Below are 81,439 nucleotides of genomic sequence, written 5' to 3' on the forward strand. Positions count from 1 at the left end.
CCCCCCCCCCCCCCCCCCCCCCCCCCCCGCCGCCCCCCCCCCCCCCCGGCGCGGGCGCGGGGGCGCCCCCCCCCCCCCCCCCCCCCCCCCCCCCCCCCCCCCCCCCCGCCCGGGCGGGGGGGGGGGGGGGGCCCCCCCCCCCGGGGGGGGCCCCCCCCCCCCCCCCCCACGACTCAGCGCCCCAGGGCTTCCAGGACCTCCGCGCCCGGCAGCTGGGCCAGCACCTCGCCCGGCGTGATGATCTTGCTGCGCCGCACCCCGCTGCCGACCACCACGGCCGGGGCCTTCGCCACCTCGGAGTCCACCAGGATCGGCCAGTCGGCGGGCAGCCCGAACGGGGTGATCCCGCCGTATTCCATGCCGCTGAGCCGCACCGCGTCGTCCATCGACGCGAACGATGCCTTGCGCACGTCCAGCCGCCGCTTGACCACGCCGTTGACGTCAGCTCGCGTGGTGGCCAGCACCACGCACGCGGCATAGCGCACTTCACCGGCCCGCTTTCCCGCGACCACCACGCAGTTCGCCGACAACTCCAGCGGCGAGCCGTACCGCTCGCAGAACGCCGCGGTGTCCGCCAGTTCCGGGTCGATCTCGGTGACGCCGATCCGCTCGTCGTCGAGTTCGCGAACCGTTGCCGCAACCGGCTCGGCGAGCAGTTCGAGGCGCTCCAGCGCCGAGGTCACGTCCAGAGTTCCGGCGGCCACAGACCAATCAACACCCATGCCCTCGACAATACGAACCGCGCCGAACGCACCGCACGCAGGTTCAGCGCAGGAAGTCCACCAGCAGGCGGCGAAGCTCCCGTCGGTGCGTGAGCATCGGTGCGGATGACGGCAGGATCTCCAACCTGGCGCGGGAGAACGCCGCAGCCACCGCCTTCGCCACCTCGACCGGGTGCAGCGGGTCATCGGTGGCGCCGACGACCAGCACGTCCGACCGAACCGCGGCCAAGGTCGCCACGTCCGGCACCGGAGCCTGCTCCGGCAGTTCGCGGAGCGCATCTTCCAGCCGCGACAACGCCTCGGCACGGCGGTCGACGTAGTCGCCGACGGCGACGCCTGCCGGAACCTGCGCGCCAAGGATCTCGCGCAACGCCGCGCCACCGTCATGGGCCGCGACCGCTTCGGCAAGCCGCCTGAACTCCCGCGCCGCAGCCGCGCCGCGAGGCCGGTCCAACGCGGCGGGCAGCAACAATGCGAACCGGTCGAAGCGGTCCGGATGATCGGCGGCTATGCGCGTCAATGCGCCCGCGCCGAGCGAGACACCGACCGCGCGAGTTGCCTGGACCTCGTCGGCCACAGCGAGGACATCCGCTGCGACCGTCCCGTAGTTCCAGTAGTTCGGCGGCGCGTCAGCGGCACTGCCGTGGCCGGGCAACGTGATCACGACGCGGGTCCCGGACAGCCCGGACGCGGGAATGCGGGCCTCACCCTCGGTGGCACCAAGTCCGTGCACGACCAGGGTTACCGGGGCGCCACGACCGTACGGCGCCCAGCGGACGTCCACTACCAGGACCGCCCCTGGACTTCCCTCAACTTGGGCCGGACGTCGACGATGTAGACGAGCGAGGCGACCAGTCCCGCGATCCAGATGATCGTGAACGGGCCGCGGTAGCTGACGATGAGCAGCAGCGCGGCACCGGCCGTGATGAGCACCCACGCCATCTTGTTCAACTTGTCCACGGCGGTGAAGGCGTCAGCCCGCTGCAACGCCGCGTGCACGAACGCGAAGACCCCGACCGGGATGCCCGCAATCCAGATGATCGTCAGGATCCAATTCGCCAGCTCCACGTGCTCCACCCTACGTGGTCGACGAATCCGAGGGCACCCGGTCAGGCGTCAGCTCTCGCTGGACTTGCTGGTCGAGGACTTCTTCGCGGTGCTCTTCGCGGCGGTCGACCTGGTGGTCGTCTTGCGCGGCGCGGTCTTGGTCTCGGTGCTGGTCTTCGCGGCTGGTTTGGCCGCTGGCTCCTCGGCCTTGACCGGCTCCTCGGCGGGCTTCTCCGCGGTCGTGCCGAACGGGCGGCTGACCTTGCCGAGCACGTCGTCGGCCAGGTCGCGGACCTCGTCAACGGTCTCCTCGACCTTGCCCTGCGCGGTGCCCATCTGGTCCCAGACCTTCTTGACCTGCGGCTGGTCCTGCAACCGGTGCAGCGTCTCCTCGCCGCGCTCAGCCAGGTAGTCGTAGAGCTGCTTGGCCGACTGGCTGTAGGCGTCAACGCGCTTGCGCAGTTCGGCCGGGTCGAACTTGTCGCGCAGTTCGTTGAAGTCGGCGGGCAGGTCGTGGCGCGCGGACTCGGCCCGCTCGCCCAGCTGGGTGCGGATCTTGTTGACCGCTTCCACCACGGCGTGGGCGGCGACGTCGCCAGCGCCGAGCGCGGCGAGCAGCGGGGTGCGGGCCTGCTCGGCCGCTTCGCCCAGGGCGTGCGCGGCCTGCTCGCGCACCTTGTTCACGTCTTCGGTCTTCGGGAAGGCCGGCATTGTGGTCACTCCTCGGATTGCTCGGTGTCCCCGTCGGTCGCGTTGTCGTGCTCCCGACGGAACGAGGCGTAGATGTCCAGAAGCACTTGTTTCTGCCGCTCGTTCAGCTCGGGGTCGGCGAGGATCGCGTCCACCACCGGCCCGCTCTCGCGGCGCTCCAAGATCCCGGCCTGCACGTAGAGCGCTTCGGCGGAGATCCGCAGCCCCTTGGCGATCTGCTGCAGGATCTCCGCGCTCGGCTTGCGCAACCCGCGTTCCACCTGGCTCAGGTACGGGTTCGACACACCGGCGAGCTTCGCCAGCTGCCGCAACGAGATCTGGGCGTTGTTGCGTTGCGTCCGGATGTAACCGCCGAGGTCGCTGACCGCCTGGTTGACGGCCTTGTTGACAGCTTTGTCCACGCGTTCCATCGGGCAAGCACCTTTCCGGTCACCAACCACGATAGCCACGCGTGCTAGCTATTGCAAGCACCTTGCTTGCACCCGATCAGGCGTCGCCCGGACCGGGCCCGGCTACTCGTGGCAGGCGCACATGCAGAACGGATGACCAACCGGATCGGCGTAGACGCGGAACAGCGCGTCTTGCTGATCAGCGGGCTGCGGCAAGGGTGTCGCGCCCGCCGCGATCGCCAACTCGTGCCCCTCCGCGAGGGTCGACACCCGAACGTCGAGGTGCATCATCTGCGGCACGTCCCGACTCGGCCAGGTCGGCGGCCGATAGCCGGGATCGCGCTGGAACGCCAGCGGCGCGCCGCCGGAGGGATCCGCGAGCTCGACCCACCCGTCGTTGGATTCGGCCTCGTCGACCTCCCACCCCAGCAGTCGACCGTAGAACTCGGCCAGCGCCCGCGGATCCGGGCAATCGATCGCGAAAGCTGCCAGTCGCAGCGCGGTCATCGTCGCTCCTTCCAAGGCATGTCTTCGGAATCGGCTTCGCGGCGGCGCGAGCCGCAGACCCGGCCCAGCAGCTGCGCCCTCTTAGTTGACGCAACCTCGCGGAGCCGGACCGGGGTCCAGTGCCGCACCCGGTCGCAGCGCTTCGGTTGCCGCAGCCCACCAGTTTGCGAACCGGTCGAGCCAGACCGGGCGCAGCCTGCCCCCTTCCCGCAGAGCTCGCTCGATTTCCACTCGCCGCGCGGCGGCCGCGGTCAACTCGCGACCGGTCCGACCCGGTTCGATCTGGAACGGATTCATCACCAAGCCCCTAACCTGCTATCCAGTTTTGGCAGTTAGTAACCAGTGTCAAGATTATGTTGGTTACAACAGCTCGGCGCAACCCCCTACTGGCTTACGATGGTGTTCGTGAACAGCAGAGTTGTCGCTCCGGAGGTGGACCGCCCGTCGTCCCTGGAGGTGGTCGAACGCGACTTCGACCACGACATCGAGCTAGTCCTGGCCTTCCTGAACACGTGCGACGCCGAGAAGGGCACCGAGATCCTGGACGATCCCGGCCAGTGGCAGCAGTGGTGCATCGATCAGGACCTCGGCAAAGCGCCCGGCGTGGATGCGGCGCGCGAAATCCGCGACACCATGCGCACCTCGGTGTCCTACGGCGTCCGACCACCGGCGGTGCTCGAAACGGCCTGGCCGGTGCAGGTCCGGTTGCACAACGGGATCCCAATGCTGACCGGCGTCGACGCCCTCGGCAGTGTGCTGGTGGCGGCGGCCCGCCTGGTGCACACCGGACACTGGGGCCGCATCAAGATCTGCCCGGCCGACGACTGCCTGTGGGCGTTCTACGACCGCTCCCGCAACCGCTCCCGCACCTGGTGCTCGATGCGGGTGTGCGGGAACCGCGAAAAGGCCCGCTCCTGGCGGGAACGCCACACCACGACCTGAGCCGCGCTCGACCACGGAGCCTTGGAAACTGGCGTTCAGAGGAACAGCTGGGTCACGGTGTAGATCAGCAGCCCGGCGAGGGCACCGACGACCGTGCCGTTGATGCGGATGAACTGCAGGTCCCGGCCGACCTGGAGCTCGATCTTGCGGGAGGTCTCCTGGGCGTCCCAGCGCTCCACGGTGTCCGTGATCAACGTGGTCAGCTCGTCGCGGTAGTTGGACACCACGTACACCGTGGCACCCTCCAGCCAACCGTCCACCTTGAACCGCAGCTCGGGTTCGTCGGCCAACCGGCGCCCAAGCGAACGCAGCCCGTCCCGCACCCGCACCCGCAGTTCGCTGGACGGGTCCTCGGCGGCGTCCAGCAGCATCTTCTTCGCCGTGCCCCACGCCGAGGAAACCAGGTTCTGCACCTCCGGGTGCTCCAGCACCTGCTGCTGGATCTGCTCGGCCTTGGCCATCGTCTTCGGATCGTGCTGCAGGTCGTGCGCGAACTCGACCAGGAAGCGGTCGACGGCCTTGCGCATCTGGTGCTCCGGGTCGGTCTTGACCGCCCACGCGAAGGACAGCACCTCGGCGTAGATCTTGTCCGCCACGATGGCGTCGAAGAACTTCGGCGACCACGACGGCGCGCGCTGGCTGACCACCCGCAGCACGGTTTCGTGGTTGTCGCGCACCCAGTCGTAGGCCCGGTCGCAGATCAGGTCGACCAGCTTGTGGTGCGAACCGTCGGCGAAGACCTGGGACAGGATCCGGCCCAGCGGCGGCCCGAACGGCTGGGCGAGCAGCTTGCGCACCACCGCCTGCTCCAGCACCTCCTGCACGTCCTCGTCCCGGAGCACCTGCACGGCACCGCGGACCGCAGCGGCCAACTCCGAGGTGACGCGCTCGGCGTGGTCGGCGTCGTCGAGCCAGGTACCGAGCCGACGGCTGATCTCCGCGCGGCGCAGCTTGTCCCGCACCACCTGCTCGGACAGGAAGTTGGAGCCGACGAAGTCGCCCAGGCTGCGGCCGATCACGTCCTTGCGGGTAGGGATGATCGCGGTGTGCGGGATCGGCAGTCCCAGCGGCCGCCGGAACAGCGCGGTGACGGCGAACCAGTCCGCCAGCGCGCCGACCATGCCAGCCTCGGCCGCGGCCCGCACGTATCCCGCCCAGGCCGCGCCGTCGTTCTCCTGCCAGCGGGCCACCACGTAGATCAGGGTGGCCAGCAGCAGGAACCCGCCCGCCACGGCCTTCATCCGCCGCAGGCCACGGCGCTTGTCATTGTCGGAAACCGCTGTCGGCTGCACATCCCGATTGTGGCAGCGTTCGCCGAGTGCTCGCGCCAACGCCGGACCGAGCAGCTGCTGATCAATGCCCGAAAGCGCGAGGCCACGTCAGCCGAGCCGTGGTAGCCGCCTGTTCTCGGCAGCATCCGGGGACAGCACCAGCACCGATGGATCAGGGACCCAACGGACGAGGTGGCGTTCCGCCAAGTGGTCACCGAGGCGAACCAACACCCGCACCCTCCGCGATTTCGACTACGCTGCGCAGACGTGCGTACTCCTGCCCTCACCAGCCGGTTGCAGCCGTTCACGTCCACGATCTTCGCCGAGATCACCGAGCTGGCCAGGAGGACCGGTGCGGTCAACCTCGGCCAGGGCTTTCCGGACACCGACGGCCCTGAGGGCATGCTGCGGGTCGCGCAGGAAGCGATCGCCAACGGCGTGAACCAGTACCCGCCGGGCGCTGGCGAGCCGGACCTGCGGGCCGCGATCTCCGAGCACCGCCTGGCGCGCTACGGGATCGAGCACCGCCCGGAGGACGAGGTGCTGGTCACCGTCGGCGCGACCGAGGCGCTGACCGCCGCGATGCTCGCCCTGGTCGAGCCCGGCGACGAGGTCGTGCTCATCGAGCCGTACTACGACTCCTACCCGGTCGCCGTCGCGATGGCAGGCGGAGTGCGCCGGACCGTTCCGCTGCGGCAGGGCGCCGACCACCGCTTCGCGCTCGACCTGGACGCGCTGCGCGCCGCCGTCGGCCCGCAGACCCGCGCCCTGGTGCTGAACTCGCCGCACAACCCGACCGGCACCGTGCTGACCGACGCGGAACTGGCCGCGATCGCCGAGGTCTGCCGCGCCAACGATGTGATCGCCATCACCGACGAGGTCTACGAGCACCTGATCTTCGACGGTCGGGAGCACCATCCGCTGGCCACCCTGCCCGGCATGGCCGAGCGGACCCTGTCGATCTCCAGCGTCGGCAAGAGCTTCAGCGCCACCGGCTGGAAGATCGGCTGGGCCTGCGGTCCGGCCGAACTGGTCGCCGCGGTGCGCGCGGCCAAGCAGTTCATGACCTTCGTCGGCGGCGCGCCGTTCCAGCCCGCCGCCGCGCACGCCCTCCGCAACGAGCTCGACTGGGTCGAGCAGCTGCGCAAGAACTTGCAACGCAAGCGGGACCGCCTCGCCGAAGGGCTGGCCGAGGCTGGTTTCGACGTGCTGGCCAGCGAGGGCACCTACTTCATCTGCACCGACGTCCGACCGCTGGGCTTCGACGACGGCGCCGAGCTGTGCCGCTCGCTGCCGGAACGCATCGGGCTCGCCGCGATCCCGGTGCAGGTCTTCTGCGACAACCCCGAAGACACCAAGCACCTGGTGCGCTTCGCCTTCTGCAAGCGCGACGAGGTCCTGGACGAAGCCGTCCGCCGTCTGCACAAGCTCCGCTAGAGACTGTTTCGGACGTGGTTTGCGTACCGGTGCGGGTAGCGGAACCTCAGACGCCGCCTCGCTGTGGGATCCCCGACATCATGAATGTCCAGGGCGTCCGCCAACGGTGCACTCCGCTCATCGATCACCTCCGTATCCGAGGCAGACGAATCCGGTTTCGCCGTGCTGCGCCTGCGCTTCGGCGAGTGCGGTCGCCGGGGGAGAACCCGCGCGCAACGCCCGGTGCAGCGACGCCATCACACTGGCCGTTCGCTCGTCCGGGACCGGTACCACGCTGGCGATCACCGTTGCTGTGCCGCGACCGAGCAGGGTGGCTGCCAGACCGCTGACCTGATCGCCTCGGCTGACCACGGACCTGCCCACGTCGCAGGCCGACAGCACCACGGTCGTCGGACCGCGGTGCAGTCGGTCCAAGTCGTAGGCGTACAGCGGACCGTCCACGAGGTCCAGGCAGGACAGCAGCGGCTGGTCGTCCCGGAACCGACCGTGCGCGGCGATGTGCACCGTCGCCGCTCCGTCCACTGCGGATAGCACCCGCTCCGAACTGGCGTCCGCTCCGACCAGCAGCTGCCCGCCCGCGATCGCGTGCAGCCCGCGAACCTCCCGCTCCGCATGTTGCAGACCGGGACCCGCGACCCACACCGGCGCACCGGTCTGGTCGGCGGCTCGGGCATCCAGTGCGCCCCGCAACCAGCACCGCAGCGATGGACTCACAGTCACGCTGCGACCACGGCACGCGGGCAAGGCAGCCCACGGCAGGACGTGCAAGCGCCCGGTCGGGATCACCACGAGCGACCGCCCCTGTTCCAAAGCGGGCAGCACCGGCGCCAACAGCTGCGCTTGGAGCTCCTCGGCTGCGTGCTGCGCTCCCATTTCGAACGTGGGCGCCGCTCGCGGCGCGGTACCCGTGGCCTGCCGGGCGAGCAGATGCCGGAGCCGGGCAGCGTGTGATTCCGCACTCGACTCCGGACCCAGCACGTGCAGCCGAGCATCTCCGTCCACAATGGATACCGCGAACAACCGGCCGCTGTGGGCGAAGAGGCTGAGCAGCACCGAATCACCGAGCTCGTCGATGACGTCGTCGATCCCACCTGGGGCGCGCAGGCCGCTGGTCCGCCCTTCCACCAGCACCGCGCGATGGCGCACCTGCTCTTCCAGCTCCGCGATGGTGCCCAACGCCTGCTTCGGATCACGGCTGCGCTGCGTTTCCAGCACCGCGGCCCGCAGCCGCACCAGCGCCGAATTCAGCCTCGGATCCGTCGGTGGCCGCAGCGCCCGGCGGTGCAGTGCGCTGGCCCGCGACCGCTCGGTCCAGCGCAACACCAAGCGCGGATCACCGATGCGCAGCGCGGCACCCACTGCGGTGTCGCCCAGCTCGCCCGCCAAACCGAAAGCGTGCACACGCAGTTCGAAGGCTGCCATGTCGACCGTTTGGCTGTCGACCGCCTGCAAACCGCCTCGGCACGCCGCGAACAGCCGGTCCGAATCCCCGTCCTGGTCGGCCAGGAGTGCGTCGGCCAACCAGCCGAGGGCTCGATTCTGCGGAGACGCCACCGCTGCGTCGCGCAATGGAGCGCACAGCGCGAAGAACTTGCGGGATGCGGTGCGCATCCCGGCCTGCGCGGCACATCGTCCCGCAGTGAGCCGGAGTTCGGCCGCAGGTCCGATCCAGCCGAACTCCTCGCACGCCGCAGCGGCTCGTCGCGCCGCCGCGAGCGCGTAGCGGGAGCAATGGCCACCGCGCAGCTTCGCCTGCCACCCGATGGCCGTCGCCAACGCGGCCCAGGCGGGTCGCCGCTGCGCGCGGAACAACCGACGAGCGCCGCTGGCGGCCTCCCCGGCGGCAGCCGGGTCGCCGTCGCGCAGCGCGCAATTGGCCAACGCGAGCCGGGTTTCGGCGAGCCGACCAGCCCGGCCACAGGCCGCCAACCGGCTGGCGGCCTGTTCCATCGCGGTGCGTGCTTCGTCGTTCAACCCGGCGGCCGCCAATGCTTCCGCCCGATCGACCAACGCCTCCGGATTCGACTTGGTGTCCAATCCGGCGGATACCGCCTCCTCGAACAGACGCAACGCACGTGGCAGCTCCCCGGCCCGGAATGCGACGCAACCGCGGTTGTGCCGACACGCCGCTGCGCGGGCCTGCTGGCCGTCCGAGGCGAAAACCTCTTCTGCGGCAGCCAGATCAGCCTCCGCTGCGACCAACCTGTTGGTGTACAGGTTCGCCAGCCCCCGCCCCAGCAGCGCGTTCGCCATCCAACGGCGATCGTCGTCGGCCGACAGGCTCCGCAACGCCCGGGTCAGCTCCGCCCGCGCTTCGCCGTGCTGATCGCCCTGGCAGTGCAGGAGACCGCGCAAGCAAGCTGCTCGGGCCCGGTCCGCCGTGGGCAACTGCGGATCCGCCGCCACGAGATGCGCCCAGCTCGCACTGGTCACCCCGCGTTCCAACTCGATCCACGCGAGCGTGAGCCGCAACTGAGCGGCGCGTTGCGACTGCCCAGTCCGGTGCGCGGCGACCAACCCGAGCCGGGCGTGCCGGTATGCCTGCTTGACCCGGCCCCGTTCCACCGCGGCCAGGGAGGCGATATGCCGGGCCAGCACCCGCAACTCGCCGTCGCCCGCGCCCGACAGCAGCTCCTCCGCCTTGCGCATGGCGGCCTCCGGAGCCGCGCTCGCGTTGTCGCGCCACCACAGCGCGGCATTGATCGGATCCGGCGGTGCCACCGCCGTTCCGGCGCTCAACAGACCAGCCAATCCGCGACGGCGGGCGCCGACCGAACCGGCCGGAACACCACGCTCAGCGGACCGCGCGGCACATCCGCCACCCGGAACGCACCGTGCTCGTCCAACGAACCCGAGCACTCGCCGTCGGGGTGCCGGAGCACGACCTCGCCAGCGGGCGGCGCCTGACCGGCCCGGTTCAGCACCATGCCGGACGCCCGGTACTGGCCGCGCACGGTCGGGATCAGGTCCATTTCCAGCACTCGACCCGGCATCGCGAACGTCAGCACCCGAGGTTCCGGCCGCCCGGACCCGCGGACGCTGGCCAACGACTCCGCCGAATCGCCGACCAGCTTCAGCACCTCCGGATCGCGGTACGTCGATCGCCGCCGCACGGCCGCGTACGCATCCGCCACGGCCCGCTCGGGAATCGGATCGCAGGACTGGAACAGTTCGCGCAACCGCCGCAATTCGGCTGGCATCCACCGGTTCATCCCGCCACCTCCTCCGGCACCTCGGCGGCGAGCATGCGTCGCCGCAATTCCGCCAAACAGCGGCTCTTCTTCGGACCGATCGTGCCCCTCGGCACCCCAAGGGCCTGGCTGACCTGGGAATAGCTCGCATCCGGTGCGACCGCCAGCACCCGCAGCAACTGCTGGCAGCGCTGCGGCAACTGAGCGAACGACTTCGCCAGCCGCGAACTCGCCATCGCGCGCAGCACCTTGTGCTCCGGGTTCTCGGCGTGATCCGGCGGCCCGAAGTCGCCGGTGTCCAGGCCGACCGGCGATTCCCGTTGCCTCGCCCGGCGCAACCGCATCGATTCGCGGCGCGCGGTGGTCACCAACCACCCGGACAACGACTCCGGCTCTCGCAGCCGTCCCAAGTTCTCCGCCAACAACAACCAAGTCGCCTGGTAGATGTCCTCGGCGTCCGCGGTGTTCGCGGCGAAGGCGCGCGACACCCCCCACACCACCGAAGCGTTTCGATCCACCAACTCCCGCCACGCCTGCTGATCACCGGACGCCGCGCGACGCAACAGCACCGCGCTCGCCGCAGGCTCCCCGACCTCGTGCACGATCACACCCCTGCCCGATCTCGATCTTTTTCGTCCCGCGTAATAAGAGGAACGAGGGGTGCTCACAGATTCACTTCGCGCCGATTACCGCTCGAACGGGTAACGTCGCCTCACAAGATCGCGTGCTTCTCCGGGATCACGGCCTGCCCGCAAGGCATTCGCGACGGCGGCAGCCACCTGCGGCGCGGCGAAAGACGTCCCGCTCCAACGCGCGTAACCGAAACTGCGGCTGCCGTCCGGCCCCATCCGGACGAAGCTGCTCGTCACATCCACGCCCGGCGCGGCGACATCGACCCACGGGCCGGAATTCGAGAACCCGGCGAGCGCGCCGTCGCTCCCGGTCGCTGCCACGGCCACCACCGACGGCACCGCCGCGGGCCAGAACGGCCTGCTCAGCGCATGATTCCCGGCTGCGGCGACGACCACGGTGTCCGGCCAGTTGCGCAGTTCGTCCCGCAGGATCGGCGGGCACTCGTCGTCCGCGGTGTGGCATCCGGCCGTCAGGACGACGACACCGATGCGTTCACCGCGCGCACCAGCCGCGCGCCGCAACGCACGCAATCCCGCTGCGACGGTGTAGTCGTCGGTGAACCCGAGCGAGGAAAGCACCCGATGCGGGCGGATCACCGCGCCCGGCGCGTGTTGCAGCACCACGCCGCTGACGAACGTGCCATGACCGGCTTGCCTGTCCTGCCCGGCAGCGTCGTCGGCGTCCAGCACTTCCGGCAACGCCTCGAACCAAGGCCGATCCCGGAACCATGGATGCGGGTCGCAGCCGGTGTCCAGCACCCCGACCACGACCGGCGGATCCCACTGCTGCTCGAGTGGCTCCGGAACTGCCTGCGCGGCCTGCGGATCCGCTCCGGTGCCGAACATCACCGGCGTACCGAACATCACCGGGCAGCCGAAATGCACGTGGTTCACGGCTACACCAGCGGTTTCCCGCGCGAGATCGACGCACCGATCCCGCTCCGCACTCCGCAGTCGCAACCTGGCCAGCAGCAGGTCGTCGTCGTGCCGCACGTCGTCGATCCACCTGTGGTACCGGTCCAAGACCGGCTCCAGGTCGCTCGCCGACGCGATGAGTTCGCCGCGCCGGACCAGGCATTCACCTGGTCCGCCGGGATCGTGCAGCAGCAGATCGTGTCCGTAGGAACCCCAGATCTGCTGGAGTTCGCCGATGCTGAGCCGGATTTCAGGTTCCTGATCCACACCGGACACTGTGCCCGGCAACCCGTCCGTCCACAGCGGACACGCCACCAGCGGCCGCCGGGCTCACCCGTCCGACAGCGTCGCACGTCTTTTCTCGTCGCCCGATTGCGTGGAGAATGCGGGACCGACCGCCGTGCCCATCACGGTCGGTGGCCCGAAACCGCCACCGCAGATGGTTGAATACCACAGACCGCGCCGACCACCCCGGCGCACCCGATGCCGCGCCCACGGCGGGGCCCGACCGACAGGCGGTGGTAACCGTGACGGGAACCTGCGCACCGCGCAGTGTCCGGTCGTGGCTCGCTGCGCTCGCGGTTCGGGCAGCTTTCGTCGGCGGCCTGTGCGTCGGTGGCTGGCTCGGCGGGACGTCGATCGCCGCCGCCACCGAGCTGCCCGAGTTCGACCAACCGCGCATCGAGGTCGAGCCGTTGGTGCTCGACCCGGCACCCGCGCCCGAAGTCGATCGGCCTGAGCCGCCCCAGGTCGAGGTGCCGGTGCCGCCGATCGATGAAACCGATCAGGCCGCCGCCACCGTCGATGAGCCCGGCAGCACCCCGCCGGTTCCGCCGACGCCACCACCGAACCGGCAACGCTCCGTCGAGCCACCGAACGCCGACCACGCCGCGCCGCTGCCGAAGCAGACGGCAGTCCACGATGCGACCGTCCAGATCATCCCGAAGCCACGGGCCCCGGATGCGCCCGCACCATCGCACGCCGCCCCGTTGACCAGCCCGAAACCGGCGCCGCAGGAGCCTTCGCCACCGGCTACGTCGCTGTCCGCCGGGACGATCGCCGGGTTCAGCGGCCTGCGCGGCCTGCTGGTGATCCTGCCGACCGGACCGAACCTGTCCGACCCAGCGGTGATCGGCGCCGCGAATCCGGAAACCCGGCCGCTGACCGGCATCCCGTCCTTCGAACCATCGGCGTCGCCCGACTGACGCTGCGCAGAACCGCTCCAGCGGTAACCCTGGTGACGACATCGCACCCACCAGCTCCGAGGCGGCCGTCTGCGCCCGGCCATCTCGGAATCGGGGCGCCGCCAGCCTGTTCCCGGCAACTCAGGTGACCTGCCGGAACGCCAAGGACTGGGCTCCCCGGGCCCCGGTGCCGCATGCCCCGCGGCACCGGGGCGTCCCCCGAGGTCGAACCGCCCGTCGGCACGACGAGGGGCCGTGCCGACGGGTGGTCGACCGTCGGAACTCCTCCTCGCCGCACCGGCCGTGCTCGGACGAACGTCAGGCGATTGGTGCGGTGAGGAGGCTGGGACCAGGGGTTCCATGTACCGCCGCCGTGGCCGCAGCTAGACGGCGGATCGCTTCGGCCAACTGGTCGCCCGGCAGCGTGTAGGGCAGTCGCATCCAGCGTTCCAGCGACCCGTGCACGGAGAAGCGCGCGCCCGGCGCCACCCGGACTCCGCGCTGCTCGGCGGCCACCGAGAGCTGGCTGCTGACCGGCGCTCCGACGTCGCACCACAGGGACAGGCCGCCGTCCGGGACCCGGAAACTCCAGTGCGGCAGGTGCTCGCGCAGAGCCGCCATGAGGTGGTCGCGACGCTCGATCAATTCGGCGCGACGACGCTGCAACACCTGGTCTGCGTCGCGGAGCAGCTCCGCCAGCACGAGTTGTTCCAGGATCGGGCTGCCGAGGTCCAGCGCGGCGCGGCCGACCACCGTGCGCTGCACGAACTCCTCGGTCGCGCGGATCCAGCCCAGCCGCAGGCCACCCCAGAAGGACTTGCTGGCCGACCCGACGAGGATCGCCCGATCGGTGAACACAGCCATCGGCGGTGGCGGCTCCTCGTCGGTGAGGTCGATGTCGACGAGCGTCTCGTCGATGACCGCGGTCGTGCAGGTGCGCGCCAGGGCCCGCCCCAACCGGGCACGCCCCTCGGCATCCAGTCGGATGCCGGTCGGGTTGTGGAAATCCGGGATGAGGTAGGCCAGCCGCGGCGACGTCTGGCGCAGGTTCGCGGTGAGCAGCTCCAGATCCCAGCCGTCGTCGACCATCGGCACCGCGACCGGCATCGTGTTGAGCCCGCGGATCGCCTCCAGCGCATTCGGATACGTGGGGTGCTCGACGAGCACCCGCTCACCCGGCGACACCAGCATCCGCAACACCAGGGCGAAGGCGTGCTGCGCGCCATTGGTGACCAGGATCTGCTCGGGTCCGGTCGGCAACCCCCGCTTCGTGTAGCGCTCGGCGATCCGCTCGCGCAGCGCAGGAAGCCCGTGCGGTTGGTAGCCGTGGCCGGACAATTGCTCGGCGAACCGCAAACGCGCCCGATCCGTCGCCGCGCACAGTTCGGTTGGCGCGTCGGGCGTGGCATGCGCGAGGTTCAGCACCTCGTTGTCCGCAGTCGGGAACCAGCCGCCGTGCGCTTCGTTCGCGCGCCCGCCCTCCGGCAGTTTCACCCACGACCCGGCACCGCGCCGACTGGCCACGAAGCCCTCCTCGCGGAGCCGGTCCAGCATCCGCGCAACCAGGGTTCGGCTGACCCCTAGAGCGTCGGCGAGCTCACGCTCAGCTGGCAGCCGGGTGCCCGGCGGCAGCCGACCGTCCAACGCCAGTTGCCGCACCGCGGTGGACAGCGATCGGGAAGACGGCCGCTGCACGCCGCGCCAGGAACCGAGCAGTTCGACGAGCTTGCGAGCGTGGATGTGTGCCGACGGGGTGAGCGACATGGATCCAATGTAGTGCAATTGGCACTCGACTTGAAATCCAATTCTCGTCTAGAAATGCCTCATGGCGTCGATCTCAGCACCCGTGGACCTCTCCCCGCTCTCGATCCGAATCCGCCCGCTGTCCAGGCTCGGACGCCTTCTCGGTGGCCTGGTGCTCTACGGCGCGAGCATGGGTTTCATGGTGCGCGCCCAACTGGGCCTCGACCCGTGGGACGTCCTGCACCAGGGGTTGGCCCAACGGCTGGGCTGGAGCTTCGGGACGATCACCGCGCTCACCGGCGCCGTGGTCCTGCTGGCCTGGCTGCCGCTGCGACAGCGACCCGGCATCGGCACGGTCGCCAACGTGGTCGTCATCGCGGTCGCGGTGGACGCCACGCTGGCGCTGACTCCGCCGGTCGATCCGCTGCTGGCACAGATCGTGCTGATGATCATCGCCATCGTGCTGAACGGGATCGCCACCGCGGTTTACGTCGGTGCGCGGCTGGGCCCAGGGCCGAGGGATGGGCTGATGACCGGCCTGCACGCCCGTACCGACTGGTCGGTACGGGTGGTCCGCACCGTGATCGAACTCTGCGTGCTCAGCACCGGCTGGCTGCTCGGCGGCACGGTCGGCGTGGGCACCGTGGCCTACGCGCTGGCCATCGGACCACTGACCCAGTTCTTCTTGCGGTTCGCAACAGTCCGCGAGAAAAAAGATCTCTGCCCCTAGAGACATCTCGGATACCACGCAGTAGCATGGGGGCCGTCCACCTGACCCCCAGGGGTGGACCTTGGCGCCCCCGCACTCCCGGTAACCCCCAGGCCGGTTGAGCGCGGGGGCGTCCCTATGTTGGCCTTGCCGTTTGCCCTGGCAGTAGCGCCCGCGGCGGCATGGGCAGCGGTGCCGGTAATCGATCAACCACGAGGCGCCAGTTCGAACCGCGTGAATTGACCGGATCTCCCAGATTGGGCACCGGGGCTTGGGAGCGGTTCGGGGGCCGGGGCGCCGGATTCGCCGAAAGCGGTGACCGATCCGCATGCGCTGAAATAGGGTCGGGCGCGATTGGTCAGGGGAGGGTCAATGGTCATCTTCGGCGTCGCCCTGCTGGTCGCGGCCGTGGTCGGGTTCTTCTTCATGCGCCGTGCGCGTGATCAGTTACACGCGATGATCGGCTCCGAAACCCTGCCGGTGAACGAGTTGGAGCTCCAGCGCAGGGCCTCCGACGAGGTCGGCGCACGGGGCGGGTTCCGCAAGCAGTGCGAGCTGGTCGGGCAGGCCCATCCGCGTCCAGAAGGCACGCTCGTCTCGGAGCTCAGCAAGACCGAATGCGTCTGGTTCCGCTACGTCGTCAAGCGGCAGTACGAGCGGGTGACCCACCGGGATGGTCGTCGGCGGGTGAGTCGGCACACCGAGACCGTCGCCCAGCACACGTCGTGGGAGGGCTACGCCCTGCGCGACGACCACGGTGTGCTGATCGGCGTCGATCCCAACGGCACCGACCCGGACCGGCCGGAGCAGGTGGTGAGCCGGTTCGAGCCGTACCACCCGCAGGGACCGACGGTGTTCGGCATCCAACTGCCGAACATCTTCGATGGCAGCGGCACGATCGGCTACGAGTACCAGGAGTGGGTGATCCGCCCCGGTCGGCGGCTGTACGTCCTCGGCGAGGTGCACGACAAGATCGGCCCGCTGGTGATCGGCAAACCTGAGCGGGACGGCCACTTCATCATCTCCACCCGCACCGAGCAGGAGTTGCGGGACAGCCGCCGAACCCAACACCAGTGGCTGGCGTTCGGAGTTCCGGCGGCGGCCCTGGTCGGACTCGTGCTCGTCATCCTCGGCATCCTGCGCTGAAAACGAACGCGTGAAGGTCCTCGTTGCGCTTGCTGATCACCTGGTTGACCGTGCTTTCCTCGTAGGCTGAACCTCAGACGTGACGGACAGGAGGCTGCGGTGGCCGAGACGACGGTGGCCGAGGTGGTGGCCGAGCTGGCCGCGCTTGAGGACCCGAAGACACGTGAGGTGAACGAGAAACACGGTGACGATCACGGTGTGAACCTCAGCAAACTGCGCGCGCTCGCGAAGCAGCTGAAGACGCAGCAGGAACTCGCGCGCCAACTCTGGGAGACGGATGACACCGCGGCGAGACTGCTGGCGATCCTGATCTGCCGCCCGAAGGCGTTCGAGCGTGACGAGTTGGACGTCATGTTGCGCAAGGCGCGCACCCCCAAGGTGCACGACTGGCTCGTGAACTACGTGGTGAAGAAGAACCCGCACTCCGAAGAGCTGCGCCTGGCCTGGTCCGCCGATCCGGATCCGGTGGTCGCGAGCGCTGGCTGGGCGCTGACCACCGAGCGCGTGGCGAAGAAGCCCGAGGGCCTCGACCTCGCGGGACTGCTCGACGTCATCGAGGCGGAGATGAGAGACGCCCAGGATCGCCTGCAGTGGGCGATGAACCACTGCCTGGCCCAGATCGGGATCGAGCACGCCGAGCACCGCGCCCGTGCAATCGACATCGGCGAGCGCCTGGAGGTGCTCAAGGACTACCCGACTTCGCCGGGCTGCACGTCGCCGTTCGCGCCCATCTGGATCAACGAGATGGTCCGCCGACAGCACGACAAGTAGGAAGGTTCGCGCTGACGCCTGTGCCGGTGCCCGGCTGGCACGTACTCGTCAACGGCGAGATGCCCGGCGACTCCGGTAAGCCAGGACTGGTGATGGGTGAACCGTGGGGATTCAACTCACAACGTGCCGCCAGCGGCGAATGTGTCCTGTTCCCAGGGAAGTCGGAGTAGAGCCAGATCGACGAGTTGGTCCAGCCGTGCCCGGCTGACGCCAGATGAGGCTTCGACCGCGATGCCCTGAGCGAGGGCGACGACGTAGTGGGCGACCGCCTCGGGGTCGACGTGCGCAGGCAAGTCGCCTTCAGCGGCCGCGCGTTCGAAGCGTTCTCGGAGCCGAGCGGTTCCGATGGCTCGACGGTTGGCCAGCTCGTCGCGGATCTCGCGGGCCTCGTCGCCAGCGGCGAGAGCACCCTGGACGAGCAGGCAGCCCGCCGGGGTGTTCTCGCCGGTGGAGGCCCGGACGGCACCGCGTAGGAACTTCTCGACGACTGTTCGCACGGCAGGCTGAGCCAGCGCATCGTCGGCGTAGCTGAACACGGTGGCTACGTAGCGATCCAGGGCCCGGCGGAACAGACCTTCCTTGGAGCCGAAGGCTGCGTAGATGCTGCCCCGCTTCAGCTGCGTGGCCTCGGTGAGATCCGCGATCGTCGTGCCTTCGAAGCCCTTCGCCCAGAACACGCGCAGCGCGGCGGCTAGCGCCTCGTCCAGGTCGAACTCGCGCGGGCGGCCCATCGGCACGTTAGACACCTCACAACAACTTCGAGACCGAGCGTTCAATATACCGCTTGACCAGGCCGTTGTCCGATGGCACGTTGGAGACATATTGAACGTGCAGTCAAAAAGCTTCAGGAGATCAACATGGCCAACCCGCTCAGCGGAAAGACCGCCCTTGTCACTGGTGGTTCTCGGGGTATCGGAGCGGCTGTGGCTCGGCGTCTGGCGGCCGATGGCGCCGCCGTCGCGCTGACCTACACCAGCTCCAGAGACAAGGCCGACGAGGTCGTCGCGGGCATCCAGGCGGCCAACGGGCGCGCGGTGGCCATCCACGCTGACAGCGCCAACCATGACGATGTCGCCGCCGCTGTCACCGAGACGGTACGGACCTTCGGCGGGTTGGACATTCTGGTGAACAATGCCGGCGTCGGGGCGGTACAACCCGTGGACGAGCTGTCCATGGACGACATCGACCGACTGATCGACGTGAACGTTCGTGGTGTGGTGGTCGCTATTCGGGAGGCACTGAAGCACCTCAGCGACGGGGGGCGGATCATCACCATCGGCAGCATCAACGCCGACCGGATTCCGATCGCCGGACTGTCGGTCTACGGGATGACCAAAGCCGCTGTCGCGGGCCTCACCCGTGGATTGGCGCGGGAACTGGCGCCGCGCGGTATCACCGTGAACAACGTTCAGCCTGGCCCGATTGACACCGATCTGAACCCCGCAACTGGGCCGTTGGCGGCGAGCATGCTGAGCGTGATGGCTCTGGACCGGTACGGCACCTCCGACGAGGTCGCCGCGATGGCTTCCTACCTCGCCGGTCCGGAAGCGGCTTTCGTGACTGGCGCAAGCCTGAACATCGACGGCGGCTACACCGCCTGAATGCCTGGAATTCCCGACACCCGGACAAAAGAGTCCGAGTTTCGGAGGTCGGCAGGAAACCGCGCGTCGATCGACTCTCCTCCGCCCTGCTCATCCCCGGGTCCCCGACCGGACCGTGATGGACATGATGGGCTGGTCGATGGTCACCATGAAGCAGCGATACGTGCACGAGACCGACGCCCTCCGAAGGGACGTCGCCGACCGGCTGAACGCCTACTTCTAGGATGCCAGCTGAGACCCGAAAAGGCCGCTACCGGATCGGTAGCGGCCTTTTCGCAGGTCTTAAGCGGTGGCCAGGGGCGGGGTCGAACCGCCGACCTTCCGCTTTTCAGGCGGACGCTCGTACCAACTGAGCTACCTGGCCGATAGCGTCCGGCTCGCTGCCGTTCGCCTTGGCGACCCAGACGGGACTCGAACCCGCGACCTCCGCCGTGACAGGGCGGCGCGCTAACCAACTGCGCCACTGGGCCATGCTCTCGATCTTCAGTTGTTCGTACCCCCAACGGGATTCGAACCCGCGCTACCGCCTTGAAAGGGCGGCGTCCTAGGCCGCTAGACGATGGGGGCTTGGCCGATCCGAAACCGACCCGGCCTTGCCTCCAACCGGCTTTCCCTTTTCAGAGCGCCCCGTTGGCAGTGATGAAAGCTTACGACATGCCCGCACGGCCCCCAAAGCGGGGGTCGATAAACCATGCGCCACCGCCACGCGTCGCTGTCCCGGACCGTGCCCAGCGCCCATGCTAACCACCTGACCTGCCGATTCATACCTCTCGGGCAACACCTTTCGGAGCGAGTCGACGCGCACCCGAGGCCGGACACGAGCACGAGATCACCGCGAACCAGACAAAAAGAGGTAATGTGATCCGCGACTCAAGATCGTCCGGTCAGCTCGGCGCGGGCAGCCACTCGTCCCGAGCGACCCCGGCGAGCACCACGCGCCAGACCTCCGCGAAGCGCTCGGCCAGCCCGACCGGATCCGGACCGACCGCGCGTGCCCCCACCAGGGCCGCGAAGACCACCCGCGACGCCTCCGCCGGATCGACACCAGCGCGCAGTTGGCCCTCCGCCGCGGACTTGTGCATCAGGTTGTCGAGCACTTCGTCCCAGCCGTCCCCGGACGGCGTGCCGATGCGCTGGCAGGTGAGCAGCAGTCCGGCCCGGTGGATGACGTCCTGCTCCAGCCTGCGGGCCTCCTCGCCGGTCAGCCCGACCACCGTCGACAGCGGGTCGAGCCCTCGGCTCAGCCACCGTTGCCGCATCTCAGCCACGCTTCGCAGGTACCGCCGGACCATCGCCTCGGCCACCGCTTCCTTGGCCGTGAAGTGGAAGTAGAAGGCTCCCTTGGTGATGCCGCTGCGCCGCAGGATCGCACTCAGCGTGGTGGCCTGGTAGCCGATCAGGTCGAACTCCTCCGCCGCGGCGGCCAGGATGGCGCGGCGGGTGAGTTTGGCCCGATGCTGCTGCGGCATGGTGCGACTCCGGCACGTGGCAGGTCTTCCGTGATCCGCCCGAGCGACGTGGCCCACGAACGGATGATCAACTATGCCACCGGAAGTTACCGCGAATCCGGCCACCGTGCCCAGCGGACTCACCTCGATACCGGCGTCCCGCGCCCCGTGCCGCGAGCGGCCCGGAAACGCTCCCGGTCAGCGGGTGACCGGTGGCTGCCCGTCCTCGTCAGGTGCCAGTCCCAGCATGTCCAGCAGGAGTTTGCAGTCCTCGGCGTTCTCCGCGCTGCGGGCGACCGCCATCCTGGCCCGGTGCACCTGCTCCGACGAGATCCGTGATGGCTCGCCAGCGCGCGGGACGGGGACCGCGGCGGACTGCCGCGAATGCCCGTCTTCCTGTTGCCACAAGAACTTTCGTACGTCCAGCGACCCGTACATGACGCCTCCCCGGCCTCAGGTTTCGCCGCAGGCTATCCACAGGTTGTCAACACCCGCAGCCCCCCAGAGAGTGATTTACCTTCGACTCAGAGTAATCAGCTGGGGTACCTCGATCCACTTCGGATATTGCTCTCGTCACACCCGCCACTCGGCCCCCCGCGGCGATCGTCCACACTGGACGTTCGACACCGTTGTCGGATACCCGCATCGAGTCGTGGCCAAAACCTGCCAGGAAGGAACTCGCATGAGCAGTCAGACGTTCACCGTCGGTGGTATGACCTGCGGCCATTGCGCGAAATCGGTCACCGAGGAGCTTTCCGATCTTCCGGGTGTCACCGATGTGCAGGTCGCGGTGGACAGCGGCCAGGTGTCGGTGACCAGCGACCAGGAGCTCAGCCGGGATGCGGTGACCTCGGCCGTCGCCGAGGCCGGGTACACCGTCACCGCTTGGCCCAGCGACAACTCCGCCGCGTAGCACTCCGGACCGGCGCGCAAGACCGCCGACCGGACCTGCCGCGAAACTGCCGGACGCACGAATCGTGCGGCGAAACCTCCCCAAAGGGCCCTACCGCATGCCACAATCGGGTCGCTGACACACCCCCGGTCAGCATCTGTGGAGATCCCCTCCGGCCCCCGCGTTCCTCCCCCTGGCGCGGGGGCCCTCCGCTGTTCAGGGGACCGATTCGGCCGAGTGGTCACGCAGCGGAGCCACAGCTTCCTCGGGCCCGTTCGATCCACTACTCACAGTGACAGGGATCACAGCTGCTCGCGGGTCGCAACCCAACCGTTATCGTGTGCGGGTGGCTATAGGACGAACGAAGACGGGCCGAGGGCGGCAGAAACCCGCCGACTCGGCCGAACCGGATCCCGAGTTCGACTCGTACTTGGCTGCGCTGGCCCCGGAGGAGGACCTCGAATCCACCGGAGCCGGACGTCGCTTCGGCGGCTCTCAGGTCTACCAGCTGCGGCTGCCGCTGATGGCCAACGAGCGCCTCCGGGAACTCGCGGCCAAGCAGGGCACCTCGCCTGCGGCGCTGGCCCGCGACTGGGTGCTGCAGCACCTCGAAGAAGCGGAGCCGACGCCGGGCGGCCAGCCGCCGGTGTGGCCCGGCCAGGACGCACCGCAGGCTCCCCGGCCAGCGCGGGAACGCGGCGCGCACGCCGGGTACTCCGACGTCGAGCAGACCGACGAGATCACCGTGCCGCAGAATCGCTTCCGGCGCTGATCCCCGACCCCGACCAAACCCCCGACCGATGACCGCCAGTCGGCGCCAGGCCCTCGCTGCCCGGCGCCGACTTCGCGCATTCAGGCTGGCAAGCCCAGCTCGCGGGCGATCAGCATGCGCTGGACCTCGCTGGTGCCCTCGCCGATCTCCAGGATCTTGGCGTCCCGGTAGAAGCGGCCGACCGGGGTCTCGTTCATGAACCCGTAGCCGCCGTAGATCTGGGTGGCGTCGCGGGCGTTGTCCATCGCCGCGTTCGACGAGGCGAGTTTGGCGATCGCGGCCTGCATCTTGTACGGCTCGCCGCGCAGCATCCGCGATGCCGCGTCGTAGTAGGCCAGCCGCGCGGTGTGCGCCCGCAGTTGCATGTCGGCGAGCTTGAACTGGATCGCCTGGTATTCGCCGATCCGGTGGCCGAACGCCTCGCGCTCCTCGACGTAGCGCAGGCACTCGTCGACGCAGCCCTGGGCCAGGCCGACGCCGACCGCGGCGATCGCCACCCGTCCTTCGGTGAGCGTCGCGAGGAACTGCGCGTAGCCGCGGCCGCGTTCGCCGAGCAGGTTCTCGGCGGGCACCCGGCAGTCGTCGAAGGCCAGTTCGTGGGTGTCGGAGGCGTTCCAGCCGACCTTCGAGTACTTCTTCGCGACGGTGAAGCCCGGCGTGCCGGAGGGCACGATGATCGTGGAGATCTCCTTGCCGCCGTCCGGCTTCTGGCCGGTGACAGCGGTGATCGTGACGAAACCGGTGAGGTCCGTCCCGGAGTTGGTGATGAACGCCTTCGAGCCGTTGATCACCCACTCCCCGCCATCGAGCACCGCTGTGGTGCGGGTGGCACCCGCGTCGGAGCCGCCGCCGGGCTCGGTGAGGCCGAACGCGCCTAGGACCTCGCCAGCGGCCAGCCGGGGCAGCCAGGTGCGCCGCTGCTCGTCGGTGCCGAACCGCAAGATCGGCATGACGCCCAGCGAGACACCGGCCTCCAGGGTGATGGCGACCGAGGAGTCGACCCGCGCGAGTTCCTCCAGGGCCAGGCACAGCGCGAAGTAGTCGCCGCCCATCCCGCCGTGCTCCTCCGGGACCGGCAGCCCGAACAGGCCCATCCGCCCCATCGCCTGCACCAGCGGGTACGGGAATTCCGCGCGTTCGTAGTAGTCGCCGATGACCGGGGCGACTTCCTTGCGGGCGAAGGTCTGCACGCTTTCGCGCAGGGCTTCGTGCTCTTCGCTGAGCCGGTGGTCCACCATCGCTAGACCTCCTCTTGAGCGGCGAGGACAGCCAGCGGCTGGTCGAGCCCGACCGACTGCCCCTTCCTGGCGTGCACTTCGGCGACGACGCCGTCGATCGGCGCGGTGACGGTGTGCTCCATCTTCATCGCCTCGACGACGAACAATCGCTGTCCACTGTGGACATCTTGGCCGGGTGCGACGTCCGCGACCAGCACCGTGCCGGGCATCGGGCTGGTCACCACGCCGTCCGATCGGCCGCTGCTGCCACCCCGATCGGCGAGCAGCCTGAGTTCGGCGAGCGCCCAGGTGTGGCCGTCGGCGGCGAGCCAGGTGGTGCCGTCGACGTGCGCGTAGCGGTAGCGACGGGTCCGGCCCTGGTAGGTGGCGGTCAACGTGTCGACGTGCGCTTCGACCGAGGCCCGGTGGACCGCCGTTGCGGGCGTCGTTTCGACCGAAACCACGGCGTCGTGGGCACGGCCGCGGATGTTCACGCGCACTTCACCGTCAGCCCGGGCGAAGCGCCAGGTGCTCCAGGCGGGTTCGCCGAGCCGCCAGCCGCCGGGCACGTCCCACGGGTCGACGACCGAATCGGTCGGCTCGGCGGCGAGCAGCCGTTCCAGGGCCGCGGCGACGTAGACGTGTTCCGGTGTCGTGTTGCTTTCGGCGATGAGTGAATCCAGCTCGCGTTCGACGAGTCCGGTGTCCAAGCGCCCCGCCAGCACGTCGTCGTGGCGCAGCAGAGCGCGCAGGAACGCGACGTTGGTGTGCAGTCCCAGGACCGCGGTTTCGGCGAGCGCGGCGTCCAGGCGGCGCAACGCACCGCCTCGGTCGTTTGCCCAGGCGATGACCTTGGCCAGCATCGGGTCGTAGTCCGATCCCACGCGCCCACCCGCGCGCACCCCGGAGTCCACCCGAACGCCGGGGCCGGACGGCTCGTGCACGGCCAGCACGTCGCCGCCGGTCGGCAGGAAGTTGCGGGTCGGGTCCTCGGCGTAGACGCGGGCCTCCACCGCGTGGCCGTCGATCGCCAGGTCCTGCTGCGCCCACCGCAGCGGCTCGCCCGCCGCGACCCGGACCTGCTGTTCGACGAGGTCGACGCCCCGTTCCCCGGCAATCGACGTGACCAGTTCGGTGACCGGGTGCTCGACCTGCAGCCGGGTGTTCATCTCCATGAAGAAGAACTCGCCGGGGCGGTCCGCGGAGACGATGAACTCGACCGTGCCCGCTCCGACGTAGCCGACCGAGCGGGCCGCGTCGACCGCGGCGGCGCCGATATCGGCCCTGGTCGCGGCATCCAGCAGCGGCGAGGGCGCCTCTTCGACGATCTTCTGGTGGCGCCGCTGCAGGCTGCACTCGCGTTCGCCGAGGTGCACGACGTTGCCGTGCGCATCCGCGAGCACCTGGACCTCGATGTGCCGGGGACGGGTGACGAAGCGCTCGACGAACAGCGTGTCGTCGCCGAAGGCCGCCCGCGACTCCCGGCGGGCCGACGTGATCTGATCGTCCAGAGTGGACTCATCGTGGATCAGGCGCATGCCCTTGCCGCCGCCACCGGCCGAGGGTTTGAGCAGGACCGGGAACCCGATCTCGATCGCGGCCGCGCGGAGGTCGTGGTCGGTCATGTCCAGCTCGTCACGGCCGGGCACCACCGGGACACCAGCTGCGGAAACGGTCCGCTTGGCGCGGATCTTGTCGCCCATCGACTCGATCGCGGTGGCTGGTGGACCGATGAACGCGATGCCCGCCTGTGCGCATGCCTCGGCGAAGCCCGCGTTCTCGGCGAGGAATCCGTAGCCGGGGTGGATCGCCTGGGCACCGGTGGTGCGCGCGGCGTCCAGGATGCGCTTGCCGTCGAGGTAGCTCTCGGTCGCCGGACTCGGTCCGATGTGGACGGCGGTGTCGGCCTCGACGACGTGCCGCGCGCCGCGGTCGGCATCGCTGAACACTGCGACGGAGCGGATGCCAAGCCGCCGGAGCGTGCGGATCACGCGGACGGCGATCTCGCCGCGGTTGGCCACCAACACCGTGTCGAAGCGCTGCATCGTCATCCCTTCACCTAGCTCGTGAGTGGTTGTGGCCGCTCTGGCGACCGCAACCACTCACGACACCTGAGCTGCGGATACTCCAATCACATCCGGAAGACGCCGTAGGAGATCGGTTCCAGCGGTGCGTTCGCCGCGGCCGCGATGGCCAGGCCGAGGACTGTTCGGGTCTGCTTCGGGTCGATGACCCCGTCGTCCCACAGCCGGGCCGTGGCGTAGTACGGGTGGCCCTGGTGTTCGTACTGGTCCCGGATCGGCTGCTTGAACGCTTCCTCGTCCTCCACCGACCAGTGCTCGCCGCGGGCGTCGAACTGGTCGCGGCGCACCGTCGCCAGCACCGACGCCGCCTGCTCGCCGCCCATCACCGAGATCCGCGCGTTCGGCCACATCCACAGGAACCTCGGCGAGTACGCCCGGCCGCACATCGAGTAGTTGCCCGCGCCGAACGAGCCCCCGATGACGACGGTGAACTTGGGGACTCGGGCGCAGGCCACCGCGGTGACCATCTTCGCGCCGTGCTTGGCGATACCGCCCGCCTCGTACTCCTTGCCGACCATGAAGCCGGAGATGTTCTGCAGGAACACCAGCGGGATGAACCGCTTGTCGCACAGCTCGATGAAGTGCGCGCCCTTGAGCGCCGACTCGCTGAACAGGATCCCGTTGTTGGCGATGATCCCGACCGGATGCCCGTGGATCCGGGCGAACCCGGTCACCAGGGTCGTGCCGTAGTCGTGCTTGAACTCGGCGAACCGGCTGCCGTCGACGATCCGCGCGATCACTTCGCGCACGTCGTAGGGGGTGCGGCTGTCGGTCGGCACCGCGCCGTACAGCTCCTCGGGGTCCACCGCCGGGGCTTCTACCGGCGCAATGTCCCACGGCCGGGGCTGGCGGGGGCCGAGCGTGCTGACGATGGAGCGGACGATCCGCAGCGCGTCCGCGTCGTCGGCGGCCAGGTGGTCGGTGACTCCGGAGGTGCGGGAGTGCAGCTCACCGCCGCCGAGCTCCTCGGCGCTCACCTCGGCCCCGGTCGCGGCCTTCACCAGCGGCGGACCACCCAGGAAGATGGTGCCCTGGTCGCGGACGATCACCGCCTCGTCGCTCATCGCCGGGACGTAGGCGCCGCCCGCCGTGCACGAGCCCAGCACAGCGGCGACCTGCGGGATGCCGCGAGCGGACATCGTCGCCTGGTTGTAGAAGATCCGGCCGAAGTGCTCGCGGTCCGGGAACACCTCGTCCTGCCTGGGTAGGAACGCGCCGCCGGAGTCCACCAGGTACAGGCACGGCAGGTTGTTGTGCAGCGCGACTTCCTGCGCCCGCAGGTGCTTCTTCACGGTGATCGGGTAGTAGGTGCCGCCCTTGACCGTGGCGTCGTTGGCCACCACCACGCACTCCCGCCCGGACACGCGGCCGATGCCGGTGATGATGCCCGCCGATGGCGCTTCGTCGTCGTACAGGCCGTGCGCGGCCAGCGGCGAGAGCTCCAGGAACGGCGAGCCGCGGTCGAGCAGCGCGTCCACCCGGTCGCGCGGCAGCAGCTTGCCGCGTTCGACGTGCCGGATGCGGGCCTTCTCCGGCCCGCCCAGCCGGGCACGGGCGAGTTGGGCGTTCAGGTCGTCGACGAGTTTCGCGTGCTGATCGGTGTAGCGGGCGAACTCCGCCGAGTCCGGGTCCACGGCGGTGCGCAGGGCGGGCGCATCCATGGGGCACACCTTCCACCGAGGTTAGCCATCGTTAACACGATCGATGTTAACGATGACTAACGCGTTTCGTCTAGTATCGACCTCGATGTCCGCCGACGCAGCGAAACCGTCCCGCCGCGAGCAGATCCTGGCCGCCGCGGCGGAGAAGTTCGCGCGCTTCGGGTTCCACGGGGTCGGAATCGACGACATCGGCGCCGCGGTGGGCATCTCCGGGCCCGCGCTCTACCGGCATTTCCGCAGCAAGGACGCGATGCTCGCGGAATTGCTCACCGGGATCAGCGATCGGCTGCTGCTCGGCGGCCAGGACCGGGTCGCCGCCGCCGCGGACCCGCACGACGCGTTGGACCGGCTGGTGCGCTGGCACGTCGAGTTCGCGCTGTCCAACCCGGCGTTAATCACCGTGCAGATGCGCGACCTGGACAGCCTCACCGAAGCGGACCGGCACAAGGTCCGCGAGCTGCAGCGCAGCTACGTGGAGGTCTGGGTGGACGTGCTGTGCCAGATCCGGTCGGACCTGGCGCGCCCGACCGCGCGCGCCGCCGCGCACGCGGTGTTCGGCCTGATCAACTCGACGCCCTACAGCGCCCACCTGGACGCCGAGACCATGTCCCACCTGCTGCACCGGATGACCCTCGGTGCGATCGACCACGCCACGATCCCCGCCTGAGCGCACCCGCCTGCCACGATGCGGAGCTCCACATTCGGGTGAGGAGTGCCCTTCACCTCGCCTTATCGGGTTCGCCGGGGCAGCAGTTTGCGGGCGTTGCGCGGCGGGTCAAGACTGGAACGGGTTACGGCCAGCAAGGATGCTCCCGCGAGTGCAGGAGGCGGGCATGGCCACTGTCAAGGTTGAGCCGACGCAGGTTCCGACGCGGGCCCGCATCATCGGGCGGCCGCCCAAGGGCAAGCGCCTGATTCCGTGGCTGCACACCACGGATCCCAAGGACATCGGCATCCTCTACCTGATCGCCTCGTTCTTCTTCTTCATCACCGGTGGCGCGATGGCGCTGCTGATCCGCGGCGAGCTCGCGATGCCGGGTCTGCAGTTCCTCTCCCAGGAGCAGTACAACCAGCTGTTCACCATGCACGGCACGATCATGCTGCTGCTGTTCGCCACGCCGATCGTGTTCGGCTTCGCCAACGTGGTGCTGCCGCTGCAGATCGGTGCGCCGGACGTGGCCTTCCCCCGGCTGAACGCGCTGTCCTTCTGGCTGTTCCTGTTCGGCGGGTTGATCGTGCTCAGCGGGTTCCTGCTGCCGGGCGGCGCGGCCGACTTCGGTTGGACCGCCTACGCGCCGCTGTCCCGCTCGATGTTCAGCCAGGGGCCCGGCGGTGACCTGTGGGCGGCCGGGCTGATCGTCAGCGGGCTGGGCACCATCCTGGGCGCGGTCAACATGATCACCACGCTGGTGTGCCTGCGCTGTCCGGGCATGACGATGTGGCGGATGCCGATCTTCTGCTGGAACATCCTGGTCACCAGCCTGCTGGTGCTGATGGCGTTCCCGATCCTGACCGCGGCGCTGTTCGGGCTGCTGATCGACCGGCACCTCGGCGGGCACGCGTTCGACCCGGCCAACGGCGGGCTGATCCTCTACCAGCACCTGTTCTGGTTCTTCGGCCACCCGGAGGTCTACATCGTGGCGCTGCCGTTCTTCGGCATCGTCACCGAGATCTTCCCGGTGTTCAGCCGGAAACCGCTGTTCGGCTACACCGGGCTGGTGTTCGCCACGTTGATGATCGGCGGGCTCAGCGTGGTGGTGTGGGCGCACCACATGTTCGCCACCGGTGCGGTGCTGCTGCCGTTCTTCTCCTTCGCCACGTTCCTGATCGCGGTGCCGACGGGGATCAAGTTCTTCAACTGGATCGGCACCATGTGGCGCGGCCAGCTGACCTTCGAGGCGCCGATGCTGTTCGCGGTGGGGTTCCTGGTGACGTTCCTGCTCGGCGGGCTGACCGGCATCCTGCTCGCGGCGCCGCCGCTGGACTTCCACGTCACCGACACCTACTTCGTGGTGGCGCACTTCCACTACGTGCTGTTCGGCACCATCGTGTTCGCGGTGTTCGCCGGGGTGTACTTCTGGTTCCCGAAGATGACCGGCCGGATGATGGACGACCGGCTGGGCAGGATGCACTTCTGGTTGACCTTCGTCGGCTTCCACCTGACGTTCCTGGTGCAGCACTGGCTGGGCGACGAGGGGATGCCGCGCCGCTACGCGGACTACCTGCCCTCGGACGGTTTCACCACGTTGAACACCGTTTCCACGATCGGCGCGTTCATCCTGGGCGCTTCGATGCTGCCGTTCCTCTACAACGTCTTCACCAGTTACCGGTTCGGCACCGTGGTCACCGTGGACGATCCGTGGGGGCACGGGAACTCGCTGGAATGGGCCACGTCCTGCCCGCCGCCGCGGCACAACTTCACCGCGCTGCCGCGCATCCGGTCGATCCGACCGGCGTTCGAGCTGCACTACCCGCACATGGCCGAGCGGCTGGACATCGAGGCGCACGCGACCCTGCGCCGCAACAGCTAGACACTATCGTCCTTTCCATGAATCGTTCATAATACGAATGATTTGGTAGAGTACGGGCGTGGCAGCAGAGCTCCCCAAGACCGGCGTCGCGTTCCTGCTCGTCCAGCTGGGCAAGCATGCCGCGATGAAGTTCGGTGCCCGCGTCGGCGCGCTCGACCTGACACCGCCGCAGGTGGGGATGCTGCGGATGATCGCCGCGCAACCCGGACTGAGCCAGCAGGCGCTGGCGGGTCGCCTCGGCATGCTGCCGAGCAAGGTCGTCTCGTTCATCGACGACCTGGAGGGGCGCGGCCTGGTCACCCGCACCCGCAGCAGCCGGGACCGCCGGGTGTACGAGCTGACCCTCACCACCGAGGGCACCGAACTGCTCGGCGAGATCCAGTCGGTGGCGGCCGAACACGAAGCGGACTTCTGCCAGGCGCTCAGCGCCGCCGAACACGCCCAACTGCTCGACCTGCTGCGCCGCCTGGCCGACAGCCACGACCTGCCCCCAGGCATCCACCCCGGCTACCGCGACATCCGCTGACGATCGCGGGTCAGCCCGCCGGGACCGGTTCGGAGCGGGCGATGACCTGGCCGCCCGCGTCGAGGGCTTCGACGGCGGCGAAGGCTTCGGGGCCGGGTAGTTGGACGGTGGTTTCGAAGCCGGATCTCGGGGTGTCGGTGATCGGGCGGAGCTGGTCCGGTGCCGCGCCCGCGAGGATTCGCCAGCCGCGGACTTCGGTCGCTCCGTTCCAGCTCGCGTACACGGTCGTAGCGGACAGCACGGCCACCGGCTGGTCGGTGGGTGTAGCGGTCCAGGGCAGGCGGAACGCTCGGTAGGACGGCATGCCGTCGCCGAAGGAGCCGTGCAGCAACACCGCCCCGCTCTGGTCGAACTCGGTGAACTGCGGCTGCGATCCCCAGCCGACGAAGCTGTGACCGCCCGGCAGCACCTGGTGGTTGCCCTGGCTGACGCTGGTGGCGCCGCCGGGATGGCTGGCGGCCCGCACCAGTCCGACGGTGCGCGCCTGCTGGTCGACGCTGAGCACCAGCGCCCGCGATGCCGGACCGGGCTCGCTGGCGGCGTTGTCGAACAGGCTCATCGTCCCGTTGGGCAGCCAGCGCGCATCGTGCTGGCGCGCGAACACCGCCTCGGGCGCGACCGCGAAGTCGCTGCGGTTGCCGCCCAGCCGCCACTGCACGCCGCCGGTCGCGCGGTCCAGCTGGTACAGCGCGTCGGTGTGCCGGGCCGAGATCAGCAGGTTGCCCGCCGCGTCTTCGGTGATCGAGTTGAGGTGGATGTAGTCGTAGGGCGCGGCGGGGTCCTCCGGCGGCGGCACCGTGGACTCCTCCAGGCCGACGTGGTCGAGGCTGTGCCAGTCGAACAGCACCGCACCGGTGGCGATGTCGATCTCCTGGACCACGCCCTCCACGACCGGCCGGTCCAGTTGCACCGTGTGGTAGGCGATGATCAGCGCGGTGTCGCGCGGCGTGATGACCATCTCGTGCAGATCGGCGCGCAGGCCGTTGCCCGCACGAACCGTCGCGATCTGCTGGTAGGACTGGTCGTAGACGACGTACTCGCCCTCCCCGTAGCCCGGATGCGGGGCGCCCTGCCACCAGGTGAGCACCGGTTTTCCCTGGTAGGTCTGGGCCTTGAAGTCCATTGTGAACAGTCCGGCGCCGTCGCCGACCGGTTGGAACCACACCGGTTGGCCGGTGTCGTCGATGATCATCGGGCCGCTCTGGGCAGCCGTGCCGTGCGGCGCGAGGAAGATGTAGCCGGGTTCGGTGCCGTTCGCCGGGGTTTCCATCTGCACCATCGGCGGGCTCAGGTCCGGCCTGGTGACGAAGTGGTGCGGTTGCGGTGGCGCGGCGATCGCCGGTGCCGCACCCACCAGCAGCAGCGCCAGCACGGCCAACACGAGCGCAAGACCGTTCGAGCGCAGCTGTCGCATCGAGCTCTCCGTCCACCGGGGGTCGGTCGAGTCCGAGAGCTATCACTGATCAACTGGCGATCGATAGTCAGTTGCGGAAAGTTTCCACCATTCCCGTTTGCCAGAATGCCCAACGAAAACGCCCCGCAGATGTGCGCAGTGCACTCCGAACATCCACTGTGGACAGATAGCTTTCCGGCTGGGCCGAACGGGCGTTGTCCGACGTGGCGCGGTTCATAATCGTTTCAGGAACAAGGCCGCGCGAGCTACTGTTGAAGGCGTCTGGGAAGCGCCACCGACAGCCGCCTTCCGCCAATCGCTTCCTCGAAAACCCGAAATTCGACGTGCACAGCTGTGCGCCCGGACGGCGAGGACGCGAGGACCGAAACCGACCGACACGTTCGTTTCTGGGGAGACTTCCTTGCCCATTGCCCTGTTGGCCCTGGCCATCGCCGCATTCGGGATTGGAACGACCGAGTTCGTGATGATGGGCCTGCTGCCCGATGTCGCCACCGACCTGCAGGTGTCGATCCCGGACGCAGGCGGTTACATCTCGCTGTACGCGCTGGGCGTGGTGATCGGCGCACCGCTGCTGACCATGCTGGGGATGCGCACTCGGCGCAAGGCGATGCTGCTCGGCATGCTGGTGTTGTTCACCGTCGGAAACCTGTTCTCGGCGTTCGCGCCGACGCACGAACTGCTGCTCACCGCCCGGTTCGTGGCCGGACTGCCGCACGGCGTGTTCTTCGGCGTCGGCGCCGTGGTCGCCGCGAGCCTGGTCGCCACCGACAAGCGGGCCCAGGCCATTTCGATGATGTTCATCGGGCTGACCGTGGCCAACATCGTCGGAGTGCCTTTCGGCACCATGCTCGGCCAGGCGCTCGGCTGGCGCTGGGCGTTCGGTCTGGTCGCGGTGATCGGCGTGATCGCGCTCGCCGCGGTCGCGGCGCTGGTGCCCAGCCAGCCCAAGCCCACCGACGTCAGCCTGCGCGGCGAGCTGCGGGCGTTCCGCCGCCCGCAGGTGTGGCTGGCGTTCGCCGTCGTGGTGTTCGGCTTCGCCGCGATCTTCTCCTTCTACAGCTACATCAAGCCGGTGCTAACCGACGTCACCGGCTACACCCCGACGGCGGTCACCGGGCTGCTGGCGCTGTTCGGCGTCGGCATGACCGCGGGCACCGCGGTCGGCGGGCGACTGGCCGATCGGGCGCCGATGAAGACGCTGTACGTCTTCATCGGTGCGCTGGCGGGCAGCCTGCTGCTGTTCGTGGTGACCGCGCACAGCATGGTGCTGGCACCGATCACGGTGTTCCTGATCGGGGCGACCGGCTTCGCGGCCATCCCGAGCATCCAGGCGCGGATCCTCGACCAGGCGAAAGAAGCCCCCGCGCTGGGTTCGGCGAGCATCCAGTCGACCTTCAACATCGCCAACTCGCTGGGCGCCTACCTCGGCGGTGTGGTGCTCGCGGCCGGGTTCGGGCTGACCGCACCGAGCTGGATCGGTGCCGTGCTGGCGCTGGTCGGCCTGGCCTTCGCGCTGGTCTCCGGCTGGCTGGACCGGCAGCCGCGGCGAGACGAGGTCGTCGTCTCGCACCGCGCCGCGCAGCCCACCGAGGCGGCCGACATCAGCTAGCCGAGCTCGGCCGCATTGAATACGGTGGCCGCAGCGCAGGCGGCGCCAGCCGTCGCCACCGGCCCGCAGCGCACGCTCGCGGGCGACCAATCCGACATCGGCGGAGGAAAACACCCCCATGACACAGGTTCCGAACATCACGCTGAACACCGGCGCACCGATGCCGCAGCTGGGCTATGGCGTCTTCCTGGTGTCCAACGACGAGGTCGTCGAGCCGGTGCGGGCGGCGCTGCAGGCCGGGTACCGCAGCATCGACACCGCCGCGGCGTACGGCAACGAGGAGGGCGTGGGCAAGGCGATCGCCGAGTCGGGCATCAAGCGCGAGGAACTGTTCATCACCACCAAGCTCTGGAACGACGAACAGGGCTACGACAGCACGCTCAAGGCGTTCGACGAGAGCCTGACCAGGCTCGGGCTGGACTACGTCGACCTGTACCTGATCCACTGGCCGGTCCCGGCCAAGGACCGCTACGTGGAGACCTGGCGGGCCTTCCAGGAGTTGCACGCCGACGGCCGCGCCAAGGCCATCGGGGTGTCCAACTTCCAGATCCCGCACCTGCGCCGGTTGTTCGAGGAGACCGACGTGGTGCCCGCGGTCAACCAGATCGAGCTGCACCCGAACCTGACCCAGGCGCAGCTGCGCGCCTTCCACGCCGAGCACGGCATCGCGACCGAGGCGTGGAGCCCATTGGGGCGCAACAGCGGGCTGTTGAACGACACCACGCTGACCTCGCTGGCCGAGAAGTACGGCAAGACGGCGGCGCAGGTCGTGCTGCGCTGGCACCTCCAGCTCGGCAACGTGACGATCCCGAAGTCGGCGACGCCGTCGCGGATCCAGGAGAACATCGAGGTCTTCGACTTCGAGCTGGCCGACGACGACGTGGCGGCGATCAGCGCCCTGGAGACCGGCAAGCGCATCGGTCCAGACCCGGAAACCTTCGGCGCCTGACGACGGGCGATTTCGCGCGAAATCGCCGCGTTCCGTGGGGAGCGGATGCCGATTTAGCGCGAAATCGGCATCCGCACGAGGCGGGCTCCGCGGCTCGTGGTCAGGCGACCTGGACGTGGGGGCGTTGGGTGAAGCCGCGGAGGACGTTGCTGCCGGAGCGCAGCGACGCCACCTGGCTGCGGGTCGCCAGCCACTTCGGGAACTTCGCCAGGCGCTGCAACGGTGTGCTGCGCTGCGCCGAGGTCAGCGCCGCGGTGCGGGAGACCTTCAGCGCGCGCGGCCGTCGTTCCCGCTCGTAGGCGCGCAGCAGGTCCGCCGGGCTTCCGTCCACATCGGACAGGAACTGGGTGAGCAACCAGGCGTCCTCCAGCGTCTGGTTGGCGGCCTGCGCCACCGCGGGCGGCATCGCGTGCACCGCGTCGCCCAGCAACGTGCTGCGGGGGCCGCCCCACACCGTCGGCACCTTGTGCCGGATGTGCGGGAAGAACCCGAGGTCGTCGTCGGTGACCGAGGCCAGCAGTTGCTCGACCGGGTCCGGCCAGCCCCGGTAGACGTGCCGCAGCTCGGCGACCGACAGCACCGGGTCACCGTCCTTCCACGGCATGTCGAACCACCAGTGCAGCAGCCCGCCGCCGGTCGGGATCAGCCCGCAATGCGCGTAGCGGCCCGCGATGTTGAGCGTCTGGTGGCCGTGCGCGATGGGCAGGTCACTGGTGGTCATCCCTTGCCAGCTGGCCCAGCCGGTGGGTTTCGCGGGCGCGCCGCCGAGCACCTCGCGGCGCACCACCGAACGCTGGCCGTCGGCGCCGATCACCACGTCCCCGGTGACCGACGTGCCGTCGGCGAAGTCGACGACGACGTGATCCGGATGTTCGGTCACGCCGATGCAGCGGCGGCCGAAGTACAGCACGTCCGACGGCAGCGCGTTGGCCATCAGCTCGATCAGCGTGCGGCGGGGGATCTGCACGGTCGGCGAGCCCAGGCGCTCGGTGACCTCGCCGAGATCGGCTTCCCACAGCAACCGTCCGGTCTCGGTGAGCGACCGGAGGCTGTGCAGCGGTCGGCCGATCTGCTCGATGTCGATGCCCAGCTCGCGCAGCGCGGCGGTGCCGTTGCTCCACACCGTGATACCCGCGCCGGTGGTGCGCAGAGCGTCGGCGTGCTCGAAAACCCGCACGTCGTGGCCCTTGTCGACCAGTCCGTTGGCGATGGCGAGTCCCCCGACTCCGGCCCCGATCACGAGAACCCGCATCGTCTCCATCCGTCATCCCCGACGTCAGTTTTCCCCGGCAATTTTATCCACTCGACCGGATGTACCGAATTGTCCTTGGTCACACGCGGTGAACAAGCTGATCAACGGACCCACAAGATGGTTGAAATCAAGACTAGGCATGCTCACATTCGCAAACTATGTTGCGAGCATGACCCCACGTGTTGCACCACCGTTTCGCGCCGACCACGTCGGCAGCCTGCTGCGCCCGCAACGTCTGCTCGACGCCCGTGACGAACACGCCGCGGGCCGCATCGACGCCGCCGAGCTGCGCAAGATCGAAGACGAGGCCATCACCGAAGTGGTGGCCATGCAGGAAGAAGTCGGCCTCAGCAGCGCAACCGACGGCGAATTCCGCCGCAGCTCCTGGCACATGGACTTCCTCTACCAGCTCGACGGGGTCGACAAGGTCGAAGACGCCAACCTCAAGGTGCAGTTCCACAACACCGACGGCGATATCGAATTCGTCACCCCGGACTTACGGGTGGATGGCCGGATCGGACTCAGCAAGACGATCTTCGCCGACGCGTTCACCGCGCTGGCCGAGCGCGTCAAGACCACGACCCCGAAGCTGACCATCCCCTCACCGGGCATGCTGCACTACCGCGGCGGCCGCGCGGCCATCGACGAAACCGTCTACCCGGACTTGGCCGAGTTCCGCGCCGATCTGGCCGCGGCATACCGCGCCGAGGTGCGCGCGCTGGCTGATCTCGGCTGCCACTACCTGCAGCTGGACGACACGAGCCTGGCCTACCTCAACGACCCGAAGCAGCGCGCGCAGCTGACCGCGCGCGGCGACGACGCCGAGCACGCCCACCTGCAGACCATCGAGCTGATCAACGACTCGCTGCGGGGAAGGCCGGACACGCTGTCGGTCACCACCCACATGTGCCGGGGCAACTTCCGCTCCTCGTGGGTCGCCGAGGGCGGCTACGACTTCGTCGCCGAGGCGCTGTTCAACGAGCTCGACGTGAACGGCTTCTTCCTGGAGTTCGACGACGAGCGCTCGGGCACCTTCGCGCCGCTGCGGTTCGTGCCGAAGGGCAAGGTCGTGGTGCTCGGGTTGGTCACCACCAAGCGCGGCGAGCTGGAGTCGAAGGACGACCTCAAGCGCCGCATCGAAGAGGCCAGCAAGTACGTCGACATCGACCAGCTCTGCCTGTCGCCGCAGTGCGGGTTCGCCTCCACCAAGGACGGCAACGCGCTGACCTACGAACAGGAAGTGGCGAAGTTGCGGCTGGTCGTGGAGACCGCCGCCGAGGTCTGGGGCTGAGCAGTCGGACCGGCGCGGGGAACTGCGGTTCCCCGCGCCGAAGAACATGCGCCCTTCCAGGTTCGGCCGCTACGCGGGCCACCCGGTGCGCGAGTGCGACTCAGGCGGCTTCCAGGAACCGCCCGGCGACCAGGCCGGGCTCCTCGGCTCCGTCGAACCGCACCCACAGGACGGGACCGTCGAAAACCTCTGGGAGACCGGTCGCGGCCTCCACCACGGTGCCGACTTGATCACGGAACCGGCCGAACGTGGCGCGGACCCGCACGCCTGGTTCAAACGGGCTCGATGACTGCTCCATGAGGGGGACGTTACGTGGCCAAGGGCCACAACGGAAATCGCCGTCCCACCGCACTAGAGGTCGTCGCGCTGACCTGCGTCGCCGCCGAAATGGGAGGATGGCGGGCAGCGGCGCCGCGCAGCGGTGACCGGCGTCACCTGCCGAAGGGAACCGATTGCGGACCATAAAGCAGCCGGGCGAGCACGAGCTGGAGGTGAAGAGATCCCGCTTCCGCTGCGCGCTCGCGCGGGTCACCGATGAAGCGGAGGCGCGGGAGTTCATCCAGCGGCGCCGCAGGCTGCACCACGACGCGAGGCACCACTGCTCGGCGTTCGTGCTCGGCGACTCCGGTGAGATCCAGAAGTCCAGCGATGACGGCGAGCCAGCGGGCACCGCGGGCGTGCCGATGCTGGAGGTGCTGCGCCGCAACGAAATCACCAACACGGTCGCCGTGGTGACCAGGTATTTCGGCGGCGTGCTGCTCGGCGCGGGCGGCTTGGTGCGCGCCTACGGCGGCGCGGTGTCGGCCGCCTTGGAGCACGTCGGCCTGGTCGAGCGGCGCCCGGTCCGGATCGTGACGACCACGGTGGACCACCTGTTGGCCGGGAAGCTGGCGAACGACCTCCGCTCGGGCGGTTTCCAACTGGCCGACACCGAGTACCAGGACCTGGTCCGCTTCCACGTCAACGTCCCGGAATCCGACGTGGACGACTTCCGCACCTGGCTGGCGGAAGCCACCGGCGGTGTCGCGCAGGCCGAGATCGGCGACCTCACGCACGCCGAGGTGGACATCTGAACCCGCGCCGCTTTTGCGCGGTTAGTTCGTTGTGGACGTGCCGAAGAGGCGGTCTAGGTGGTAGTCGATCGCCTCGATCGCCGCTTCGCCGGTGCGGTGGCCGAGCAGCAGTCCTACCGACAGCCCGTCGGGTAGTGCGAGCAGGGCTTCTGCCTCTCGCTCCGGGTTCCGGTCAGCGGGCAGGTCGCCGGACTCCTGCGCGGCGCGGAGTTCGGCGGCGATCCACTGCTCCAGCTGCGGCCAGAACCGGCGGTACATCGCGGCCAACTCGGGGGAGCTGAGCGCGCGCAGGAAGAACGCCACCGCGGTCAGGTACTCCATGCGGCTGTCGTCGGAGAGCGCCAGCATTTCGAGCATCAGTGCGCGCAGTACCGCGCGCGCGTACGGTTTGCCCGGTTCGTTCTCGATCCGCTGTCGGATCCGCGCCGCAGCGCGGTTGTTCACGTGGTCCATGGCGTAGGTCAGCATCTGGTCCTTCGACCTGAAGTAGTGCTGCACCGCTCCCATCGAGATGCCCGCCTCCGCCGCGACGTCCCGGAGGCTCACCGCCTCCAGACCACCTCGGCTGGCCAGTCGCAGCAACGCCTCGGCGATCTGGATCCGCCGGGCCTCGTGGTCCACCTGCTTCGGCACCGCTTCCACCTTTCCAATGCAACCGCATTGCAAACCGTTCGAGGAGCGGTTTACCATGCAGTTGCATCGTAACCCTCCGCGCCCGCGGAGGAACATTCGACTGGGGACCTCTCATGACCGACCTGAAACAGGCGCCCACCTCCAGCCGCATCGCCGCGATAGACGTCGTCCGCGGCGTCGCGATCCTAGGCACGCTGGGGACGAACATCTGGATCTTCACCGACCCTCGCGGGCCGTCCGGCCTGCTGAGCGCGGTGGAGACCGGCACGATCGCCGCGAACGTCGAAGCGACCCTGCGATTCCTGGCCAACGGCAAGTTCCTGGCCCTGCTCACGCTGCTGTTCGGCATCGGCCTGGAGTTGCAGTACCGGTCGGCGCTGCGCCGACGCGGGCGCTGGCCGGGCTGGTACCTGTGGCGGGCCGCGCTGCTGTTCGGCGAAGGTCTGCTGCACTACGTGCTGATCTTCGAGTTCGACGTGCTGATGAGCTACGCGGTGACATCGATGCTGGTCGCGTACCTGATCGGCCGCAGCGGGCGGGCGATCAGGGCGTGGACGATCACGATGATCTCGCTGCACGTCGCGTTCATCAGCGTCATCACGCTCGCCCTGCTCAGCGGGCATGCGTCGATGAGCGGGACGCCGTCGGAGGTGTTCGCCTCCGGCAGCTACCTCGACCAAGTCGCGGGGCGGTTGGCAGGTTGGAGCACCTACCGCGCCGAAGCGATCTTCATCATCCCGATGTCGGTGGCGCTGTTCCTGATCGGCGCGCGGCTGCACCGGGCGGGCGTGTTCGCCCCGGACGGGCAGCGGTTGCGGAACCGGCTGATGCAGTTCGGTTTCGGCGTCGGCGTGCCGTTGAACCTGCTCACCGCGTACGCGGGACCGGACTGGTTCATGGTCGACCGCTACATCCTGCCGCCGATCATCGCCCTGGGACTGCTCGGACTCATCCCGACGGTGCTCGCTGCGATGCGCAGCGCTCCCGGTCTCCTGCAGCGGGGTCTGACGGCGGTCGGCCGAACGGCGTTGTCCTGCTACGTCTTCCAGAACCTGGTCGCGACGATCCTGTGCTACGGCTGGGGATTGGGCCTGGCGACGCGGTTCGACTGGGCCCGCCCGTGGTGGGTCTTCGCGGCGTGGGCGGCGATCTGCGCGAGCTTCATGGCCCTGTCGACCTGGTGGCTCCGCCACTTCGACCGAGGCCCCCTCGAAACGGCCTGGAACTGGGCCTACCGCCTCCCACAACGGTGAATTCCCCGAGGTGAGGGGCACCCTTTACCAACTTACTTGGTAAAGGGTGCCCCTCACCCACCACCCATCAGGGTGATCAGGGCCGCAGCCCGCTGTTGCTGGGGCTTGGGGTCGATTTCGCGCGAAATCGGCACATCCACACTGGCACGCGGAACAGGCGTTAGGCGGTTCGGTGCGCGGGGCTCTTGCCCGTCCTGTCCGGTCGGGAGTTCCGTTCGCCCCGGATCCGCCACACGCTCACCGCCCCCACGACGGCGCCGAGGGCGAAGCCCGCCAGGACGTCGTGGGGGTAGTGGACGCCGATGAAGATTCGGGAGAAGCCCTCCAACAGCGCCAAGACCACCGCGAGTTCCGTGATTCGCCGCCACAGCACCGACAGCGCGATCGCGAAGGCCGCAGCCGCGGCCGAATGGCTGCTGGGCAGTGACCAGTTGCTCACATCCGCGCAGTTCTCGATGGTTCCGCCTGGGATCGGCAGCGCCCGGCACGGTCGTAGCTGCTGCACCTGGTCTTTGATCAGCTCGCTGAGGAACCAGCTCACCGGAGCGGCCACCAGCGGCGCGATCAGCACGAACGGCCGCCGATCGACACGCCACCACGCCAGTACCGCCAACGCGGCGAAGACCCCGAGCAGCGCCTGGGTTCCGAACAGCGCGAGGCCGTGCACCCATTCCGGCGTGGACGTCGCCCATTCGGCGATTCCGCGATACCAAGTCGCGCTGAGTTCCAGCAAACTCCGCATCAATCCGACAATACCGACCGACCGGTAGCGTTCCTCTGGTGAAGGTGTCGAAGCGGGACGCGCTGTGGTGGCTCGTCCTGTCAGTCCCCGTGCTGGCGGTGAACCAGTTCGCGACGCGGTTCCCCGGCTGGGAGGTCGTGCTCGGCGTCGTCGCGGTGGGCTGCGCCGTAGTGCTGCGTCGCACCCGGCCGCTCGTCGCGGTGGTCATCACGTTGGCGACCTGGTCGATCGCGCTGATCGCCAGACCGGACGATGCCGCCACAGGGGCGTTCGCCTTGACCGCGGCGCTGATCGCGATCAGCTACTCCGCCGGATACCAGGTGCGTCGACATCGTGACGCGTTGTTCCGGCTCTCCCTGGCCACGGCCTTGCTGTCGCTGATCGTGCTCGTGTTGTCGCACGACGTCGGGGCCTGGCTGGTCGCGTTGCTCGGCGCTCTGCTGCTCGCGCTGGTCCCATGGCTGCTCGGGCGGCATCACCAGAAGTACCGGACGCTCGTGCGGGCCGGTTGGGCGCGAGCGGAGCACCTGGAGCGGCAGCAGGAGATCGTCCGGGAACAGGCGCGGTTGCAGGAGCGCACCCGGATAGCCAGGGACATGCACGACCTGCTCGGGCACCAGCTCAGCCTCGTCGCATTGCGCGTCGGCGCGCTGGAGGTCGCGCCCGAACTGGCTGCCGAGCACCGGGACGCAGCCGGTCAGGCCCGGATTTCGGTGACCGATGCGGCCGAGCGGTTGCGGGAAGTCGTCGAGGTGCTGCGCAACGACGCGGCGCCGGTCACGAACGACGAGAGCGTTGCGGAACTGGTCGAGCACGCAAAGCAGGCCGGGATGTCCGTGACATTGGCGGAAACCGGCGACATACCGCAGCCGTCGATGCGCCTGCGCGCGGTGTGCCGGATCGTCCAGGAGGCACTGACCAACGCCGCGAAACACGCACCGGGCGCGGGCGTGACCGTGGAAGTCCGGCACAGCGCGGACGAGAGCCACGTGTCGGTGGCGAATCCCCTGGTTGATGCCGAGGCTGCGGCCGGGAACGGGTACGGCCTCGTCGCGCTCGCCGAACGCGTTCGGCTGGCGGGCGGTTCGTTCCGGGCTGGCCCGCAGCAGGGACGCTTCCTGCTGACCGCGCGGATTCCGCAGGTGGCGCAGGCCATTCCGGCGACGTCGGAGTCCGCCGAGCACCTCGCGCGGGCGGAGAGCCAGGTGCGCAGCAGCCGGAACATCGCGATCGCGGTCGCTGCGGCGAGCGCCGTGGTGCTGGGGTTGCTGAGCGTCGGCGTCACGGTGTTCGACACCATCACGTCGGTGTTGCCCTCGGCGGCCTTCGACCGGATGCAGGTGGGGCAATCGCGGTCGTCGATCGAGCCGTTGTTGCCGATGCGCACCCGGATCGACGACCCGCCCGAGGGCGACCCGCCGCGACCACCTGGGACGAGCTGCGCTTACTACAGCACCCACTTCAACCCGTTCGACCAGCGGCGCGGGGATCTGCACCGGCTGTGCTTCCGGCAGGACACGTTGGTGGGCAAGGACTTTCTGCAACGGTAGGAGGAGACGTGCGCTTGGTGCTGGCCGATGACGAGGCCATGATCCGCGCCGGGGTGCGGGCGATCCTGGCCGCCGACCCGGACGTCGAAATCGTCGGCGAAGCCACCAACGGGCGAGATGCCGTGGAACTGGTGCGTCGGCACCGGCCGTCGGTGGCGCTGTTGGACATCCGGATGCCCGGTCTCGACGGGTTGGGCGCGGCGGACGAAATCCGCCGCGTGGCACCGGAAACCGCGGTGCTCATCATGACGACCTTCGACGAGGACGCCTACGTGACGCAGGCCCTGCACGGCGGGGCCAGCGGATTCCTGCTGAAGACCGGGGATCCGCGCGAACTGCTGCTCGGTGTCCGAGCGGCGGCCGAAGGCGGCGCGTACCTGTCGCCGCCGGTGGCGCATCGGGTGATCAAACAGCTGGGCGGGCCTCGGCTGCAGCAGGAAGTCGCCGCGCGGGAGCACGTGGACGCGCTCAGCGCGCGGGAGCGCGAGGTGCTTGCGCTGGTGGGGGCCGGGTTGTCCAACGCCGAGATCGCCCGGCGGCTGCACGTCGTGGAAGGCACGGTGAAGGCGTACGTGAGCGCGATCCTGAACCGGCTGGGCGTGCAGAACCGGGTGCAGGCGGCGATCCTCGCCTACGAAGCAGGTCTGGTGGAGCGCGGGACGGCGCGGTCTTAGCGCGGTGCCGGGAGTTGGCGATTTCGTGCGAAATCGGCGGTTCGCGTGGGGAGGGAGTGGCGATTTCGCACGAAATCCCCACCCAGCCGACGCGGTCGGGACCCGGACGGCTCAGTCGTCAGGGGCGTTGCGGGGTTGGTTGGCGGGTTGCGGCCAGGGTGGTCGCGAGGGCCATGACTGCCGCTGCCGTGATCGCGCCGAGCAGGAGACCGGCTACGACGTCGTGCGGGTAGTGCACTCCGACGAAGACTCGCAGGAAGCTCTCCAACACCGCGAGGACCACCGCGACGACAGCCAGTCGGCGCCAGGCGACGGCGAGGCCGACTGCGGCGGCTGCCGCGATGGTGGCGTGGTTGCTGGGTAGCGACCAGTCGCCGGGCTCGGGGCATTCCGCGATGGTCGCCGCGATGTTGCGGACCGCGCGGCACGGGCGTTCCTGCTCGACGAGGATCTTCGTGAACTCGCTCATCGCGTAGGCGAGCACCGTGCTGACCGGTGCCGCGAACGCGAAGACGCGCGCCCGGCGGTCGGCTCGCCAGGTGCGCCAGAGGTTCACCGCCACCAGCGCTGCGAGCACGAGCAGGACGGCTTCGGTGGCGATGTCCGCCAACCCCTGCACCCAAGCCGGTGCGTCGTGGGCGAGGCCGGTCACCGCGCGGTACCAGTCGATGCTGATGTCCGGCACGTCCTCGATCTCGTTGGCGGCCAACGAAAAACTCATCGATCCTCCACGTCTTCGCAGGTCAGGCGATCGACAGTAGGGATCCTCCCGCTGGCCGGGCAGTGGTCTTTCGGCAACGACCACCTTGACTTTCGTCAGGTCCCGAGCACCGGGCGCACGCGGGAGATGCACCCCCGCAGAGGTGCCCGCCAATTTCTCGCGAAATTGCGAACCGCTGCTCGGTGGAGTGGGCGCATCCGTTGGGATTTGGTGGTGAACCGGTGGTCGGCGCGCGATACTCCAGCGCGACTGGATCGTCGGTCAGGAGGTCCTGTGTGCGTTCTCTGCTCGTCGCTGGCGCTGTCATCGCCGCGCTCGCAACTCCGGCGCACGCCGCGGACGCTGATCCCCTGGACCCGCTGCTGCGGTCGGCCGCCGAACGCGTCGCGACGTCCGACCAGGTCGCGGCGGCCAAGTGGGAGGCCGACCAACCCATCGACGACCCGGCGCGCGAGCAGCAGGTGCTCGACTCCGTCGCGCGCAAGTCGGTGCAGCTCGGCATCGGACCGGAGGAGTCGAAACGGGTCTTCCGCGACCAGATCGAAGCCAGCAAGGTCGTGCAGCGCACCCTGCACGCGTACTGGGCGACGCACCCCGACGAGCAGCCGACCGAGCGCCCCGACCTCGGGCAGCTCCGACCGATCATCGACCGGCTGGGCGACGAGATCCTGCTTGAGCTGCGCGACACCGAGCAGTTGCGCGAACAGCCCTCCTGCGGCGTCCACCTGATCAGCGCCTTCCAGCAGACCCGCAGCGACCTGCGGCTGAGCGGCCTGCACCAGGCCGGTCTCGCCCGCGCCATCCCCTCGATCTGCACGTCGTGAGTGGTAATGGTCGCCCCAGCGACCATTACCACTCACGACCCGTGGGTCAGCGGAAGTCCGCGATGTGGTCGGTGACCCATTCCCGGAAGGTCCTGGCCGGGTGGCCGGTCAGGCTCGCCACCAGCGGGGACACCAACTCCGGTTCTCGGGTCTGCTCTTCCCAGTAGTCCAGGGCGACATCGGCGTATGCCGTCGGCCAGCCGTTGTCCAGCAGCCGCCGACGGGCCGCCGACCGGGAGATCTCCTCCCAGCGCAGCGGGCGGCCGATGACCTCGCCGATCACGCGCAACTGCTTGGTCTGGGTCATCACCTCCGGGCCGGTCAGGGCGTACTTCGCTCCGGTGTGGCCGTCTTCGAGCAGCGCTCGCACGGCGACATCGGCGATGTCCTTCTCGTGGATCAGCGGCCGGGCCGCCGCGCCGTAGGCGTCGCGAACCACGCCATCGGCCCGGATCGCCTGCGCCCAACCCAACGTGTTGGCGGCGAACCCGCCCGCCCGCAGGAACGTCCAGTCCACATCGGACTTCTCGATGAGCCGTTCCAGCTCGGTGTGGAACAGCACCTCGCCGTCGCCCGCCCCGGTGGCCGACAGGTAGACGATGCGCCGGGCATGCTGGGCGACCGCGGCCAGGAACCGCGGTGCCAGCTTCGCCGACATCAGCGGCCAGACCAGGAACACCGACCCGACGCCGTCCAGCGGCAACGAGTCGGGATCAGCTACGTCGCCACGTGCCACCTCCACACCGTCCGGAACCGGTACGTCCGCGGGATTTCGAGTGGTCATCGCTCGGACCCGGACACCCGCGTCCGCCAGCCCGGCGACGACGTGCCGCCCCACCTTGCCGGTCGCTCCTACCACGAGAATCGTGCCGTTCGTCATCGCCGCAACCCCTTTCGCTCCTGTGGGGCGCAAGCCTAGGAGTTCGACTTAACTGGAGGTCAACGGTCCGCTGCGGGCCCTTGACCTCCAGCGAGCTCGAAGTTCGATGCTGGCGGCAGCACTGGTTCCGCAGAAATCGGGGAGCGCGCCATGCCGGTCGAAATCGGAATCTTCCTGCCCGACGCGGTGGACACCGAGATCCGGGAGGCGGCCTACCACGCCGTCGATGCCGAGCTGGACTCGATCTGGACCGGCGACCACCTCGCCAACGGTGTTCCAGTGCTGGACGGCATGCTGACGTTGGCCACGGCAGCGGCGGTGACCGAGTGCGTCGACATCGGCTTCGCGGTCTTCCTGCCCGCGCTGCGCCCGCACGTGTGCGCCGCCAAGCAGATCGCGACGTTGCAACACCTGACCGGTGGCGACCGGCTGCACCTCGGCATCGGGGTCGGCGACCACGAGAGCGGGTGGGACTCCGTCGGCATCGACCCCACCACGCGCGGTCGCCGCACCGACGAGTTCCTGCAGCTCCTGCCGTCGCTGCTCAGCGGCGAACCCGCCGCGCTGCCGCACGGCCCCGTGGTGCGGCTCGCCCCGGCTGTCGCCGCGCCGCCGCTGTGGATCGGCGGCTCCTCGCCCGCCGCGCTGCGCCGTGCGGCTCGCTTCGGGGACGGGTGGTTCGCCGACCTGCACACCCCTGCTGAGCTCCGCGTGAAGGCCGCTCGGCTGCGCGAGCTGGCCGCGGCGCAGGGTCGCGCCGCTCCCCGCCTGGCGACGGTGATCCAGGCCGGTCTCACCGAGCGCCCCGATCCTGGCCTGGCCGAACGCTGCGCTGGTCGGCTCGCGGCGACCTTCGGCATACCGGTCGACGCGGCCCGGCGGTACGTCGTCGCCGGGACTCCGGCGCAGGTGGCGGAGCGGCTCGCGGATTACGCGGCGGCGGGGGTGGAGAAGGTCGCCGTGGCCGTGGACGGTGACTGGCACCGAGGCTGTGATCTGCTCGGCCAGGTCCGCCAAATCCTGAATCCGACCCCACGACCGAAGTGCCCCTGAACCCGAACGACCGATTCCGCGCTACACCACATTTCGAAACCTGCTCACTATTTCGCGATGCGGCATCGCGCCACGTTCGGGTTAAGACCGAAGGGCACCGTCGACCGAGTAGGAGGGTGCGTGGATTGGGCGTGACGTGGGCGGTCGTCAAGCAAGCGGCGGTAGCCGCTTTCGGTGGTAGACCGCCGCCGCGACGCTCAACGGACGCACGCACCTGGACCGTCGCAAGCGGCGAAGCCGCTTAGCCCATCTGTGCAACGTGCACCGCCGCGGGTTCTCAGACGTCTCCCCGCGAGGACAGCCCCGACGCCGCGTATCGGACATACACAAGTCGGGGATCCCGGAGACGAGAAAGCCTCTGAGGTTCCGCCACCGGCACCGCCACGCAAGCCGATCCGCGCACTCTCTAAACCGGTAAAAGGTGCCCTTCACTCAGTTCTCGCGACCGGCGGAGGTGAAGGTCATGTCCGCGTAGCGGGTGCCCGCGACCTTCGACGCGATCGGTTCCAGGGCGGCGAGGTCGTCCGGGGTGAGCGCCAAGTCGACTCCGCCCAGGTTTTCGGCCAGGCGGGTGCGCTTGCGGGTTCCTGGGATCGGTACGACGGCCAGGCCGTCCTGTTGCGCGTAGAGCCAGGCCAGCGCTACCTGGGCGAGCGTTGCGCCGTGTCGCCGCGCGACCTCCCGGATCGGCTCCAGCAGTTCGGCGTTGCGGGCCGCGTTCTCACCCGAGTACTGCGGGAACGACCGCCGGAAGTCACCCTCCGACAGGTTCGCGGCGTCCGCGAACGCCCCGGTCAGGAACCCTCGCCCCAGCGGCGAGTACGGCACCAGCGCGACGCCGAGCTCGTTGGCCGCGGGCACCGCGGTGTTCTCCACATCGCGGTTGAACACCGACCACTCGCTCTGCAGCGCCGCGATCGGGTGCACCGCGTGCGCGGCCCGCAGTTCGTCGCCGGTCACCTCGGACAGCCCGAGGTGGCGCACCTTGCCCTCGGCGACCAGCTCCGCCATCGCCCCAACGGTCTCCTCGATCGGCACCGTCGTGTCGCGGCGGTGCATGTAGTAGACGTCGATCACGTCGATGTCGAGCCGCCGCAGGCTGGCCTCCGCCGCGGAGCGGACGTATGCGGCGTCGCCTCGGAAGCCGCGGTAGTTCGGGTCGTCGGCCTTGCGGACCAGCCCGAACTTGGTGGCCAGCGTCACCTGCTCGCGGTTGGCGTTCACGAACGGCGAGAGGAACTCCTCGTTGGCTCCCGAGCCGTAGATGTCGGCCGTGTCGAACAGCGTCACGCCCCGCTGCAAGGCGTGCTCCAACGTGCGCCGGGCCTCGTCCTGGTCGGTCGGGCCGTAGAACTCGCTCATCCCCATGCACCCGAGCCCCTGCGCACCGACCACCGGACCGGATCCCAGCTGAACCTGTCGCAATGCCATGGAAGTTTCCCTTCGAATCGCCTGGCATCGATGTTCGTCGGCTCCGCCGACGCGCGGCAGGATGCGTTTTTCCTGGGTGTGGCACACCCAGGCGCCGCCCTCATCACGCGGCACGAATGCGCGGCCAGGCTCTGCGGCGTGGCAGCATCGGTGGGGTGAGCAATGAGCTGGGTAGTTTCCTGAAGGCGTGCCGGGCGCGGCGCAAGCCAGCCGACATCGGCATCCCGGCCGGTCCCGGCGTGCGGCGGACACCCGGCCTGCGGCGCGAGGAGGTCGCGGCGGTCGCCGGGGTCAGCATGGACTACTACACCCGCCTGGAGCAGGGCCGTGAGCGGCACCCGAGCGCAGCGGTGCTGGACGCGCTGGCGCGGGCCCTGCTGCTGGACACCACCGAGCGGCAGCACCTGCACAACCTGGCTCGGCACGTGTCCGGGAGCCGATCTTCGGCGGAGCCCGAGCCCGAGCAGGTGCGTCCGACCGTGCTGCAACTGCTCGACACGATCGGCGACTCACCGGCCTACGTGCTCAACCGCAGCAACGACGTCGTCGCCGCCAACGCGACGGCGCTGGCGCTGTTCGCCGGGCTCGACCAGTGGCCAGCGGAGCGCCGCAACACCACGCGCTACCTGTTCCTGCACCCGGCTGCCCGGACGCTGATCGTGCGCTGGCGCGATGTGGCGCAGGACTCGGTCGCTGACCTGCGCGCGACCTTCGGCGACAACCCGGCGGACCCGCGGTTGAACGCGCTGGTCGACGAGCTCACGACGAAGAGCGAGGAGTTCCCGGTGATGTGGGCCCGCCAGGAAGTGCAGCCCAAGTCCACCGGGGTGAAGCAGTTCGACCACCCCGCGGTCGGTCGGTTGGACCTGACCTACGAGGTGCTGGCGGTGCGCGGCGCGGACCAGCGGGTCGTCATCTACCAGGCCGAACCGAGCACCCCGGCGCACGACGCGATGACCTTGCTGAACCTCGTCGCCCGTCGCGCCGAAGCAGATCGCACCCCGAGTCGGTGACGCAAGAACACAGGTCACGCGACGGAGTCGGCGCCCCAGTGGATGGCGACTCGGCGTAGTTCGACGGCTTCCGGGGTGCCGAGCTCGGCGAAGATGTCGTGGGCGCGACGCCAGTAGTCCTGGGCCAGCTGGGCCCGCCCGGCGCACCGGTGCAGCTCGGCGAGTTCGTGGACGGCCAGCGCCTGCTGGTAGCGCTCGCTGCGGTCGATGGCCAGCCGCTGGCCCTGGTCGATCAGCTTGCCAGCGGTGGTGAGGTCGCCGATGTCGCGGTGCGCGGCACCGAAGCTGATCAGCACCTCGCTTTCCGCGGCTGGACCGCTGACCTGCCGCACGATTTGCAGCGCGGCGTGCAGGTTGGTCATCGCGTCGTCGTAGCGGCCCAGCTCTCGGTAGGTCTTGCCGAGCCGGTGCCGGGCGTAGGCGACCTTCGGCTCCAACCCGTGTTCGACGGCCAACGCCACGGCGCGTTGCAGGAAATCGACCGCCTGGACGTAGTTTCCCGTGCGCCGGTGCACCTCGCCGACGTCGGCGAGCCCGCAGCATTCGCCATCGGCATTGCCCGCCTGGCGGGACAGTTCGATCCCGCGGTGCAGGCTCTCCAACGACTCGTCGACGAATCCCAAGGCGGCCAACGCGTTTCCGACGTTGACCCGCAGCACGCCCTCGCGGTACGGGTCGCGCCCGGCGCACCGGGACGCGCCGAACCTGAAGTGCCGCAACGCCTCTCGGAACTGCCCCAACCGATAGCAGAGCGTGCCCAGTGATTCCAGCGTGCTGGTCTCCAGCACCCGGTCGCCGGTCGCCCGGTGGAACTCCAAGGCCCGGTACAGATGCTCGCGCGCATCCGCGCCACGGCCCTGGTCCAGGTACGCGGCCGCGAGATCCGCGCGGGTCACCGCCTCGCCGACCGAGTCCTGCGCGGCGATGGCCGCGGCCAACGCGGCCTCGTGGGTGCGGACCCAGTCGTGGTCGTGACCGTAGCCGTAGAGGTGCAGGTAATCCCGCAGCGACCTGGTCAGCTGCCACGCGTGCGTCGGCCACCCCTGCTCGGCGGCCAGGCTCACCGCCGCGATCAGGCAGGCCCGCTCGGCGTCCAACCACCGCCGAGCCTCCTCCTTGCTGCACAACTTCGGCCGGTGCACCGGCTGGCTGCCCGCCAACTTCATCGTCGGCTGGTGCGGCTGCAACAGGTACGTGGCGCTCGTCGCGCTGTGCAGGTAGAAGTCCAGCACGCGGGTGATCGCCGCGGTCCGCTGCGACTCGGGCTCCTCCTCGCGCACGATGCTGCGGACGTACTCGGCGAGCAGGTCGTGCAGCCGATAGCGGTGCCGGGTCACCACGTTGACCAGGTGTTCGTCGACGAGCCGGTCCAGCAGGTGCTGAGCTTCGCCGCGGCCGACACCGGCCAGCGCGGCGACCGCGTCCACCGTGAAGTCGTCGCCGGGATGCAGCCCGAGCAGCCGGAACATCCGCTGTTCGTCCTGGTCGAGGGCGTGGTACGACAGATCGAAGACGGCGCGCAGCCGCCGGTTGCCCGCAACCAGTTCGTACAGCCGGTCACCCGTTTCGGCCAAACGCGCGGCCAGGTCCGACACGGTCCAGGCGCGGCGGGACTGCAACCGCCGCGCGGCGAGCGCGACCGCCAGCGGCAGTCGGCCGCACAGTTCCACCACCCGGCGCGCAGCTTCCGGGGTGTCCCGGTTGCGGCCGACCACCTTGCTCAACAGGTCTTCCGCCTCGACCGGGGTGAACACGTCCAGCGGCAGCGTGTGCGCGCCGTCGAGCGCCAGGGTGCGGCGACTGGTGATGAGCACGATGTTCTCCGGACCAGCCGGGAGCAGCGGCACGACCTGGTCCTCACCGGAGGCGTTGTCCAGCAGCACCAGGGCTTTCTTGTCGTACAGGCGATCCCGGTAGAGCATCACCCGTTCGTCCGTTCTGGACGGGATCTGATCGTCGGGGACACCCAGCAGTCGCAGGAAGGACGCCAGCACCGCGGACGGATCAGCGGGCGGTTGGTCGGCATGTCCGCGCAGGTCCACGTACAGCTGGCAGTCACCGCATCGACCGGCCGCCAACAGCTGGTGCGCCGCGCGCACCGCGAGGCGGGTCTTGCCGACGCCGCCCATGCCCTCGATCAACGCGATCGGCACCGCAGTGCCGCCGTCGGCGGCTCGCACCCGCTCGTGGAGCGCGGTCAACTCGGCTTCGCGACCGGTGAAATCCGCGATGTCCGGCGGCAGTTGGCGGTGCGCGCTGACCGGGGTGAACTCCGGACGCGGCACCTCCTGGCGCAGCACTCGTTCATACGCGGCAACGAGTTCCGGACCGGGATCGGCGCCCAACTCCTCGGCCAGGCGGCGGCGCAGCGTGTCGTAGACGTTCAGCGCGGCGGCCTGCTGCCCGCTGCCAGCCAGCGCGATCATCAGTGCCGCGTGGACCGCTTCGTGCAGCGGATCGGCCTCGGCGACGCGTTGCAGGAACGGCAGAACCTCTTGGTGGCGCCCCAATCCAGCTGCCACGGCGGCATATTCCACCAGCACGGCGTGGTATTCACGGGTGAGCGCCGTGATCAGCGGGTGGGCTTGCAGACTGCCGAGCCCTTCCAGCGGTTCCCCGCGCCACAACGTGACGGCCTCGGAGAAAAGTCCGCACGCCTCAGCGGATTTCTCCTCGTCGCGCGCGTCCCGCGCCAACGCGACGAGGCGCTGGAACACCAGCAGGTCGTGCTGTCCCTCGGGAACCGACAGCTGGTAGCCACCTCGATCGGCCACCAGCACCGGGGAATCCTGCGGACCGGGCTGCAACCTGCGGCGCAGCCGGGAAACCCGCGATTGCAGCAGATCGGCGGACCCGGACACGGACTGCACGCCCCAAACCGCTTCGATCAGCGCATCCCGCGCCACCGGCACGTTCGGCGACAACGCCAACAGGCCCAACAGCACCCGTTGTGCCTCCGAACCAGGATCGACCGACCGACCGTTCACGGTGACCTTCAACGGTCCCAGCACGTCGACGCGCAGGCCGCTGCCGCCCTCGCCGCCCGCCGCCCGGATCAGTTCTTCGAGTTCGATCCGCGACAGGCCGAGCACATCGGACAGTCGACGCAGGGTGGCAGCCCGCGGGCGAACCACCCGCCCCTGTTCCACATCCCGCAGTCCCGCCGCGCTCAGCCCGGCTCGATCGGCCACCTGCAACTGCGTCAGGCCAGCGCGTTTGCGGAATTCGCGGAGCAATTTCCCCAGTTGGCCGCCAGACGTGTCCGCCACGCCAATCACCTCTATCGAGAATCGAGCCACTGGTGACGACAAACGTTCGCCGCGCCCGTCCGACCCCGCAGTACCGCCAGCAGTCGATGTTGTAGCACATTCGTGGCGGGAAAAGGTCCTATCGACCAAATCGAACCGCGAAACCCCTTGATTTGGCACCATGTTGCCACCGCAAGGACCAACCCGCGGTGGCCGTGAAATCGGTTCTACACCGGTTGGTGCGTTCAGTTGTTCAGCGCATCCGGGTTTTCCGAAAGCATTTCAGCAACGGTCTCGACCAGTTCTTCCACACCCGCGCCGGACATGATGAGCTCGGTGCCGCTACCGGGGTTGAAGCACAGAACGTGTTCCCGACCCGGCCAGTTCGCGGCAGCCGCGAGGAACGGGAGCTCGATGTGCTCCGCCACGTGCGCAGCCGTTCGGGAAAGCACCTCGGTCGAGCTGAACACCGGGATCGCCGGGCCGATCCGCAGCCACGGGAAGTTCGTGCCGTCGAAGTCCTCCGACACCGGACCGCTCATCGGCACCACGACCTCGGAGTCCACCAGCGCGCTCAGGAAAGCGTCGACGTCCTGCCCCTCGACCGCCGCGGCCAGCGCTTCTTCCAGCTCGTTGACCGGGGCCGCGACACCGGGCGCCACCCCACCGCTGAGTTCCGCGAGGCACAGCTCGCGGATCTCCGCCCGCACCTGCTCGGCCAACGCCGCTTCGGCTGCATCGACCGGGATCAGGGACTCGCTGCCGTCGGCCAATCGGCTCAACGCATCCAGCGGAAGCACCGCGCCGATCGGCAGTCCCGGATTCAACGCGAACTGGTGGTCCGGTCCCGGCCAGTTCCGCGCGAGCGCGGCGACGTCGGCTTCCCGATGCCCCAGCGAGTACGGCCCCAGCCCGTGCGAAAGCGCTTCGGGCGAGGTGAAAGCGAGCACGTGCGCGCGGTCGAGCGGCATGAACTCGTCCAAGTCCTGCCGCAGTTCGCTGCCTGGCTCGGGCAACACCGGCAGGTACAGCGGTGCGCCCAGCACGATCTCCGCGTACCGCTTGCTGTCGCCCGCCTCCAGCGCCGCGACCAGCTCGCGTTCAACTTCGTTGGCAGGTTCCCATTCGGAATTCACCCGAAACCGCCCTCCTGGGGTAGTTTTGTGGCACGCACACTAGTACTTCTTCACAGATATGCGCGGGAGTCATGGCACGCACCCTTTTCGTCTCACCAGAGCAACGCGGTGCACTTCCGACGATCCGGGACGCGCTGGACGCCGCGGACAACGGCGCGGTCATCTCCATCGCGCCCGGTGAATACGACGAGCAGATCACGATCCGGCGCCAGCAGGTGGTGCTCGCCGCCCGTGAACCCGGCACGGTCACCATCACCTCGCCGTTGCGGGACCAGCCAACGGTATCGGTCACCGACGGCGCCGTGGAGTTCACCGGGCTGACCGTCCGATCCACCGAAGACTCGGCGATTCGCATCGTCGGAGGCAAGGCGAAGATCGTCGACTGCGCGGCGTCCGCCGGATATGCCGCGGCCATCAGCGTCGCAGGCGGTGCCGACGTGGAGTTGCGTGGTGTCGAGGTCACCTCGGCCCAATACGGGTTGATCATCGAGAACGCCGACGGAATGGTGGAGAGCTGCGCCTTCCGCGACACTGTCGACGACGCGGTGATCGTGCGGCTCGGTGCCCGCGCCACGCTGCGACACTGCACTGTGGAGGGTTCCGGGTTCCGCGGGATCTACATGTACCAGGCGGGGAATTCGAGCATCGAGCGCTGCGACATCTCGCGGACCGGGGACGCCGGGATCGCGGTGGCCGACCAGACTTCGCCGAACATCGTCGAGTGCTGGGTGCACGACACGCAGGGTGCGGGCATCACGGTGGGCCGCGGGTGCGGCGGGGTGATCGAGGACTGCCGGGTGGAGAACACCGCGCCGCCCGGCGTGCTGATCGACGACGGCGCGCGAACCCAGGTGCGGCGCAACGATTCGGCGGCCGCCAAGCCGCAGGTCGGGGCGAAGGCGTCCGGGGGCGCCCAGCAGGACCAGGAGCAGATCGACCTGCTGCTGGCCGAACTCGACGAGATGATCGGCCTCACCGGGGTGAAGGCCGAAGTGCGGGGGCTGATCGACGAGATCCAGGTCAACGAGTGGCGGCGCGGCGAAGGGCTGTCGGTCAGCACCGTCAGCAACCACCTGGTGTTCACCGGCGCCCCCGGAACCGGCAAGACCACCGTGGCCCGCGTGTACGGGAAGTTGTTGCAAGCACTGGGAATCCTGCCCAACGGCCGGTTCAAGGAGGTCTCCCGGCGCGACCTGGTCGGCCAGTACATCGGCCACACCGCGGAGAAGGCGGCGACGGTGTTCGACGAGGCGCGCGGCGGTGTGCTGTTCATCGACGAGGCGTACACGCTGTCGCGGTCCAGCGGTGGCGGCGCGGACTTCGGCCAGGAAGCGATCGACACGCTGGTCAAGCTGATGGAGGACCACCGCGACGAGGTCGCCGTCATCGTGGCCGGGTACACCGGTGAGATGAGCCAGTTCCTGGACACCAACCCCGGTCTGGCATCCCGGTTCGGCAAGACCCTGGAATTCGAGAACTACACGCCGCAACAGCTGGTGCAGATCAGCAGCCACATCGCCAGCAGCGACGACTACCTGCTGGGCGAGGACCTGGACGTGGCGCTGCTGGAGTGGTTCGCGCAGATCGAACGCGACCAGAACTTCGGCAACGCCCGCGAGGCCCGAAAACTGCTGGAGCGGATGCGCAAATCCCAATCCACCCGACTCCGCAACCTCGGCCACCGCCCAACCAGGGAAGACCTCCGCACCCTGACCCTGGACGACCTCCTAGACGCGGTCCGCGAGTAGGAGGGTACGCGAATCGGCGCGGCCCGAGCCTCTGTTGTGTCGTGAGTGGTTATGGTTGCCCTGGCGACCGTAGCCACTCACGACTTGCGTTCACTGTTCTCGGGTGGCTTCTTCGGCTGCTGTGCGGAGGTCTGCTACTCCGGGGCCGGGTAGCGTCAGTTCCGTTGGGGTGCCTGGGTTCACCAGCAGGACGTGGTCTTCGCTGGGCCAGTTGGTCAGCAGCGTCAGGAACGGGAGTTGGACCCGGTGCGCGTTGCTCGGCGCCATGCGGTCCAGGACCTCGGCGGAGGTGAACACCGGAATCACCGGGGACTGCTCGCCGCCGACCACCCGCCACGGGAATCCATGCGCGGCAAGCTGCTCGGCATCCGGCACCGCACGCTCGGTCGGCACCACCACCTCCGAGGTGACCAGCGCGAACACGAACTCGTCGAAGTTCTGCTCGTCGACTGCCGCCAGCAGCCGGGCCTCCAGCTCGTTCGCCGAACCCTCGTCCAACGCCCGCGCCGCGGTTTCCGCGTCGCTGCCCAGCTCCGCCAGCACCATCTCCCGGACCTCGTCCAGCACCTCGTCGACCACCGCGTCCTCCACGTCCTGCATGGCCATCAGCTGCTGCTGGCCGGACGCGAGTTCGTCGATGTCGTTGAAGGACAGGAAAACGCCGACCGGCGTGCCCGGATCGATGACCAGTTGCCGGTCCGGATCGCCGTACTGCACGCGCAACGCGGCCAGGTCCAGCTCCCGGTATCCCGTCGCCGCCGGACCGAACACGCCGAACAGCGCCTCCGGCGAGGTGAACACCACCGTTTGGTCGGCGTCCACAGGGGGCATCCACTCCGGCCACGCCGCAGCGCCGTTGTCGTGCGTCGGCAAGTAGAGCGTCGCACCACGGAGCAGCTGCGCGTACCGCGCTCCGTCGCCAGCCTCCAGTGCGGCCTGCATGTCGGACTCCACGCTGTTCGCGGGCCGCCACTCAGCTTCCACGTGTTGATCCTCTCCGCGTCGCCAAACCTTCGTCGTGCCATCGGACGTTCCCCTTGGCGTCCACGACGAATCCGCCCAGTGTGGGAGAACTCCACCTCGACGGCAAGGGCCCCGTCGGATCGCCGACGGCGCGTCTCGTCTTCAGAATTGGAACTCGCCGACGCGGCTGCCGTTCAGCAGTCCTCTTGGGAGGTAGCCCGACTCGACTCCGATGTGGAACCCGGCGTCGGTCGCGGACGCGGCGAACGCCAACGGCGCGAGGGCGACGAACCCGACCGGGTTCGTGCGCCGCTCGTCGTCGGCCGTCCAGAAATCCCGATGTGAAACGAGCGCCTCCACCAGGACGTCGTTGAACTCCTCCTCGTTCCGGGACGCCAATTCGAGGAAGAGCAGGAGTTGGGGACTGACGATCTTCTCGATGCGTTCCGGACTGCTTCGCGTCACGTTCTCCGGGGCGATCAGTTCCGATGCCGCCGCCAGCTTTTCTGGCACTTCCCCGGCATCGCCGGAGAAGTAGGACTGGAGCGCGCCGATCCACGGGTAGACGTATTCGTCGTAGTCATCCGAGTTCGCCCGAAGCGTGTTCTCATCGACCAGGGTCAATTTCTGGATCCGATCGAAGTCCCGAGCGATCACGGCCAGCCAGAGCGCGGTTTGCCACCGCTTGGGGTCGCTGTAGTAGGTCGGCCCCGTTGCCGGGATGGCGTAGAACTCCTCGCCGATCAGGCAGTCCACGTGATCAGCGCTTTCCGTGGCGGCGGCGAAAATCGCATTGGCGACCTGGGTCGCGCGGGCGAGGCTGCGCCACGTTTCATCCGATTCGCCTGCCGGATCGATCGCGCACTGGCTGCCCAGCCGCAGCAACGCGGTGTCCAGCAAGGTGGTGAGTTTCGCCGGAATCCGCGCCACCTTGGGGACGTTCCTCTCGAAGCTGGCGGCCAGTTTCGAAGATTTTTCAGCCAGGTGACTCGCGTCAGCCTCGGGGCGCTCAACAGTTCTCATGATCACCTAGGATTGTCTGATCTTCTCGGGCCCAATACTGTTCGATGGCTCTCGGGCAGGAGGTCGAACTCGGTCGCCTCGTACCCGATCACCGTAGCACCGTCTTCGGTGACGACGATGGCCCTGACGCCGATGTAGCGCACCCGCGGGAGATCTCGCGGATCGGTGATGTCGAGGTCGTAGGCGTCCTCAATCCGATCCGCGAGTTCTTCCTGGTCGCCCGCCCGCATCTTCGCCAAGATGGTTCGCAGGTAATCGGGGTGGCCTTGCTGAACGCGGACGTCGCCGTCGATGTCCCAACTGGCCTCGTAATCGGCGCGCGGACCCTTGGCCTCCGTGATGAGGAATTCGTCCTCGACCGGCTCGCGAATCTGGTCGAATTCCCCGGACGCGCTGCGCCGCCCGACGTTTTCGGCATCCGCGCTGCCGGAATCGGGTTCGCCGGTCGTCGACGCGATTGGTTCGACATCCGCGTCTGCGCCCCAGTTCGCCCTGATGAAATCCCCGCTGAACTCGGCCGCCACGGCCTCGCCGGTTTCCTCACCGAGCTTGGTGCGAATCGTCGCGTAGTACTTCTTGTTGTCGACCAGTTCGGGGTCCACGTACTGCTCGACTTCCTTCGACTTCGCCTCTTCGGGGAGGCCATGCGCCCGCTTGACCTCGGCGGCGGCGTCCGAATACGCGTCGTACGCGCGGACGGCGTCTTTGCCGATGTTCTCGCGGTTGTCGATTTCCAGTTGGCGTTGGTCGTTTTCGCGTCGGTGGCTTTCCATGTTCCGGCGGACGTTGTTCCGAATCCGTTCCTGAGCGTCAGCCGAAAACGGATTCGACTCAACGCTCTTCGGGACGTACGGTTCCGGCGGGGCGACATCGCTGGGCAGTATCGGATTGCCGTGCTTGTCCGATGTGACGCGCAGGCGTTTTTCGCCGAACTGGTCGTAGTTCTTGTTCGAGTACTTCCACACGAACTCCCTTCGCCCGTACTGGTTCGTCCGCTCGTAGTAGTGCGTGCGCAGGTAATCACCGTCGGCCAATTTTTCGCGCGGCGACATGCCGGATACGTCACCCCGGACATCACGCCAGTCCTGCTTCGGACCAGTCTCCTCGTGCTGGGACGGGCCTGCCCCTTGGGCGTCGCCCGGCGTCCCCAACTCGTTCACCGCGGTTTCCAACTGGTGCAACGCTTTTCGCAGCAGCGCGCTAGTGACCAGGTCGCGGACAGCCTGCTCCGGCCAGCCTCTGGGCAGCTCGATCATCACCGGTTCCGCCTGCTGCCAGCTGTTGTCGACCCAGCGCATGCTCGGGATGCGCAGCGTGGCCTCGGCTGCTTCGCCGGGTTGGACCTGAACGCGCAGTGCCAGGCCGTTCTCCCAGCGCAGTTCCCAAGTTCCGTCCTCCTGGCGCTGCGCGGACTCGACCGGTGCGCGTGCGAAGAATCGCTCGGCGGAAGCGAGCACGTCCACGTCGGAGGCGGCTTCGTGCTCGGCGACGACCTTCGCGGAGCCCAACGTCACCGGCTCGGATCGGCCCGGCTGCTGCGCCGTCGCACCCGGCGACACAGGATCTCCTTGCGGGGCAACGACTTGCGCCGAGGACGACCCGGAATCTCCTGATGGTCCGGTGGGACCCGGCGGGTTGGGTGCCGGTGGCGCGGATGGGCCGAAGTGCTCGGCGATCCGGTTGAGGGCTTGCAGGACCTGGTTGGCGACGTCGCCCCGGTGCACCGGGACTTCCACCACGACCGGATCGGCTGCTCGGGGCAGTCCGTCCGCCCCGATTCGGGTTGCCGGTAACCGGATCTCGACTTCATCGGACGCCGTCGCGCCGAAGTGGACCTCGGCCATCGCGCCGTTGGTGAACGCCACCACGGTGCGCGGATCGTTCCGGGTTCCGATGTCCACCTGCACGCCGCGCACGCCGACCTGCGCGAGTTCATCGCTCCCGAGGCCAGCCACGACCTCCCGGAGTCCAGCCAGATCCGGCCGCGTGGCGGGCACCTCGAACCGCTCGGCACGAGGTTGGCGGCTCGGGCCGTGCGCCTCTTCGGCCTGGTAGGTCGCGAACCGCCCGAACAGGTCGGCTTGTTCCAACTCCGGCCGGTGGTCGCGCAGCGCGGCGCGGAAGTTGCCCTCCAACGACCGCGCGTTGCCGGGCGCCGCCGAGGGCTCGGGCCGTTCCATCGAGGTGGTGGCGCGGTGCAGCTGGTCCACGCTGGTGTACTCGACCGACCGGGCGGGCTGGTGCACGCGGTGCCATGCCTTGCGGACGTTCTGGATCACCGGCCCGGACGCCGCCAGGGCAGCGCCGAACGCGGCGCCGGAGGGACCCAGCGGAGTGCCCGCCGTCAGCTGCATCACCCCGATGCCACCGAGCGAGGCGTTGGCCACGTACGAAGCCTGCGGGCCGAGCTTCGAACCCACCCGGCCCTGCTTCGTCTCGATGGTCCAGCCGATCTTGGTCAGGTAGGCGGTGGCCGCGGTCAACGTGGTCGCCGCGACCGCGCCGAAGACGTTGCCCGTCGCCAACTGCTGGCCGAGCAGCACCAGGTTCGCCCCGGTCAGGCCGCCCCAGCCGACGATGTTCTGCAGGAAGCGCAGCTTCGGGTGCAGGCCGACGTCCCACTGCTTCCAGATGCCCGGCAGGGTCGCCGCCAGGAACGGCGCGGCCACCACGGTGTAGGCGATGCCGGTGGCGAGCGTCCAGCCGGTGCCGGTGCTGGCCTGCGCCAGGCTGGACGCCAGGTTGACCAGCCAGGTGACCGGCGTGCCGATGGCGACGGCCCGCTCCAGCCGCTTCGAGGCCGCCCCACCGGTGCCGCCGTACACGTCGCGGTTGAGGTAGTCGGTCAGCCGCGAGAACAGCATGACCGCGACCTGCACCCGGTCTTCCATGGTTTCGCCGCTGGCGGTGTTCAGCGGCGTGGAGATGACCGCCTGGTAGTCGGTCAGGAATTCGTTGATCCGGCGCTGGAACTGCACGTTCGCGTTGTCCAGGATCTCCTTGAAGACCTCCCGGCCCGCCCGGCCGAGCGGATTGATGTTGTCCGGCAGGTACTTCTGGATCAGCCGACCCAGCGTCTCGACCGCGTCCGGGTCCAGCCTGCCGCGTTCCACCAGCGATTCGGTGAGGGCGCGGATCTTCTGCGAATGCAGCAGTTTGGCGTTGCCCAGCATGCTGCGGGTGACGAACGCGACGCTGCCCGCCAGCGCGAGCGATCCGGCGAGTACCGGAGAAGCCGTCAGGCCCACCGCCGTGGCGCCCGCGACGCCGAGCGCCGCTCCGGTCATGCCCACCAGGTTCCGGCGGCGCACCCGCTTCTGGACCTGGGCCAGTTCCCGGTCCCGGTCCTGCTGGCCGCGCTCGGTTTCCTCGACGGTGTCACGCACCAGGCCGACGAGATCGTCCTGACCGGCATCCCTGGTGTACATCGTGGCGACGATCGCTTCCAGGGTCAGCGGGTTGGTGGTGAGGCCGTCCGCTTCGGCCGCGACCCGCAGGTCCCGCGTGGTCCGCTCGGCGTGCTGCCGTTCCTGCTCCGCCAGCTGGTGGTTGCGGATGATGTCCTTGGCCAGGCCCGTGGCGGCCAGCCGTTCGCGCTTGGCGTGGTCGGAATCGACCACGTTGGTCGCGGCGATCAGGGACCGCATCTGCTGGTTGTTGCGCCAGTCGCCCGGCCCGACGGCGGTTTCCGGGTTCGGCACGAAGCCCTCGGCCAACAGCTGGTCGGCGCGCTGCCGGATCTGCTGGACGCGTTCCGCGGAGAACTCCGCGAAGAACCCCTCCCAAGCCGCGCGGTGCGCGGAGAAGTACTCGTCGACGAAGTGCTGCTTGCCCGCCTGGATCGAGCCGTCCACCAGCCGGTCGAAGTTGTCGCGGGTGATTTTGCGGGCCAGGTCCTCGCCTCGGTCGGCGCTGAGCTCCCGGAGGATCGGCTCAAGCTCGTTGTAGGGCCGCGTGTAGTGCGCGCCCGGCTGCGGGTTGATGGTGTCGGAACCGTAGAGCAGCCGATCGCCGTGCACCCGCACCAGCTCGACGAACTCCTGCCGGACCGCGTCGTCGCGCAGGTACTGGCCGAGCGGGCTCCAGGAGAAGTCGAAGTTCAGCCCCGGCACCAAGTCCAGCGCCCGGCGAACGAACTGGAGGTGCTGCACGGTCAGCGAGGTCCAGTTGCCGACCCCGAGGTGCGCCCAGACCAGCCGGTTCGTCGCCAGGTCGGGATTTTCTGCCAGCAGCGCCAACATCGGCACCAGGCCGCGCTCGTCCGGCGGGCCGGAGACCATCAGCCCGTTGGTGTTCAGCCGGGCCAGCCCGTTGTCGGAGTGCAGCAGCTGCATGGTGCCCAGCACCTGGTGGGCGCGCATCTTCTCCAGCAGGTACGGGTTGAACTTGCTCGGCGCGGTGCTGTTCAGGCTCTCCGCGGCGATCGACCTCCCGGCCGCGCGCAGCAGGTTCTTCAGCTCCACGACGTTGCCGACGAGGGTGTCGAAGAACTCCAACTGCTGCTCGGCTTGCGCTGCCGCCTGGTAGGGGCTGCCGTCCGCCGGGAACAGCCTGGCGAGTTCCGGACCGAGCCGCGCGCGTTCGAGTTCGCCGTCCTGCAACGCCTGCTTGACGGCCTTCGCCGCCTCGATGAGCTGGCCGAGGTGGGCGACCCACGCCGGGTTGTAGATGGTGTTGGTCTCCCGCCCGAGCAGCCGGTCCACGAGTTCCTTGCGCCCGGTCTCCTCGCCGTTGACGTAGGCGCCGTGCACCATCACCGAGCCGAGCTGGCTGCCCATCGAGCCGGGGATGTCCCAGCGGGTGCCGACGGAGCCGACGACGGCCCGTTCCTTGAGGTGGTCGGGCAGTTGGTCGTGCAGGTCGTACATCCAGGCGTCGACGTACTTGCCCTGCAGTTCCAGGAAGCCGGTGGTGCCTTCCAACAGGCCCATCCGCAGCACCGACAGGGTGCCGTAGTAGAAGGTGCCGCTGCCCGCCGCGAGGCCGAAGCCGCGTTCCCGGATACCGGAGATCAGCACTCGACCTTCGGCGCCTCGATTTTCCAGGTCTTGCAACAACCTCGCCGGGTTGACGTAGCGCTCCAGGGCGTAGCCGAGCAGGTGCAGGTGGATGTCGCTGGCGTAGCGGAAGCCCACGCGCGGCTTGCCGATCATCCCGGCGGTGTCCTCGGAGACGCCCAGCGCGCGCAGTTCGTCGACCAGGTTCGGGCTGGTCGGTTGCAGACCTTCGAAAGCGGTGCGGTTCGCCCGCGCCGCCGGAGCCAGCGATTCGCGGGCGGTCATCCGGCCCCAGGTCCGGGACATGAACCGGTCGATCTGGAGCAGCTTGTCCACCAGCGCGACCCGATGGGCGGCTGGCTGTTCGGCGCGGCCCGGACTGGTGACCTGCCCGGTGATCAGGGCGATCTCGGCTTGCGCGAGCCTGGTGCGGTTGCCGATCTCCTGGTGCGTCAAACCGGCATCGCTGGCCTTCTTGACGATCTCGCGCAGCTCCGTCACGTACCTGGCGTGCTCCTGGAGCCGTCGTTGCTCGGCGCGGCGCAACCCCTCGACGGCCTCATCCAGCCGCCCTTCCAGCTCCTTGACGGCACGGGCGGCCTGGTTCAGGGCTTGCACCGCGCTCTGCGGCCCGCGAGGCGCGGCTTGGAGCTGTCCGGATGCGATGAAGCGCACCGGCATGCGCAGCACGTGCGCGACGTTGCCGGGCCGCTGCGCGGCGAGTTCTCGGGCCAGCGCTGTCCGTTGCTCGGCGTACTCCTGCCGCAGGCTCTGCACGTACTGCCACTGAACGCGATACCCGGATTCGGCTTGCCGTCGCAGGGGTTCGTAGACGCGGACGACCTCGTGCAGGTCCCATCGCACGCCGACCATGCCGCGGATGCCCCGCTTGACGTCGCCGGGCAGGTCGTTCGGGTCGAGTGCCGGGGCTTCCGGTACAACGGCCGCCGCGAGTTCCGCTTCGGAGTCGGCGCGCAGCAGGTCCCGGTCGGCGTCGGCTTTCAGGAGGTCCAGCACCGGATCGGCGATGCGGGCCGCCTTGCGTTCGGACAGGCCGCTGTCCAGCGCGCGCTCGCGGGCTTCGGTGATCTCGGTCTGCGCGGTTTCGGCGACGTTGGCCAGCCGCTGTTCGGCCCGCTCGACCGCGGCTGCCGAGCGGGCCTTGTGCGCCAGCAGCTTCTCGTAGTGCTGGGCGGCCATCGCGAGTACTTCGGTGGCGGGTGCTCGCAGGATTTCCGGTGGCAGGCTCGCCGGTTTGGGGACGAAGTCGGCTTCCACCGGGGCATCGGTGCCGCGCGTCAGGCCCGGTTCGAGGATCTTCGCGCGGACCTCGCCCCTGGGCAGTTCCAGCGCCTCCGCCAGGACGTCGACCAGGGAGTCGGTGTTCGGGTCCAGCCCGGCGAACTCCACGACCCGGACGGCCAGCCACTTGACCCAGTTCGACCGGTCCGCGATCTTGCCCGCCAGGTCGGCGTCCACGGCACGGGCGGTGGCCAACTGTTGCCTGGCCCGGTGCACCGGTTGGTGGGAACTGCCCACGTCAGACTGGAAGGCGCGCGCAGCGGGAGACCGCGGCTCGGCCGGGAGCAGGCCGAACGCCCGGCGGCGGGGCGTGTTGTCCGCACTGCTATCGGGGGTATCAGGAGTCGCCGCGACAGCAGTGGTCTGCGGTGTCACGAGCTCCGCCACTCCGGCGGGTCGGCGTGCTCCGGCGAGGATTTCTTCGCGGTGGCGGGCGAGTTCGGGCTGCGGCGACTGGACGAGCTCTTGATCGATGCGGGCCGCGTGGCGGCGGGCGACCGAGGCTTCCGGCGTCTCCAGCCGCAGCACCACCGCGTTTCCGTTGCGCGGATCCCGCCAGGTGGTGACCAGGCCCGGATCGCCGGTCTGCCAGCCATCGGCGGTGCCGTCGCGCTCGAAACCCGAGTCGGTGAGTGCGCGCAGCAGGTCTTGCGCGTCGTCCGCGAACGTCTCCGTGTCCGGCATGCGCACCGAGTAACGCGCGTGCGCGTCGGTCGGCGCGAGTGGATCTAGCAGCAGCTTCACGCCGGGTACGGCGTTGACGATGGCCGCGTGCATCGGCTGGGTCGTCGCGTCGAGGGTGATGCCCAACGACCGGTCCGCGATCTCGCCAAGTCCTGCGGTCAGGTCGTGCACCTCGGCGAGCGCCCGCCGCATCGTCGTGTCGGTCAGCAGCTTCTGCTGGCTCTCGCTGTCCGGAGTTTTGCCGGAGATCGTGACCTGCACCGGACTGACCTGCACCAACTGCCCGTCCCGGACGGCGAGTTCCGGGGGTGTGACCCGGTAGCGCCCGGCGGGCAGTTCGGCGTCGACCTGGAACGCGGCGTGCACGGTGGAGGTCGGGTAGTGCAGCCGCACCGCGTTGCCGTCCACCGCCGCCGCCAGCGGTGCTCGGCTGCCGGGCTCGCCCGCCGCGCTGGTCAGGCGGTCGAGGAACTTCCTGGCGTGCTGGCGAACCTCGTCGGTGTGCGCGGCCGTCTCCCCGGTGACCGGGAGTTCGCCTTCGACCGGCGACAGTGCGCGGGCCTGCTGGAGCGTGGCCGCGCTGAACAGCTGGTGCGGCCGGTCGGCTCGGCCCGGCACGCCGTGCTGCATCTCGCGCAGCCCGGCTTCGACCAGGTCGAACATCTGATCAGCGGTCGCCGCAGCGGAGACGCGCAGCTCACCCATGTCCACTTGGCGCAAGGCCGTGCCGTCGTTGCGCCAGGCCGGGGTGCGCACGTGGATCTGGCCGGGTCGGAGCTCCGGGTCGACGGTGACGTGCATCGCCACGTCGGTGCCGGATTCCGCGTAGTGCACCAGCAGCGGGCCGTCCAGCGGGCCCGTCAGCGCGACCGCGTCCGAGTCCTCGGACGGCGTCCGCGGAAAGGACCGGCGACGGGCGATCTCGTCGCGGAGGAACTGCTCGGCCTGGTCCGGGGCCGTCACGACGTTCGGCGTCACCTGCACGGTGCGGGCGAGCGCCTGCCAAACATCGCCTTCCCCCGTTGCCTCGCCCCGAACGTCAGCACGGCCGTGCGACGCGTCGAACCCGCTGGCCGAGACCACGGGAGTGGTGGCGAGCAGGTGCGCCACCGATTCGAGCAGCCGGTTCGCGCCGATGTCCAGCGCCTCGGTCACATTCGCGGTCGTGGTGGTGGAGATCAGGATGTCGGCGGGCGCGGTTTGGACGTATCCGCGCGAAGTCAACTCGAACTGCCCCGGCCGCACCTCGAAAGTTCCCGCGGGCAGGCCGTGGTCCAACTGCAGCCGTGCTTGCACGACCGCGCCGTCTGGCGCGGTCAGCGCGACGACTCCGCTGTCCGGGTCGAAGACGGCGTGGCCAGCCCGCACCAACTCGGCGAGCTGGTTGGTCGCGCCCTGCCGCGCGATTTCCGGTGATTGGACGGGGTCGAGCAGTTCTTCCGGGGTTTCGAAGCGGACCGGTTGGGCCTGCGGGGCCGGGCCGACGTCCCGCAGGCCGGACTGCGCCGCAGGGGTTCCAGCGCTCGAATCCGTGGCAGCTTCGGAGCTGGCCTGGTCAGCGCCGAGGTTGGCTACCTCGGCGCTGCTCGCTTCCGACTCGTCGGATTGGTCGCTCGACTGGTCCGAGTTCGGCTCGGAATCCGCACTATTCCCCGCTTCGGTCTGCTGGCCCGCAGCGGAGTCGTCCTCCTGCGAATCGGTATCAGCGGTGTCCGCTTCGGGTTGTCCGCCGTTGTCAGATCCGGGATCCGTTCGCTGACCGTCCGTTGTGGACTGTTCTGGACCGCTCGCCGTACCGCTTTCCGACCGCTCGCTGCCGGTCGTCCCCGACTCGGAAGCAGCGGAACCGGCTTCCCCGGTTTCGGTGGTTCCGCTCTCCAGGCTGTCATCCTCGGAGCGGCCGGTCTCCGACGCATCGTCGGCCGGTCCGCCGGTCGACGGATCGCTGGAGTCGTTATCGGCATTTCCGCCGGTCCCGCCCTCGGCGCCGTCGTCATCCGCTCCGGAGCTCGACGCGTCCGACCCGCTACCCGAACCACCTGAGCCGCCGCCCGATCCGGTTCCGCCACCGGAACCCGCGGCTGCATCGCCCGGCCGCGCCGCCGAACCACCCTGCCCCGCGTTGGAGCCAGACCCCGACGCCCCACCGGAACCGCCAGTTGCACCAGCCGAAGTCGCGGGAGCACTGCTGGTCGGAGCACCGGCGGAGCCCTGCAAAGTCGGTGCGGTCGTGTTCGGCGGGTCCGCGACGAAGTTGGACATGTGCGGGGTTTGGCCCGCCGCACCGGTCAGCTCCATCAGGTTGATCGACTCGCCGACCTCGGCGAAGCTGCGTTCGCCGATGCGCTGCTCCCACAGCCCGCCCATCGCGCCGCCCAACGCGGCCTGCCCGACCCCTTCCCAGGTGAGCCCTTCCGATCCGTAGAGGCGGGTGGGTTTGGCCGCGAGCCCCGCGAGCTGTTCGGGGTTCGTCACCGCGGTCGCGCCGACGACCGCGGCCACACCGCCGACCGCGCCGGTCGTGACGTAGCCGGTGAACTTGCTGGCCAGGCCCAGTGGCGCACCGCCGAGGCTGGCGCCGACGAACGCCCCGGCGGTGGACTGCGCGCTGTAGTGGTACCGACCGTCGGTCTCCGCCATGGTCTTGAACTGCGCGTACAGGTCGGAGCCGATGCCGAACTTCAGCGCGCTGGACAAGCCGTAGCCGACCATCCGCTGCCGCAGGACGTTGCCGGTGGTCAGCTCACGGGTGCCGAGCCGGGTGGTCAATTGCCGGTCGACCGCACGGCGGACCGCGTTGTTCACCAACGCCTGCCGCTGCGCGCTCAGCACAGGTGCGGCTCCTAGCGCGGCTCGCCCGGAAAGTCGCTCGGCGAGCTGCCGTTCAACGGCCTGCCGCAATGCGCGGTCGCGCATGATCTCCCGCGCGGCTTGGCGCCCGGCCTGCCCGGTGGCGGCGGTGCGCGCGGCGTTCAACGCCATGTCGCGGATGATCCGGTCGGACTGCTGGCGCGCTGCCGACCGCGCCAACTGATTGCTCAACCCGCGACCGATCGTGGTCCCACCCAGCCGACTCGCCGCAGTCCTGGCAGCGCCGCCAGCGGCGGTTTGCCCCAACCTGCCCAGGGTTCGGCTGGTGAGCTGCGCGGCGACGGTTCCGGCCCGCACGCCCAACCGGCGCAGGGTCTGCTGGATGAAGATGACGCCGACCTTCTGCAACGCGAAGGTGATCGCTCGCCGGGTCGCGGCTTGGGCAACCGCGACCGCTGGCGGAATCCCCAACAGTGAAGCACCCCAGCTGAACGCGGCGGCTATCAACGCCCGCACGACCTCGAAGCACAGCAACAACAAGCTCGCCTGGAAGGCGTTCTTCGTCAGCACGACGGCGTTGTTGAACTGGTAGGCGCCCTGTGCGTAAGAACCCGCAGTGGACACGTAGGCGTTGGTCGCCTGCATCAACTGCATGACGGCCAACTGCATGTTCGCCGCCGCCACACCGCCGTTCCAGACAGCGTCGAGCTGCGCGGCAGCAGCGGCAGCGTCCTTGGCGAAAGCAGCCGCCTGTTCGGCTTCTCGGACCCAAGCCGCGGCGAGTTCCGCCGACTTGGCCTCGTCCGCCTCCGGATAGTCGCCGACCAGCAGGCGGATGACCGAACTCAGCCGCGGGATCGGGATCGGCGCCATCAACCAGGTCCGCAACCACTCGTTGATCTCGTCGATGTACTTGTCGGCTTCCTCCCCGAAATCCACCACGCCCTGCGCGAAGTCGTCGAGGACACCACCCACCTGGAACCTCCGCTGCAGCTGAAATAGTGCGCGAGTTGGCTTGCTTCGCTCGTGAGTGGTAACGGTCGCTCTGACGACCGCTACCACTCACGACCGGTGCGGCGCCTCAGCTGTGCTCATGCTTGGACGTTGCGGTGTTGGTTCTCGAAGAACTCGTCGACGTCGCCGTAGGCTGCGATTGCTGACTTGGCGTTCGTCGCTATCGTGTTCAGCTGCTCGCCGAGGTGCTCCCGGTTTTCGAAGACTTCCTCGTAGCCGAGGAAAGGCTGCTTTCCCTGTTGGCCCAACTTGTCGTTGCCGAAGGTCAGCGGATCGTTCATCAGCTGATCGACGGTACTTTTCCCATTCGCGGTCTGATCCTGGAACGACGCACCAACTGCGCCGACCCGACTGGCCATTCCGGACACCGCCGCCGGGCCACCGAGAATTTTCAGCGAATCCTCGCTCATTACAGTTCCGCCTCTCCGCGATTCACTGTCCCGCCTCTCCGCGATTCACAGTGGTGGTGGCGTCCAGCACGAATCTCCCGTCGCGTAGTTTCTTGTGGCTGGCTTGCGTCACGTTCCCCTGAGGTGCGGTTGAGGAGGACTGGAGTTGACACAGGACTACTCATGACTGCTCCTTCCGTTCCGCGTAGCGCTCGGCGTCACTGCGCATCAAATCCGACAGGTGGTCATCGGCGCCGATCTGATCCGGCTGGTATTCGGCGCGGATCTCGGCCAGTTCCGGCGGCATCCGCTCGTTCATGATCCGCTGGACCGATTCGGTCACCTGGGTCACCGCATCCCTGCTGGCCTGCAGGATCATCGCGGACAGCGCCGCCGCGTTGGGTTGCCGGAAGACTCGGGGGTCGATTTCCAGATCGACGAGTTGACCGCGTGGACCGACGACCACCTTCACCATTCGGTCCGGTGAGAAAGCCACCCCGGTCTGGTCCATCATCCGCCGCTGCGTTTCCGGTATCGATCTGGTCGCCTCCTTGAGTTGATCCAGCAACTCGCGGAAAACCGGATTCACCGACATCGGCTCGTAGTCCATCGGTCCACTCCCGAAAATCGTCGCACCGAAACCATGGACAACGCGCGCACCCATTCCGCTAACATCCCCGGCGTGTACGCGAAACGCAGCCTGCGAATGCTGCTCGCCGCTGCTGTTGGCAGTCTCGGCATCCTGGTGATCAATCCGCCCGTCGCCCACGCGCAGCAGTGCGTTCCGGCCGGTGCGCCGACCAGCCCGGTGCCGTTCGCACTGCAGATGCTCGCCCCGGAGCGGCTTTGGCCGATGACCTCCGGGTCCAAGCAACGCGTCGCGGTGGTCAGCACCGGGGTGTCGGGAAACCCGTTGCTGGGCAACCGGATCGCGGCCAGCGTCGACCTCAGCCCGCCCAGCCGGACGACACTCGTCAGCGGCCGACCCGACTGCCTCGGGCTGGGCACCGCGGTCGCCGGGATCATCGCCGCGCAGCAGTCCGATCAGATCGGATTCCACGGCATGGCGCCGAACACCCAGCTGCTCTCCGCGAAGGTGGTGGCGGACTCGTACCCGAACAACGCGCAACCGCGCGACTCCGTCGCTCCGGACACGTTGGCTGCGGGCATCAACTGGGCACTCGACCAACGAGCCACGGTAATCACCGTAGCTGCGGTGTCCTATCAGGACAGTGGCGCGCTGCGGCAGGCAGTGCAACGGGCCTTGGCCAGCAACGTCGTCGTGGTCGCCGCAGCAGGCCACGCCGAACGCAACGATCCGCCCGGCATCATCCCGTTTCCCGCGTCCTACGAGGGAGTTCTGTCGGTCGGGATGATCGGGCCGGACGGCATGATCGCGGCCGACACGCACGCGCCGCGCATCGACCTGGTCGCACCCGGTGCCGATGTCACGGTCAGCTACCCGGACAACGGCGTCGGCTCCGCGTCCGGTACCGAGCTCGCCGCCGGATACGTCGCCGGAACCGTCGCGCTGCTGCGGGACTACCGGCCGCAACTGTCCGGCGCGGAGGTCGTGCAGCGCTTGCTGGCGACCGCGACCCCGGCCCCGGAAGGCGTGGACAGCGGTCGGTACGGCCACGGCATCGTCAACCCGTACCAAGCGGCGGTGGCGAACCTGGTCGACGGCCACCCGATCGCCTTGCCGCCGGCCGACCCGAACCTGCCCACCGCCGAGGAAATCGCCAGGGAAGCCGCCTGGCAGCGCAGCAACTCGCTCGCGTATGCGCTGGCCGGTGCGGGGATCGCGGCGGCCGCGGTGATGACCGCGGTGGTGGTGTTCGGCCCGCGCGGTCGGCGTCGGCGGTGGCGAACCGGTCTCGCCGAAGTTCCGGCGGATCGACCCGAGGACGAACTGCCCGCACCGCCGGTCGAGCTCTTCGGCGACCGGCCGAAGAGCTCCAATTCCGTTGACTGACAGCATGTTCGAGATTCACCACCCCGGTTGGTCCAGCAGTCGTGCGAAAGAGCCGGTCCCGGCGCTACTTCCGGTCCCGGCTCCGAGCCGCCAGATCCGCTGCTAGCCAGCTTCGCCCAGCACGGTCGGTGTCGGGCGGAGCTGGCTGCACATCAGGCGTTGAACAGGTTGGACGCTCGCACGTCGGTGGCCATCATGTCGTCGCTTGCCTGCGTGGTGAGCTGACCGGTGCGCGCCTGGGCGTCGCCGAGCGCGTTGGCCTGGGCGTCCCACTTGGCCTCCGCCTGGTCGAATGCTTGGGCCGCGGCACCGTGCCAGTCCTCGGCGAGGATCGCCTTGGCCCTGGTCTTGAGGTCGTCGAACAACGACTTCATCTGACCCGCGGCGTTGACCGTGCTGCTGCCGGTGTCGCTGATCGCCCCGAACCCGTACTGGATCGTCATCTGCTGTGACCTTCCTTCGCAAACCCGCTTCGAACGCTCGACTTTTCGTTTTTGAAGCGGCGAAGCCGCTTGGCCCACCCACGCAACCGGCACCGCCGCGGGTTCTCAGAGGTGTCCTGCGGGGACACCCCGTACCGCAAAGCAAAAGAGTTATGGACGGGTACTCCCGTCACAGGCGGCCGAAGTTGCCCATTCCGCCACCGTCGACGGCGGCGAGCAGGTTCTGGTAGTCGGCGTCCTGCTGGCCGACCATCTGCGTGGTGCCCGACACGCCCTGGGCCAGATCAACGAGGATCTGCGACAGGTTCTGCCAGATGGACTCGAATTCCTGCTGCTTGCCGACTGCGGCGTTCGACGCCCCGCCCTGCCACGCGGCACCGGCGATCGACATGTAGTCACCGACGATCTGGCGCATCAGCGTGCTGGCGTTCTCGTGCGTGTCGCCGATGGCGATCTGCAGCTGGTTGGTCTGTTCCGGTGTGAGCTTGAGATCTCCGGCCAACTCCGTCACCCCTCATCGGTGGGCAGTGGTTTACTCCGGCAGGCTATGCGGATGCGCTGCCAGATGGCGGGCAGTGGCAAAACCCTGCCACCATCCACAATTCGCAGCTCACACGCCCAGAAGTCGGGTTTTGTGCGGGAGAACTACGGGAGCGCTGTCGTGGTCCGCAGGGCGGCGGCCGGATCAAGCGTCGGACCAGCCGGAATCCGCTGCACCAGCGCGGCGGGCATCGGCACCGCGTCGGCCGGGGTGTAGCCGAGGGTCTGCAGCACGGCCTCGGACGGGACCGGGAACCGCAACCCCAGGTCAGTGACGATGTTGTAGGCACCGGCCGGATCGGTCGCGGATGCCTTGGCGCGCACGACGACCACCCCGCCGGAGGGCACCAGCACGCGGTCGGCGAGCCGCGCACCCTCCGCGGTCTCCGCACTGGTCTCGATGCCCGCGTCGAGCACCGTCGTGTCACCGCCCAGCGAAACCTGCGGCGCGGCAGCCGCATCGACCGTGCGCGCGCACAGCGTGGCCCGCCGTTCGGCGGGCACCGGGGCGAGTTCCGGCACGTCAGCGGGCTTCGCCGATTCACCGCTGGGCGAGGCCAGTGCATTGCTGATCGGGACCGAGTTCGCCACCGCCGGAGTGATCTGCACCGGTTCCACCGGGTACTGGCCGCGCAGCGTGCGCACCTGGAGTTCGGTCAGCGGGGCCAATCCGTCTGGGCGCACCAGGTAGTACTGCTCGCGTTGGCCGATCGGGTGGTGGACGAGGTCGCCGACATTGCGGCCACTGAGCACAGTGGACGGTGTGCCGTAACCCTCGACGGTGATCGGCGCGATGTCCTGCCCGGCCGGGAGACCGTTCAGCCAACCGGTTCCGGCATCCAGCACCACGGCCTGCGGCCCGAACACCGACCGGATCACCTGCTCCGGTTGGACCGAGCTGTCCGCCGAACCGACGATCCGGTACCGGTGGTCCCGCCAGATCAGGTAGGTCAGGTGGTCGGTGACGTCGCGGACCAGCACCGCCCGCTGGCCCAGCGGACTTCCGCCCGCCAGCGAGCCGCTTACGAACAACGTGGTGGTGTCGATCGGGCCGCCCGCCGAGTTCGTGCCGGGTACCGTGCACATCGTCCACGGGCCGTTGAGCGCGAACTTGCGGTCCGGCAACGAATCCGGCGCACCGAGAATGCCGACGGTCGGCCTGCGCGGGATGCCCGCGAGGCTCTTGGTCGCGACCCGGTGCACCTTCGTGTCGGTCTTCCCGGCGATCAGCCGGGCCGAGGCGAAGTTCAGCGTGGGCTGCAGCACGCCCTCCCGGTAGACGAAGCTGGCACCGGTTTCGCGTTCGATGATGACCGATCCGTCCGCCTGCCACGCCGTGCCGCCGACCCCGGTGAACACGCCGTACACGCCGAACCCGGCCGCCACCAGCACGGCGATCATCACGCCCGCGAACACGGCGCCGACCCCGCGGCGCAGCGGGCTCTGCTCCGGGTCGGTCTCGCGCACCACCAGGGCGGAAACCACCCGCTGCATCATGAACTGGTACGCCTGGAGCTGGTCTCGACGATTAGCCACGGTTCAGCCCTGTCCTCGGGATCGGATACGTGCTCACCAAGTACTCGCGCGGCAGTTCAAAGAGCTCCACGCAACTCGACGTCAGGCAAGCGGCGAAGCCGCTTCTTCTTTCCCCACTATCGCAACTTGCACCGCCGCGGGTTCTCAGCGGTGCCATGCGGGGACACCCCGCACCCTGAGCTATCTCGGCAGGACAGCCTCGACGTGGTGTATTGGACATACATGATGTCGGGGATCCCGGACCGAGAAGGCTTCTGAGGTTCCGCCACCCGCACCGCCACGCAAGAAGACCACACGTGCAGGCTTACCCGATGGATGCCATCAGGCCCTGGACGTAGGCGAAGAAACCGGTGATGTAGGCGGCGTAGGGGATCAGCGCCAGGATAGCCACGACGTCGGTCCAGTCGGCGATGCGGCCGAGGTACGGCGACGGGTTCTTCCGGGTGTAGACGACACCCGCCGCCGCGATCAGCAGTGCGATCAGGCCCAGCGCCAGCAGCGAAAGCGCCAGGGCGAGGATGGTTTCGAACCCGGCGATCAGCTGCCCGGCGAACCCGGCCGCGGTCAGCAACCCGCCCACCAACAGCGGGATCCGCTGCCTGGGCACCACGAACAGCCGGGACCGCAGCAGCAGCGCCAGCGAACCCAGCACCAGGATGGTCAACCTCGCGGCACCACCGTTGGCGATCAGCGGCGGGGCGCAGCACACCGCGACGACCGCCAAGCCCAGCAGCAGTCCCGTCAGGACCTCGTCTGCGCGGCGGGCGGCGTCGAACACCGTGGACGTCGGTGCGGTGGGCTTGTCGTCGGTGAGCAGGTCCGCCGCGCGCTGCGGGAGTTCCGGCAGCGGCAACCGGCCGAGCCGGATCGCCAGCAGCGGATATCCGGGCAGCAGCGCGATTCCCACGGTCAACACCACCGCCGCTGCCGGGTCCGCGCCGAGCCAACCACCCAACCCGGCGCCCAACGTGCCCAGCAGTCCGATGCTGATCGCCGCGACGAACACCCGCGATTCGGCCGCCACCCCGACGTAACCGGCGATCCCGAACACCAGCAACGCGATGGTGCCGACCAGCAGTTGCGGGCTGGCGAACGCCAGCAGGCCCACGTGCGCGGGCGCGGTGATCAGCAAGCCACCCAAGAACGCGTACGGCAGACCGCATCCCGCGAACAGCGCACCACCGCGCGCATCCGGCACCGCCCGCGCGACGACGATGCCCAACGCCGTCAGAACTACCGCCGCGGCAAGCATGATCAGGCCCGGCGCCAGCCACGGGCCGCGGAACAGCAACGTGATCAGAGTGCCGCTGAGCAGCACCGAACCGCCGACCACCAGACCGCATCGCCGGGTCGCCGCGCGTCCCCAGCCGCGCCCGTTGCGCCGCGCTCCGCTGGCGATCGTCTCGACCAGGTCGTCGTACTCGATCTCCGGCCATTCCGACTGGCCGGGGACCAGGTGGAGCACTTCGCCGTCCCGGATTTCCTGAGCGCCAAGGGTTTGCCGCGGGTCCAAGCGTTGCCCGGTGGGGCGGCGCAACGCCCAACCGCCGTGCCGTTCTCCGGCGTCGGCCGCATCGTCCCCGGCGTGACGCAGAATGTAGGGCAACAGCTCGGCAACTGTGACATCCTCTGGCAGCGCGACATCGATCCCGCGCTTCGGTGTGGATATCGTTACTTTCGCCAGCGTGGTGCCCATTGTGGACGTCATAGCACTCCTCTGGAGAAGTGACGGTGGAATTGGCCCAGCAGCCTAGCAATGCGGAACGCGGCAGTGGGATGGTTGAAACAAGTCCTTTTGCCGCAGGCGGCTTTCGGAGGTCTCGGTCTTGGGAACCATCATCGTCAAGCGACCGCTGCGGCGGCCCGCGCCCGACTTGCCCTCCGGCGAGCTGATACTCGACCCGCCACCGGAGAACCCGCCACCGCCCGGCCGCAACTGGACCCGAGTGCTGATGGTGCTGCCCATGATGGCCGGGATGGCGGGCATGGCGCTGCTGATCGGCGCGGGCCGCTCCGGTCCGCTGATGTACGTCGCGGGCGGGCTCTACGGCGCCGCGATCCTCGGCATGATCGGTTTCCAGGTGATGAGCCAGGTCGGCCAGGGCGCCAGCAAGCAGGAGATGATCGCCGAGCGCCGCAGGTACATGCGGCGGTTGAGCCAGTTGCGGGCCCAGGTGCGCGCCACCGTCGAGAGCCAGCGCAACGCGATGTTCTACCGGCACCCCAACCCGGACCAGCTCTGGTCCACCGCGCACAGCGCCCGGCTGTGGGAGCGCCGCCCGAACGACTGGGACTACACGGTGGTCCGGATCGGCCTGGGACCGCAGGAACTCGCCACCCGCCTGGTGCCTCCGGAGACCCGGCCGATCGACGAGCTCGAACCGCTGTGCGCGATGGCGCTGCGGAAGTTCGTCACCACGTATTCGGCGGTGCCGGATCTACCGGTCGCGGTGGCGCTGCGCGGGTTCTCCCAGATCTACGTCACGGGTGATCGCGAAGCCAAGCGCGCCTTCGCCCGCGCCGTGGTCGCACAGCTCGGCACCTTCCACGCCCCCGGCAACGTGCTGACCGCGTTCTGCATCCACCCCGACGACCGGGACGTGTGGGACTGGGCGAAGTGGTTGCCGCAGGCCCTGCATCCCACCAAGTTCGACGCGGTCGGGCAGATCCGGCTGGTGGCGCCCAGCATCACCGCGTTGGAGGCGATGCTGGACGACGTGCTGGCCAACCGGCCGAGGTTCAACCCCGGCTCGATGCCGATGGAAGGCGCCGCGCACCTGGTGGTCTTCCTCGACGGCGGGGACACCGCCAGCTCGGAACACCTGATGATCGAAGGCGGCGTCGAAGGTGTCACGCTGATCAACCTCGCCGGGACACCGCCGCGCGTGCTCGACGCCACCACACTGGTCCTCGACATCGACGCCAGCGGCAAGCTGACCAGCCGCACCATGGACGGTTCCGGGGACATCGGCCGCGCCGACGCGTTCGACGTCGAAGGCATGCGCGGCCTGGTCCGCTCCCTGGCACCGATGCGGCTGGCCACGCTCACCACCGCGGAGCAACCACTGACCGGCTCGCTGGAGCTGACCGACCTGCTGGGGCTCGGCGACCCGTACGAGTTCGAAGCGAAGAAGAACTGGACGACCCGCTCCAACCGGGACAAGCTGCGGGTGCCGATCGGCATCACCGCCGACGGCCGCCCGATGGAGCTGGACCTCAAGGAATCCGCCCAGGACGGCATGGGCCCGCACGGACTGCTGGTGGGCGCCACCGGTTCCGGCAAGTCCGAACTGCTGCGCACCCTGGTGCTGGCGCTCGCGGTCACCCACGACTCGGCGGTCCTCAACTTCGTGCTGGTCGACTTCAAGGGTGGTGCGACGTTCACCAAGCTCGACCGGCTGCCGCACACCAGCGCGGTGATCACCAACCTGGCCGACGAACTGCACCTGGTGGACCGGATGCTGGACGCGATCCAGGGCGAACTGGTGCGGCGGCAGGAACTGCTGCGCAAGGCCGGTGACTACGCCTCCCAGCGCGACTACGAGCGGGCCCGCACCGCCGGGGCCCCGCTGGAGCCGCTGCCCTCGCTGCTGGTCGTGGTCGACGAGTTCTCCGAACTGCTCACCGCCCGGCCGGACTTCATCGACATGTTCGTCCAGATCGGACGGGTTGGCCGCTCGCTGGGCGTGCACCTGCTATTGGCCTCCCAGCGCTTGGAGGAGGGCAAGCTGCGCGGCCTGGATTCGCACCTGTCCTACCGGATCGGCCTGCGCACCTTCTCCGCGATGGAAAGCCGGGTCGTGCTCGGCGCCCCCGACGCGTTCGAACTGCCGCGTTCGCCCGGCAACGGATTCCTGCGCTCCGGCACCGAAGAACTGCTCCGGTTCAAGGCGGCCTACGTCTCCGGTCTGCACCAGCGCGGTGTCGTCAAGCGCACCGACAACGAAGGCAGGCAGATCGACCCGGTGCAGGACTACTCCACCCGCTACCTGCGGCCGCGCACCACCGAGGAGGTGCTGGCCACCGCCGAGGAGACCGAGGGAGTCGGCGACACCCTGCTGGACGTGCTGGTGGACCGGCTGGAGGGCGAGGGCGAACCGGCCCACCAGGTCTGGCTGCCACCGCTGGCCGACCCGCCCACCCTGGACCAGCTGGTGGGGCCGCTGATCACCGATCCGCAGCGGGGCTTGACCACCGAGAAGCCGGAACTGCGCGGCAAGCTGCGCGCGGTCGCCGGGATCATCGACCGGCCCTTCGAGCAGCGCCGCGACCGGTGCGAGCTGGACCTGGCGGGGGCGGGCGGCAACGTCGTGGTCGTCGGCGGTCCGCACAGCGGCAAGAGCACCCTGATCCGCAGCATCATGGGCAGCCTGGCGCTCACCCACACCCCTAACGAAGTGCAGTTCATCTGCCTGGACTTCGGCGGCGGCGGGCTGACCGGGATGCGCGGGCTGGCGCACGTCGGCAGCGTCGCGACGCGGCGCGAGACCAACCAGGTGCGGCGCAGCATCGCCGAGGCGGTCGGACTGCTGGCCGAGCGCGAGGCCAGGTTCGCCGAGCACGGCATCGACGGCATGTCCACCTATCGGCGGCTGCTGCGCGAGGGTCGGTTCCCGGAGGACCGGTTCGGCGACCTCTTCCTGGTCGTGGACGGCTGGCTGACGTTGCGCGGCGAGTTCGAGAGCCTGGAGGGCGACGTCACGCAGTTGGTGAACCGGGGTCTGGCGTACGGCATCCACGTGATCGCCAGCTGCAACCGCTGGATGGACCTGCGGATGACGATGCGGGACGTCTTCGGCAGCCGAATCGAGTTGAAGCTCGGCGACGCGGTGGACTCGATGCTCGGCAGGCGCGAGGCGGCGAGCGTGCCCGACCAGTCACCGGGCCGCGGCCTGTCGTCGGACGCCGGGCAGTTCCTGGCGGCGGTGCCACGGGTCGACGACCAGTCCACCGACGAGAACCTCTCCGAAGGCATCCGGCACTTCGTCGAATCGGTCAACCAGGCGTGGCAGGGCCAGGCGGCGTCCGGGGTGCGGTTGCTGCCCGCCGAGCTGCCCTACTCGGCGCTGCCCGAGGCGGAGATCCGCTCCCCACGCGGTATCGCCGTGGGCATCTCGGAGGCGGACCTCCAGCCGGTGCACCTCAACTTCGAAGCCGAGCCGCACCTGATGGTCTTCGGCGACGTGGAGTCCGGCAAGAGCACCCTGCTGCGCGCGCTGGCCAGCAGCATCATGACCCGGTACACCCCGGAACAGGCGCAGATCGCGGTCATCGACTTCCGCCGCAGCCTACTGGGGCTGGTGCCCGACGAGTACCTGGTGGGCTACGCCAGCGCCGCTGGCAGCGTTCAGGAGATGGTCCGGCTGACTCTCCAGGCGATGCAGAAACGCCTGCCCGGCAACGACATCACGCCTGAGCAGCTGCGCAGCCGCAGCTGGTGGAGCGGTCCGGAGCTGTTCGTGCTGATCGACGACTACGACCTGGTCGCGCCCAACCCGCACGACAACCCGCTGGTGCGGCTGCTGGACTTCATGACGCAGGGCCGCGACATCGGCCTGCACCTGGTCCTGACCCGCCGCGTCGGCGGCGTGGCCCGAGCGATCTTCGACCCGGTGATCTCCCGCATCCGCGACCTGGCCTCACCAGGCGTCCTGCTCTCCGGCAACCCGGAAGAAGGCCCGGTCTTCGGCAAGCTCAAACCAGAACCACTCCCACCAGGCCGGGGCTGGCTCGTCACCCGAGCCCGAGGCAACGAACTAGTCCAATTCGCCCACCTCCCCCCGGAGCACTGAAAACGCGAGGTGACGGGCACCTTCACCGAGTAAAAGGGCGCGCGGATTGGAGCTCGCCTCGGAGTCGTGAGTGGTAAAGGTCGCCAGAACGACCACAACCACTCACGACGCGGGGCTTGGCCTACACCTGCCACCGGGGCTTGGGGTTGACATCGGGTAGTTAGCTTGGCGGTGGAGCGGTTTTCGGCCTGACCTGGCGCAGCGAAGGGGACAACATGGCACCTCCACCACCGGATCCTGGCGGCAGCGGACCGAGCTGGCCGACCAGCGGCAAGGAACTCAAGGCCGACCCCAGTTCGCTGCGCGGCTACGGCGAGAACGTCGCCACCATCGGCAAGAACCTGGAAAGCGACGCGATGGGCCCGGCCATGCTGGTCAACGGTGGCGGTGACGACATCAGCATCAGCACCGGCGGGTTCCCGGAGGGCACCCGAGCGCAGACGCTGGTCGGCCGCAACGGCCAGGAGATGATGATGTTCCTGCAGGCCGTCCGGCAGAACCACCTGGCCATCTCCTCGGCTGCGCACACCTGCGCCGACATGTACGAGGGGACCGACGGCTCCAACGCGGTCCGACTCGCTGGTGTGGAGTGGGCGTTCGCCCTGCCCGGCGCGCAGCGACCCGCCGAAGCTCCCGCCTACCTCAAGGAAACGCTGGCCGACGGGCTGAAGAACGCGGGCGGCCCTGGCCCGGTCGGCGCGGAGAAACTGGTGGAGACGAACCACTTCTCCGGCGGCGTGGCGTACAAGTACGAGGCGCCCGACGGCAGCGTCCGCACCGTGGTGCGGACCCCGGAGGGCATCACCGAAACCGGCTACAACAGCCAGGGCGCCCAGGTCTACACCACGACCGCGCAGCCCGGCGGCACGATGATCACCACTACCTACAACGAGAAGACCGGGAAGGTCGTCAACACCTCGACCCGCACTGTCACCAACGTGCCGCAGGGCGGCGGCACGGTGGACGAGGTGACCACCGTGACGAACCGGGACGCCGAGGGCCGGGAGACCAGGACCGAGGACCACAAGGTCACCACCCAGTACTCGGACGGCACGCACACCCGCCAGTACTACACCGAAGACGAGCAGGGCAACCGCTCCGGCGAGCGCTACATCGGGCGGCAACCCGAGCCGGTCACCCCGGAGGACTGGGCGGCGGAAGTCGAGCAGAACATGGCGCGGAACCGGCAGATGGTCGGGGGTTGATCGGCGATGACGCAACCAACACCGCCACCGGGCGACGACTACTTCGGCTACCCGTACCAAACGCTGGAGAACTACTCGGTAGGAGCCGGTCAGGGGCCGATGACCCCCGACGACCTCTACTTCACCGGCGAGACCCCGGACTCCGGGGACTACACGCCGAGTCCGGACACCGCGGCCAGCCGGGGCACCACGCTCAAGGAGGTCGAGCGGCAGATCATGGGCGAACAGCCCGGTACCACCGCCGAACGCGGTGACCAGTTCGCCAACGTCGCGGCGATGCTCGCGAACACGCAGAGCCAGCTGCAGTCGCAAACCCAGAAGTTGGCCGCGGAGTGGGAATCCCCGGCGGCCAAGGACGTTTTCATGAGCAAGGTCGGGGAAACGCTGGCGTACTTGAAGGTCTGGCAGAACGCCGCGAACCGCAACGCCAGCGCGCTGCACGGACTCGCCCAGGTGATGACCGAGGCGCAGGAGGACATGCGCGAACTCCTCCGGCAGTACGAAGCGGAGATGGGCGCCGCCGGTGATCGCACCGTCCCCGGCAACGAGCCGAACCCGGCCGAGGGTCTGCGGGCGGGTCGGGAGCAGGACGCGGTCGTGGAGAAGTACGACCGGCTCGCGCGTGAACTGGCTAGCCGGGTCGCGGGTGAGTACGTCCCGTACCTCGGCCAGCTGTCAGCGGGCCGTGCGATGCGGCTCGACCCGTTGAACGCGGTGTCGCACCCCGGCGCGTTCGGCATGCCGCTCCCGAACGTGGGTGCCCCACCCGGCGCACCCGGATCGGCTCCACCCAGCGGCGCACCCGACGCACCCACCGGATCAGCACCGCCGACCGGGGCACCCAACGCGCCCACCGGATCCGCACCACCCAGCAGCGCACCCGACGCGCCTACGGGGGCGGCTCCACCAACCGGGGCACCCGACGCACCCACCGGATCCGCGCCGCCCACCGGGGCACCCGGCGTTCCACCCGGCACGACGCCGCCCGGCGGGGCACCGCCACCCGGCCCGGCGCCGGTCCCACCAGGCGGCGTGCCCGCGCTCGTACCGCCCGTCGCGCCTGGCCGATTCGGCCTGCCGATCGGCCGGATCGGCGGCCCGGCACCGACTGGTCTTCCGGGCACGCCAACACCTTTCGGCCCACCTGGCACTGCGCTGGGCGGCGCGCCACCCAGCACGATCAGCAACACCATGAGCACGCCGGGCGTCGGTGCGCCGACGACACCGGGCAGCGCGCCACCGGGCACGTTGACGCCGCCACCACCCGGTGGCGCCCCGGCCCAGCCGCAGAAGCAGCAGGGCAGGATCCTCAACGCACGCAATCCCGGAAACCCGAACGGCACAGCGCTTCCGCCGGAAACCAGGGGCACCCGACCACCAACTGGGCAGGGCGCGGTACCGCCCGGAACCGGCGCGCCGGGCTCGCCGAACTCCCGAAACGGCGGCCAGTCCACTCGCGCCACGCTCAGCACGGAAATCCCCGAAGCGTTCCAGCCGCCGCCGACCTCGGGCCCATCGGTGCTCGGCAACGACCAGCGGCGCACCCGGCCGGGCAGCAGCGCGGAAGCCCCGACGTCGCCTTCGGCCAGCTCCGACGTGCCGCCGCCGGTGTTGAGCAACCCGCACCGGACCGGCCCGGCCAAGACGTTCACGGAACGCCGCGCCCAGCGCAGGCGCGACCGCGAGCAGACCCGGCAGCAGCAACCGGCCTCGGAGTTCGCGGCCGAGCTCCCGATCAGCATCGCACCCGTCCTGCAAGCCCGGACGACGCGGGAAATCGACGTGCCAGCTGAGCTGCGCGCCCAGGTACCTGTCGTGCTGCGCGCCGAACCGACCACGGCAGCCGACGAGCACGTGGCGCCCAAGGTCTCCGCCGACCGCACGTCGCGCCACGCCCAGCCGTCCCAACCAGCGCCGTTGGCGGAGCAAGCGGCGTGGGAAGTCGAAACGCCAGGCGGGCCGGTGGTCAGCGGCGAGGCCGAGTACCACTACCGCGCGGAACCGACCCCAACGCTCAACGGAAGGTCCTGATACCGGGCCGGGGGGGGGGGGGGGGGGGGGCGCCCCCGGGCCCCCCCCCCCCCCCCCCCGGGGGCCGGCGCGGGGGGGGGGGGGGGGGGGGGGGGGGGGGGGGGGGGGGGGGGCCGCGGGGGGGGGGGGGGGGGGGGGGGGGGGGGGGGGGGGGGGGGGGGGGGGGGGGGGGGGGGGGGGGGGGGGGGGGG

64 protein-coding genes and 3 tRNA genes are annotated in these 81,439 nt (G+C 69.1%); 27 read left to right on the forward strand and 40 right to left on the reverse strand.

What is annotated here, in order from left to right:
- Positions 1-173: 173 nt before the first annotated feature.
- The 6 genes from MOQ72_RS27295 to MOQ72_RS27320 all read right to left on the reverse strand — a co-directional run bounded on the left by MOQ72_RS27295 (position 174) and on the right by MOQ72_RS27320 (position 3,376).
- The gene (locus tag MOQ72_RS27295) at positions 174-722 is read right to left on the reverse strand and encodes a YbaK/EbsC family protein (RefSeq protein ID WP_242188537.1); all 549 of its coding nucleotides are present in this window, start codon (positions 720-722) and stop codon (positions 174-176) included.
- Between the two features lie 43 nt (positions 723-765).
- Complete coding sequence (locus MOQ72_RS27300) at positions 766-1,506, reverse strand: alpha/beta fold hydrolase (protein WP_242188538.1); 741 nt, start codon at positions 1,504-1,506, stop codon at positions 766-768.
- Positions 1,506-1,790, reverse strand: coding sequence for a DUF2516 family protein (locus tag MOQ72_RS27305; RefSeq protein ID WP_242188539.1), 285 nt, complete (start codon positions 1,788-1,790; stop codon positions 1,506-1,508). Before MOQ72_RS27305 ends, MOQ72_RS27300 begins: the two co-directional genes overlap by 1 nt.
- A 48-nt stretch (positions 1,791-1,838) precedes the next feature.
- The gene (locus MOQ72_RS27310) at positions 1,839-2,480 is read right to left on the reverse strand and encodes a hypothetical protein (RefSeq protein ID WP_242188540.1); all 642 of its coding nucleotides are present in this window, start codon (positions 2,478-2,480) and stop codon (positions 1,839-1,841) included.
- Positions 2,481-2,485: 5 nt separating this feature from the next.
- Positions 2,486-2,890, reverse strand: a complete 405-nt coding sequence (locus MOQ72_RS27315; protein ID WP_242188541.1) for a helix-turn-helix domain-containing protein — start codon at positions 2,888-2,890, stop codon at positions 2,486-2,488.
- A 102-nt stretch (positions 2,891-2,992) separates the two neighbouring features.
- On the reverse strand, positions 2,993-3,376 hold the full coding sequence (locus tag MOQ72_RS27320) for a VOC family protein (protein WP_242188542.1): 384 nt from the start codon (positions 3,374-3,376) through the stop codon (positions 2,993-2,995).
- 396 nt (positions 3,377-3,772) lie between these two features.
- On the opposite strand from MOQ72_RS27320, the gene MOQ72_RS27325 reads away from it, so the two are divergent.
- Entirely contained in the window at positions 3,773-4,318 is a 546-nt protein-coding gene (locus MOQ72_RS27325) for a CGNR zinc finger domain-containing protein (RefSeq protein ID WP_242188543.1), read from the forward strand.
- Between the two features lie 35 nt (positions 4,319-4,353).
- On the opposite strand, the gene MOQ72_RS27330 is transcribed toward MOQ72_RS27325, so the two are convergent.
- Complete coding sequence (locus MOQ72_RS27330; protein ID WP_242188596.1) at positions 4,354-5,559, reverse strand: DUF445 domain-containing protein; 1,206 nt, start codon at positions 5,557-5,559, stop codon at positions 4,354-4,356.
- Positions 5,560-5,856: 297 nt separating this feature from the next.
- Here MOQ72_RS27330 and MOQ72_RS27335 point away from each other — a divergent pair, with 297 nt between their 5' ends.
- Entirely contained in the window at positions 5,857-7,026 is a 1,170-nt protein-coding gene (locus MOQ72_RS27335) for a pyridoxal phosphate-dependent aminotransferase (RefSeq protein ID WP_242188544.1), read from the forward strand.
- Positions 7,027-7,143: 117 nt separating this feature from the next.
- Here the strand turns inward: MOQ72_RS27335 and MOQ72_RS27340 are convergent, their stop codons facing one another.
- The 4 genes from MOQ72_RS27340 to MOQ72_RS27355 all read right to left on the reverse strand — a co-directional run bounded on the left by MOQ72_RS27340 (position 7,144) and on the right by MOQ72_RS27355 (position 12,031).
- On the reverse strand, positions 7,144-9,765 hold the full coding sequence (locus MOQ72_RS27340) for a CHAT domain-containing protein (RefSeq protein WP_242188545.1): 2,622 nt from the start codon (positions 9,763-9,765) through the stop codon (positions 7,144-7,146).
- A complete protein-coding gene (locus MOQ72_RS27345) occupies positions 9,762-10,238 on the reverse strand; it encodes a hypothetical protein (RefSeq protein WP_242188546.1) in 477 nt (158 codons plus the stop codon). Before MOQ72_RS27345 ends, MOQ72_RS27340 begins: the two co-directional genes overlap by 4 nt.
- Positions 10,235-10,819 carry an RNA polymerase sigma factor gene (locus tag MOQ72_RS27350; RefSeq protein ID WP_242188547.1) on the reverse strand — a complete coding sequence of 195 codons (585 nt, stop codon included), beginning with the start codon at positions 10,817-10,819 and terminating at the stop codon, positions 10,235-10,237. The genes MOQ72_RS27345 and MOQ72_RS27350 overlap by 4 nt, the downstream gene beginning before the upstream one ends.
- An 84-nt stretch (positions 10,820-10,903) precedes the next feature.
- Positions 10,904-12,031, reverse strand: a complete 1,128-nt coding sequence (locus tag MOQ72_RS27355) for a S8 family peptidase (protein WP_242188548.1) — start codon at positions 12,029-12,031, stop codon at positions 10,904-10,906.
- 260 nt (positions 12,032-12,291) lie between these two features.
- On the opposite strand from MOQ72_RS27355, the gene MOQ72_RS27360 reads away from it, so the two are divergent.
- Positions 12,292-12,969 (forward strand): hypothetical protein, encoded by a 678-nt coding sequence (locus MOQ72_RS27360; protein WP_242188549.1) that lies wholly within the window; start codon positions 12,292-12,294, stop codon positions 12,967-12,969.
- 297 nt (positions 12,970-13,266) lie between these two features.
- On the opposite strand, the gene yczR is transcribed toward MOQ72_RS27360, so the two are convergent.
- Complete coding sequence (gene yczR / locus MOQ72_RS27365; protein WP_242188550.1) at positions 13,267-14,712, reverse strand: MocR-like transcription factor YczR; 1,446 nt, start codon at positions 14,710-14,712, stop codon at positions 13,267-13,269.
- Positions 14,713-14,773: 61 nt separating this feature from the next.
- Here yczR and yczE point away from each other — a divergent pair, with 61 nt between their 5' ends.
- From yczE to MOQ72_RS27380, 3 genes are all read left to right on the forward strand, one after another.
- Positions 14,774-15,421, forward strand: a complete 648-nt coding sequence (yczE, locus tag MOQ72_RS27370; RefSeq protein WP_242188551.1) for a membrane protein YczE — start codon at positions 14,774-14,776, stop codon at positions 15,419-15,421.
- 351 nt (positions 15,422-15,772) lie between these two features.
- On the forward strand, positions 15,773-16,546 hold the full coding sequence (locus MOQ72_RS27375) for an E3 ubiquitin ligase family protein (RefSeq protein ID WP_242188552.1): 774 nt from the start codon (positions 15,773-15,775) through the stop codon (positions 16,544-16,546).
- Between the two features lie 99 nt (positions 16,547-16,645).
- Positions 16,646-17,317: a DNA alkylation repair protein gene (locus MOQ72_RS27380; RefSeq protein WP_242188553.1), complete on the forward strand. Its 672-nt coding sequence runs from the start codon at positions 16,646-16,648 to the stop codon at positions 17,315-17,317.
- 116 nt (positions 17,318-17,433) lie between these two features.
- Here MOQ72_RS27380 and MOQ72_RS27385 read toward each other — a convergent pair whose 3' ends face one another.
- Positions 17,434-18,048 (reverse strand): TetR/AcrR family transcriptional regulator, encoded by a 615-nt coding sequence (locus MOQ72_RS27385; protein WP_242188597.1) that lies wholly within the window; start codon positions 18,046-18,048, stop codon positions 17,434-17,436.
- A gap of 126 nt (positions 18,049-18,174) precedes the next feature.
- Here MOQ72_RS27385 and MOQ72_RS27390 point away from each other — a divergent pair, with 126 nt between their 5' ends.
- Positions 18,175-18,918 carry a 3-oxoacyl-ACP reductase family protein gene (locus tag MOQ72_RS27390; RefSeq protein ID WP_242188598.1) on the forward strand — a complete coding sequence of 248 codons (744 nt, stop codon included), beginning with the start codon at positions 18,175-18,177 and terminating at the stop codon, positions 18,916-18,918.
- 290 nt (positions 18,919-19,208) lie between these two features.
- On the opposite strand, the gene MOQ72_RS27395 is transcribed toward MOQ72_RS27390, so the two are convergent.
- From MOQ72_RS27395 to MOQ72_RS27415, 5 genes are all read right to left on the reverse strand, one after another.
- Positions 19,209-19,282: transfer RNA gene (locus MOQ72_RS27395), tRNA-Phe, on the reverse strand.
- A 29-nt stretch (positions 19,283-19,311) separates the two neighbouring features.
- Positions 19,312-19,388 (reverse strand) — tRNA-Asp (locus MOQ72_RS27400).
- 24 nt (positions 19,389-19,412) lie between these two features.
- Positions 19,413-19,485 (reverse strand) — tRNA-Glu (locus tag MOQ72_RS27405).
- 317 nt (positions 19,486-19,802) lie between these two features.
- Positions 19,803-20,387: a ScbR family autoregulator-binding transcription factor gene (locus tag MOQ72_RS27410; protein WP_242188554.1), complete on the reverse strand. Its 585-nt coding sequence runs from the start codon at positions 20,385-20,387 to the stop codon at positions 19,803-19,805.
- Between the two features lie 177 nt (positions 20,388-20,564).
- Positions 20,565-20,804: a hypothetical protein gene (locus MOQ72_RS27415; RefSeq protein WP_242188555.1), complete on the reverse strand. Its 240-nt coding sequence runs from the start codon at positions 20,802-20,804 to the stop codon at positions 20,565-20,567.
- A 244-nt stretch (positions 20,805-21,048) separates the two neighbouring features.
- Between MOQ72_RS27415 and MOQ72_RS27420 the strand changes: the two genes are divergently transcribed.
- On the forward strand, positions 21,049-21,279 hold the full coding sequence (locus MOQ72_RS27420; protein ID WP_242188556.1) for a heavy-metal-associated domain-containing protein: 231 nt from the start codon (positions 21,049-21,051) through the stop codon (positions 21,277-21,279).
- Positions 21,280-21,604: 325 nt separating this feature from the next.
- Positions 21,605-22,030 (forward strand): hypothetical protein, encoded by a 426-nt coding sequence (locus MOQ72_RS27425; protein ID WP_372495557.1) that lies wholly within the window; start codon positions 21,605-21,607, stop codon positions 22,028-22,030.
- A gap of 80 nt (positions 22,031-22,110) precedes the next feature.
- Here the strand turns inward: MOQ72_RS27425 and MOQ72_RS27430 are convergent, their stop codons facing one another.
- The 3 genes from MOQ72_RS27430 to MOQ72_RS27440 all read right to left on the reverse strand — a co-directional run bounded on the left by MOQ72_RS27430 (position 22,111) and on the right by MOQ72_RS27440 (position 26,992).
- Positions 22,111-23,268, reverse strand: a complete 1,158-nt coding sequence (locus MOQ72_RS27430) for an acyl-CoA dehydrogenase family protein (protein ID WP_242188557.1) — start codon at positions 23,266-23,268, stop codon at positions 22,111-22,113.
- A gap of 2 nt (positions 23,269-23,270) precedes the next feature.
- Positions 23,271-25,298: an acetyl/propionyl/methylcrotonyl-CoA carboxylase subunit alpha gene (locus MOQ72_RS27435; RefSeq protein ID WP_242188558.1), complete on the reverse strand. Its 2,028-nt coding sequence runs from the start codon at positions 25,296-25,298 to the stop codon at positions 23,271-23,273.
- An 80-nt stretch (positions 25,299-25,378) separates the two neighbouring features.
- Positions 25,379-26,992 carry a carboxyl transferase domain-containing protein gene (locus MOQ72_RS27440; protein ID WP_242188559.1) on the reverse strand — a complete coding sequence of 538 codons (1,614 nt, stop codon included), beginning with the start codon at positions 26,990-26,992 and terminating at the stop codon, positions 25,379-25,381.
- A gap of 85 nt (positions 26,993-27,077) precedes the next feature.
- Between MOQ72_RS27440 and MOQ72_RS27445 the strand changes: the two genes are divergently transcribed.
- From MOQ72_RS27445 to MOQ72_RS27455, 3 genes are all read left to right on the forward strand, one after another.
- Positions 27,078-27,659: an SACE_7040 family transcriptional regulator gene (locus MOQ72_RS27445; RefSeq protein WP_242188560.1), complete on the forward strand. Its 582-nt coding sequence runs from the start codon at positions 27,078-27,080 to the stop codon at positions 27,657-27,659.
- Positions 27,660-27,825: 166 nt separating this feature from the next.
- Positions 27,826-29,523: an aa3-type cytochrome oxidase subunit I gene (gene ctaD / locus MOQ72_RS27450; protein ID WP_242188561.1), complete on the forward strand. Its 1,698-nt coding sequence runs from the start codon at positions 27,826-27,828 to the stop codon at positions 29,521-29,523.
- A 58-nt stretch (positions 29,524-29,581) separates the two neighbouring features.
- Positions 29,582-30,049: a MarR family winged helix-turn-helix transcriptional regulator gene (locus MOQ72_RS27455; RefSeq protein WP_242188562.1), complete on the forward strand. Its 468-nt coding sequence runs from the start codon at positions 29,582-29,584 to the stop codon at positions 30,047-30,049.
- A 10-nt stretch (positions 30,050-30,059) separates the two neighbouring features.
- On the opposite strand, the gene MOQ72_RS27460 is transcribed toward MOQ72_RS27455, so the two are convergent.
- Positions 30,060-31,463, reverse strand: coding sequence for an arylsulfotransferase family protein (locus tag MOQ72_RS27460; protein WP_242188563.1), 1,404 nt, complete (start codon positions 31,461-31,463; stop codon positions 30,060-30,062).
- Positions 31,464-31,863: 400 nt separating this feature from the next.
- Here MOQ72_RS27460 and MOQ72_RS27465 point away from each other — a divergent pair, with 400 nt between their 5' ends.
- Positions 31,864-33,072, forward strand: coding sequence for an MFS transporter (locus MOQ72_RS27465; protein WP_242188564.1), 1,209 nt, complete (start codon positions 31,864-31,866; stop codon positions 33,070-33,072).
- A 118-nt stretch (positions 33,073-33,190) separates the two neighbouring features.
- A complete protein-coding gene (locus tag MOQ72_RS27470; RefSeq protein ID WP_242188565.1) occupies positions 33,191-34,021 on the forward strand; it encodes an aldo/keto reductase in 831 nt (276 codons plus the stop codon).
- 100 nt (positions 34,022-34,121) lie between these two features.
- On the opposite strand, the gene MOQ72_RS27475 is transcribed toward MOQ72_RS27470, so the two are convergent.
- Positions 34,122-35,273: an FAD-dependent monooxygenase gene (locus MOQ72_RS27475; protein WP_242188566.1), complete on the reverse strand. Its 1,152-nt coding sequence runs from the start codon at positions 35,271-35,273 to the stop codon at positions 34,122-34,124.
- A 169-nt stretch (positions 35,274-35,442) separates the two neighbouring features.
- Here MOQ72_RS27475 and MOQ72_RS27480 point away from each other — a divergent pair, with 169 nt between their 5' ends.
- Positions 35,443-36,564, forward strand: coding sequence for a 5-methyltetrahydropteroyltriglutamate--homocysteine S-methyltransferase (locus MOQ72_RS27480; RefSeq protein WP_242188567.1), 1,122 nt, complete (start codon positions 35,443-35,445; stop codon positions 36,562-36,564).
- Between the two features lie 100 nt (positions 36,565-36,664).
- Here MOQ72_RS27480 and MOQ72_RS27485 read toward each other — a convergent pair whose 3' ends face one another.
- Positions 36,665-36,862 carry a hypothetical protein gene (locus MOQ72_RS27485; protein WP_242188568.1) on the reverse strand — a complete coding sequence of 66 codons (198 nt, stop codon included), beginning with the start codon at positions 36,860-36,862 and terminating at the stop codon, positions 36,665-36,667.
- A 154-nt stretch (positions 36,863-37,016) separates the two neighbouring features.
- On the opposite strand from MOQ72_RS27485, the gene MOQ72_RS27490 reads away from it, so the two are divergent.
- Entirely contained in the window at positions 37,017-37,637 is a 621-nt protein-coding gene (locus MOQ72_RS27490) for a YigZ family protein (RefSeq protein WP_242188569.1), read from the forward strand.
- A gap of 21 nt (positions 37,638-37,658) precedes the next feature.
- On the opposite strand, the gene MOQ72_RS27495 is transcribed toward MOQ72_RS27490, so the two are convergent.
- A complete protein-coding gene (locus tag MOQ72_RS27495) occupies positions 37,659-38,270 on the reverse strand; it encodes a TetR/AcrR family transcriptional regulator (protein WP_242188570.1) in 612 nt (203 codons plus the stop codon).
- Between the two features lie 113 nt (positions 38,271-38,383).
- Here MOQ72_RS27495 and MOQ72_RS27500 point away from each other — a divergent pair, with 113 nt between their 5' ends.
- The gene (locus tag MOQ72_RS27500) at positions 38,384-39,523 is read left to right on the forward strand and encodes a DUF418 domain-containing protein (RefSeq protein ID WP_242188571.1); all 1,140 of its coding nucleotides are present in this window, start codon (positions 38,384-38,386) and stop codon (positions 39,521-39,523) included.
- A gap of 160 nt (positions 39,524-39,683) precedes the next feature.
- Here the strand turns inward: MOQ72_RS27500 and MOQ72_RS27505 are convergent, their stop codons facing one another.
- Positions 39,684-40,265, reverse strand: coding sequence for a phosphatase PAP2 family protein (locus MOQ72_RS27505; RefSeq protein WP_242188572.1), 582 nt, complete (start codon positions 40,263-40,265; stop codon positions 39,684-39,686).
- A gap of 38 nt (positions 40,266-40,303) precedes the next feature.
- On the opposite strand from MOQ72_RS27505, the gene MOQ72_RS27510 reads away from it, so the two are divergent.
- Entirely contained in the window at positions 40,304-41,815 is a 1,512-nt protein-coding gene (locus MOQ72_RS27510) for a sensor histidine kinase (RefSeq protein ID WP_242188573.1), read from the forward strand.
- Between the two features lie 8 nt (positions 41,816-41,823).
- On the forward strand, positions 41,824-42,489 hold the full coding sequence (locus MOQ72_RS27515; protein ID WP_308197967.1) for a response regulator: 666 nt from the start codon (positions 41,824-41,826) through the stop codon (positions 42,487-42,489).
- A gap of 118 nt (positions 42,490-42,607) precedes the next feature.
- Here MOQ72_RS27515 and MOQ72_RS27520 read toward each other — a convergent pair whose 3' ends face one another.
- The gene (locus tag MOQ72_RS27520) at positions 42,608-43,210 is read right to left on the reverse strand and encodes a phosphatase PAP2 family protein (protein ID WP_242188574.1); all 603 of its coding nucleotides are present in this window, start codon (positions 43,208-43,210) and stop codon (positions 42,608-42,610) included.
- A gap of 275 nt (positions 43,211-43,485) precedes the next feature.
- Between MOQ72_RS27520 and MOQ72_RS27525 the strand changes: the two genes are divergently transcribed.
- Complete coding sequence (locus MOQ72_RS27525; RefSeq protein WP_242188575.1) at positions 43,486-44,034, forward strand: chorismate mutase; 549 nt, start codon at positions 43,486-43,488, stop codon at positions 44,032-44,034.
- Between the two features lie 46 nt (positions 44,035-44,080).
- On the opposite strand, the gene MOQ72_RS27530 is transcribed toward MOQ72_RS27525, so the two are convergent.
- Positions 44,081-44,914, reverse strand: a complete 834-nt coding sequence (locus MOQ72_RS27530; RefSeq protein ID WP_242188576.1) for an NAD(P)H-binding protein — start codon at positions 44,912-44,914, stop codon at positions 44,081-44,083.
- A 150-nt stretch (positions 44,915-45,064) separates the two neighbouring features.
- On the opposite strand from MOQ72_RS27530, the gene MOQ72_RS27535 reads away from it, so the two are divergent.
- Complete coding sequence (locus tag MOQ72_RS27535) at positions 45,065-45,967, forward strand: LLM class flavin-dependent oxidoreductase (RefSeq protein ID WP_242188577.1); 903 nt, start codon at positions 45,065-45,067, stop codon at positions 45,965-45,967.
- Positions 45,968-46,399: 432 nt separating this feature from the next.
- On the opposite strand, the gene MOQ72_RS27540 is transcribed toward MOQ72_RS27535, so the two are convergent.
- Positions 46,400-47,398 carry an aldo/keto reductase gene (locus tag MOQ72_RS27540; protein ID WP_242188578.1) on the reverse strand — a complete coding sequence of 333 codons (999 nt, stop codon included), beginning with the start codon at positions 47,396-47,398 and terminating at the stop codon, positions 46,400-46,402.
- Positions 47,399-47,553: 155 nt separating this feature from the next.
- Here MOQ72_RS27540 and MOQ72_RS27545 point away from each other — a divergent pair, with 155 nt between their 5' ends.
- Positions 47,554-48,411: a helix-turn-helix transcriptional regulator gene (locus MOQ72_RS27545; RefSeq protein WP_242188579.1), complete on the forward strand. Its 858-nt coding sequence runs from the start codon at positions 47,554-47,556 to the stop codon at positions 48,409-48,411.
- Between the two features lie 14 nt (positions 48,412-48,425).
- Here the strand turns inward: MOQ72_RS27545 and MOQ72_RS27550 are convergent, their stop codons facing one another.
- Positions 48,426-51,680, reverse strand: coding sequence for a BTAD domain-containing putative transcriptional regulator (locus tag MOQ72_RS27550; RefSeq protein WP_242188580.1), 3,255 nt, complete (start codon positions 51,678-51,680; stop codon positions 48,426-48,428).
- 224 nt (positions 51,681-51,904) lie between these two features.
- Entirely contained in the window at positions 51,905-52,795 is an 891-nt protein-coding gene (locus MOQ72_RS27555) for an SseB family protein (protein WP_242188581.1), read from the reverse strand.
- A gap of 71 nt (positions 52,796-52,866) precedes the next feature.
- Here MOQ72_RS27555 and MOQ72_RS27560 point away from each other — a divergent pair, with 71 nt between their 5' ends.
- Entirely contained in the window at positions 52,867-54,543 is a 1,677-nt protein-coding gene (locus MOQ72_RS27560) for a right-handed parallel beta-helix repeat-containing protein (RefSeq protein WP_242188582.1), read from the forward strand.
- Positions 54,544-54,633: 90 nt separating this feature from the next.
- On the opposite strand, the gene MOQ72_RS45280 is transcribed toward MOQ72_RS27560, so the two are convergent.
- The 5 genes from MOQ72_RS45280 to MOQ72_RS27585 form a co-directional block, all read right to left on the reverse strand.
- Positions 54,634-55,527: an SseB family protein gene (locus tag MOQ72_RS45280; protein ID WP_242188583.1), complete on the reverse strand. Its 894-nt coding sequence runs from the start codon at positions 55,525-55,527 to the stop codon at positions 54,634-54,636.
- A gap of 141 nt (positions 55,528-55,668) precedes the next feature.
- Positions 55,669-56,436, reverse strand: a complete 768-nt coding sequence (locus MOQ72_RS27570; protein WP_242188584.1) for an immunity 49 family protein — start codon at positions 56,434-56,436, stop codon at positions 55,669-55,671.
- Positions 56,437-56,531: 95 nt separating this feature from the next.
- On the reverse strand, positions 56,532-67,298 hold the full coding sequence (locus tag MOQ72_RS27575; RefSeq protein WP_242188585.1) for a WXG100-like domain-containing protein: 10,767 nt from the start codon (positions 67,296-67,298) through the stop codon (positions 56,532-56,534).
- Between the two features lie 116 nt (positions 67,299-67,414).
- Positions 67,415-67,747, reverse strand: a complete 333-nt coding sequence (locus MOQ72_RS27580) for a hypothetical protein (RefSeq protein ID WP_242188586.1) — start codon at positions 67,745-67,747, stop codon at positions 67,415-67,417.
- Positions 67,748-67,907: 160 nt separating this feature from the next.
- The gene (locus MOQ72_RS27585) at positions 67,908-68,336 is read right to left on the reverse strand and encodes a YbaB/EbfC family nucleoid-associated protein (protein ID WP_242188587.1); all 429 of its coding nucleotides are present in this window, start codon (positions 68,334-68,336) and stop codon (positions 67,908-67,910) included.
- A gap of 72 nt (positions 68,337-68,408) precedes the next feature.
- Here MOQ72_RS27585 and MOQ72_RS27590 point away from each other — a divergent pair, with 72 nt between their 5' ends.
- A complete protein-coding gene (locus MOQ72_RS27590; protein WP_242188588.1) occupies positions 68,409-69,701 on the forward strand; it encodes a S8 family serine peptidase in 1,293 nt (430 codons plus the stop codon).
- A gap of 152 nt (positions 69,702-69,853) precedes the next feature.
- On the opposite strand, the gene MOQ72_RS27595 is transcribed toward MOQ72_RS27590, so the two are convergent.
- The 4 genes from MOQ72_RS27595 to eccD form a co-directional block, all read right to left on the reverse strand.
- Positions 69,854-70,144, reverse strand: coding sequence for a WXG100 family type VII secretion target (locus MOQ72_RS27595; protein ID WP_242188589.1), 291 nt, complete (start codon positions 70,142-70,144; stop codon positions 69,854-69,856).
- A gap of 169 nt (positions 70,145-70,313) precedes the next feature.
- Positions 70,314-70,655: a WXG100 family type VII secretion target gene (locus MOQ72_RS27600; protein ID WP_242188590.1), complete on the reverse strand. Its 342-nt coding sequence runs from the start codon at positions 70,653-70,655 to the stop codon at positions 70,314-70,316.
- A gap of 134 nt (positions 70,656-70,789) precedes the next feature.
- Complete coding sequence (gene eccB / locus MOQ72_RS27605) at positions 70,790-72,220, reverse strand: type VII secretion protein EccB (RefSeq protein ID WP_242188591.1); 1,431 nt, start codon at positions 72,218-72,220, stop codon at positions 70,790-70,792.
- Between the two features lie 304 nt (positions 72,221-72,524).
- Positions 72,525-73,928 carry a type VII secretion integral membrane protein EccD gene (eccD, locus tag MOQ72_RS27610; protein WP_242188592.1) on the reverse strand — a complete coding sequence of 468 codons (1,404 nt, stop codon included), beginning with the start codon at positions 73,926-73,928 and terminating at the stop codon, positions 72,525-72,527.
- A 118-nt stretch (positions 73,929-74,046) separates the two neighbouring features.
- On the opposite strand from eccD, the gene eccCa reads away from it, so the two are divergent.
- The 3 genes from eccCa (at position 74,047) to MOQ72_RS27625 (ending at position 81,248) form a co-directional block, all read left to right on the forward strand.
- Complete coding sequence (gene eccCa, locus MOQ72_RS27615) at positions 74,047-78,012, forward strand: type VII secretion protein EccCa (protein ID WP_242188593.1); 3,966 nt, start codon at positions 74,047-74,049, stop codon at positions 78,010-78,012.
- A gap of 215 nt (positions 78,013-78,227) precedes the next feature.
- On the forward strand, positions 78,228-79,217 hold the full coding sequence (locus MOQ72_RS27620; RefSeq protein ID WP_242188594.1) for a hypothetical protein: 990 nt from the start codon (positions 78,228-78,230) through the stop codon (positions 79,215-79,217).
- A 6-nt stretch (positions 79,218-79,223) separates the two neighbouring features.
- Complete coding sequence (locus MOQ72_RS27625; protein WP_242188595.1) at positions 79,224-81,248, forward strand: hypothetical protein; 2,025 nt, start codon at positions 79,224-79,226, stop codon at positions 81,246-81,248.
- Positions 81,249-81,439 lie beyond the last annotated feature (191 nt).

It is taken from the genome of Saccharopolyspora soli, assembly GCF_022678645.1.
In the GTDB taxonomy this organism is placed as follows: Bacteria; Actinomycetota; Actinomycetes; order Mycobacteriales; family Pseudonocardiaceae; genus Saccharopolyspora; species Saccharopolyspora soli.

What these genes read in the sequence shown, in the direction of transcription:
- MOQ72_RS27295 (WP_242188537.1), bottom strand. Translation starts at nt 722, where the DNA reads ATGGGTGTTGATTGGTCTGTGGCCGCCGGAACTCTGGACGTGACCTCG.
- MOQ72_RS27310 (WP_242188540.1), bottom strand. Translation starts at nt 2,480, where the DNA reads ATGCCGGCCTTCCCGAAGACCGAAGACGTGAACAAGGTGCGCGAGCAG.
- MOQ72_RS27315 (WP_242188541.1), bottom strand. Translation starts at nt 2,890, where the DNA reads ATGGAACGCGTGGACAAAGCTGTCAACAAGGCCGTCAACCAGGCGGTC.
- MOQ72_RS27320 (WP_242188542.1), bottom strand. Translation starts at nt 3,376, where the DNA reads ATGACCGCGCTGCGACTGGCAGCTTTCGCGATCGATTGCCCGGATCCG.
- MOQ72_RS27325 (WP_242188543.1), top strand. Translation starts at nt 3,773, where the DNA reads ATGGTGTTCGTGAACAGCAGAGTTGTCGCTCCGGAGGTGGACCGCCCG.
- MOQ72_RS27330 (WP_242188596.1), bottom strand. Translation starts at nt 5,559, where the DNA reads ATGAAGGCCGTGGCGGGCGGGTTCCTGCTGCTGGCCACCCTGATCTAC.
- MOQ72_RS27345 (WP_242188546.1), bottom strand. Translation starts at nt 10,238, where the DNA reads ATGAACCGGTGGATGCCAGCCGAATTGCGGCGGTTGCGCGAACTGTTC.
- yczR (WP_242188550.1), bottom strand. Translation starts at nt 14,712, where the DNA reads ATGTCGCTCACCCCGTCGGCACACATCCACGCTCGCAAGCTCGTCGAA.
- yczE (WP_242188551.1), top strand. Translation starts at nt 14,774, where the DNA reads ATGGCGTCGATCTCAGCACCCGTGGACCTCTCCCCGCTCTCGATCCGA.
- MOQ72_RS27375 (WP_242188552.1), top strand. Translation starts at nt 15,773, where the DNA reads ATGGTCATCTTCGGCGTCGCCCTGCTGGTCGCGGCCGTGGTCGGGTTC.
- MOQ72_RS27385 (WP_242188597.1), bottom strand. Translation starts at nt 18,048, where the DNA reads ATGGGCCGCCCGCGCGAGTTCGACCTGGACGAGGCGCTAGCCGCCGCG.
- MOQ72_RS27390 (WP_242188598.1), top strand. Translation starts at nt 18,175, where the DNA reads ATGGCCAACCCGCTCAGCGGAAAGACCGCCCTTGTCACTGGTGGTTCT.
- MOQ72_RS27410 (WP_242188554.1), bottom strand. Translation starts at nt 20,387, where the DNA reads ATGCCGCAGCAGCATCGGGCCAAACTCACCCGCCGCGCCATCCTGGCC.
- MOQ72_RS27415 (WP_242188555.1), bottom strand. Translation starts at nt 20,804, where the DNA reads ATGTACGGGTCGCTGGACGTACGAAAGTTCTTGTGGCAACAGGAAGAC.
- MOQ72_RS27420 (WP_242188556.1), top strand. Translation starts at nt 21,049, where the DNA reads ATGAGCAGTCAGACGTTCACCGTCGGTGGTATGACCTGCGGCCATTGC.
- MOQ72_RS27430 (WP_242188557.1), bottom strand. Translation starts at nt 23,268, where the DNA reads ATGGTGGACCACCGGCTCAGCGAAGAGCACGAAGCCCTGCGCGAAAGC.
- MOQ72_RS27435 (WP_242188558.1), bottom strand. Translation starts at nt 25,298, where the DNA reads ATGACGATGCAGCGCTTCGACACGGTGTTGGTGGCCAACCGCGGCGAG.
- MOQ72_RS27440 (WP_242188559.1), bottom strand. Translation starts at nt 26,992, where the DNA reads ATGGATGCGCCCGCCCTGCGCACCGCCGTGGACCCGGACTCGGCGGAG.
- MOQ72_RS27445 (WP_242188560.1), top strand. Translation starts at nt 27,078, where the DNA reads ATGTCCGCCGACGCAGCGAAACCGTCCCGCCGCGAGCAGATCCTGGCC.
- ctaD (WP_242188561.1), top strand. Translation starts at nt 27,826, where the DNA reads ATGGCCACTGTCAAGGTTGAGCCGACGCAGGTTCCGACGCGGGCCCGC.
- MOQ72_RS27460 (WP_242188563.1), bottom strand. Translation starts at nt 31,463, where the DNA reads ATGCGACAGCTGCGCTCGAACGGTCTTGCGCTCGTGTTGGCCGTGCTG.
- MOQ72_RS27470 (WP_242188565.1), top strand. Translation starts at nt 33,191, where the DNA reads ATGACACAGGTTCCGAACATCACGCTGAACACCGGCGCACCGATGCCG.
- MOQ72_RS27475 (WP_242188566.1), bottom strand. Translation starts at nt 35,273, where the DNA reads ATGCGGGTTCTCGTGATCGGGGCCGGAGTCGGGGGACTCGCCATCGCC.
- MOQ72_RS27480 (WP_242188567.1), top strand. Translation starts at nt 35,443, where the DNA reads ATGACCCCACGTGTTGCACCACCGTTTCGCGCCGACCACGTCGGCAGC.
- MOQ72_RS27485 (WP_242188568.1), bottom strand. Translation starts at nt 36,862, where the DNA reads ATGGAGCAGTCATCGAGCCCGTTTGAACCAGGCGTGCGGGTCCGCGCC.
- MOQ72_RS27500 (WP_242188571.1), top strand. Translation starts at nt 38,384, where the DNA reads ATGACCGACCTGAAACAGGCGCCCACCTCCAGCCGCATCGCCGCGATA.
- MOQ72_RS27505 (WP_242188572.1), bottom strand. Translation starts at nt 40,265, where the DNA reads ATGCGGAGTTTGCTGGAACTCAGCGCGACTTGGTATCGCGGAATCGCC.
- MOQ72_RS27520 (WP_242188574.1), bottom strand. Translation starts at nt 43,210, where the DNA reads ATGAGTTTTTCGTTGGCCGCCAACGAGATCGAGGACGTGCCGGACATC.
- MOQ72_RS27530 (WP_242188576.1), bottom strand. Translation starts at nt 44,914, where the DNA reads ATGACGAACGGCACGATTCTCGTGGTAGGAGCGACCGGCAAGGTGGGG.
- MOQ72_RS27535 (WP_242188577.1), top strand. Translation starts at nt 45,065, where the DNA reads ATGCCGGTCGAAATCGGAATCTTCCTGCCCGACGCGGTGGACACCGAG.
- MOQ72_RS27540 (WP_242188578.1), bottom strand. Translation starts at nt 47,398, where the DNA reads ATGGCATTGCGACAGGTTCAGCTGGGATCCGGTCCGGTGGTCGGTGCG.
- MOQ72_RS27560 (WP_242188582.1), top strand. Translation starts at nt 52,867, where the DNA reads ATGGCACGCACCCTTTTCGTCTCACCAGAGCAACGCGGTGCACTTCCG.
- MOQ72_RS27580 (WP_242188586.1), bottom strand. Translation starts at nt 67,747, where the DNA reads ATGAGCGAGGATTCGCTGAAAATTCTCGGTGGCCCGGCGGCGGTGTCC.
- MOQ72_RS27585 (WP_242188587.1), bottom strand. Translation starts at nt 68,336, where the DNA reads ATGGACTACGAGCCGATGTCGGTGAATCCGGTTTTCCGCGAGTTGCTG.
- MOQ72_RS27595 (WP_242188589.1), bottom strand. Translation starts at nt 70,144, where the DNA reads ATGACGATCCAGTACGGGTTCGGGGCGATCAGCGACACCGGCAGCAGC.
- eccD (WP_242188592.1), bottom strand. Translation starts at nt 73,928, where the DNA reads ATGACGTCCACAATGGGCACCACGCTGGCGAAAGTAACGATATCCACA.
- MOQ72_RS27620 (WP_242188594.1), top strand. Translation starts at nt 78,228, where the DNA reads ATGGCACCTCCACCACCGGATCCTGGCGGCAGCGGACCGAGCTGGCCG.
- MOQ72_RS27625 (WP_242188595.1), top strand. Translation starts at nt 79,224, where the DNA reads ATGACGCAACCAACACCGCCACCGGGCGACGACTACTTCGGCTACCCG.